This is a genomic window from Bartonella sp. LB28NMGDW, assembly GCF_042194435.1.
In the GTDB taxonomy this organism is placed as follows: domain Bacteria; phylum Pseudomonadota; class Alphaproteobacteria; order Rhizobiales; family Rhizobiaceae; genus Bartonella; species Bartonella grahamii.
Genome location: NZ_JBHIMX010000001.1, coordinates 230,687 through 346,029, shown reverse-complemented (window position 1 = coordinate 346,029; position 115,343 = coordinate 230,687). Strand labels below are relative to the sequence as shown.

Here is a 115,343-nt window from a genome sequence, read left to right as displayed (position 1 = left end):
TTATAGAGCAAGCTCTGTTTCTATTGGCAACAATATCACACAAAGGAACTGTGGGAATAGGGATAATTTGCGTGCATTTTTAAGAGAATTATGAGCTTTACTGCATGAGATGTCACAAAAACATGGTTATGGTGAAGAGCCATTGATGTTTCAATTCATGCTGCATTCTATAAGATTAGGATTCACATTTTAATCTTTAAAAAATGTCGAAAAAGAGAAACGTTTTTTAAGAATAAAAATTTTTTACACAGTATACATCAAATAAACATGTATGGCTATTGTGTAATGAATTTTCTTCTAGAAGGGAAATGTTATTTGGATAATATGCTCTCTTTGATTGGTGATCTTTTGTGTTAAAAGATATAGGTGAGGTGCGATGGATCATTTTTATGTTGTGGAGAAGGATTGATGAGTTTTTTTCGTTGTATTGGCCGTTCTGCCTTATTTATGTTGGATCCAGAGCAAGCACACAGTTTAGCGATTCTCGGGCTGAAAAGTGGATTAAATGGCTGTCAAAAGGTTATCGATAAACGTTTGTGTGTAACTGTTTCTGGTCTTGAGTTTGAAAATTTTATTGGTTTAGCAGCGGGATTTGATAAAAATGCAGAGGTTGTGGATGGTATTTTTCGTTTAGGATTTGGTTTTACTGAAATTGGGACAGTGACACCAAAGCCTCAGATTGGAAATCCTAAACCACGGCTTTTTCGTTTAAAAGAAGATGAAGCGATTATTAATAGAATGGGCTTTAATAATGATGGACATCAAGTTGTTTACAACAGATTGCGTGCGCGTAAAAAAACTGGTGTTGTAGGAGTCAACATTGGAGCCAATAAGGATACGGTCGATAAGATTGATGATTATACTGTTGGTATTGCTCATTTTTATGATGTTGCTGATTATTTTACGGTTAATATTTCTTCTCCCAATACACCAGGTTTACGTGATTTACAGGCCCGTGACAGTTTGCATCTTTTGTTGAGTGCAGTTTCGCAAGCGCGAAATGAGCAAGAGAACAAGCATGGATTCTCCATTCCTATTTTTTTAAAAATTGCACCCGATTTATCAGAGAAAGAATTAGATGATGTTGCTGAAGAAATAAAACTTTCTGATTTTAATGGACTGATTGTTTCTAATACAACTCTTGCACGCCAAGGTCTTAGCAATAGTCACCTCAGTAATGAAGAGGGGGGGCTTTCTGGACGTCCACTTTTTGAGTGTTCTACTATTGTGCTTGCAAAAATGCGTAAAAAATTAGGGAAGGACATTGCAATTATTGGTGTTGGCGGTGTAAAGGATGCACAAACCGCTTTGGAAAAAGTAAAAGCTGGTGCAGATTTAATTCAATTATATAGTGGGATGGTTTATGAAGGTCCAAATCTTGCTATAACTATTCTGCAAGAGATTTTGCAGATGATGCAACAAGACGGTGTTGATAACATAAAAGACTATCGTGATCATAGTCTTGAGCATTGGGCAAAATGTTCTTTGTAAAAAAACGCTTTTTTCTTCACAAAAAATTGCGAGATTTTTTTAAAGGGGCTTGCAAACTTTGTTGATCTTCCTTATGTCACATAAGCGGAGAATAAATGTTTACGAAATCGTGAACAGTTATGATACATTTGCTTTTTATGCGGTTGTAGCTCAGTTGGTTAGAGCGCTGGTTTGTGGCACCAGAGGTCGTAGGTTCAAATCCCACCAACCGTACCATTTGTCTTGTTACAACTTTTCTAATTCTTATTTTTGGCGTTTTGTGAGGCGGTTAAAAGCCGTGCTTGGCGGGCTTTTTTGCGTGTGAGCTGTCACGGAGCAGAGACCTTGCGCGGATGATTTTTCTCAAATTTTGTCCAAAACGGAATGATACGATCAATAATCGCTTGAAATATAAACGGGTTAACTAAATCTATAATTCTGATTGCAATTGCAACAATAAATATCTCTATCAGTATATTTACATACTTTTAGTATATTTTGTAAACCAAGAGAATCTTATTTAACTTTCATTATTATTGCTCATAATATAAACTATTAAGTTTAAACACATAAAATAAGTAAGCATAAATTTACTAAAATATGCCATATTTTTGACACAATATCCTTGATTTTGTCAACTATATATTATAAATGCGAACTTGCATGAAAATGCATTCATATCTCCAGGGGTGTTTCGGTGGTTGATTATGGGTAGGCCATTTTGGCGCGGGGACATAAGTAACCTTGGGGGAATTTATTTATACACTAAATTGGAGAAAATAAATGAGATTTTTAAATAGTTCGTACGATTATTGCAGTGCCGATAATTTTAGTAGCAAATATAACTCTGGTTTTGCGTTTGGTAACAAGTATGGTGCTGGGATTGGCCTTGGGGTTGGTGTTGGCGTAGGAGTGGCAACGCTTAATTTTAATACTGGCATGGCCGCAGCAAGCTTGGGGCTATCTGTAGGCGATAGGTTCGGAGGCACCATAGGCGGTTATGTTGGTTATGGTGTGGCTGCTGCCCAGTGTGGCATACAATCTTGGGGTCGATCTATTGCTCATTCAGGTGTGGGATGTTGATGCGCTTTTGATGTAGTTCTTTGGGTTATCCTAAAGCCTAGAATGGTGGTACTGTAAAAGGTGCCACCTTTATGTTTGAAATATTGTACAGGAGGAGCTATGGGCGAGTTTAGTATAGTGCTCGTTTATTTTTGTCTATTGTTTGTCATGTATCTATTCTTCAAAACTATTGCTATTAATGGAAAAAGCATGTTATACAGGAGCATGGTTGCATTCATAGTGGCGGCATTGGTTACCCCTCCCCTCATGTATGCCTTTGAGTATATAGTCGGTGTGCCCATAACATCTCCTCCTGTTATTATAATTATGTTCTTTCTTTCTTTTTGCATTGAATTTATACCCAATATAGTAAACAATATAAAATGCTTTAGTTTGGCCATTATCGCAAGTTGCCCCATTTTTTTCATCGCAGCTGGTTTTATTGTTATGAGTGATGACCTTCTGTTAGATTTTTTTGATCTGCAGCTTTCGGGCTATATTTATCTGCTTTTCATTATTCCGTTGATGATAGGGGGGGCTCGCTATGTCCTAATTGCTAAAGCTTTGAAGGAAAAATCTATGTCAGTGCTAGATTTAAGCATTTGTATTGGCTGTGGGTTTGCCATAGGCATCTTTTTTGTGTCATCACTGCTTTTATCAGACCTTCGAGAAATCTATCAACAGATAGGTTTTGCAAACAGGGAGGCAGTGAAAAAAATGTTTGATTATGCGGTGTTTGGTTTCGCTATTCTAACGGGCCAAGTTTTTTTGACATTTTTGATGGTTCTCTTTGTTACTACAAAGAAATATTATTGGTTGCTCCTTGATGTTCTTGCAGAGCTGTTTTTTAGCCTCTTTGTTTCTTATTATGTAGCGTTTGTTCATACAGATGATGACTATGGAATGGTTAGAAGTTGGATTTGTTTGATGTTTGTTGTTTATGTGTGCGCGCGTTACATTAAATCAAAGAATGTGAAGCTTAGCGTGATTAACCCGTTTAAAAAGAAAACTGAGTGAGAAGACAGGAGGCTATAGTTCTTTGGGTTATCCTAAAGCCTAGAGCAGCCACCCCAGGAGGGGCAGTTTCTAGAGCAATAGTAGGCGGGGTCCGTGGTGCATCCGCGAGTATTGCTAAAGCTGGTTGGGATTGTGTTCGCTTCTAAGTGGTGAAATTGTTGTTTGACCTGGCTTTTTTAACAAGGTAAAGGCCTTGCTAAGGGGTACACTATCAGCCTCTTAGCAGGGAGTTTTTCTCCCGCAATAATATCTTGGTATGCTTGGGAGGGCAAGGCGCTTTAAGGAAATTATATGTCTGACTTAATTTTTGGAATGCTGCTTAGTTTTGGGATAAGTTCCAGCCCTTGTCTCCTTAAAAACAATGGCTTGTTGGGCGAGCGTGTCATTTTTTTGGGGGGGCTAGCTGGCCTTTCCTGTGCTATCATCTTCGCTTATCCACATAGTGAAAGTGGGCTTCCAGACTTATCTTTGCTTTTGGTATGTTATTTTGGCATTCTTTTAATTCTGCACGAGCACTACTTATATAAATATTTAGTTCTTGGGTTCTGTGGTGCAGTTGCTACCTTGTGTATTGGGGCAGGTTTTATATATTTGAGTTCTTTGTTGCCATTGCCTGCTTTGTCTGCTGCTAATAATAGCCAGCAGCAGGTGGTGCATTACATGAGTTTGGTTGCTGCAAACTATCCCTTTTTTATCCTTTTGATATCAGTTTTAACTGCAGAGCTTTTGCGTTTGTGGTTGCTTCGCGTATATAAGCCAGAATTAGCTGCGCGTGAGGTCCTTTATTTCGGGCTGGGCTGTGGGGGTGTTCTAGACTTATGCTATAAGACCCTCCCAGCTCTTTTTCTTTACTTGAATTACCGTGTTGATAGGGCGCCACAAATGGTGGGCTATGTCGCATTTGAATCTTGTCCACAAGCGATCAGCTATCTTATTGCCGCGGGCATGATTGTATTGATGCATGTTGTAAATACGCGTTTTATGTATCTTGGTTTCCAAGATAAGCGCAAGGTCTATTTCTATCTGCCTTTTGTAATTCATTTTGCGGTTGGTCTTTTGTTTATGTTTGACATTTCTTCAGGCTATGCAATATTAATAAATTCTATTTTTGAGGTTTGCAATAATGCTTGACAAATTGACATTATCTGTTATCGGCGCCGTTTTTTGTCTGGTGCTGATTATTTTTCCTTTGATGAAGAAAAAAACATTGGTTGAACATTTGGTTTTCTTGCTCGTTGTTTTGTGTCTTGTTTTTCTTTATGTTTATGGCGCTACGAGTTATTTTCCTTATTATGTTTTGGCGCTTTCGCTTATATTGGGGTACCGCTGGTTACTCTCTTTGGTTAAAACGTTTAAAGGCACGAAGGCGATTATTGGGTCAAGCGCTGGTTGTTATGTGCTTTTGATTTTTTTTCTATACGGCTTTATGCTTATGATAGGCAGTTTGATTTTAGATTTTTCTGCTTATAGTACGCCTAATATTGTTTTTGCTGTTGGTCTATTCCCTATAGGCATGGCGATTATGCAGTTTTTTTTGCTCTCTCATTGGGTGGCAGAAGATAATGGCAATGGTGTAGAGGCAGGACTGGGCGTGGGAATGGGGATTTGGGGGGCTGCTATAGGGCTTGTACTGCTTACATCTCTACCAGAAGCTGTGAAAATCCTAAAAGGGGCCTTTAGTCTTGATAGGGACGCCTTACTTTCTTTACTTGAGACGGTAATATATTATGCGTTTATTATAGGTCTGAATCTTTTATCAACTTTCTTAATGCTTGTGGTTTGCCTTGACAAGAAATGGCGTTTTTTTGTTCTTATCCTGCTTTTACAATGCTTGGCGGCTTGGGCGCGCTTTTCATGGCAGGCCGCTGAGCCAGAACTTCTTGCAATTGGGCATTATACAATCGCTACTATTCTTATGTTTGCTCTTATGCGGCAAATTTATGATTTTGTGCAAGACAGATTATCCATGAAGAAAAATAGCAGTTACGTTGTAGTAAATGAGGGGGCATAATAATGTTGGTTTTATTTATTACTTCGCTTCTCGCAGGCCTTATTTATGGCGCTGTCATTTATAATTTTTTTCGCTCTACGTTTAGTTGGATAAATGTGCTGTTGAGCGGCATAGTTTTTGGGGTGATTGTTCTGTTAGTATGGCGTTACTCGGAAACAGAACATAAACTTGATGCCTTACGTTTACTGCAAGTGCTTGGCGTTGTTTTTCTTCTATGTGTGTTTCATCATTTTCTGAAGTTCAAATTGGTTGTCGCTGGTGCTGTGGGATGGTTTGTTGCTAGCTGCATTGCTGGCGGGCTTATTGCTTTTTGGGAGCAATCTGTAATAAAAACGCTTTATATGATGAGTATTGTTGAAACCAAGAGTCGTGCAGAGCAGGGGCTGGCGCTTGTTTTTTTATTTTTAACATTTTCGGTTTTTTTTGTTGTAGCAGAAGAAGCTATGCGTCGTTGGTTAGTTACTAAGTTTTATCGGTGCTCGCCTAGTTTTTTGTGGCGTTTGCCGCTGAATATTGGCATAGGCTGGGGTTTATGCGAATTAGTTTATAAGGCGCTAGGGCCTTTCCTTGTTTATAATGGCTGGCCTATTCGATCTAGGTTATTAGCCAGTGAGTATGTAATTTTTTATTCCTGGACGCAAGCGAGTATTTTTTTGTGTGCTTTAATGAGCGTCATACTTATGCATATTTTCAATACATGCTTGGCGTATCGTGGTGTTGTTACGCGCTCTAAATTTTATGCGTGTGCGCCTTTTTTTGTCCACGCTATTGTTAACTGTTTCGGTACAACAGTGATGGTTACAGAGAAGGTTTGGTTTAATGTTGGGGGCAGCTTGTTTATTCTACTTTGTGTGATATTGTTCGTATATTTTGAAAGCAAAAATCCTTTAATACAAAACATAAAATTGCGCGCTTAAAGTGTTGTAGAGTGATGAATAACTTTGCGTACTCTAAGTATGGCTAGAGAGCCTGATACGCGCTTTCTGTTCTGCAAAAAATAGAGAAGGTTAGCACCGACGTAACGCGTCCAGTACCAAGAGCGACGTCATTTCTGCACTAATTGGGGGGAGGGTGTGCTACTGGCCACGCGCATATGGGAGCCTAAAAATATGCTATCATGCGACTTTCTAGTGTCCTCCATGAGATTGAAGCTGGGAATCTTGAGGCGGTGGTAACGCATTATTGCAAAAACAAACCCTGGCTAGGGTTTGGTCATTCGATTATGCAACGGGATGTCTGGGTTGATTTCTTTTTTTTTACGCTTTCAGGCGCCTATGCGCCCCTTCAGTTCTCTTGCGCGATCTATTTTGGACAATACAGGACTGCAACCCAATGTCGATTTTCTAATTGCAAGCATCATGAGCAAACATCGGGCTGCTCCTGAGCTGGGATTGTTGGCTTTTTTCGTTTGTCGTATGCCTATACTTCTCGCGCACTATCAAGCGCGGTTTAGTGCTCATTCCTTCGGTTTATCATCAAAGGATTTAAGAAAAAAATATAAAAAGGTCCCCAAATTATGGCTATAAAGCATCGCACCGAGCCAAATTTCTTGGGTATATGTCAGAGTATCACTTTAACCGCACCGATGCGTGCTTGCGGGCAAATCGATATTTCTCACTGGAATTTAGCCCATAACTATTTGAAACAGGGCTTGTTACTCGAAGCCTTGCATCAGTTTTCAGTTCGATTCGCCACCGTGGTGGCTAAAAACTCGGATCTCACTTATCGCTATTTCCCTGTTATAGTTGAACAGTTTTTCTCTACCACCCATTTTGATAGCGATCGGTTATGCGTTGAAGGACATATTGAACGCATTAATGAGGCCTACCGTATTCACTGTAAGGCCAGCACATATGACAATGGAAAGGCCGTTATTGCGCAGGCAATCATCATGGTCAGTAAGGTCTTCTTCCCTAGCTCGTGTTCTGAGAAAGCCGCTCTTCCATTACTAGGCGATTTATGTAAGATTTCCTCCGTAACCGGAGATTCTTGTACTTTTTCATTTAATGCGCATCACCCGCTTTTTGAGGAACATTTCCCCTCCCGCGCCGTATGTCCTGGTTCACTATTGATTGAGATGGTTCTGGCTTTGGCCACGCAGGGTAGGGCGACAAATATCGCATCTGTTGCGCTGAAAAAAGTAAAGTTCATTGAAGCAGTTTATCCGGGAGATACCTATCAGTTGACCATTAAACAGGATACAGAGGGTGAACCGGGTGGCGTTTTTTATATTCATACGGAAACTAAAAAACGAAGCACTTGCGGTAAGTTTTCTATCAAATATAAAAAGGAGGATGCGCCATGTTTAACATAATAATCTCTTTTATTCCGTGGAGTATTTACTCCTAGGTTATAAATGGAAACGTTTTAACTCTGGTCGAATGCTCTCTCATCTTGACTGTGCTTTTATTATTAATTATTGCTCTGAATATTAAATTTATCCGACAGGGAGAACCCGTGATGATTACGAACATTCTGGCATTTATTGTCCTGTTTGTTAATTATTTCGCTGGATGGTCTACACTTTTACTGAACTACCCCACAGTTTTTTGCTATCTGTCACTTGCTCTGGTTTCATTGATGAGCTTGCTGGTAAAGAAACCCTTTACCATTTTTTATGCTCCTGCTGGTGTTTCTGAAGAAAAACGCAAACATATCCTCTTTTATCTCATCAATAAATATATTACATGGATTTGGGTCATCATCTTTTTTGCCAATGGTCTTCTAGGGGCTTTTTTTACATGCTCCCCCCAGCTTTGGTTGATCACTATGGGTTTAATTTGGGTTGGTATTCTTTTTTCTAAATATCTTCCTAACATCATATAATATTTTTATCGCATCAAACATCATGGAGCATAATATGTCATTGTTTAACATTCTGACCGGAACCCCTTTATGGGCCTGGATTTTGCTTATTTTTCTCATCGCGAGGGGAATAATCGCATTGAAAGATAGGGAAATGAAGGTTTACCGCCTTTTTCTCTTGCCGTTAGTCTTTCTTTTTTTGGGCGCAAGCGATGTGATTAACCAGCTGGCGTTCCCGCGCTGGGGAGCAATCTCAATGTTGGCAGGGCTGATGATCGGCTTTGGCGTTGGCTGGTTGCTCTGGCGTGCCACTCCGCGTTTAAAAATCAAAGAGGGAACGGATTTCATTATTCTGCCTGGTACGCCGTTGACGCTGACATTTATTCTTATCGCTTTTGTCATCAAATTCACATTGATTGTTTTTCTCAAGGTTGTACCTGATTTGAAATATGCATTTGATTTTAACCTTCTTTTTGGTCTTTTAAGTGGGTTTACTGGTGGTGTGTTGTGGGGCGGCACATTAAATTTATATATAGCATTTCGAAAGAATCCAAATTAATCCCTATACCATTAGCTGTGGGTGCTTCCCATTAGAACTATCTCAATAGAAGCTTATTCCTAACAACAACGCTGCATACAAATGCAGCGTTGCCTCGTAGTTTCAGATTTTTTTATCCCAGCGCGTGAAGAGGTGAGGGAAGTGATATATCTGACTATGCCCCCTTGGGGGAAGAGCGAGCCTAAAGGTTTAGAATGCTATGAGTTTGAGCTAGCTGGACTTTGAGCAGATGGTTTATCGCTCATGGGAAATCATTTTGTTTTACGATTCAAAAAGAGGATAGTGATGGTCTCATTGGCGTAGGTGGGCAAGAAAACTGTTAGCTTGGCAATGCGTCAACAATTTGTAGAACTATGTTGTGGAACCCATATGCAAAGCGGTTGCTATGATGGCACGATGCTTTTATCAAGCATTATGATATGGTAGGAACTGGTGTTTAAGGGTGCAACTGCGGTCACTGTACGATCCAATAGCATTACGTCTGAGTATTTAGGAGCGGTAGACTCTGTACAGGCTATGCGTACAATATGTGAAGCACGCTTGCGGGAATCAGTGTGTCATTATTGTGTTGTGCACGCAACCCTCTAGCGAGTACTTCATTGGTAAGGCTGTTTTTTGAAGCTAGTTGTAATTATCTGTGTGTTTTTAAAGAGAACGTTAGCACCGATGTATCGCGTGCAGTACCATTTTCCTTTATAAAACTATTCTCATTTCTTTTGTTTCTTTAAGAAATCTGCACTTCTCAGCCTTTTTTGCATATGATCGATAACGTAGCTCAAGTTCCTTGAGACAGTGAATTTTTCTCTCTTTTTGCTAAAAATGCCCAAACCATCTTATTTAGTCGAGACTTAGTTTAAGAAGGGATCTTCTAAATTTATTATTTTTTTCAATAGGATATAAATTTCTCGTTTTGGGTGCGCGGTAGACTTATAGCAGTAACAAGCTTAGGCGTATAGTTAGCAGATACCGTCATTATTGAGGAGTTTATTTAAATTGTGTTTGATCGATTGAGGTATACAGAAAAACGTGATCAATAAGCTTAGGTTTATTGGTTCTAAGCGTGGAGGGGGGTGAGCTATCCAATGCAAAAGAATAAATTGTTTTTTTGCGCTGAGCGTTGGTTATTTTTCGACATAATTGCATTTTGGTCTAACTTTGTGAACACACACTATTTCTGACTAATCGAGGAAATAGAACATTCATGTGTTGAGAGGATTAGACAATGAGTTGTAAACAATTAGAGCAAGAAATAGCCACTGTAAAGTATACGTCAATGTAGGAGTCCAAAGCCTTATGACACACTTATTTCAGTGACGATTATTTAGGACAAACGCATCATGTGCTTGTGGTGCCAAAAGGTTATCAATATGAGGGAAAGATTTACAAAAGCTTGAAAGCTATTGCCAAGCATATTACCGACATCAATTGGAATGGCCATTTATTTTTTGTCCTTTTAAGGCGTGGATGAGAGGGTGACAGGGGACAAGAAAGGTGCTTAAACAAGCGATAAAACCAATACGCGGCGCTATATATAGACGTAAATTCACCGAAGAAGGCTTAGGAGTTTAACTCACTGGATGACAAAAAGAAGCAGGCGAAAGCTTTGTTAAAGCTTATTGTCATGAAGGTTGGCAATGAATACCAACGTTGTTGATAATGTAAAAATCATGCCGCAATATATTTAAGGAGTGAGTGCAAGAGATTAATACATTCCTATGGCAGATTGTAGAAGCATGGTTTGCGATCCTAATTATATGATTGGTAAGGCCAAATCATTCAGGGACAAAATGATAAGAGCTATATTTTATTATGAATCTGACGCACAGTATAAAACCTATAAAGGTAAAGCGTTTTATAGCATGGGGAAGATTTTCAACATGTTGTCGGACGTTTGAGGGTGTTTTTACCCTCCGTAAAAGGTATTTTAGCAAATCTTGCTTGCACGGACAAGGGAGAACTAGAAGTGGATGCCGACATAATCCCTTGAGAAATTGGTTTTTATTGCATCGAAATAAATGATGAAGAAATTTATGTTTTAGTTGACAGTGATAGTACTTGTATGTGCTTGACTAAGCCACATGTGACGCAATTTTAAAATTACCTATGGTGGCATGTCGTCAAATTGACGATACAGCTCTTCGATTTGTCAGAAATAGGACAAGGCTAAAAGATAGACATATTTTGGATGTGCTTGTGCCAATTGATAAGCTTACTGATAATGTTTGTAAGTGCCATAATAGCACACAAGAAAAAATATAAAATCGCCGCATGTGGTAATGCGAATTGATCTAGCTGACTTGCGTAAGTAAAAAGAAATAAAACAAGCACAAGAAACTTTAAAAAATAAAGAGAACAGCTTATACGACACTTTTCATGAAAGTAAATTTGCAGAGGATACAGAAATAAATAGGATAAAAGGAATTGCGACGTACAAAAGAAATATTCATAGACATATTTTATACTAAGCGTAACGGAGAAGCGCAAAGATGAGTATAATAGCAGGTGAAGATAAAATAGAGGGCATGAGTCAAAGTCCAGTTAATCCAGACATAGAAAAGTTAAAAGCAGCCTTTCCGCAATGTTTTGCTGAGGGAAAGCTCAATATAGATCAGCTTCTTAATCTATGCGGCGAATATATTGATAATGATTTTGAGAAGTTCAAATTTGAATGGAAGGGCAAAGGAGCAAGTTTAAAGCTTGCTCAAAAGCCTTCATTTGCGACATTGCGCCCGAAGCGCGAGGAGAGCGTAAACTTTGATAATACACATAATCTTTATATTAAGGGCGATAATCTTGAAGTGTTAAAACTTATCCAGCGGGCTTATTTTGGCCAAGTGAAGATGATCTATATAGACCCGCCCTATAATACGGGGAATGATTTTATCTATGGTGATGATTTTAAAGACCCGCTTGCGCGCTATAAAGAAGTGACGAGCCAAACGACAAAATCGAATCCTGAGACAATGGGGCGGTTTCACACTGCGTGGCTCAATATGATCTATCCGCGCTTGCGTTTGGCACAGACTTTATTGCGTGACGATGGGGTGATTTTTATCTCAATAGATGATCATGAAGTTCATAATTTGCGCAAAGTATGTGATGAAGTGTTTGGCGAAGAGAATTTTGTTGCGCAGCTGGTGTGGAGGAAACGCACTGGTGCTAATGATGCGCAAAACAATGTAAGTACAGACCATGATTACATTTTGTGTTATAGTCGCAGGCACACTGTTTTTAGTGGAGTACAAAAGAGTTTTGCAAATTATACCAACCCCGATAATGACCCGCGCGGGCCTTGGACGCAAGGTGATCTGACATGCAATAAAACAGCATCAGAGCGGCCAAATCTTAATTACCCGATTACTGATCCACAAACGGGTGTAGTTTACCAGTGTAATCCCAATCGTGTATGGGCTTATGAAAAAGGACGAATGGCAAACATCATCAAAGAAGGCAAGGTGATCTTCCCAAAAAACGGACAAGGTACGCCTACTTATAAACGTCATCAAACAGAAGTTAAATCTCAAACTAAACCATTTAGTACAATGCTTGAAACAGATATGAATTTTATAGCGACCAAACAATTACGAGAACTTTTAGGCGGCCAATTTTTTGATCATCCCAAGGGTGTGAGTCTTATAAAGCAATTGATTGAACAGACGACCAGTGACAACGACATCATTCTCGATTTTTTCGCTGGCTCTAGTACAACAGCGCATGCAGTGATGGCTTTGAATGCCGAAGATGGTGGTAATCGCAAATTCATCATGGTGCAATTGCCTGAATTATGTGATGAAAAGAGCGAAGCCTATAAAGCTGGTTATAAAACTATCTGCGATATAGGTAGCGAACGTATTCGCCGCGCTGGTACACAAATCAAGCAAAAGCATGAAGCAGAACTCACAAGCGAGCAGCCTCTAGACACCGGATTTCGCGTTCTAGAGCTCGATAGTTCCAACTTTTCCATATGGGACGATAGCCCGATTGATCCGAATGCACTTGATGTTAAAGAAAAATTGCAAATGCGCTTGGATCATATTTTGCAGGGGGTGAATCCCGAGCGCTCTCATCAAGATATTATCTTCGAAATCATACTTAAATATGGTTGGCCACTGGATTTAAAAATTTATCCTTTACCAATCAATGGCAAAAAATTCTATTATATAGGCGAGAGCGAAGGCGATGTCTTGGTAATTATAGCTATAGACCCGCCCTTTGAACCCGAAGATGCGGAAGAGATGATAAAGTATTTGCCCGTAAAAATCGTAGCGCTTGATGCGGCCTTTAAAAGTGATGAGGCGCTTATTAATTGCGATTTTATCTTTAAAGACAATGAAGTAAGTTTTGATAAAATTTAAACTATAGAGAGACGATTGGGGCGGCGATATGAAACTTAAATTTAAACAACAAGAATTTCAAAATGATGCGGTTAAAAGCGTCATTGATTTATTTAAAGGCCAACCACGACGGAATTCTTCTATTTTCTTGCATTTAGAACAAGGACAATTAGCGTTAAATGAATTTGGTTGTGGTAATCAATTATTAATTAGTGATGAAAGCATATTAGCAAATCTACAAGAGGTGCAACAGAACAATAAACTCTTGGCGAGTGAGACGCTAGAGCAAAAGCAGTTTTCTATTGAGATGGAAACGGGAACAGGCAAAACTTATGTTTATAGCAAGACGATTTTTGAGTTAAATCAACGCTATGGCTTTACCAAATTTATTATTGTCGTACCAAGTGTTGCTATTCGCGAAGGGGTATATAAATCACTTCAGGTAACAAGAGAGCATTTTCAAGCAGAGTTTGATAATCTGCCCTATCGTTATTTTATTTATAATTCAAAAGATCTTTCGCAAATTCGCCAATTTGCAAGCTCTACCAATATTGAAATTATGATTATCAATATTGATGCATTTAAAAAAGCAGAAAATATTATCAACCTTCCGCAAGATAGACTGAATGGCGAAAGTGCTATGCGTTATATCCAAGATACAAATCCGATTGTGATCATAGATGAACCGCAATCGGTGGATAATACAGCAAAAGCGAAGGAGGCTATTGCAAGCCTTAACCCGCTTTGTGTTTTCCGCTATAGTGCCACGCATAAAGATGAGATTAATCTTTTATATCGTTTAACACCTGTTGATGCTTATCAAAAAGGACTGGTAAAGCAAATTTGTGTCTCTTCTAATCAGATAGAGCAAGATTTTAACCGTCCCTATATTGCCTTGAAATCCGTATCACACAAACATGGCTTTAAGGCGCACTTAGAGTTGGATATTGCGGGAAAGAATGGCACTGTGAGCCGCAAAACAGTTACAGTGAGACAAGGCGATGATTTGTATCGCGTTACGGGCGGGCGTGAGCTTTATAGGGGTTATATTGTTTCGGGTATCAATTGCATGGCGGGGGATGAAGCCGTTGAGTTTTCTGATACTGAAATTGTCAAGTTTGGCCACGCGCTTGGTGAGGTGAATATAGTAGAGCTTAAACGCGCGCAAATTTATCGCACTATAGAAACACATTTAGATAAAGAATTGCGGCTTGCGCCTTTAGGGATTAAAGTTTTATCACTTTTTTTTATTGATGAGGTGGCTAAATATCGTAGCAATGATGAAGAGCCAGCACTTTATGAGCGTATGTTTGAGGAATGTTATGAAGAGCTGTTGGCGAAAAAGAAATATGCCTCCTTGCGAACTAAGTTTGCGCAAAATGTTCGAAACGTACACGGCGGTTATTTCTCGCAAGACAAGAAAGGCGTGTATAAGGATACAAAGGGCGACAGCCAAGCTGATGATGACACTTATAACACGATTATGCGCGATAAGGAGTGGTTATTATCTTTTGCATGCCCCTTGCGTTTTATCTTTTCGCATTCGGCATTAAGAGAAGGCTGGGATAATCCGAATGTGTTTCAAGTGTGTATGTTGATTGAGCAAAAATCGAATTTTACCGCGCGGCAAAAGATTGGTCGCGGTTTGCGTTTGTGTGTAAACCAACAAGGTGAGCGGGTGGAAGATAAAGATATAAATGTGCTGCATGTCATGGTGAATGAAAGCTTTGCTGAGTTTGTGAGTACATTGCAAAAAGAATTAGAGGCGGATATTGGTTATAAATTTGGTACATTGCAGATGGAGGAGTTGGTTGGCCGTATTTATGAAGATGTAAAATATATAGCCGCTAAAGTGGAAGTGTCACAAGCACAAAAAATTATTAAAACGCTTGTTGCAAAAGATTTGATTGACGAGGCGGGTATGGTTAAAGCAAATCAAGATTTGGTAGCGAATGAATTTGAAGTTATAGGGGCGGAGGAAATGCCACGCGAATTGCGTCAAGAAATTGTGAAAAAAATTGATGCGGGCGCACTTATTAATGTTGAGACGCTGCAAGATCTGACGTATGTGACAGCTGTGACGGAAACAAAGTTTATGTCTTCGCAAGAGGCTGCTGATATATTGGCTGAGTTGCGTGAAAAAGCCTTGCTTACATCAGAAGGAAAAATTACAGATACATTAAAAGCGCAATGGGCAGCGGGGACATTGGATTTAAGTGAACGTTTTAGTAAAGGGCAAAAGCGGGCTGTGATGCAGGCGCTAGAGGCGATCCAAGCCATGCCGATTATTCGTAATGCTACGCGCGAGGTGCGGGTTAAGCTTAAAAAGCAAACAGTGGCTTCGCCCGAGTTTTTGTCCTTGTGGGAGAAGATCAATAAAAAGACCACTTATCGTGCAAAGCTTGATCGCACAGAGTTTATTGCCAAAGCAGTGGATGCAGTGGAAAAAATGGCGCCAGTTGCGCCCGCGCATTTGGTTTATCAGACAGCAGAAATAGAACTGGATAGTGCTGGTGTGACCTATGAAGAGAAGTTATTAAAGCAGAGTGCGCTTAATTATATCTCGTGTGCACTGCCGGATATTGTACATTATTTGACCTTAAAGCTGAAATTAACCGCAAAGACAATTATTGGTATTTTGACAAAGAGTGGGCGTGAGCATGAGTTTGTGAAAAATCCACAAGCTTTTTTAGAGCGCATAGAAGAGATACTCAATAAAACCCATGTTAATCTTACAATTGATGGCATTAAATATTTAAAGTTGGTAGGGCAAGAATATAGTGTGCAAGAGCTTTTTACCAGTGAAGAACTTGTGGCAAATTTAGAGCGTACAGCTGTTGTGAGTGAGAAGAGTGTGTATGATCATGTGGTTTATGAAAGCAGTGTGGAGAAAGAGTTTGCACAAAGTCTTGAAAATGATCCTGAAGTCAGGTTGTTTTTTAAATTGCCAAGAAGTTTTAAAATAGCCACACCCATTGGTTCTTATACACCTGATTGGGCGGTCTTTTTAGAGCGTGATGGCGAACAAAAGCTTTACTTTGTGCTGGAAACAAAAGGGGCAAACAGCGAGTTTGATTTGCGTCTTAAAGAAATGCTGAAAATTAAATGCGGCAAAGCGCATTTTGCTGCACTGCAAACGAGCGTTGCATTTAACGACCAGCCGGTGACAAATTGGCGTGAATATAAGCGTACTTTGCCCGAAGCGGCGCATGAGTTTCCAAGTGCTGCGATGGTTGTTGCAGAATGATTGGTGCATGAAACACTTAACGTGAGCGCGGGGAGGACAGCCAAACTTTTTATATCAAAATAATAAATTGACAAAAGCTAGCTAAAAAGTAGCTATAATGTGTACTTCATGTGAAATTTAATTGTTTTCATTTAATACAGGAGGTAAAGTTATGAAAACTAAAAATATGTATAAACCACTGAAAAAAATCAAATTAAGCGGGGTGATGTTACTGCGCTCAAAGCCCGAGCAAATGAGCAGAAAATAGCTGCTCGAAGCTCCCTTCTGAATTGAGGTTTTAAAATATATAAAGCTGCCAGCTCTAGAGCTTTTGGATATATTAATGACAATAGATTATGAAGTTAAAAAATTGCTCTATGGCTGTGCGGCAATGAGCGGGGTTCGGCTGATTACAGGTTCCTTCCATGCTTTTTTTTTCTTGTCTATGGGCGTTAGTATAACACAGTTAGCTTTATTGCAAATTGTATTTAGCGTCGCTATTTGTATTTTTGAAGTGCCTTGTGGGATTTTAGGAGATAAAATCGGCGTTAAACAAAATGTTATCCTATCATGTTTCTTTTTTTCGCTCTTCTTCTTTTTATGTATCTACGCGCCTAATCTTTCTGTCTTAATTCCGGCAGAAATTATTTATGCTTTAGGCTTTGCTTTATGTTCTGGCGCTGATAGCACATGGATTAAAGGCTTAATCGACGGCGGTGGTTACAAGGGTAGTTTGATCTACCACCAAGTAAACGCCTATAAGCGGGAACTAACGGCATTCATGAATACGGTTGCTGGTGCGCTAGGTGTTCTTATTGTTTTGTGTATGGATAATTATCAGTCAGCATATTATTTTTGTTCTTTCGGGTTTCTCGTGCTTGTATTCTTGTTTAGTCGGGTGACGGGGATAGCTATTGCATCCGTTTCGAGTAGTCAGTCAATAGACTCAGGTTCTTTGTTGCATGCAACAGAAGCTTTTGCTTATTTAGTTACCTCAAAAATCGGGTTATATTATATATTTATATGTGGTTTTATTGTTGCTGCATTGCAGCCAATATTTCATTTTTGGCAACCTTTTATTTTGGGACAAACAGGAGTATTAGACAATGCAACAGGAAAGACTAAAATTCTTATTCTTGGCCTGTGCTTTGTGTCTTATACTCTCGTAAAATACTTATTTAATCGCTTTGTAATTAAATATCTTATGCAAAAATATGCTCCTATGGCGATAACTTTGTGCTCACTCGCCCTGAGTGCTGTTGTGATGCTTGCTCTGCTTCTCATTGCAAACAGCTGGGCCCCCATTATTTTATTCACCATATTTCACAGTTTTTTTTCTGTCCCCGTAACGCAGTTTGAAGCAGAATTTTTTAAACATATTCAACAAAAGAATGCAAATACGGTTTTATCCATTGTTAGTTTTCTTGCACGTATTTTTGGTATTTTAGCGCTTGTGCTGATTGGTTGGTTGGCAAACAATGTTTGTATAGAAGCAGCTTTTTGTTTCACCTTGCTTTGTATATGTTTAATTATTCCGCTTAATTTGGCCTGGCTTTATACTGATAAAAAGTTAATAAAAGACGAGGAGGTTTGAAAGTGAAAATACAGTTGAATAGGGACTTGCCTATGACTTACATAAAGACACAAGAAAAAATAGTGTGTGGGTCATCTTATATGGATTGAGTTGAAATTAATAGCTATCCATCGTTTTTAGTAGAGATGCTTATGATATTGATGTTTTGCTAAATAGTAGGCGCGTATTAGATTTTGCAAAAAAAAACGCAAGCTTTTTTAGAGTGCGCGGAGGAAATCCTCGATAAAGCGTATGTCAATCTTACTATTGCTGGTATTAAATATTTAAAACTAGCTGGCCAAGACTATAGTGTGCAAGAATGTTTTGCAAGTAGCTAAATTTTGGCGAATTTAGAGCGTACAGTTCTGGTGAGTGAGAAGAGTGTATATGATCATGTGGTTTATAAGAGTAATATTGAGAAAGAATTTGCGCAAAATTAATGATAATGCCTCCGAAGTAAAATTATTTTTTAAATTGCCAAGGAGCTTTAAAATCGTGACGCTCATAGGCTCTTACACGCCGGATTTGGGGGTGTTTTAGAGTGAGATGGCGTGCAAAAGCTTTATTTTGTACTGGAATCAAAAGGAACAAATAGCGAGTTTGATTTGCGCCTTAAAGAAATGCTGAAGATTAATGCGGCAAGGCGCATTTTACCGCCCTTGAGACTGGTGTGGTGTTTAACGAGGCACCGGTGATGAGTTGGCGCGATTCTAAGCGGGGGATGGTGGTAGAGAGAGTGGGGGGCTGTGGTAGGAATGGGCAGCACGAATGACGCTGTCTTTAGTTGCGTACCGCCAAGCTAATTTTGTGCTTTGCGAAATTCACCAAGGCTTTTGGACGTACCGCGTTTACCGCGTAATAAAATCTTATGAATATCATGCAGAAGGCACGCAGAAATGGGTGATTGCGTGTCTAGCTTCCCAATGCCGTAATTAAGTACAGCCACATAATGAGATAGCTCTTCAATATCATCAGTCGCACTGATACTTTTTCTTTATTTTCAAACAATAATAGGCCAGATGGTAACGGTTATGTCCTTTCTATCTGAGAAAAGAGTAGCACCGCTTGCGTATATGCACGAGTAAAAGTCAATCAACATTGGTCTGAGGTAAAAACCGCCAATTATTTCTAATACACCTAAGGATTTCATAGCTTGCTCTAACGGTTTATATAAAGTCGCCCTTTTAAAAGGTGGATTGGGTGGAAAATTTATTGGGATATAGGCTTTATGAATCTCTCGAACTAAGCTTTCTACTACGCAGATCCTAAGGCGTGATTGCATATATGGTCGCATCTGTTGCTGCGTTGTGTAGGCAGAGATTCTAAATTAGGAAAAGAGGGCTGCTCTTTTAATTCCAAAGGAAGAATACGGCGCGTAAGTGCAGCAAAATGTATTTTGAGGAGCAGTAAAGGGGTGAGGCATTTGATATTCAGCGGGTGACGGATTAACTGGAGTATAAGTGGGCATTGCTAGGGCGGAGTTTTTAGTTAAGAATTGCGCTCCGTACGCTATAAGCTCTCTACATCCTTCATATAGGCGTTGAGATCATCGCCCAATGCAACGTAAAGGGGCTATTTTGCCTTTAACGCTTGTTTGGCTGCTTTCCATTAGTGTCGCTGGCTCTATCAGCCATTACGGTTATAATTTCCTCGTCCAAAGAACAGGTCAATCGATTGCGTAATAGGGTATGTGTGCCTTTTTTGACCGTGTCTTTTTTAAAAGGCAGCTGTTACCTCGTGGCAGGGTTGGGTGTGTCTATATGATCAGCCTGCCAAAGAAATGGAAGCGTTATCGCGATAGCCACCAATAGTAGTCCAGCGATAAAGGCGGCAGCAAACTGCAATGATATAAAAGAACCAAGGACGCCGACCAAAAAGCTTCCGACCGGCATTCCAGCATAGCCGATCACCCGAAAAGCAGAATTAGCTCGCCCGAGAAGTTGCTTTGGTGTGAGGCGCTGCCTGAAGGCGGTAACACCAATAAACCATAAGCTTGCTCCAACGCCAGCGATAAAGGTGACGCCCCATACGACGACAGCACTTTTTGAAAAGGCTGGAACCAGCAGCAAGATAACCGTTCCTAACCCGTCAGTGAGAACAGCTAGGCGCACCGGTGCATAGCGTATATGTGGTGCAAATAGGGCACCTGCCATTGTACCAAGCGCGTAGGCTGCAAACATCACGCCATATTGGCTGCTATGTAGACCCAGATACCGACCGTCGGTAACGAAGAAGATGAACGAGGTTAGGAATGCTCCAAATACCACCGATAGAAAGAATGTGAGTAATGTAAGGGAGGTAAGATGCCGATTTGAAAAAATGAAACGAAAGCCGGCAATGATATAACGAAAAGTGATGTTTTCTTTATCAGGTGTTGGCGATGTCGGAACAGCACGGCGAGCGGTAAAAATCAATGTGATAAAAAGCACGATTAACAGGCCAAGAAATAGCAGTGTGCTATGCGCTAAAATGCTGCTTGTTATGACAGGGGCAAGAAAATAGGAGACCCCGAAATCTAAAAACAAGACAATTGAGTAGAAGGTCATCAATCGCTCTCCCTCCATGATAAGTGGTGGAATCGTCATTATATAAGCTTCGGCAGAAACGACGATGAATCCAGCAATGGTTGCATAGAAGAAAATTTGTTCGGCTGGAGCAATCTGTATCATGAGCAGTACGAACAGTACAATATGCAGTAGCATGAAGATGAGGAGAGCCGAGGTGGCAAGTTTTATTTTGTCGCAGTGATCAAGTAAAGCGCCTGCAAGGATGCCGAAAATTGGCCACGCTAATGAGAAGAGACCTTGCGCCCAACTTACTCCGACTACGCCATATCCAGATTGTCTTGCTAATAGCGGGATTGCAGTACGCAAAGCACCGCTGAGTAAGGCGAGCAGACTAACGGTTAGGCAAAAATAGCGTATGTTCTTATTGGCAAAAAGAGTGAACATTCTTTTCTCCTTAAGATGCCACACAGGTTTCCGCTGGTCCATTAAGTACGGCGGTTGTATTCAGCATGTTTGAGACATAGCCGTCCAAGATATTCCTATCTGCCTGAGGTAGAAGAAAATACATAAGGTTGGAATACCATTGCCAACCACGCTGAGTCAGCTGGAGATCGTTATCACTTTCTGCGACGAGACCTGCGCCTATAAGCTGTTGTAGGTTATTGTATACAAAAGAGGGAAGTGCGGTCCAGTCAATTCTTTCTTTTTTGGCATAGCCGTTATAAGGTAGCCGCATACACAAAGCCTTGGAGGCTTGTTGCTCCGCTGATACCTAATTGTAGTATACTTTGGATTTGCCTTTAAGTTGTATGTCGGTAATGTATCCGCTTCGACTGGGATTGGCTCGTGTGACGAGTGAGCCGAGAATCGACATTGCTGACGCCCCGAAGCCAACCACATAATCGTCATGATAACCATGCAAATATTTGTGATAGCGGAAATAATTAGCTGAACTCGTTTTAGCGAGCGTTAGAGGAGTGTTATTGGCAATTTTGATATAGGAATGCCCATTACACGGCGCATAGCCGCAGCTGCGCATAACGATGTCGCTAAATAAGCGAAGCATCTGTCGATGCTGTAGGCTGGATGGCTTTAGCCCTTTTTGTACGTAAGACTTATGCAGTTGCGACGTGATAGCCAGATTGTTGATTGCATAGAGGTTGATGGTTTCAGGATGAAGCTCGCTGGCTTGCTTCAAATCGTATAATAGTTCTTCAGTTTGCTGGCTGTGCATGCCATATAGTAGGTCGAAACCGACATGTCCAATGATCTCTTGTGACCAAGCCACGGTATTGTTGATTTGTTCACGTGTTGAGGTGAGGTTAAACAATGATCGGAAACGCTCAATGAAACTCTGTATACCGAAGCTGAACCGGTTAACGCCGATCTCACGGGCAGCATAAAGTTTATCACGTGTGACGCTCTTCGGTTCGCTTTCCAGTGTAAACTCGGTTAAGGAAGAGAGCTCAAATTCGCCATGCAATACTTTTCCGATGTGTCGGATATTATCTGCGGACAAAAGCGACGGTGTGCCGCCCCCTATATAGATGCTGTGGATGGGCCCTCTAAGCGAGCGAATGAAATTTCCTTTGGTTCTGATCTCTGTGGTAAGCGCTGACATATAAGATTCGATTTGCTTAACGTGCTTGTAGGCCCCTTTCTGAAAGGGACAGAAGGAACAGATGGTTTCGCAAAAGGGAATATGCAAATAAAGAGAAATGGTACGCGCTTGTGGAATCTGCTTACTTTGCGCTAGTTTATTAAAGTCTAGGTAATCGTAAAATTCATTTGAAATAGTGCGAAATAACGGATATGTGAAGTTGTAAATCGGCTTGAGTTGATCGAATTTTACAAAAGGATGATCCACGAGTTGCACAGATTACCTCCCCCAATTTCTTAACTTGCACTGTACTATTGACGGGCGACTGGTGACCCAATCACCCGAGTGTATTACCAAAGATTTTCACGGAACATAATGAATCCTCCTTTTTTAATAAGTTATATGTATTATACATATAACTTATTATATGAACAGGCGAGCTTGTTTAAGAGGCAATATAAAGATAAAAATATAAAAGAACTTTCTCTTGCAGCCTTATGGTCTGATATTGTAATTGGTATCCTGTTTTACGTGGTCGGGCTATGAATGCCTAGAGCGAGAAAAAGCAAGGTGTTTTAATGGACGTGCGGGGCATCATTGTTATGTTGCTGGGACTTGGAATTTGCGTCTGGTTATGAAATATCATTAGCGCAAAAAGATGGTTTTAAAGGTAGAGATATATTTTTTAATATCCCTGTAAAACTTCGAGAAGAGATAGAATTATCTATTAGAAAACATATAAATGTCCAGTGTGATAATATTATCGAATTACATGACATCATCGCTCTTGCCCGCCATTTTGACATATTGCCTAAAATCTCATTGAGATTGTGCCATGTACTGGCAAACGGGGATAGATCGCGTTTTGATATGACTGCGGCGGAGTTACGTGCCGCATTATCTTTGCTAGAATCCAATAGGATTAGGCTTAATGTGGTGCCTTTGCATATGGGCTCTAATTTGAATTCGACTGAGTTAATAGTATCCACCTTAACTAAGGTTGGAAAGGATATTTACGCATTGAAGGATCAAAAAAGTTTTATCAGTCTAGGCGGGGGATATCCGACTTCCACAGCGTTCTGCTATGCCGTGACGATCAATGACGAATACCCTCGTAAAATTTATGAGGCATTATCACAATTGGGTTATGATTTACATAAGCTTACGGTAATTATTGAATCTAGGCGTATTATATCTGAAGATTATGGTTATTTATTTTATAAAAGAGCAGAGTGGTACGAACTTAATTACAATCTAGGCTTTGGGGATGTGTACTCAATCTGCACAGTATCACTAGGTCATAAGTCAAAGTATGTGAAAGCAACTGATACAAAAAAGATTTTATGACGGTGGAAGATCGACGATGAAGGACGTTAGTTCAAAGGAAATTGATATTATTGTGTTCTCATATCCTGATTTTTGGGGCTTTTTAGATATAAATAACACATCTCCTAGTGGGCTGGAGACTATCAAATATTGGATCACGCATGGCGCAATTAGCAAAAAATCCTATCTATTGGATTTGGTATGCTCTACTGTATTTTCAGCTCTAAATATTGTGTGCGAAGTGCAATGTCAAGCGGTGGGAATTTATATAAGTGCAGAGTCTATAGGTATCCGCTCAGAACAAGGTTGATAGCTCTATTATGCAGGGGATGGTTAAGTTTCATGTCGGAAATGCTGAGCGTATGTCTTATCCTGAAAATACATTTACGCATATTACGGCGTGGTGAGTGTTTGTAAGCATTAGTTGTAAAGGCATAGCTACTCACTATCCTAGGCTGTTTTCTTCTATGTGAATAACAATAGAGTTACAAAACTTGCTTCATATTAAAAGAAAAGTTTCTTTTCTTTTAATTAAGCATTGCTACGGCCAAAAGAAAATTAAATATCTCGCCTTTATTATTCTCGCCAATGTTTTCTTATATATGATTATTTGAATCGGAATTAGGTTACGTCCACCATGGTATTTCTCGCTGTTTTATATTAAGGAGAAGGTTCGCACCGATGTATCGCGTGCAATATCAACTTTTTCACTATGGTGATAGGATAGCTTGTTGAGCGTAAAGTTCTTTTACCTTGATAGATCTTATAGTATTCTTCAAAAATATCAGTTGATAATTTTTTTTCGTGTCGTTTATGCAGAGGCTGATACTATAAGAATAGAACTTGATTGTTTGTAAAGTTGGTATGTTATGGCTGTAAAAAATGGTAAACAAACGAAAAGTAAAAATTTTAAACCTGTCTCTCGTTTTCTCAAAAGTTTACGTGGTGTGCACAATTGGGAACAAGTTTCACAATGGCTTGCTTTCCGTAAGGTAGAGGATATTGAATGTATTACGCCTGATCAAGCAGGGGTACCACGGGGCAAGATGATGCTTTCTAAAAAATTTACATCGGAAACATCATTGGCATTGCCTTCAGCCGTTTTTATGGCAACAATTTCAGGGGATTATCCTGAAGATGGTCATGGTTTTGAATATCCTAAAGCAGATGGTGATTTACGCCTTGAACCTGATCTTTCTACGTTAAGCATTGTTCCATGGGAAGATGCTCCCACAGCACAGGTGATTTGTGATCTTGTGTATCAAAATGGTCAGATTGTGGATTACACACCACGCAATGTTTTACGAACGGTGGTTCATTTTTATACAAAAATGGGTTTAAGCCCTGTTGTTTCACCAGAAATTGAGTTTTATTTAGTACAGAAAAATCCCGATCCTGATTATCCGTTAGTTCCACCGGTTGGTCGTTCTGGGCGTTCAATTGGTGGTGGACAGGGGTATTCCATTGCTGGTGTTAATGAGTTTGATGATTTGATTGATGATATTTATCAATTTTCAGAGGCACAAGGATTGGAAATTGATACTCTCATTCATGAAGAAGGAGCAGGTCAGTTTGAAATTAACTTACGTCATGGTGATCCTATTGAATTAGCGGATCAAGTTTTTATGTTCAAACGAACAATTCGTGAAGCAGCTCTAAAACATAATATGTATGCAACTTTTATGGCAAAACCCATTCAAGGGCAGCCGAGTTCTGCTATGCATATTCACCAATCGGTTGTTGATAAGAAAACCGGTATGAATATTTTTACACAGGAAAATGGTGAAGAAAGTATCTGTTTTCGCCATTTTATTGGTGGATTGCAAAAACATATGCCAGGGGTACTTGTGATGCTTGCGCCTTATGTGAATTCTTATCGACGTCTTGTCCCTGATAATTCGGCTCCTGTTAATTTGCGATGGGGATATGATAATCGTACTACAGCTTTTCGAGTTCCCCGTTCTGCTCCTCAAGCGCGGCGTGTTGAGAATAGACTTCCTTCATCAGATGCGAATCCTTATTTAGCCCTTGCAGCTTCTTTAGCGTGTGGTCTTATTGGTTTGCAACAAAAAATTGAGCCGGATGAGCCAGCGACAAATAATGTAAACGCTGATAATATTGAGTTACCGCGTGGACTCATTGAGGCAGTCAATTTGTTTGAACAAGATACAGCAATACGTGCTATTTTAGGGGATGTGTTTGTCAGTACTTATGCTGCAATCAAACGACAGGAGTTTGAAACTTTTATGGAAGTAATTAGTCCGTGGGAGCGTGAATATCTTCTGCTGAATGTTTAAATTTTATGACGATGATTGATTATAATTCAATTTCTCCAGGAATTTCTTGGTATGAAGATACTTTAAAAGAACGTCCCTCTTATCCTTCTTTTTGTGAAAACAGACAGTGTGATGTGGTCATTATTGGAGGCGGATTTACGGGTCTGTCGGCTGCTTATCATTTAGTCAAGGCTGGAGTAGATGTTGTTTTATTTGAAGCATCACGTTTTGGTGATGGTGCTTCAGGGCGCAATGGTGGACAGCTGGGAACAGGGCAACGGCAATGGGTAGAAACATTAGAAAAAAAGTATGGTTTTGAGCGAAGTAAGGCTCTGTTTGATTTAGCAGAAGAAGCTAAAAGAGATATTTTATCTTTATGCGCGATGCCTAATTGTTCGTGTGATTTGATAGGAGGACAGCTTTCTGTGACACATAAAAGGCGTGAGCTTCTTTCTTATCAACGGCATATTGAGGTGATGCAGCGTTATGGCTATCATGCGCTTACTTTTATGGATAGGGCAGAAACATCTAGGCGACTTGGATCGTCTTTTTATTGTGGTGGTATTTATGATGCGGATACCGGCCATATAAATCCCTTAAAATTGATTGTTGGATTGGCAAAAAAAGCTAAAGATGCTGGTGCTAAGCTTTATGAGAAGTCACAAGTAACGACAGTAAAGCGCAAGGGAGCCCATTGGAAAGTGATAACAGAAAAAGGCAGTGTAACAGCAGAGCATGTTTTACTTGCAACAAATGGGTATAAACTTGGTCTGGAGCGTTTTATTGAAAAAAATATTGTTTCTATTCGTTCTTATATTGGAGCAACGGACCCATTACCAAAGCACAGTTCAATTCTCGCAGGCGGGGAATCGGTTGATGATTCCCGTTTTATGGTTCGCTATTTTCGCAAAAGCATTGATAATCGTCTCTTATTTGGTGGCGTAGAAAGTTATGATAATAAACATCCTTTGAATTTAGATGAACGTATAAAACGGCAAATTGCTGAAATTTATCCTCAATTACATTCTATCAATTTAAGCCATTGTTGGGGAGCAACGGTTGCCATCACAGTTGAGCGCATGCCCTATGTTCGACAACTTTTCTCAAGGATGACTTATTGTGGTGGTTATTCAGGGCATGGCGTTATGCTGGCTCCTTTCATAGGAAAATTATACGCAGAATGGTTGACTGGAAAATATGAACGTTTTTCCTATTTCCAAGACTTAAAGATTTCATCTTTTCCGGGGGGAGGAGTTTTGCGTTATCCACTTATATTTTTAGCAATGCGTTGGTTTTCTTTAATGGATCGCCTTTAATGGAAACATTGCTTGAAATGAAGAAAATTAATGGCTTATTTAGTATCTGTCTGCTTTAATAATGGAAGCTTTTATAAGTGATATGGGATTTCATAATCGAATAGAAAAATAAACAAGTTCATGGTGCGTAAAATTATTCCAGTTTCTTCCTTTGATTGTATTGTTTTTGGTGGCAATGGTGATTTGGCGTCGCGCAAGCTTTTGCCGGCTTTGTATCATTGTCAGTGTGTTGGTCAATTCAGTGAGCCAACACGTATTATTGGGGCTTCCCGCACTTCCTTAAGTCATGAAGAATATCAAAATTTTGTCCGCACTTCTTTAGAAAAACATATCCATCCAAAAGATCTCAATTCAACAGAACTCAATCGTTTTCTTGCACGTTTAACTTACGTTTCTGTTGATGTTTCCTCAAATCGAGGGTGGGAGGATTTAGCTCTCCTTCTGTCACAAGGTTCAGCGAATATTCGAGCTTTTTATTTGGCTGTTAGTTCGTCACTTTTTGCTGATATTGCGATGAAGTTGGGAAAAAATGATTTGGTGACACCACAAACACGGATTATCATTGAAAAACCAATTGGTCGCGATGTAAAAACAGCTGTTTCACTTAATGATGCATTTGCAAGCGCCTTTAATGAAGAGCAGATCTTTCGTATTGATCATTATCTTGGGAAGGAAACTGTTCAAAATTTAATGGCATTGCGGTTTGTTAATACACTTTATGAACCGCTATGGAACTCCAACTATATTGATCATGTTCAAATAACCGTTGCTGAATCTTTAGGGTTAGAGGGGCGTACAGAATATTATGAAAGCACTGGTGCTCTACGCGATATGGTGCAAAACCATATGCTACAATTACTTTGTTTAGTTGCTATGGAAATACCATTTACCAACAGTGCTAATGCTGTACGTGATGAAAAACTTAAAATTTTACATTCTTTAACACCGCTTGATGTACATAATGTAGGGCAGCATACTGTACGTGGGCAGTATCTTTCTGGTCTATCAAATGGTATATCTGTAGAGTCTTATTTCGATGATCTGGGAAGAGTGAGTAAGACTGAAACATTTGTAGCGCTTAAGGTTAAGATTGATAACTGGCGTTGGGCTAATACGCCTTTTTATTTACGAACAGGTAAGCGCATGTTCACGCGAATGTCTGAAGTTGTTGTGGTTTTTAAACCTATTCCTTATAATATTTTTAATGTGGATTTAGATGAAATTTTTTCTAATCGGCTTGTGATTCGTCTCCAACCTGATGAGGGTGTAAAACAATGGTTGATGATTAAGGATCCAAGTTACGGCGGTATGCGGTTTCGTCACATTCCATTAGATATGAGTTTTGCTTCCGCATTTTCTGAACGTAATCCTGATGCTTATGAACGTTTATTAATGGATGTTATTCGTGGAGATCAAACGCTGTTTATGCGCCGTGATGAAGTTGAGGCTGCTTGGCGTTGGATTGATCCAATCATTGAGGGGTGGGAAGAAATAAAACAGCCTTTTCACAGTTATAACGCTGGTTCGTGGGGGCCATCTGCTTCGGCGATTCTCATGGAACGTGATGGGCGTATATGGAACAATTTAGTTTAGAGCAATAAGTATGTATAGAATGAATATTGACCGTTTAGATTTTGAAACCCCTCAGACTTTAGCCTTGGCATTAGCAGATCGAGTAGCCGCAGAGCTTAGTGTATCTGTTCTTGAGCGTAAGAGAGCAGTTTTAGCGGTGTCTGGTGGTAAAACACCAGAATTGTTTTTTCATTATTTGTCAAAAGCGGATATTGATTGGAAAAATATCATTATTACTTTGGTCGATGAACGTTTCGTTCCTACACACGATGAACGTTCAAATGAGCATATGGTACGGTGTCATTTGTTACAAAATTTTGCCGAAAAAGCGCGTTTTGTAGGGCTTTATCATAAAGCGATTACTGCTGAACTTTCAGCTTTTTCAGCGGCGAGTCGTATTAATACTTTGCCTAAACCCTTTGATGTTGTTGTTTTAGGAATGGGGGGTGATGGACATACGGCTTCTTTTTTTCCTGATGCTGATCGTTTAAAGCAAGCGCTTGATCTGCGAACACAAGCACTTGTTTTGCCCCTTCATGCTAAGAGTGCTGTTGAGCCAAGACTCTCACTAACTTTGCCAGTTATTATGCAGTCTCGTTGTATTATTCTCCATATCGAAGGTTTTCAGAAACGCGATTGTTTTGAAAAAGCTTGTCAAGATGGATCTGAAATAGAAATGCCTGTTCGGGCAGTTTTGCGTAATTCCCCTCATCTTGTGCAGGTTTATTGGTCGCCTGCAGATAATGAAATAAGTGAATTAGAATATGAGAGACAAGGTGAATAAAAACGTACTCTCTCTCAATGAATGAGGGGAAGCAACAATGAAAGAGGGAGGGGAATATGGCACTTTCCAAGACAATTGCCACAGTTACACGAAGGATTTATGAACGTTCTCGATCAACACGAGAAATTTACTTAGATCGTATTGCGAAAGCACAAGTTCATCGCCCCAAACGAAGTTTTTTAGGATGTGCCAATCAGGCTCATGGTTTTGCTGCTTGTGGTGCAATAGATAAAGAGCGTTTGAAGGGAAATATCGTTGGGAATATTGGCATTATCACGGCATATAACGATTTACTTTCAGCTCATCAACCTTTTGAAAAATTTCCTCACTTAATTAAAGAGTCGGCCCGTATGGTTGGTGGTGTTGCACAGGTTGCAGGTGGTGTTCCCGCGATGTGCGATGGTGTTACGCAGGGAAATGCGGGGATGGAGCTTTCCCTTTTTTCGCGTGAAGTAATTGCAATGGCGACAGCTATAAGCTTATCACACGATGTCTTTGATGCAGCATTATATCTTGGGGTGTGTGATAAAATTGTACCAGGTTTATTGATTGGTGCACTAACATTTGGTCATTTACCAGGAATTTTTATACCAGCTGGTCCTATGACAAGTGGTCAAGGTAATGATGAAAAAGCGAAGATACGTCAACTTTACGCGGAAAATAAAATAGATCGCCAAACACTTCTAGCATCAGAAGCTCGTTCTTATCATGGACCAGGAACATGTACATTTTATGGAACCGCTAACTCTAATCAGGTGATACTGGAGATGATGGGGCTTCATATGCCGGGAGCTTCTTTTGTTAATGCGAATACACCGTTGCGTGATGCTTTAACAAAAGAAGCTACGAAACGTGTACTTGAAATGACAGATCTTGGTGATCATTATAGTCCACTTGGTATGATCATTGATGAGCGTTCTTTCGTGAATGCCATTGTAGGATTAAATGCAACAGGAGGTTCTACCAATCATACGATTCATTTGATTGCTATGGCTGCTGTTTGCGGTATTAAATTGACATGGCATGATATTGCAGAAATTTCTTGCCATGTGCCTCTTTTAGCGCGCATTTATCCTAATGGTTTAGCGGATATCAATCATTTTTATGCTGCTGGGGGGATGGGATTTATTATTCGCGAGCTTATCGATGCAGGTTTAGTACATGAAGATGTTTCAACGGTTTTTGGTAAAGATCTCAATGCTTATGCAATTGAAGCAAAGCTTTCTGCTGATGGTCATGTGGTGCGTGAAGCGGCTCTCAAGGAAAGTGGTGATCATAAGGTGTTAGCAGGGTGGAGAAAGCCATTTCAGCCTGACGGTGGTCTTCGTGTTTTATCGGGAGATTTGGGAACAGCTATTATAAAAGTTTCCTCTGTTAAACCAGAGTATTGGCAGATTAAAGCACCAGTCTTTGTTTTTAATGATCAAGAAGAACTACAAAAATCTTTTAAATCTGGAGTGTTGTATGATAAAGATTTTATCGCTGTCATTCGCTATCAAGGACCAAAAGCCAATGGTATGCCAGAGCTTCATAAATTAACGACCATTTTAGGCGTTTTACAAGATCGCGGTCAAAAGGTAGCATTGATAACCGATGGGCGTATGTCAGGGGCGTCAGGAAAAATTCCTGCTGCCATTCATGTGACACCGGAAGCAGTGGATAATGGTCCCATTGCACGTTTGCAAGATGGTGATATTGTTTTTCTTGATGCTCATGAGGGTAAATTAACTCTTTTGGAGGATTTAGCAAAATTTAACGTACGAAAAATCATACCTCCTGATCTTTCAAAAAACGAACACGGTTTTGGACGCGAACTTTTTCATGTTTTTCGTCAATCCGTTAATCGTGCAGATCAAGGAGCATCTGTTTTTATGACATGAAAAATGCAAAAATAAACAAGCTTAATCATGTACAATAAAACCATATACAAGGAATTGTTATAATTCTTAGAATTTTGGCATAGGCAGATTGTGTGATCGCGCGGCGGCTTTGAGTGTATTAACCATAAGCATGGCAATTGTCATTGGTCCAACGCCTCCTGGAACAGGGGTGATCGCGGCAGCTTTTTCTTTTACGTTTTCAAAATCGACATCACCAACAAGACGTGTTTTCCCTACACCTTTTTCTGGTGCAGCAACGCGGTTAATACCGACATCAATAACAATTGCACCATTTTTGATCCAGTCTTTTTTAATCATTTGTGGGCGGCCTACAGCTGCGACTAAAATATCAGCGCTTCGACAAACATCATCAAGGTCACGGGTACGACTATGGGCAATTGTCACAGTGGCATTGGCTGCTGTTAAAAGGGCAGCCATAGGTTTTCCAACAATATTAGAGCGTCCAACAACGACAGCATCAAGTCCAGATAAATCTTGCCCACAGTGTTGTTCGATCATCATCATGGCACCAGCTGGTGTGCAGGGAATAATCGCATCTTCAAGTGCATTTGCCGCGAGTTTTCCTACATTAATATAATGAAAACCATCAACATCTTTTTGGAAAGCAACGGCTTGTGTTATGCGATTTGTATTCATATGAGCAGGGAGAGGCAGCTGTACCAAAATACCATGAATTTTTGGATCAGAATTTAATGTTGCAATAAGTTGAAGGAGTTCTTGTTCTTGTGTTTCTTTGGAAATGACATGTTTGATTGAAAGAAACCCACATTCTTCGGCTTTTTTATTTTTTGAGGTGACATATACTTGACTTGCGGGATCATCTCCAACAATAATAACAGCGATACTAGGTTGTATATTATAGTGATGGCGGAGCTTTGTTGTTTCGGCCTTAACTTTCGCAATAATCTCTTCAGCAAGTTTTTTTCCATCGATAATATTATTCATTCAGAGATCCTTTCGGTAAGGCTGTTTGTTTTTTTGTAAAGCATTTTCTAATAATACGATAGAGTTTTATAGCAATATTCATATGAGAACAGTAAGAATGGTTTTATAATGTTGTGGATTTATAGTTTTGAAGATTTTTAAATAATTGCTTTATAAAGAAGCAGCAACATTGCTGTTTGAATAAATTTTGGATAAAGAACAAAAATAATTAAGATACAAAGTGGATATAGTGAATTATAGGGTTATAAAAACTTTTTTTGATCATTTAAGTTTGTTTTTAATCTGTTATAGGGGGATAAATATAGAGGGATATTGTGCGCATCAGAATAATAAAATTTTTGAGCGGAATTTTTATTACAATTATCTTTTTATTTGGAGTGGGGATTCTCGTTTTACCTTATCTTATCTCTACAGATGCGATTCGCATTCGTTTAGCGCAGGATTTGAGTGCATGGACTGGTTACAATGTGCAATTGCGTGATCCACCGCGGTTACATCTTTTTCCTTATCCTAAAGCATTTCTTTCTGGTGTTACTTTAACATCTAAAATGGATGATGTTGGGCCATTAATGGAAGCTGAATCAATAGAAGTTGATCTTTCTGTCGTCGATCTTCTTTGGGGACATGTTTCTTTTTCAGAGACGCGGATTATGCGTCCTCAATTTGTTATGGAAAAGCCTGTTAAAACAATAGCAGATTTTTTTGATCGGTTTTCTCGCTCACAAGGTGCATTAGGGTTGGCAATACGCAATAAGCGTGAAATATTAAAACATAATCCTGAACATCCAGAAATAGAGCACCTTTTAAAACAACCTTTTGGGCGGATTGTCATTAAAAATGGTGTTCTTGTGTATCACGATAGTTTTTCAGGATTAGCAGAAAAAATAACAGGATTAAATGCGACTTTAGATTGGCCGGAATCGACTCAGGAAGTACGGTTACGTGCAGATGCGCGTTGGCGCGGAGAATTTACAAAGTTATCAATTGATGCTTCTCAAGCATTGCTGCTTCTTGCAGGAGGAAAAAGTCATATTAGGGCAAGTCTCAATTCTGTACGTGGGGGAATAACTTTTACAGGAAAGGCTCGGTTATCTGAATATTATATTTTTGACGGAAAAGTATCGATGCGTTCTCCGGGATGGAATCAGACATTATCTTGGGTTGGTGGAAATCAGTTTTGGGGACATAAATTTAAAATACCCATTGTATGGGAATCTCATTTTTTAGCGCAGCCAATGCATATTCAAATGAACAATGTTACATTTACGATGGGGAAAGCAAATGCGCGAGGAGCTTTAAAACTCGATTTTCAAGATTATGTACCAAATGTTATGGGTTCGTTAGCCTTTGATAACCTAGATCTTAGCCTCTTGGGTTCAATGTTTTTTTCAGGTAAAAAGAAAAATTCCTTCTTTGATATGACAATTTTTCATCGTATTGGCGTGGATATACGACTTTCTGCGCCACAAGCTAAAATAGGAAATATTTCACTCACAAATTTAGCTGCTGCAATACAAATAAGAAATGGGCATGGTATTTTTGATCTTGGACATGCGAATATTTTTGGTGGATCCGTGCAAAGTAATATTGAAGTTACGCCAGCTGGACAGAAAGTGCGTATTGGAGGAAATATTTCAGGTGCTTCTATTGATATGCAGGAGACTTTAGAAACCTTGGGATTTATTCCATTTATACAAAGCAAAACGAATTTTACTGCAACGGTACGAACACTTGCTGATTCTTGGCGAGAAATTTTTACAAAAATGCAGGGTGAATTAACACTGAAAATGTCTTCTGGTCGGCTCTTAGGGTATGATTTGAACGAATTACAAACAAGACTTTTAAATAAACAACAATTTCTTTTAATGACTAATGATACTTTTTCAACAACATTTGATCACTGGGATATTCAGACAAGCTTTTCAGAAGGTATGATGAAGGTGACAGAGTCATTAATGCGTACAGCAGACTTGAGCTTATCCATTCAAGGAAGCGTTGCAACTGCTATCGCGCAAGGGAAGCAGAATGAATTGATATTACAGGCACAACTACGCAAAAACTATAGATCAGAAACTTTATGTAAAGATGTCCAATGTCTCGCTAATAGCCTTGCATGGCCTTTTACATTTTCTCTAAGCTCTAAAGGACAAAATCATGGTAACTTTTGGGTTACAAAAGACATTGACGCAGATTGAGAATTGTTTTTTATCTATATAACATTCTATCTTATAATGGTAATCCATCTTTTTGTAACTTAAAATTGTCTTTTAAATTTAAATCAGAGGTCTCACTATCGGAAGATTTTCTCATTTTAAATCCGTTCGTGATGAAGCAGTAAAAATCGTTCTCTCTGTCATAAGTGTGGTTGATACAGATAAATGATTAAAGAGAGAAATAAAAATCCTTCTTATGGAATCTTTCAAATACAAGAAATTCATAATATTGATGCAAGTTCTTAGAAAAGTTTCTAAAAAACATTAAATTTTTAAGAGGGATGTCGGCCAGTGCTTACTGAATCCCAGAAGAAATACCATAGCCATCTTTGGTAATTGTATGCTTCCCATCTGCTCCAACAGAACCAATTCCCACTGTAATCAAAATAAAGGCTAAGAGGGTTGTAATCGTAATAATTGTAGCTTTTTTAGCAGACATATTTTTCCTCCACGGATGCATCAATGACTGAATGCAAAGATGAATGGTGCATTATTTAAACTTTTATGAAAGTAGAATCACTTAAGGATCTATAAGTTCCTGTTATTATCTCATAAAGCTAAAAAAACTCTATAATTCTTTAATATATTATAGTTCTATAGATATAATTTTTTCTTTTTGCTATATATTTTTCTTTATTTTCTCGATGACGATAGTGAGCATTGGCAAAATTTTCATGCGCATAAATTATAAACTTAAAAGATTATTTATACGACAGACATTGGCTCTGAATGAAGAAATAAAGATAGAGGGGGCACAAGCTTCTTATCTTGTGCATGTTTTGCGTATGAAAGAAGGAGCAGAAATTTTACTTTTTAATGGACAGGATGGTGAGTGGCTTGCTAAACTTATCATTGTTAAGAAAAAATTTGTTGTGGTTCAGCTTATCCATCAAGAAAGATTACAAACGACGCATTCCAGTCTTATCTATTGTTTTGCTCCACTCAAAAACGCGCGGTTGGATTATATGGTGCAGAAAGCTGTTGAAATGGGGGTATCGGTTTTGCAGCCTGTTATAACGCATCATACGCAGGTTACGCGTATCAATATGGCGCGTATGGAAGCCAATGTTATTGAAGCTTCTGAACAGTGTGGTATTTTATCTCTCCCTGAATGCGTATCTGCTCTATCATTAGCAGAACTTTTAGCACGATGGGATGAGACACAGCCTTTATTCTTTTGTGATGAAGAGCATAAATCGCATAATCCATTACCTTCTTTTAAAAAGCGTGACGTTACAACACCTGGTATTCTTATTGGACCGGAAGGTGGCTTTAGTGAAGAAGAGCGGAGCTTTTTAAAAAAACATCCTTTTGTGGTTCCAATATCATTAGGTCCGCGTATTTTACGCGCTGACACTGCCGCTGTTGCTGCTTTGGCTCTTCTTAATGCTACCGTGGGGGATTGGGCAATGGATTGAGAAATCTGTAAAATCATTCTAAACAATTCATTTAAGATGATGATACCAATGATAGGATACGATAAGTTATGGCGCTTGATATAACTGATGAAAGTGAAATTTATAACTTAGATTCCTTGGTTAGTTATTTCCAAGGGGGGTATAAAGCAGAAGATGATTGGCGTATTGGTACAGAACATGAAAAATTTCCGTTTTATAAAGATGGTTTTCACCCTGTTCCATATGAAGGAGAGAGGGGAATCCGAGCGCTTTTAGAGAGGATGCAAAGTGCCTTAGGATGGAAACCTATTTTAGATGACGAGAATATTATTGGGCTCGTAGGATCAGTTAATCAGGGAGCCATTTCTTTGGAACCTGGAGGACAATTTGAATTATCTGGTGCACCATTAAAATCAGTAGGACATACATATCACGAGTTGATGGAGCATTTAACTCTTCTCAAAAAAATTGCAGAACCATTGGGTATAGGTTTTCTAGGTCTTGGAGCTAGTCCAAAGTGGACTTTAGCTGAAACGCCACGAATGCCTAAATCACGTTACCAGATTATGACTGATTATATGCCTAAAGTGGGATATAATGGTCTTAATATGATGTATCGCACATCAACAGTTCAGGTTAATCTTGATTTTTCATCTGAAAGTGATATGCGGCGAAAAATGCAAGTATCCATGAAGTTACAGTCCATTGCAACAGCATTATTTGCAAGTTCACCTTTTACAGAAGGACGCCCAAATGGCTTTTTGTCGTGGCGTTCTGAAATTTGGCGTAATACGGATAATCAGAGGACAGGCGTTCTTCCCTTTATATTTTCTGAGCGTTTTGGTTTTGCTGATTATGTTGAATGGGCTCTTGATGTTCCAATGTATTTTGTTGTGCGTGATGGTCGTTATTATGATTGTACACATATAACGTTTCGTCAGTTTATGAATGGAGCATTAAAAGGACACGTTGCAAATTCAATTCCAAACATGGGAGATTGGATTAATCACTTATCGACGTTATTTCCTGAAGTCCGCTTAAAAAGATTTTTAGAAATGAGAGGAGCTGATTGCGGTTCTTGGAAGCGCATTTGTGCGTTGTCGGCTTTTTGGGTCGGGCTTCTTTATGATAGGGAAGCACTTAATGAGGCAGAAGCTTTGACAAAAGATTGGTGTTTTGAAGAAGTTTTAGATGTGCGCCAACGCGTTCCTAAAGAAGGGTTAAGAACTCCTTTTCGTCAAACTATTCTTTTAGAGTTAGCACGACAAGCTCTTGCTATTGCCCGCAAAGGCTTAAAAAATCGCAAACAGTATGATACCAATGGTTTTGATGAAACAAGTTTTCTTAATCCTTTAGAAGAGGTTGTTGCAATGGGACAAACAGATGCTGAAAAATTTTTGTCTCATTACTATTCTATTTGGAATGAATCTGTAGAACCGTTATTTTTAGAATGTGCCTATTAAATTTGAAGAAAAGAGACTTCCTACTTTTTTAAAAATGCATATCATCGTGGTGGCTCATTCACTCATTTGCTCTAGAGAGCTTATCCTGCCTTGCTTTTAACATTTCTCATAAAGGGTACAATACAAAAATCTCTTAGGCAGTGTGATTTTTATACTCAATTATATCACGATATTTCCGTAATCTTAATGCTGTACCTTTGTGCTAAAGATAGCTCATAAAAGATATACTTAAGCTTATTATAAAACATTTTTATTCACGTGGCTCATCCCACTTATGAATAGGTTTGAAAATAATATTTTTCACTTTTAAAAGGGATAAAAAAATATAATTTGCGTTTAAAGGAGGAAATATACCAAAAATCATTTTTAATGGATAATTTCTTGAAATTATGTTGCTAATATGAATATTTCTTTATGTCTTATTATTCTCACTCCATGTATTTGATTATATTATAGCAATATGTGTTATTCTTTTGTTACAAGAGTAAAGTATGGAATAAAAATAAAAAATTTCAGTTTTTGCAGAGACGGGCAACGAAAACTTTTTTGTTAGCTAAACATATCTAGTGCGTTTAAATTTTTCTTCTTCCGTTTTTTAGTAGCCAGATCTCCTGAGGCTTCTTATACCTTTTGTACCATTATACGATATAGTTATACAGTCATCATGAAGGCAATAGATGTATTTTTAAAACAGATAGGAAAATTACAGGGGATCATTCACTTTAGTATATCCAAGTGATATTAATACAGCAAACAAAACGATCAATAGAGCAGATAAAACAATAAATGTTACGGTACGTTTCATGAGTGATTTAACTCCTTATCTTCGATAAATAGGTCGGTATTGAATACGGGGCTATTACGACGGTTGATATCATTTAATTTGGTTATATCAATGGTATATGTGATATTTTTGTTGGTATTGTGTTTCAAATTATATTGAATGATATGTAGATTACGAGTGGCGTTGCATTTCCCATAAAAGGGTATTGTATGGCATAGCTACACCCGACAAAGTACTCATATACTAACAAAAACATAAAAGACAGTCAGTATTTTAAAGGTATGGAAAATGCTTTTTCGTAACATATCCGCTAATATATATATTATTTATATGATGCAATACATATTTATTATCAATAAAATTTTTATATTTTAAATATATTGTGTATTAAATATTATTTATATAATTATTAATTTATTATTTTTTATTGTATATTTTAAATCTATATTATGGTATTCATTAAATGAATGCGTTATTTTCTTATATACAACATTAATAATATTTGTAAACGCTATCATCATGTGTATTTTTAGCTTTATAACGTATCAGTTTTTTACTAAATGTTTTTAATGATTTTTGTGGATTTTGTTGATAAGGGTTTCTAATTTGAACAACTTTAATAGGCACTGCGCTCTTTGTAACCAACGCGTTCATTTGCATTGTGATTATGAAAACCTGTTTTTTCACGTATGCTCTATAGCTATTATATTTTTTATAGTCGTGGCATCATTTTTCATTTTCATAACATAAATAATAAAGATGATAATGCGCTTTATTGCCTGTTATAAAGACATCTAAAGAGAGACTGATAATTATAGAGGTCAGAAAACTCCCTTTTAATAGACTTTTGTCGTTTTTCTGTCAGTAAATTGAACCGACAAAATAGATCATTTTAGTGAGTGATTAAATATATCTTATGATAAGCATGTGATCCTTTAAAGCCATTTCAAAAGATAGGTTTTAGTCATAAAAAATGCTATTAAGACCATTATGGTTATTAGTTTTGAGGTTCTTGAAGATTTTGAGGATTTTAGACACCTTCAAAATCTATAAGTAAAATGAATACATATAGCTCTTTTTCAACAGAGCTTTTGAAAACAATAAAGCTATCATTTTAGATTATGATATAATCTTTTAAAAGCAATCCAAATAACAGTGTCTAAAAGTGCAAAGCCTTGTCTTTAGAATAACACATATAAACTATCCTTTTAAGATTGTAGGTAATAAACTTAATAAGATGGTTAAAGTTATAGACTGCCTTTTTAAAGCAATACACAAGAGATCTTTATGAGGTGTGTTAACCTCATAAGTCTATTCGGTTTCTCACACTTCTAATTTTGGTAGTTTTTTAACAATTTTCATTGTTTCTAAACTTATAGTATGATCCTTTGAAACAACTCTAATGGATAAGCAGGGTTACTAATGGTTCCAATAGCATAGCGATTGGCATCATTAACGATGCCACTCTTTTTATCTATCTTTACACATTGACGCTCCATAACCCATTCAAGAGTGGGGTTGCCATTAACGATATACTCATAAGCTTCAAGAGGGATGTTTTTCATGATGATATTGCTGTTGTAAATAACAGTAGATTTATCCTTTTTAAAGGTCACAAGATAAGGCTCCACACTTTCATAATTTATGTGCAAGTGATCAAACTCACACTCTGTTGTCCACAATATCCTGAAATCTTCAGCGCTTTTTACACAGGGGATACGAGGCAATTCTTTGCATAAATTATGAGCATAGCGAGTACGGTAATCTTTTGAATGCAATAATCCGTAAGTTTAATAGAATAGATCATCTTTAGTTATGGTCTCACTAGGATAAGCAGCTTAAAATGCGTTAATCCTTTATCAGTGATGGCATCACGCCTCTGTAAACCAGATGTTTTTCTTTCCTTTATTGAATTTGTAAACAAATGGGATTGTTTCTCATCATGATCAGTTATAGAAGATTCAACATTTTTATAAAGATACTGTGGAAAGCATTGGCCTGTATCTATTGCATCTAGATTAGGTAAATTCTTAGCTATCAACACAGAAAAACAGCTTCGTGCTCCTATGCTTGTAATTTCTATGACTCTATTTTCTACTGCTTGCCCCATAGGGAATACATGTGGTATCTGATCAACTCCGTCATTTAAGATACGATTATAATAAAGTCATAGTCGTGTAAAAGGACGATACGAACTTTGCGTGAGACATATCTCTTCAAATTCAAAAACCCTTCCTCTGATTAGTTCTTGCTTAACATTATAACTACAACTTATCTTTTTTACATCTAAAGTGATAAAATTATCTACGGTACGTGCACGTGTTGTTCGATCAGCATATAGATAGGTATCATTAAAACATTTTACTGCACTATTATAAAAAGCAATCATATTATTTATATTTTCTGCCCAAGCTCCGCCCTCCAATGTTGTGATAGCTCTTGAATTAAGACGTTTCATAAGAAGTATTTCTACTCCTTTCTTATACATTTTTTATTTACACGCCAGCCCTGCTTGTGACGTGCAAGCAAGTGATTTTGATTGATTCAAGATAAACAGGTTTGAAATAAGAGAATCTTACGTTATTCGGGACTCTCATTTAATATGCAAAACAGTAAATTATTTTTATAAATCAATATTTTGTCATTCAATAGGTATTGTGGCGTTCAAAGTCTTTTTTATGACTATAAAAAGAATTTCGAAAAATAAAAAAGCTTTCATTGAGAGCAAAGAAAGAATGTATGAAAGGTCTTTTCAATAAAATAATTATATTTGAAATGCTGGTCAAAGCTGTTGAGAGTACAGTCCATAAAATTAGCAAAAGTAGCTTGTTGGTGTATTTTCTAGAAAAGTCATGAATGTTCGATTGTTAATTCATCCTTTCTTGGAAAGCTCGCTTCAGTTCAAATAGAAAAAGAGAGAGGTAAGGATATTGATAGGATAAGATATGCTGGAATTATTCAGTATTAAGACGCAATGAATGTTGTTTATATTTCTCTTTTTTAACTATTTTATGAGAGCGTAAATTTAAAGAATAGGAAAATAATTTTATTTATTTTATTTAAACAGTTATTAGTAGATAAAAAGTTCTCTTTTAATCGATAAATTAAAAAAATAATGATTTTGTAAAATCCTGGTAAGCTTTATGTTAATTTTAAATATCATGCATTGATTTTGAATTATGCAGATTATTGACGTCAATCATAACAATAGTAAGTGAGCATAGACAATGACATTTAATTTTTTCGTCAATTTATTTCTATTTGTTATTTTTTTATTGTTGGTTTCTCAAAGTAAGAGAATGCAATGGAGTCTTTCACTACGTGTTATGCTAGGGCTTATCCTTGGCTTGATTTTTGGAAGTGTTTTGCAGTTTGTTTATGGAGAGGGTGAAAGCACTTTATTGAAATCCGTTGAATGGTTTAACATTGTTGGTGAGGGCTATATCTTATTGTTGCAAATGATTGTTATGCCACTGGTTTTTATCTCTATCGTTTCAGCAGTTGCTCATTTACATTCTGTTTATGCTGTTGGAAAGATGAGTATAATAACAATTTCAATATTGCTTTTTACAACGGCTCTTTCAGCATTGGTTGGTGTGCTTGTGGTTAATTTTTTTGGATTAACAACTGATGGTTTGGTGCATGAAGGGCAAAATGTTTCTGCTCTTCTTGAAGGTCATATTTCTAAACTTGGAGATATGAATATACCAAAGATGATTTTGTCTATGATTCCTAAAAATCCATTTGCTGAGTTGAGTGGAGCCAAACGTACGTCAATTATCAGTGTTGTTATTTTTGCCTCATTTTTAGGTGCAGCGGTTCTTCTTTTAAAGAAAGATGAGCCAGAAAAAGGAGAAAAAGCGCTTTTATTTATTCAAGTGGGACAAGCTTGGATTATGCGGTTAGTCCGTATTGTGATTGCTTTGACGCCTTATGGTATTTTTGCACTTATGACGAAAGTAGGAGGAACATCGCGTATTGCAGATATTTTAAATTTACTGGTTTTTATCATTGCATCTTATGTCGGTATTATTTTAATTTTTGGAATTCATGGTGTATTGCTTGGTATTTCTGGGGTTAATCCCTTTCGTTTTTTCAAAAAGGTTTTACCGGTTTTAACATTTGCTTTTAGCAGTCGTTCAAGTGCTGCAAGTATTCCTTTAAATATTGAAGCGCAAACACAGTGGATAGGTGTACCACAACCCATTGCGAGTTTTGCAGCTTCTTTTGGGGCAACAATTGGACAAAATGGTTGTGCTGGTCTTTATCCAGCGATGCTTGCGACCATGATTGCACCGTCTATGGGTATTAATCCTCTTGATCCTACTTGGATTGCTACGCTTATTGGGGTCGTGACGTTGAGTTCTATTGGTGTTGCTGGTGTGGGGGGAGGCGCTATTTTCGCTGCATTGATTGTGTTACCAATTATGGGGCTTCCTGTTACTTTGGTTGCTGTACTTATCTCTATCGAACCGCTAATTGATATGGGACGTACTGCTCTAAACGTGAGCGATTCAATGATAGCTGGAACGGTTACCAGTCAAATATTACGGACAACAGATAAAAGTATTTTTAAAAAATAATTTTAGATTATATTTTTTTGGGCTGTAAAACATCTGTAAGAGATATTTGCGCTGAACCAGGTTGTAGGGGTTTTTGTTGATGGGGATGAGGAGCCCAACCAGAGAGCCAGATGAAAGAAAAATGTGCACGAATACGTCCATCAGGATCACTAAATCGTTGTGCATAGATTTCAGCTGCGCGGAGAAAAAAACGTTTAGATACAGGGCGTCGTGAACGATTGATGAGTGCATTTTGCATTCCCATAGCTTTAAGATCGTGCATAAGGTCAAACATTGTATTATAACGTATTGTGATATCTTCAACGTCTGCTACAGGCAGAGCAAAGCCCACACGCTGTAAAAGAGCGCCTGCATCACGAATGTCGGCAAAAGGATAGATTCTAGGGCTTGCTCCACCATAAATTTCACTTTCAGCTTGCAGCAGGCTTTCCCGCAATTCTCTTAATGTACCAGCTCCTGCCATAACAGCAAGAAATAAGCCATCTGGTTTAAGGGTATTTTTTATCTGGCTTAGAACACCAGGGGTATCATTGGTCAATTGTAATGAAAGAAGTGAAATAATAAGGTCACAGTAACTTTGAGGTAAATCAAGAAATTCTCGATGACGTAAATGAAATTTTTTATCATGGCTTTGGTAAAGCGTATCGGTCTCAATACGTTCTATAGAACAAACTTTTCCAGATTTCATTAAAGCTTGCGCAGCAAGGTCTGTATGGCTGTGTAAATCGAGAGCTAATGTAAAGAGGCGATCAACAGTGCTAAGACGTTTATAGAGATCTTCTGCCATGTGAGAGAGTAAAAAGTCGTATCCTTTTTTTGCTTTTTGAAAGGCACGTTTTCGGAATTGTTCAATGCGGTTATGATCAAAAATTAAAGGATGCGACATATTGTGGAACACTTTCGATCTATGGAAGAATATATTTTGAAAAGGTTCATTATTTGTGCAAGCTCTGTCAAGTTTATAATATAAAAGAAAAATAAATTTATAGAAGGTAAGAGTTTTTAAAGGAATTAAAATTATAAATTGAGGAAATACAAAGGAACTTTTGTTCTGAGGGAAACTTGTAAAAGCCTAAATTTATAATGTTGTATTTTCGAGAAGCGGCGTTAAGTAGTGGGGATATACTAAGTAAGTTCATTGAACGCTTGAAAACTGTGCTTTATCCACCAATTTGTCCTGGATGTAAGCAAAATGTTTCTACTTATGGCACGATTTGCTCCGAATGTTGGAAAGACCTTCAATTTATCACGAAACCTTATTGTCCTGTTATGGGGACTCCCTTTGTTTGTGATATGGGGGATGGTTTTCTTAGTGGTGAAGCACTCCGTAATACTCATCCTTTTTCACGTGTTCGCTCAGTCATTGTTCATAAAGGGCTTGCACGAACTTTAGTAACGCGCTTAAAATATGGTGATCATATAGAATTGGCATCATTTATGGCCAATTGGATGATGTTTGCTGGACGCGAGGTTATTGATGATTGTGATGTTATTATTCCCATTCCATTGCATTTTCGTCGTTTTTGGGAGAGGCGTTATAATCAATCTGCTGAGCTTGCACGTTATATTGCGGCATCACAAAAAAAGCTTTTAAAACCGAGTTGGCTTGTTCGTTGCCGGCATACCCGTCCGCAGGTTAGTCTTTCTTCAAGAGAGAGAAAACTTAACGTAAAAAATGCTTTTAAGGTTTCGCATAAGGTTAAAAAATATCTCAAAGGATGTTCTGTTTTGCTGATTGATGATGTATTTACAACGGGTGCAACAGTTACAGCAGCAGCTGCTGCATTAAAATATGCAGGTGCACGGCAGGTTGATGTGCTAACATTTTCGCGTGTTCTCAAAGAAGATTCTATTTTTCCCTCCTCGTAAGAGGAATTTAAAGTGAATATTATTAAAAAATATTGGAGGATAATACTATGAAAGAGATAATAATTTATACACGCCCTAACTGCCCTTATTGCACAAAAGCACGTGATTTGCTTAATAAAAAAGGCGTAAAGTATACAGATATTGATGCTTCCACATCCCTTCGCCAAGAAATGGTACAGCGTGCAAATGGACGTAATACATTTCCACAAATTTTTATAGGTGATTATCACGTTGGCGGTTGTGATGATCTTTATGCTTTAGAGGCTGAGGGAAAGCTCAATTCTTTATTACAAGGCGTATAATATTTGTAAATTACATATCCTTAAGACCGTTTTGCGAGAAGGAGATAGTTAACGCTCATGTCTTTTGAGCGATTCCAGCTGTCATTTAATGGGTTATAAGTAATACCTATCTCATCAATGACAGTCAGAGCGTTTTTTGATAAGAAATTTTTAAGTTCTAGAGGTTTTAGGAATTTTTTATAATCATGTGTTCCTTTAGGAAGCCAACGTAGAATATATTCAGCACCTACAATAGCAAGCCCCCATGATTTCCACGTGCGGTTGAGTGTTGAGACAAACATTAACCCTTGTGGTTTCAACATTTTTGCTGTAGCTGCTATGAAGAGATTAACATCAGCGACATGTTCAACAACTTCCATATTAAGGATAATATCAAACTTTTCTCCTTCATTGGCAAGAGCTTCTGCTGTCATCGTGCGGTAATCAATGGAAAGATCATTTTGAGCTGCATGGGTTTTTGCGACTTCAATATTTGTTTGTGCAGCATCAACGCCTACGACCATAGCGCCAAGACGTGCCATTGGTTCAGATAACAAGCCTCCTCCACAGCCAATATCAAGAATTTTCAAATTGTCAAAGGGCGTAAATGAACAAGGGTCACGATTAAACTCTAAACAAATTTTTTCTCTGATGTAAGCAAGGCGCGTTGGGTTAAATTGGTGAAGAGGTCGAAATTTTCCTTGTGGATTCCACCATTCTGTAGCAATACGTGAAAAATGATCAATTTCACTTTGATCAATAGTTGTTTGTGTTTCATCTATCATGTTGCCTGCCTTTTATTTTTAATGATCAAGTCCAGTAGATTTTATACAAAGTCAAGAGAAATTAATATAATCATAATGAAACTTGCACAAATGATAGATATTCGCTATGTCGAGAAAATGGTTAGTTGATACAGCATCTAATTCTCATTACCGTTTGAGATAAGAGATGTAAAGGTAAGAGTGTTATTAATGGCGCGCATTGTCATGAAATTCGGTGGAACATCTGTAGCAAATATTGAATGTATTCATAATGTTGCACGGCATGTCAAAAGAGAGATTGATGCAGGCAATGAGGTTGCAGTTGTCGTATCTGCGATGGCTGGTAAAACCAATGAGCTTGTTCAGTGGACGTGTGATGCTTCCTCCAAGCATAGAGATGCTCGTGAATATGATGTTGTGGTTGCTTCTGGTGAACAGGTTACTTCAGGTTTGTTGGCTTTGACACTTCAAGAAATGGGTGTGAATGCACGTTCATGGCTTGGTTGGCAAATTCCCATTCATACAGACAATGCGCATGGACGTGCACGTATTACTGATATTGATGGATCTTTTTTAATCGAGTGTTTTCAGGAAGGTCAGGTTGCTGTTATTGCTGGTTTTCAAGGGTTAGCTCCAGATAACCGGATTTCTACCTTAGGGCGTGGGGGATCAGATACAAGTGCTGTTGCTATAGCCGCGGCTGTACAAGCTGATCGCTGTGATATTTATACGGATGTAGATGGTGTTTATACAACGGATCCACGTATAGAACCGAAAGCGCGTCGTTTACCGAAAGTAGCTTTTGAAGAAATGCTGGAAATGGCTTCTCTTGGTGCAAAGGTTTTACAGGTTCGTTCTGTTGAATTGGCAATGGTTCATAAGGTTCGTACCTTTGTGCGTTCAAGTTTTGAGGATCCTGATGCGTTAGGCATGGAGGATCCAAAGAGTTCTTCTGGAACACTTATTTGCGATGAGGATGAAATCGTGGAACAACAAAATGTTACTGGTATTGCTTTTGCTAAGGATGAAGCGCAAATTTCCCTTCGTCGGCTTGCCGATCGTCCAGGGATTTCGGCAGCAATTTTTGGTCCCTTGGCTGAAGAGCGCATTAATGTTGATATGATTGTGCAAAATATTTCTGAAGATGGCTCAAAAACGGATATGACTTTTACTGTACCATCATCAGATGTAGAAAAAGCTGTTGCACTTCTTGAGAAGAATCGCAAAGAAATTGGATTTGATGTTCTCCAATTTGAAAGTGATCTTGCCAAGGTATCTGTGATTGGTATTGGAATGCGTAGCCATGCAGGTGTTGCCGCTACAGCATTTAAGGCTTTGGCTGAAAAGGGTATTAACATTCAAGCAATTACGACCTCAGAAATTAAAATTTCTATTTTGATTGATAGTGCTTACACTGAACTTGCGGTTAGAACATTACATGCTGTTTATGCACTTGATAAGGGATAAGCATTTTTTAGTTTCAATAACATAAAGCTTTAATATATATTAATAATTTTTGTTAAGGATAATTTATATTTTTAACTTAAATAGAATATTTAATACAGCAAAACTCTCTTATTTTAAACTTGTTCATGATGAATTTAAAAATGGTTGCTTATACATTACAAGAGAAAGATGTTTGGATAAAACTGTTTAAGAATGGATATAAAATATGCCGTTTATAAACGTTTTAGAGCCTATAGATAGGGATGGAGAAGTCTTTACAATAAGCTTTAATAGAAGAAGGAATAATGCACTGCGTTTATTCAAAGGATGCATGTTGCATGAGGGACAGCCTCGTGAATACAGATTTAATGTTATAAATCTTAGAGAAATTTGAGCTTATTGGATTAGTGACGGCATTACTAAAAATAGAATTGAAGATGTATTTTCTAGAGATATTTAGCTTGTCTCAAATGGTTGTTTATGGCTTTATATATATCTTGTAAATTTAATTTTTTCTGTATTATGAGGCAATAAAAAATATATCTCTATAGACAATATTTATGTTGCGCTATAAGTTATAAAATTACTATATCTTATGCGTTTGTGGCTTATAGAGCTCTTCAGAAGCACTTTTCATAAAATCATGTAACGATAGATCAAAATTAAATGATAATGTTATAGCGTGTTGCTTTCATTACTTAAATTTTTTCTTATGTCTATTTGTCTTTTTTTGAATTATGATTAAGATTTTTAGAGTTTTCGATACCTCCGTATATTCTTTAGGTTAACTTTCTTCTCTTAACTACTCTATTACAAGTATTTTCTTTGTCATACTGCCAATTACGCATGAAATACATTCTTTCATTTATGCCGTATATCGTGCTAGTTTCTTATCATGTTTACATATTTTTCAAATGGTTGTTTTTGTAAGTGAAACTCTTCTTGTAAGAAATATAGCCATTTTTATTATTCTTATTTTGTTAAATATTTTTCCCACAATTTGTTTTTATTCAGTATATGAATGCGAAACGTATTCTCTTGTTTTGTAATTACTTTTTAATAGCATAATGCATTCGAATGGGGATATCCATTTGAAGTGAATATAAGATATGTTATCAAAGTGCAGTAATTAATACGTTTATTCCCAATAAAGATATTTTTATAAATATTATTTTACTCTTATTATATTTAATGTAGCGTTGTATAATTCGAAAGTCTCGGAAATATTGTTTTTTAAATTATCTGTAAAGAGTATTTTATGGTATCAAGAAATATAGAGCTAACTCCGTAAACAAAAAGAAAATAAATATCAACTAAGAGCGGGAAAAGGGGAGAGCAGCGGTATATACGCTCTATTTTTCTCCTGATCGTATGTTTTAGAATAGTCTAAATGACTAATTTTTTCCCGCGAGTTAATTACGTAAACGAGAGTGCTCCCTATGGAAGCATGCTTCAAGTTTAATTCTTTCATGGAGTGAGACAAGCGATGTGTTTATGATAAAAAACGAGGATATTTTTCCACTCCATTGTCAATCGAGTAGTGATTTTATGACGTTGTTATTCCAAATAAATCTTTTGTTTTTTGTTACCTGTATCAATATCTAATGTCAGCGTAGATGCATGTTGGACGATATATATTGAGACGAATAAGGGGACTACGAGCAACTCCTGTTTTTGTATGCCAGATAGGAACAAGGATGTTGCGTATACTTGTTGGGGGAATCTCTGAAATGGAGATAAAAGCTAATTGGGGGAGAATATAAAGCCATAAAAGTGAAAACCAGTTTCCATTTTACAATTTCCTTTTAATTCTGCTTTACAACTTTCAAAGGTATTGACAGAAATATCTTTTAAATAATGGATATTACATATTGGTTCACGTTTTTGTTTATTACGTTAAATAAATCGTATATGCCTTTCACGTAAAACAAAAACGCTATTATATTGCCAATTTACGCGCTTGTTTTAAAGAAATATTTTTACCAAAAATAATGTGCCTTTTAAGAAGATAAAAATTAAAGTTGTTTAAAATACCAGCAATAAAATCAGTAACGAGAAGGGTGGTTTATTGGGAAAAATAAGCCATGGAATTACTTAACTGATTACGGAATTTTGTTTATTCTTATCTGTTTCTTATAATTTAACATAAGATATTGATTTATAACAATTAAATTTTTATTTATAGTGAATAATTTTTCCGACGAAAGGCAGCTTCTCTGAAACCACGAAGCCTTTTATATTGAAACAATTAAAATCATTCCTGTGTATATCACGAGTGGAGTTGGTGTATGAATAAAAGATTATTGAAGAAAGGAATAAAAATATTTCTTATGAATCTTCTTAAGTGTCAAAGGTATTGCGACATTAGAGGTTAGTAAATAGTATGATGATGTTAAATTTCTCCTTCATAAGTGTAAAGATGAGGTGAGACAACGGATTTCACATTAAATATTGTACGAATCCAACAAATGAGCAAAATTACTTTTTAAAAGTTTTGCATAAAAATGTATTTTCAATTAGCTCGTCAGGAGCTACGGGAAATTCCTTTATTGCGCTTAATATAAATAAATCCATATCCCAGACCGATAAGAGCAGATAAACCAGAGCCACAAAGGACCCCAATTTTTGCAGCATCAAGCAGAACAATATCTTTAAAAGCGAGCATTGAAACAAAGATAGACATTGTAAAGCCAATTCCTGCTAAAAAACCAATGAGTAAAACGCCTGTCCATGTCATATGAGGGGGTAGGCGGCATAGCCCTGATTTTACGGCTATATAACTGGCTGTGATAATACCAAGAGGCTTACCAACGAAAAGACCAATGACAACACCCAAAACAATCAAGAATGATTTGTCAGAAGAAAGATCAAAGTTTGCAAAACTTACTCCTGCATTTGCGAAGGCAAAGATTGGCATGATACCGTATGCAACCCATGGATGCAACGCTTTTTGAACGCGTGTTACTGGAGCAATCATGGCCCGTTGTCCTTTGCGCATTTTTTTCAATGCGGTTGAAATATGATGCAGATCTGTTTTTGTATTTTTTTCTTGAAGAATTTGCATAGCGTTACTGAGCATGGTGAGTGGCGCTACAAGAGTACGGGTAGGAAGAACGGGAGTCATCATCCCTAAGATTACACCAGCAAGTGATGGGTGAACACCTGTTACCATTAAACCCCACCAAATGATTGCACCAGGTAAAATGTAAAGCCATGCTGATGCAAGCCCGATCCACTGAAAAAATAGCACTAAAGTAATACCTGCTCCTGCAATCATTAAACCGCTAGGATCAATGTTTGTTGAGTAGAAAAAAGCAATAATAAGAACAGCGATAATATCATCAATAATCGCTAATGATAGAAGAATAATATGAAGATTAGAAGGAATTTTTTTTCCAAGAAGAGCAAGAATACCTAGAGCAAAGGCAATATCTGTTGCTGTTGGCACAGCCCAACCGCGTATATGCCCCTCGTTAAAGTTGAAGATAAAGTAAATAATTGCGGGAACACAAACGCCTCCTATTGCGGCAACAATTGGTAAGATTGCCTGTTTAAAATCGGCAAGAGCACCTTCATGAATTTCGCGTCGAATTTCCATTCCTGCGACGAGAAAGAAAATAGTCATAAGAGCATCATTAACCCAGAAATGTAAATCCCATGAAAGAGTGAAATGACCCAAATTAAAGCCAAGAGGTGTATGCCAAAAAGATTCATAGAAAGCAGCATATTTAGAATTGGCAAAAATAAGTGCAGCAGCAGCAGCTAATAAAAGAACAATACCACTAAGAGCTTCAATATGGAGAAAACGCTCGATCGCAGAAAGCGCTTGATTGGTGACACGAGAAGCGCGATTAGGCAGGCGATTTGAAGATAAATCAGACATGAACAACTCCAAGCATCGACAATTTTAGGATTCTATATTCTCTGTGTAAATGACTTTATATGATACCTTCTGTATCATATAAAAGCAAAAAGAGGAATAAAGTTCTTAATTTATAGACAAGATCATCATATTTAAAGCACAAAATGTTTAAGGTGATGCTTCATTTTTAATAGTGAGATGTACTTTGTTTAAAGCCTTGGATAGATCATTTTGTAGAGCTGATTCGAGATCAACCATTGTGAGCCCTTTATTATCTTTTGCTTTAATTTTAACAATCAATGTTTGTGGATTTTTAGCAAATTCCCCTAAGGATTTTGAAATTTTTTCTGCTTCGTCATGATTTTTTAGCAGCATTTTTGGGGTCTGCGTCATCATTAGATAGAAATCGTCATAGAGTTCCTTTTTAAGATCATGTTGGCTGTCATTAAGATTTTGCGCAAGATAAGAAAAAAGCTTATCAATGAAACCTGCATCTCTATATTGCACATCAATTTCATTGATGCCAAAGTCTTGAGAAGCAGCAATCATTACATTTTGCTGACCAGAAAAAAGCTTTTCATCAACATCAATAACCTTAGCCGATATGTTACCAGATCCAACGTCTTTCATATTGAAAGACATTGCATCAAGAAGGAGCATACGTTTTTTTTCATCGTAAGAAATATCAATTTTTCCTGAAATGTCAAAGCGCTCAAAGTTCAGATTTTTGAAGAACTCTAAGTCTTTTTCATTCATTTTTTTAGGTAGAACGGAAAGGTTATTGAGAGAAAGAAAAAGCTTTTTGGGGATAGGTTGTTTCCACAAGGTTGGTTTAAATTGGAGTGATTCGAGTGTTGCTTTCAACTGCGGTATATCAACGGTGACATTATCAACTTTGGCATCCGCTGAGGTAATGGCGAGCAGTATGTTTAGAAGAAGACCATTTTGTGCTATTTTTTCAGCGATTTTATTATTCTCTTTTCTTGCATTAAGATAAGCTTTGATTAATTTTTCAGGAGTTTGTTCAAGCGGCTTCATTTTTAAACCAGATGTTTTAAACTGTCCGAGGAAGAAAGAACTACTTTTTCCCGCTTCTTCAAACACATCGATACTTACATTATTCAGAGAAATGGGGCCAGTAACGGCTTTATCTTGGTTAAGAGCGTTGTTTTTTCCAAAAATGATAGAATAGGCATAGTTGATGTCGATATCATGAGCTTTTATTGTATCACTTTTAGCCATAAGCTGCATCTGTTTGGCACCATTTACTGCAACTGTTTTAAGATCCATATTTTTAATACTAACTGAACGGATATGGCCATTTTTAAAATCAGAAAGCTGGAAATTCTTGACTTCAACCGTTTCTATTCGGTTATTTTTATTTTCTATAGAAAGTTGTATATTGGGAGCAATAATTGAGGAAAGCTCAATACGCATCATTGATTGTAAAAGCCGTGATGTTATCGTTCTATCTTTTTCTTTTAAGGATACACTCCGAAGAGAAATTTGGGGAATTTGCACATGAATATTATTATGCTTTAAATCAACATTATAAAATGTAAAAGTTCCGGGAATAAAGGAAAGGGGAGGACGGGCAGAAATGGCACCAATTCTAAGTGATGTACCAGCTGGGACGGGTAATGTCACATTCTTCAAATTGACTCTACCTAGAATGCTTACTTCAGATGTTAGGGCTTTTATACCACGACGGGCTATTTCTTGTTTTACAAAACTGTCAAGATAGGGTTTTGCGATATAAAATCCACCAACAATTATAATTGCCAAGATAGCAACAAATCCAATAATACAAGTGAGCCAATATCTGAGGTTACTTTGATACCCACTATTAAGATTGACCATTCTTTCTTCTTTCATTTTTATCACTCTTTGAATTGAGAGTGAAGATAAATTCTTTTAAGCAACGATAAAGGTTTAAATATAGCGTGTACCAGTTTCAACAATTATCTACTCTCTATATTAGAGTTATTCTCATCTTTTTTGCAATATAGCTTGATCAACTTTTATCAATTTTCTTTGAGTTTAGCACTTTATAGAAAAGAACGCATAATAAGGAGAGGTAAGTTTATGCGCATCATAATTTTTTATCACTTTAAGATTATCCTAAAATATTCCGATGTCTGCTTTTATCTTGCTGCTGTTTATAGGAATATTTAAAACATAAAAGATATGTTTTTGTACATTATAATTTAATGGGGAGAGGTGAGTGTTATGACAGAAAATCAAATAATGGCTTTTTCGATCATTGGTCTCATGATGGTTGTTTTTATTTGGGATCGATTTCGTTATGATCTTGTTGCTATTTGTACGTTATTAATAGCTTGTGCTCTTGGTCTTGTCAGTCCGAAGGAAGCTTTTGGCGGTTTTAGTAATGATATTGTTATTATCGTGGGGAGTGTGTTTGTTGTCAGTACGGCCGTATCGCGCTCTGGTATAATGGAATTTATTATTCAACGGATATGGCCAGACGTGAAATCTGTGCGTCTTCAATTAGCTTTTTTAGTTCTTTCTGTTGTCGTATTATCAATGTTTGTTAAAAACATTGGTGCTTTGGCGATTATGCTTCCGATAGCTTTTCAGTTTGCACGTCGTTCTCAGGTTTCTCCTTCTGTCTTTTTGATGCCCATGGCCTTTGGTTCTTTGTTGGGGGGGCTTATGACACAGATAGGAACATCTCCCAATGTTGTTATTTCAGCGATGCAAGAACGTTTAGCAGGAACACCTTTTACTATGTTTGATTTTACACCAGTTGGTGCGGTTATTGCGACGGCTGGTGTTGTATATTTGGTCTGTTTTTATTGGCTTTTGCCTGTGCGTGTGCGTTCAGGTGCATCATTTGATGATGCCATTGATATTCGTAATTATGTTGCAGAAGTGCATATTCCAATAAATTCACCGATTATAGGGAAAAATATTGTTGATTTGGTTAAGCCATCAAGTGGTGACGTTATGGTGATTCAAATCATCCGAAACAAAGTATCTATTTCGCCATTACCAGATTTTGTTTTGTCTGAAAATGATATTATTTTGCTGGAAGGGTCGCATACAGGGTTAGATAGCGTGATGAACTCTGCTCGTTTAGAGTTTTCTAAAGGGCGAACTATCGCTGCAGGTGATAAGGACAGTGACATTGATATTATTGAAGCAGTCATTACCCATAATTCACCTCTTATTGGTATTAGTGCGAAAGAGTTTTCTCTATTTGATCGCTATAATGTAAATTTGCTTGCGTTAAGTCGTCAACATGAAAGGGTGCGGGGAAGACTCGATGATATTATTTTTCATCTTGGCGATGTGATTGTTTTGCAAGGACAGGATGCAGTTATTCCAAATTTATTAAGAGAATTGAAATGCTTGCCCCTAGCAAAACGAAATATTGTGTTTGGAAATTTACGACATGGTTTCATCTCTTTAGCTGTTTTATTTATAGCCATTATTTTTACAGCTTTTCATATTGTTCCAGTTGCTTTTTCTTTCTTTTCTGCTGCTGCTGCAATGGTTATCTTTCGCGTTTTGCCTGCGCGTGATCTGTATCAGGCATTAGATGGCCCAATATTGGTACTATTAGCGGCTCTTATTCCAGTGAGTGAAGCGTTAGAGAAAACAGGATGTACAGATCTCATTGGTCAATGGCTGAGCCAATTGGCAATATTTTTTCCGCCATCTGGTGCCTTAGCACTTATGTTGGTGACAGCTATGTTGGTCACGCCATTTTTGAATAATGCAGCAACAGTGATGATGGTAGCACCAATTGCGTCAAGTTTTGCTCATTCCCTTCATTATAAGCCTGAAGCTTTTTTGATGGCTGTTGCAATTGGTGCAGGCTGTGAGTTTCTTACACCTATTGGACATCAAAGTAATATGCTCGTGATGGCACCAGGAGGATATCGTTTTAGTGATTATCCACGTTTGGGTGCTCCATTGGCGGTGTTGATCGTTATTATTGCTGTTCCAATGCTTATGTGGGTTTGGCCCTTACAATAGGATATTTTTAGAAACTTTAAGGATCAATTACAAAAGGTTGTTAATCGTATGAAGATAAGTTGAAGGGATACATTTTGTATAAAGAGCTTTAACTGAAGATTTGAAATTATACCACACTTTATTATGGCACTTCGGTATTTTTGATACAGATAAGATTTATCTATTTGGTTTTAGTAGGTATTCGTGGAAATTTATTTTTTGTTCAAGTTTTTAAAAGAATTGTCTTTTCTATTATAATTCTATAATCCAATACTATCAACGATTGCGTTGAAGACTTTAAAAGATTATCTCTCTATATAATGTGGAGAAAATCCGCTTGAGATGATAGGCAATCATGATAAATATTAAAACAGTGAATTTTTTATAAGACTCAAGACAATATATGTAAAAGCTGTAATGTGAACAAACAGGGCGTTTACATCATTTTCGATTAAGACTGTTGCAAAAATCCGATTTATTTGGCTACATGTTGATTTAAAATAAATAAACGAGCAATTTAAATATTTTTAGTTAATTAGGACTACCATCTTGGTCCATTTATGCGTAAAAGCACAGATAAAGTAACTTTTTTCAAGGTATGATATATGTCGTATGATAGTTTTATTGCTGAAGTGAATGCAGAATTTCGTCAGGAAAAGGCGCTTGCTTTTTGGAGACGGTATGGTTTTTCAATTATTGGAGCAGCTATTCTTTTTATACTCATGATAGTTGCTTATCAAATTTACCATTATCAGCAAATAAAGAAAGCCGGTTATATTGGTGATGCATTTGTAAAAAGTCTTGATTTTGCGGATACACGTCATTTTGATAAAGCGATAAAGCAATTAGAAACTGTTAAAACCTCTCATTTTGGAGGGTATCCTTTTCTTGCTCGTTTACGTGAGGCTTCTTTACTCATGGAGAAGGGTGACATTATTAAGTCAGTGGAGATCTTTGATTCTGTTGCAGCGGATGAGAAAGCACCAGAGATTTTGCAGAAAGTTGCAAAAATTCGGGCGGCTTATATCCTAGTTGATACAGGGACGTTAGCTGATGTTGAAAAGCGTATCAAAGATATGACAAGTGATACCGATCCTATGCATATGTCTGCAAGAGAGGCTTTAGGTTTAGCTGCTTATAAGGCGGATAAAATGGATGAGGCGGTTTATTATTTTAAGAAAATTTCTGAAAAAGGTGCTTCGGGTTCAAAAATAACAGATCGGGCTCGAATAATGCTTGAGCTGATACAAGCTGAGGGCAAGGCAAATAAGGAATAAATCGATGAGCCTTACCATTGCTATCGTTGGTCGTCCTAATGTTGGGAAGTCAACACTATTTAATCGTTTGGTTGGGCAAAAATTGGCTTTGGTTGATGATAAGCCTGGTGTAACACGTGATCGACGTATTCATGCGGCAAAACTTCAAGATCTACGTTTTGATGTGATTGATACAGCTGGGCTGGAAGAAGCAGGTGATCATACACTTGAGGGGCGAATGCGTTCTCATACAAAAGCTGCGATTGATGAAGCGGATCTTATTTTATTTGTATTTGATGCAAAGAGCGGGATAACACCAAGTGATTTAAATTTTGCTTCATTGGTTCGCAAATCAGGAAAGCCAATTGTGCTTGTTGCTAATAAGTCTGAGTCAAGAGCGGCAACAGGAGGAGAGTATGAGGCGTGGTCATTAGGTTTGGGGGAGCCGTGCCCAATATCGGCTGAACATGGTTTGGGACTTAGTGATCTGCGTGATGCAATTATAGATGCTGTGGGGTCAGAGCATGCTTTTGGCAACAACAAAGAAGAAGATATTACGATACAGCCTGCATCTGTTGGTGATGATGTAAACGATTTGGAAGAAGAGGAGCTTATTTACGATGAAAGTAAGCCCATTAGGATTGCAATTGCGGGGCGTCCAAATACAGGAAAATCGACTCTTATCAATAGTATGTTGAAACAAGAGCGCTTGTTAACAGGACCAGAAGCAGGACTTACGCGTGATTCTATTTCTGTAGATTGGGAATGGCGTGGTCGTCATATTAAACTTTTTGATACTGCAGGTTTACGTCGAAAATCGAAAATTCAGGAAAAATTAGAAAAATTATCTGTTGCAGATACTTTGCGTGCTATTCGTTTTGCAGAAGTGGTGGTCATTGTTTTTGATGCAACGATACCTTTTGAAAAGCAGGATTTACAAATTGCTGATCTTGTGATTCGTGAAGGGCGTGTTCCAGTTATTGCTTTCAATAAGTGGGACCTTATTGAAAATAGTCAGACCACATTGATTGATTTGCATGAAAAATGTGCGCGATTTCTTCCTCAAGTTCGTGGTTTGAGAGCTGTTCCTTTATCAGGACAATATGGTCAAGGGATCGATAAACTGATGGAAAATGTCATGATGATGCACCGTGTATGGAATCGTCGCATTTCGACGGCTAAATTGAACCAATGGCTTGGAACTGTTGTGGCTCATCATCCACCTCCTGCGGTTTCTGGACGTCGACTTAAGGTTAAATACATCACACAGGTTAAGACACGTCCTCCTGGATTTATGATTTCTTGCTCGCGCCCCCAAAGTATGCCCCAGTCCTATTTGCGCTATCTTGTCAATGGGTTACGTGAAACATTTGATATGTCTGGTATACCCGTTCGCATATCATTACGAGCCTCTGATAATCCTTTTGCGACACGTTCCAAAAAGAAATGATAACTCTTTAATTTTTTAAGTGAATGAAATCTATACTTAAGAATCTTAAAAATAAGTTTTTTCAATGATCTTTCTTTTCATAAAAGAAAAAATTTTTATTTGCTAAAGTTTTAATTTTATTGATAATCATTTACCATGAGCGCTATTGAATAGAGTTCTCTCATCTTGATAAAGATCATTTATTTGTATGTTATGAGAAGAGTGTGATAGGGGGTATTTAAGAAAGAGTACATCATCCTCTTAATGGGTTATTTAAATGCAAGAATAGATGCAATATGAGGGTAGGGGAATATAGTTATGATGCTCGTTTGAAAAGAAGCATTAAATTATCGCTTCATAAAAATAAAGGCTATGAATAAGCGCTTTTGCTCACAATAGTTTGTTTAAATAAAAAGAAAAAATATTTGCTGAATCTACCGATATTCAATCATAAAGGGCAAAATTCAAAAAAGTGGATTAAAATTGTATAAAGTGGTATGGTGATCTATTTAAAATTTTAGATTTATTAATATCTCGTATTTAAATAAACCTCTCTTAATACCCTCAAGCTCATTGAGTGATGGGTTCTGTGATGGCATATGTAAAATACTTTGCGAATAGGATCATATAAAAACCATTGATTATTATCATTTTCATAAAATAAAAAGTGCAAGTTTATTTGAATAAAAGGAGCAAAACAACGCTCTCATAATGTTTTTTAGTTTTTTATGTTCTCTTTCAAAACTAGGATTGATATAAAATTTGGAGCCAGAAAATAAGATGGTGTCAGTTTACGCCTTTTGTTAAGTGTAAAAAAGGCTATTCTATGAGTTTTATATTATTCATGGGAGCTGTCGTGAAGTCGGTTTAGGTGCTCAGAATATCTTTTTAAGAAAGCATGTAAATTGAAAAATACGTTATTTATACAATAAAATTTATACGATAATTTGTGATAGATTTTTTTTAGTATCTTGACGAATAAATTCGGGAACAATATGATGCACACGGTTTTATGAAATGCATTCTTACTTTGCTTTTAATTAAGGAGCCAATGATGGCGGTGGGCGAGAGACCCGTTATAAGCCGTAAGGAGGCTGAAGAGGAAAAGCAAGGAGAATGTCTTCATTCAGAGGATTTGGAATGTCGTAGTAGGAACTTAAGCGTAGCTTTAGTGCGCAAGCAGGCATTAAAGAAGCGGGAGCATAAGAATAAGCGGGAAAAATCACAAGGAGGGATGGCAGATGCAATTAAGCTTTCCAGTGAGTTTCTGGCGAGTGTTATAGTTGGTGTTGTTTTGGGGTTGGGGTTTGACAAGTTAGCAGGTTCGTATCCTTGGGGATTGGTATTTTTCCTCTTCTTTGGATTTGCTGCTGGTATAGTGAGTATTCTTCGGTCTGTGGGGTATGTTTCCTCCAGTCAATTGGGAAAAAAAGGCGTATCGCGCCAAGATAAACAAGATAAAGGGGCCAATGAGAGGTCCGATAAATGAGGTTGAAGTGACAGCGCACGCTCCAGATCCTATTCATCAGTTTGAGATTTCAAGGCTGATTAAGATTTCCATAGGAAATATGGATTTATCGTTTACAAATGTATCATTGTTTACAGTCCTCACGGTTGTTATAACTTCTATTTTTCTCTTTATTTCATCATCGAGTCGTGGATTGGTTCCAACGCGGATGCAGTCTCTTTCGGAAATGGCATATGAATTTGTAGCATCGACTCTGCGGGAATCATCTGGTGTGCAGGGAATGCAGTTTTTTCCTTTAGTTTTTTCTCTGTTTACTTTTATTTTGGTTGCTAACTTTATTGGTCTCTTTCCTTATTTTTATACGGTTACGTCTCAAATCATGATCACGTTTTCGTTAGCAATGGTGGTAATTTTGACGGTGATTGGTTATGGCTTTTATAAGCATGGGGTCAGTTTTTTGAAACTGTTCGTTCCCAGTGGAGTTCCTGTTGTGGTTTTGCCTTTGGTGACAATGATTGAGGTTATTTCTTTTCTCTCCCGTCCAATTAGTCTTTCTCTTCGTCTTTTTGCGAATATGCTTGCTGGTCATATTACGCTTAAAGTGTTTTCTGGGTTTGTTGTTTCAATGATTGGGGTAGGACTCGTAGGTGTGGGTGGTTCGATTTTACCGCTTATTATGACTGTAGCAATTACTGCTCTTGAGTTTTTGGTCGCATTTCTTCAGGCTTACGTCTTTACGGTTTTAACTTGTATGTATCTTAATGATGCAATTCATCCAGGACATTAATAGAATTGGCGGTTTTCCGTCGAATAATGCAATTTCGCTTTAAAGGAGAATAACATGGAAATGGTGCTTGCAGCAAAATATATTGGCGCTGGTCTTGCTTGCTTTGGTATGGCTGGAACAGCTTTAGGACTTGGTAATATTTTTGGTAGCTATCTTTCTGGTGCATTACGAAATCCATCAGCGGCAGATAGTCAGTTTGGACGTCTCGTCTTTGGTTTTGCTGTAACAGAAGCTTTGGGAATTTTTTCACTGCTCATTGCTTTACTACTTCTTTTTGGGGTTTAATCATCATCAAAAGGGTATATCTGTTCTTGCACGAGGAAAGGTTTACCCTTTTAGCTCTTAACCAGAGAGAGATGCCAGTCAGTTATCATCGGTTATAGAGGGCTTTAATAAGCTATTTAAAGGGTGAAAGAAGATGTTTGTTTCAAGCGCTTATGCACAGAACACTGAAACGTCGATAGAACATGTTAAAAAGGTGGCAGAGCATGCAAATCGTGTGTTTCCACCTTTTGATTTTGTACATTTTGGTTCGCATTTTTTCTGGTTGGCAATTTCTTTCGGACTTTTTTATCTTTTTATCTCTCGTGTAATTGTACCACGTATTGGTGGTGTTATTGAAACACGGCGAGATCGAATCGCATCTGATTTAGATCAGGCAATGCGCATGAAGCAGGAAGCAGACATTGTTGTTGAAACTTATGAGCGGAAATTAGCAGAAGCGCGTTTGAAAGCGCATGCTATAGCGCAGGTGGCTAGTGAAGAATTAAAAGAAAAAGCAGAGCTTGAACGAAAAGAAATTGAAGAGAGTTTAGAAAAAAAACTCGCAGATGCTGAAAAACAGATAGCAAAAATTCGGGATAAAGCGATGCAAAATGTTGGTTCTATTGCTGAAGAAGTAGCTCTTGAAATTGTGAAAAAATTGATTGACGTTGATATTAGCAAAGAGGCTGTTCGTTCAGTTGTTAAAGCTGCGGATTATTGAGGAAGAGAAAAATGACTGATACTTTTTGGGCATTTGTTGGGTTAGTTCTTTTTTTAGCTCTTTTAGTCTATTTCCAAATTCCACAGAAGCTTATACACCATCTTGATGCACGCGCGAAGCGTATCAAAGATGAGCTGGATGAGGCTCTGCGTCTTCGTGAAGAAGCACAGGAAATATTGGCTGAATATCAACGCAAACATGCAGAAGCAGAAAAAGACGCGCAAGAAATTATTGCAGCAGCAAAACATGAAGTTGAATCTGTTATTGCTGAGGCTCGTACAAAAGCAGAAGAATATGTAAAAAACCGCAATAAATTGGCAGAGCAAAAAATCGCTCAAGCAGAAGCGGATGCGATACGCATGGTTTCTTCATCGGCTATTGATTTGGCAATTTCTACAGCACGTATCCTTATTGCAAAGGAATTAGATTCTAACAAGGCAGATGAACTTATTAAAGAGTCTCTTGAGAAAGAATCATTTATCAAAATGAAAACATATCTTAATTAATGATATTTGAGAGATAAAAATGGCCTCTTTGGTTGCATAATTTTCTCAAGATTAATTAATAAAAGTCATAAAAAAGAAAAATTTATCTTCATTATTTTTACCAGTTAATAGGACATTTTGATTCTAAATGACAAGTTTTGAAAAATCCGCAACCGATTGTGTAACAATGTGAGTACGTTTGAGAAGAGCAAGACGGTTAGCACGAACATCAGGTTTTTTATCATTCACCAATACCTTTTCAAAAAATATATCAATCAATTTTCCAAGTGGCGCTAGCACACTGAGTGCAAATGATAAATTTGTCGCATTGATGGGAGCAAGAGCTTGTTTTTCTACTTCACAGATTGCATGATAGAGCTGCTTTTCTTCTTTCTCGACAAAGAGCTCAGGATTAATTTCATTCGCTATTGCCGTGCTTTTTTGAAATTCATTTTCAAGAATATTGGCAGTACGTTTTACAGAGGCTACAAAGTTCATTCCATCATGGGTATTGATAAAAGCGATAAGCGATTCGACACGACGTGCAACCAATAAAAAATCATCAGAATCTTTATTTAAAATCGCTTCAAGAGCGTCATAACGAGCACCTTCCTCTTTTAGATAGATTTTTAAACGGTCATGAAAAAAGAATAACAGGTCTGATAAAATATATTTTGTTTTTTCTGGAAGCAGATTCAGCAATTGTGAATTTTCTCTTTGAGAAATCTCATATTTATTTTTTTGTTGTAAGAAAAGATTCATTGCGAACTGAAACAGTGGCATAAGATTGATTTTCCAATCTCGCGAAAGTACAAGCCTAATAACTCCCAATGCTGCTCGTCTTAACGCATAGGGATCTTTTGAGCCCGTTGGTTTTTCATTAATGAGCCAAAAGCCAACGAGCATGTCAATTTTGTCGGCGAGCATAACGGTTATAGCAAGCGGTTCTTGTGGAAGACGATCTGTTGGTCCTTGAGGTTTATAATGGTCCTCGATTGCTACAGCTACGCGAGGATCTTCCCCTTGAAGAAGGGCATATTTTTGCCCCATAACCCCTTGTAGTTCAGGAAACTCTCCGACAATTTCTGTTTGCAAATCAGCTTTTGCAAGGATTGCTGCACGTTTTGCTAAAAGAGGATCTGTCTGTATTAAAGGTGCAATTTCTTGTGCGAGTGTAGCAATGCGTTCTACTCTTGCACCTTGGGTACCTAATTTAGCATGAAAAGTTACATTCAAATGATCAAGTCGCGCCATTCTTTGATCGAGAGGTTTTTTTATATCAAGATCAAATTTTTTTATAGAAGATTCTAATTGTTGAATATCAGGCAAATCACGCTGATCGGTTTGCCAAAAATAAAGTGCATCAGAAAGACGGGCACGGACAACCTTACTATTTCCTTTTGAAATTTCTTTGCCTTCATCATTTGAAAGAATATTAGAAACGAGAATAAAATGATGAGAAAGTTTTACTTTTTCTCCTTGTTTACGGGTAACAAAACATTTTTGATTAGCTCGAATGGTCAAGCGAATAATTTCTGGAGGAATATCAAGGAATGATTGGTCAAAATCACCCATCAGGATAACAGGCCATTCAACAAGACCAGCAACTTCTTCTAGGAGGGGATTGTCTTGAACTAGTTCTAAACCGTTGGCAAAGCAGAGATTTTGGGCATCAGCTAAAATAATATTCTTTCGTCTCTCGGCATCCAGAATGACTTTATGGGTTTCAAGTTGAGTAACATAATCATCAAAGCGGCGCACTTGAAATGGCTTTCCATCACTTAAGAAACGATGACCATAAGTTAAATTATTGCTTTTAAGAGAACCAATTGTAAACGGAATAACATGTGTTTCACCAATTTCTGGTCCGAAGACGCAAAGAATGTTTTGTAAAGGTCGAATCCACTTCAGAGCACCATTTTGTGCTGAATCTTTTCCCCAACGCATAGATTTCGGCCACGGAAAGTTGCGGATAATATTCGGTAAAATATCGGCAATAATTTCTTCTGCAGCTCGACCTTTTTTAACAATTTTAGCAATATAAAAATGACCTTTTTTATCATCATGTCCAATATGTGCTTCAGAAATATCGTTTAATCCTGTTGCACGTAGAAAACCATCAATTACATGCTGTGGTGATTTTATACTAGGACCTCTTCGTTCTTCATGGATATCTTTTGAGCGTATTGAAAGTCCGCGTATGTCCAATGTTAGCCGACGAGGTGTCCAATATTCACGAGCAGCTTCATAGATCAATCCAGCATTCACAAGTTGATCTGTAACAGATTTTTTGAGATCAGCAGCAGCTTTTCGTTGCATACGTGCGGGTATTTCTTCACTGAAAAGTTCAAGAAGAAGATCAGACATTAGGCTTCTCCAGTATATATTTGTCCAGCTTCTGTGAGTAAGAAGGCTTCCCCACAACGGCGCGCGAGATCACGAACGCGAAGAATGTAGTTTTGTCGTTCGGTTACAGAAATAACGCCACGTGCTTGCAAAAGATTAAAGATATGGCTCGCTTTAATACATTGATCATAGGCAGGAAAAACACAGCGATGTAATATATTTTCTTTATTTGGTTTTCCAGCATCAAGAAGTGCGCTGCATTCGCGTTCTGCATCGATAAAGTGCTGATGTAGCAGTTTTGTATCAGCAAATTCGAAGTTGTAATATGAGTATTCCTGTTCTGCCTGTAAAAAAATATCTCTATAACTTATTTTGTTTTCTCCCTCCAAACCATTAAAGTTAAGGTCATAGACGTTATCAACCCCTTGGATATACATCGCTAGACGCTCAAGACCGTATGTGAGTTCCCCTGAAACTGGAGCGCATTCAATGCCACAAACTTGTTGAAAATAAGTAAATTGAGAGACTTCCATTCCATCGCACCAGCATTCCCATCCAAGTCCCCAAGCACCAAGGGTAGGACTTTCCCAATCATCTTCAACAAAGCGAATATCATGCAGTTTTGTATCAAGCCCGATAGCTTGTAGCGACTTTATATAAAGTTCTTGTAGATTGAGCGGAGAGGGTTTGAGAAGCACTTGGAACTGATAATAGTGTTGTAAACGATTTGGATTCTTACCATATCGGCCATCTGTTGGACGTCGAGAGGGTTGGACATAAGCAACTTGCCAAGGACGTGGACCTAGAGAGCGTAATGTTGTTGCGGGATGAAAAGTCCCAGCTCCGACTTCCATATCGTAAGGTTGCAAAATTGCACATCCATAGTGTGCCCAATAATTTTGCAAAGTTAAGATTAGTCCCTGAAAAGAACGTTTGGGGTTAAGATGTTCAGGCAGTTTCACGCTTTATACTCTTTATATTGGACTAAACAAAAAACCAAAATAATTTTAGTTTCTCTGTTTATTATTTCATGTGGTTTATGGTTAAGCGTCGTTTATTGCAAACCAAATTTCAACTTTTCTTGAATTTGTTCAGAATTTTCTGGTTTTCCATCAATTGCGTGGTTCCATTGAAAGATTGCTTCACGTTTACGCCCAACTTTCCAATAGGCATCCCCTAAATGATCATTCAGTGTTGGGTCCTCTGGTTGTAATCTGACAGCATTTTCTAATATTTGCACTGCTTTATTATATTCTTTTAGTTTATAATAAGCCCATCCTAAAGAATCGAGAATATGACTGTTGTGAGCTTGCAAAGCAGAAGCTTTTTGCAGCATACGGAGCGATTCTTCAAGCTTTTCACCACGTTCTACAAGGGAATAGGCTAAATAATTAAGAACCTGCGGTTGGTTTGGAAAAAAATCAAGTGATTTTCTCAAGTCAATTTCTGCTTTTGGCCATTGCTTTAAACGTTCAAAAGCAATACCACGCTGATAAAAGAGTTTCCAATCGTCCTGCTGAAAGTTTTTTATCTGGGCAATAGCGGTGTCTAGAGTTTTAATGGCCTCAAGAAATTTATTGTCCTGCATATAAAAAGCAACGAGCGTTATCAAAATATTACGATCATTGGGAAATTTTTCATTTAACAATGTGAGTAATTTTATTGCTTCTTTGTAATTGTTGTTATTGGCAAGAAGGAATGCAAGATGAAGTTGTCCATCTTTATAATAAGCAGATTTAGGGGATAATGCGCGATAAAGTTTAATTGCTTGATGAGGATCACTCAATTTAGCAGAGATGTGTGCGAGCTGAAACAGTGTTGCGTCATTTTGAGGGTATAAGGCGAAAGATAATTGCTTAAAAATACGTGCGATTCGTCCTGAGTTTTTGTGGTTGAGGGCAGTTCCAAAATTATATAATACCTCGGCTGCTCCTTGTTGAGGTGTTTTAATAACTCTCTCTAAGAAAGAATTTTTTTCAATTTTTTCTCGAAAGTTTTTAAGGACTTCTCGACCTGACAACATTTGTTCGCCATGTTGGATTGTTTGAAGAGCTTGGTTACGCATATTATGGCGCAATTGGAATGAGGCATAGGCTATGATAATACGTTCATAGGTATTGGGAGCGATAAGAGTCCCCTGTTTGTTACTAAGTGCTTTAATGAAATATTTTTTTGCATCCTTTGGCTGTTCTGCGAGATCGCTCATAAGTGCTAGATGATAAGATATAAAAAGGTCATACCAGACGGGACCTTTGAGTTTCTTAAGATCAGCGATTGCCTGAGATTTTTGTCCAGATCCAAATTTAATCCAAGCACCGATGAGTTCAGGTATTGGATTATTGGATTTCGGAGGTTCTTTTGATTGCAGAAGAAAATTGGCATTCTTATAGTCTTTTTTGATGAGACTTTCTACTGACAAAGTTAAGGAAACAAAGGGAGTTATAACATCTTGCTCTTTGAGTTTTTGGGCTTGTTGGACAGCTTCTTTAAAGTTTCCGACCGAGAGCATAGCTTCAAGGAGCTCTTTTTGTGTTTCAATGTTATCAGGTTGATAAACGAGTGCTTGTTTAAAGTAATTGATAGCAAGTTCTGTTTTATTTTCATGATTTGCAACCCTTCCAGCTAAATAAGCACCTGTAAATGAGCTTGTATGAATTGCGGTGCTTATTTTACTGTAGGTGGGGAATGGCATCAGCATGATACCCACGATAAAGAGGGTAAAAAGTCGGGATACCGTTGCAGAGCACATGGAGCTAATCCTTTTCAAGATAATTAATCGATGGTGTTGTTTATAGATCATATCTCATTACTTTATTGAGAAATACTGTGATTCTTGCAAAGAATTCAGTTTACGCGCGCAATACAAAATTCAACAGTTTCAACGAGAGCATTGTAAGCAAGATTTTCGTTCATGGGAACAAGAGCATCAATTGCACGTTTTCCGTAGATGCGTGCTTGTTCTATTGTATCTGTGATACTATCATACTTTTCTATTAAGTGTTGCGCGTGTGCGAAGGCTTCATTATTGTTATTGCCATCTTCAAGTGCTTGTTTCCAGAAATTTTTTTCTACTATATTTCCACGTTCATATGCGATAATAACAGGCATTGTTATTTTTCCTTCTCTAAAATCATCCCCTATATTTTTTCCTAAGTTTTGAGCACTACCGCTATAGTCAAGTGCATCATCAATCAATTGGAAAGCTAAACCTAAAGATGTTCCATATTCACGTAATGAAGAACGCTCTTTATGTCCATAGCCAGCAACAATCGGTCCTACTTCAGCGGCTGCTGAAAAAAGGGCGGCTGTTTTGGCATTGATGATTTTGAGATAGTCTGAAGGGCTGGTTTTGATATTTTTTGCAGCAGAAAGTTGCATAACTTCTCCTTCAGCAATAATTGCAGCAGCATTCGCTAGGACAGAGAGCGCTTCTATGGAACCGACATCGACCATCATTTTAAAAGCCTGACCCAACAGGAAATCACCAACAAGTACACTTGCTTGATTTCCCCAAATCATCCGTGCCGTGGATTTTCCACGTCGCAAATTACTTTCATCAATCACATCATCGTGTAGTAATGTGGCTGTATGCATAAATTCAACAGCTGTTGCGAGTTTTATATGCCCGTCACTTTGATAACCGAACATATGAGCAGAAGCGAGCGTAATCATTGGGCGTAATCGCTTTCCACCTGATAAAATAAGATGGTTAGAAATTTCAGGGATCATCTCAACCTCTGATTTTGCCATAGAGAGAATAAATTGATTTACGCGCTCCATATCTTTTTGAGTAAGGTTGACAAGAGATTGAAGAGAAATTTGATTATTTCTTATTTGTTCTGGTTTGATAGCTGCGCTCAATGTGTTTACTCCTAGAGTATTGCAATGGACATATATAAAATTTACTTTATTTACTAGCATAAAGGGGGTTTGGTTTTGACTCAAGCTTTTGATGGCGCTTTGAAGTGTAAGCTTGGAATGTTATTGGCAAGAAATGTTCTTTAGCGAGTGTAATCTTGTTGTTATGAAATAATAAAAAAATTTAAAATAGCAGCTGAATGGCAAAAATGCAGTTTATAAAGGTGAACATTAGGCTTTTAAATGGATAAAACAACGAATCAGAGTGGTGAAACAATAGACAGTTTTCACCGCGGGAAATTTTATTTGGTTCAACCCCATAAATATGGTCATCGTTCTGGAATGGATGCGATGTTGTTAGCTGGTTTGGTTCCAAGTAATTTAAAGGGCAAGGTTGTTGATTTAGGTGCAGGCGCTGGAGCTGCAGGGTTGGCTGTTGCTTCGCGTTGTCTGAAAGTTCATGTTACCTTAGTTGAACGTTCAGCTTTTATGGTATCTTACGCTCAAAAAACGCTTATGCTAAAACAAAATAAACAATTTTCTAGCCGAGTTTGTTTGCTAGAAGCAGATGTTACCTTCAAAGGGAATGCCCGTATAAAAGCAGGTTTGATAGATAATAGCTTTGATTTTGCGATTATGAATCCACCTTTTAATAATCCTACTGATCGCAAGACACCTGATAAACAAAAATCTGAAGCACATGTTATGTCTGAAGCGATGTTTGATAACTGGTTGCGGAGTGCAGCAGCCATTGTTAAGCCAGGTGGATACTTAGGGCTTATTGCACGTCCACAATCGCTGACAGATATTTTGCGTGCTTTAGAAGGGCGTTTTGGTGGTATTTGTATAATTCCTGTGCATGCACGTGCGAAAACAGCAGCAATTCGTCTTTTATTTTACGCAAAACGAGGAAGCCGAGCAGCTTTATCTATTTTACCGGCATTGATTATACATGAAGGTAATGACCATACTTTTTCACCCCGAGTTGATGCAATTAATAATGGATATATAAGCTTGTGGGAACTTTTCTAATAGTATCTTGTGTTTTTTAGTTTATTATTTAAAGTCTACACTTTGTCATTAGGGAGGTTTAGCTTTTGGGTGAAGTTATATTTCTGGTTGTAATGTGGGGATTGATTGGCGCTTTTGGATGGTATCACGTTGTTCCTTTTTGTTGTCCTTGCCTATTTAATTGTTCTTAATTTATAAGGAGATTTTGTTTTGATGGATTTTATTAAAAGTTTTATTCCACGCCGTTTTTCTTCCGATAAACTTGAAATTCCTGTGGTGCGCCTTCAAGGAGCAATTATGGATTCATCAGCATCTATATCCCGGACCCTTTCCCTCAGTAGGTGTGCAAATCTTTTAGAGAAGGCTTTCGCACACAAAAAGTCACCGGCTGTTGCACTTATTATTAATTCTCCTGGTGGTTCACCTGTACAATCGCGTTTTATCTTCAAGCGTATTCGTGACTTGGCAGAAGAAAAAAATAAAAAGGTTCTTGTGTTTATTGAAGATATTGCAGCATCCGGTGGTTATATGATTGCTTGTGCGGGGGATGAAATTTTTGCAGATCCTTCTTCAATTGTTGGTTCCATTGGAGTGGTTTCAGCTTCTTTTGGTTTTCCGGAGCTTTTGAAGAAAATTGGTATCGAACGGCGTGTATACACGGCAGGAAAGAACAAAGTTACATTAGATCCATTTCAGCCAGAAAAAAAGGCGGATATCGAGCATTTGAAATCTCTCCAACTTGAAGTGCATCAAACTTTTATCGATTTGGTTAAAGAACGGCGTGCTGAAAAATTATCAGATGATTCGAATCTCTTTACAGGAATGTTTTGGAGTGGAAAACAAAGCGTTGAGCTTGGTCTGGTTGATGGATTAAATGATGTACGTTCTGTTATTAAGGAGCGCTTTGGTAATGATGCAAAACTTCGACTTATTATGCCTCCAAAAAGTTTCTTAGGACCTAAAACGCCTTCAGGAGTGACGGCACATACGGTTTATACAGTCGTTGACAGTGCATTGATGGCAGCAGAAGAGCGAGCACTTTGGCAGCGTTATGGTTTGTAATGGAAAGGATCATTCAAGCCAGAGGGATTTTTATCTAAAAACAGATTTTAGAAGAAAAAAGGCTTGAAATGATACGAATGAGAACATGTCGTTTATTTTGTATGAGTGCTCTTCATATTTATTGTTTGTTTAGAAAACGATTAAGAATATTCCAAACTGTTTATAGTGCTTGTGCTAATAAAAAATATGGATAAAAGGGAGGAGTTTGTAAAAGAACCCTGTGTAGGTGGATATTACGTCATATGATATCAAATGTACAAGCTTCGTCCAAAAGACATTCCTATTTATTTACACCTATTAAATTGAATTTAGCTCTACATGTTGTGGGGCAACGTGCTGATGGGTATCATTTAATAGAAAGCTTGGTTTATTTTAGTCTTAGCGGTGATTGTTTACACTATGCACCTTGCGAAAATAATCAGTTTGTTTTGACGGGACCGTTTGCAAAAGGCCTTGTGTCTCATTTAGATAATTTGGTTATTCGCGCACGGGATTTTATGCATAATACTTTTTCTGAATGTGCTCAACCTGCTTTTTTTCGGCTTGTAAAAACATTACCTGTTGCTTCAGGCATTGGTGGTGGTTCAGGTGATGCAGCTGGGGTTATAAGCATGTTGCGTCAACAGTGGAATCTTGATTGCTCTTACCAAGAATTAGCAAAAATGAGCTTAGTTCTTGGTGCTGATGTTCCCATGTGTCTTTATGCATTAGAATATCAGCAGCCGCTTTTGGTCAAAGGAATTGGTCAAGAGATGATACAACTAAAGGGAGCCTGTTCTCTTGCAATAGTATTGGTTAATCATGGACAAGAGATTTCAACACAAACTGTTTTTAAAGCGTTAGAGAAGCGTCATAATCCTTCTTTAAAAATTAATACAGACGCTTTAAAGAGTGTTGATTCATTGGTTGAAGCTTTACAAGAAACGCGTAATGATCTTTTTTCTTCTGCATTAAAAATAGCACCTCAGTTAGCTGAAGTGTTATCTGTATTAGATGAATGTGGCGCTCTTTTTTCCCGCATGTCTGGAACGGGAGCAACTTGCTTTGGCATTTTTAAAAATAAACAAACAGCGCAACAAGCAGCTCTTTTTATCAAATCAATGCACCCAAATTGGTTTGTAAAACCGATCATGACTTTAGGAAATATCTGATAAATAAATATAAAAGCGTTTATTTCGTCATGATTTTATTATACACAATGAAAAAGGGTAACCAAAGAAATGTGTTTTTTATCTTTTGTGCAAGAATTTGCAGAATGTTTGGAGAGCCATTTAAAACTGTAATGCTTGCAAAAAATGATTAGGCTACAGAAATAGATGTATGTTTGTTGTATTTGTGATTTATCAAAGATGTTTAATGTTCCGCTTCAACCAAATTTTTCGTGCGAATTGGATTTGCAAAAACAGGGTTTTTTTCATATAGCAGGTGTTGATGAAGTAGGACGGGGGCCTCTCGCTGGACCTGTAGTAACGGCAGCAGTTATCTTGGATAAAGACCATATTCCTAATGGGTTAAATGATTCAAAAAAACTTTCTTTTCTCCAACGAAATAGACTTTATCATGAAATTTTGCAAAGTGCATTAGCGGTTTCAATCGCTAGTCTTTGTGCTCGTACAATTGATCAATCTAATATTAGAAAAGCAACTTTAGAGGCAATGCGTCGCTGTATTATGGGGTTAGCCATTCCAGCCCACTATGTCCTTGTTGATGGACGTGATATTCCTTCTGAGTTGTCCTGTCCTGCAATGGCATTGATTAAGGGCGATCAGCGTTCGGTTTCAATTGCAGCCGCATCTATTATTGCGAAAGTAACGCGTGATCGGATGATGGAGTGTGCAGGACAAGTTTATAAAGGGTATGGTTTAGAGAAGCATGTAGGTTATGCAACACTAGCGCATCGTACAGCTCTTGATAAATATGGACCAATTATAGGATTACATCGTTATAGTTTTGCACCACTAAAAGAGTGTTATAGAAATGGTGTGTCATGACGATTCTACCACTTAATAGTGCTTCGATAAGAGAGGCAATAGCGCTTCTTGAACAAGGGAAGTTAGTAGCATTACCAACGGAAACTGTTTATGGATTAGCGGGCGATGCAACCAATGGGAGGGCAATTTATTCTATTTTTTCTACAAAGAGTCGTCCGCAAATTAATCCTCTTATTGCGCATGTCAGCGGCATCGAAATGGCGGAACGTTATGTTAAAATTGACTTTCTTTCACGCCAATTAATGGAAGAATTTTGGCCAGGGCCTTTGACATTGGTTTTGCCTTTAAAGGAACAGCATAATATTCATCCTTTAACAACCTCTGGTTTGAATACCTTGGCTGTTCGTTTTCCAGACAGTCGTTTTGCGGAAGTAGTACAACATTTTGGCCGACCACTTGCTGCTCCTAGTGCGAATCAATCGGGGCGTCTTAGCCCTACTTCAGCTGAGGCTGTTTTTGCATCTTTAGGGGAATCTGTTCCTTTGATATTGGACGGAGGACCTGCTAAAATAGGGCTTGAATCAACGATTATTAAGATTTGTGATGAAAATATTTATCTTTTGCGTCCAGGGGGGCTTGCGGCTGATAAAATTGAAGAAGTTGTGGGGAAGTCTTTAAAACGGATAGATCAAAGGGCGGCGATTGAAGCTCCAGGGATGTTAAAGTCGCATTATGCTCCCAATGCCACGATTCGTTTGAATGTAGAAAAGGTGGAAAATGGTGAAGCGCTTTTAGCATTTGGTTCAAAGCGCGTTATGGGGGCTGAAAATGCCGTTTCTATTTTAAATCTTAGCGAAGATGGAAAGTTGGAAGAGGCAGCCTTTCATTTATTTCAATATATGAAGGAATTAGATTCATTTAAAGTGAGATGTATCGCAGTAGAACCTATTCCATCATACGGATTAGGGGAGGCGATCAATGATCGTCTTATACGGGCTGCGGCTCCAAAGGAGAAACAAACATGGAGCAGAAATTAATTGAGGGTTTTAGAGAAATTGTTGGTGCTAAGCATGCTATAACAGATCAAGCGTTGATTGCACCATATTTGCTTGAAGAGCGTGGGCTTTTTCATGGAAAAACACCTTTACTTTTACGTCCATCTTCTTGCGCACAGGTCTCATTGATTATGCAGCTAGCGAGCAAAACACGCACACCGATTGTGCCACAGGGTGGAAATACAGGGCTTGTGGGGGGACAACAACCAGATGAAAGAGGAGGGAGCGTTCTTTTATCCATGGAACGATTAAATAAGATTAGAACTATAAATATTGAGGGAAATTTTGTTGTTGTAGAGGCTGGTGTTATTTTACAGGATTTACAGAAAAAAGTGGATGAATCAGGTCGTTTTTTCCCTCTTTCTTTGGCGTCTGAAGGTTCTTGTCAAGTAGGAGGAAATCTTTCGTCGAATGCTGGAGGGACAGCTGTTTTAGCCTATGGCAATATGCGTGATCTTTGTCTTGGTTTGGAAGTTGTTTTACCAGATGGCCGTATTTTAGATGATTTGCGTTTTGTTAAAAAAGACAATAGTGGTTACGATTTGAAAAATCTTTTTATTGGTGCAGAAGGCACATTGGGTGTTATAACCGCAGCCGTTTTGAAGATGTTTCCAAAAATAAAAGGAAAAGCTGTTGCTTTGGTGGGATTATATAGTCCGGCGAAGGCTTTAGAGTTTTTATCTCTGGCTCAAGAATATGGAGGAGGGATGTTGACAGGTTTTGAGCTCATGGGAAATCTCAGTTTGCAAATGGCTTTAGATTATAAGATGTGTGAGAAGCCTCCTCTTCAGCGGGAGCATGAATGGTATGTATTAATGAACATTTCATCATTGCAAGGCGATGATGAGGCGTTATCAGTACTGAGTATTATTTTAGAAGAAGCTTTAAAGAGTGCGGTGATAGAAGATGCAATTGTTGCACAATCTTTAAAACAGCAAGATTTTTTTTGGCAGTTGCGGGAAAGTATATCCTATGCACAAAAGTTAGCAGGAGGGTCCATTAAGCATGATATTGCGGTTCCACTTGCTTCTATTCCTGATTTTATTGCTGAGGCAGCGCTTATTGTTGAAGATATTTCTCCAGGAGCACGGGTGATTTGTTTTGGACACATGGGCGATGGAAATTTACATTATAATATTACACAACCTGTAGGAGCTGATACAACGGTGTTCTTGCAGTTATGGTCAAAAATGAATCATCGCATTCATAGTTTAGTAATGGACTATAGAGGTGCATTTTCTGCTGAGCATGGAATTGGTCAGCTTAAGCGCGAAGAACTTCGTTCTTTTAAATCGCCTGTTGCATTGGATATTATGCAAGGGATTAAAAAAACGCTCGATCCTTTAGGGATAATGAATCCCGGAAAAGTATTATAATTCAAGAATAGTGATCATGTATTTTTGTTTAGATTTTAATAACCAAAAAAGAAACCAGTTGTTTTTTATTCAAACTTTTAATAATCCAATGAGAAAAAGCTGCTAAAGGGTGTATGTTATTTAAGATAAATTGGGATATGTATATGGCTAATCAATGCTTTAATCAGGCAAAAGCGGTGCTTGAATTTCGGTTAGATCCGTGCCATTTGCCACAAACGACGACATATTTTTCATCCAAAACGGGTAATCAGGTTATTTGTTCGTTAAATGAGCGTGGTGTTTCTTTTAAAACGGATATGCCTTCAAGCTTATCGCATTTAATACCGCCTTATCATTTCCAAGGAATTGCAGCACGTACCGTAAAAACGCGTTCAGGAGAAAGAGCTGTTGCATTAGAATTACTTCATGCTGATGAGGAAGCTTGTATACCGCTTTTGGTTTCCAGAGATTTGAATAATGTTCTTCTGGATTGGCGATTATGGGCGGATACTTATGGCCTCCCCATGCTTATGATCAATGAAGATAATCGCATTCTGGTTGTAAAAGATCGTTCTGATTTACATCGTTTTTTTGGTACAACAGCACATTCTAAACAAAAGCGTTTCTTACTTCGTTATAGCAATCCGTTAGGCTTGCGTTTGGTGATTGCGAATCGAGTTGCACTCCAGTAATATTAATATGCATTCATTTTTGTACTACCGTAAGCATTTATCTTGTTGTGCCGTAAAACATCGTTGTTTGGGCGGTAATATAAGGCATGTAAACTTCATACATGAAGTATTTTTAGAGGACATGGCGAATATTCTTAAATGTCGGTCTTTGTGTAAGTGAAGCATATGAGTGGGAACCAAGAGGAACCTGCTCAATGAGAATCCAGATGTTTCCAGATGGGATTTGGTGTGACTTTTGGTTCTTTAAGGCAAAGAGGAAGTCAATGATTGTAAATGAGAATTTTTTGACACCATATATTTGCAGCAGGAATCGGTTATGTTAAACGCTTTTCTCGGAGAGGTAAAACGACTTTCATAACAATAGAAACCGTTTTTTTGGCGGTGTAATTTTTGGTTTTTGCCACATCGTTAAAACACCAGAAGATTGCTGGAAGTGTTTTTGATTTTTTTTATAAATCATTTCTCCATGTTGAATGAGAGCTTTAAATATTACAAAATATTCTTATTTCATCTCTCTCTCTTATAATCAAAAGCATTTAGATAGAAAGGGTTATCGTAATATTGAGAGTTGGAAAATACAATGATGGTATCGGTTTTTATCTTTATTCAAGAAAGATGGCAGTATGGATTTATACTATTTGCAGGTAGTATCGTAAAATGGGAGTGACGAGCATGAGGGGTATTGTTTAAGAATCTGTACGTGAATAACATCAGTATCTTTTTTTTGGCATTTTATTTTTCGTAAAAGCGGAATTTCATTAAAAAACGCGATAAATAAAAGAAATGATAGTATATATGTTTTTCGTCAAGATTTTATAATAAAGAAAGTATTTATAAAAGTGATGAGAAAATACGTTTAAAGTAAATACAACAGTAAAATGATCAGTTTATATGACAGTGTCATATTCAGAGAAATTTCCTATTTTATCATGAGTAGATATCCTATTTACAATATTTGATTGTTCAAACGAAAGCACACTCATTTTTTCAAAATTATGATCAACGTAAAACAGTGAGAAAATTTTTGTACTATGCTCTTATATAAAATAATCAAATCGTAAAAAAGAATATTCAAAGGATTTAGTTTTCTCGCGCAATGGCTCTCCATCCGATATCACGACGAACAAAACCTTCTGGCCAATCAATACAATCAACAGCTTCATAAGCACGTTTTTGTGCATGCGTAATCGTTTTTCCTGTTGCTGTTATATTGAGAACACGTCCACCATTTGCAATGAGTTCTCCATCACGCAATACTGTACCAGCTTGAAAAACTTTCACATCGGGAAGAGTGTTTACTTTATCAACGTTACGGATGACAGTACCTTTTTGGGGAGAGTCTGGATAACCATTGGCAGCCATAACAACGGTGAGAGCAGTTTTTTCAGACCACCGAAGAGGCTTATGTTCAAGTTTTCCTTGAGCTGCAGCAAGAAAAATTGGCAAAATGTCATCTTTGAGACGCATCATTAAAACTTGACATTCAGGATCACCGAATCGTACGTTAAATTCAATTAATTCGGGTCCTTTTTGCGTTATCATTAATCCGACGAAGAGAATACCTTTAAAGGGGGCGCCCATTTCTTTCATGCTTTTTAAAGCTGGTTCAACAATTTCTTTGAGGGTACGATTCACTATTTCTTGGGTCATGATGGGCGCTGGTGAATAAGCACCCATACCACCGGTGTTTGCTCCAATATCCCCATCACCTACACGTTTATGATCTTGGGCAGATCCAAAAGGAAGAGCAATTTTACCATCACAAAGGCAGAAGAAGCTTGCTTCTTCACCTTCAAGAAAAGATTCTACAACAATTTTGTTTCCTGCATCTCCAAATGCACTTTTGAAGCAGGCATCGACTGCGTTAAATGCTTCTTCCATAGTTGTTGCAACCACGACACCTTTGCCAGCTGCTAAGCCATCAGCTTTAATAACAATGGGAACACCTTGTTGATGAATGTAAGCTTTAGCTTTAGAAGCATCATTAAAGCATTGGTAACTTCCTGTAGGAATGTTATTCTTACGACATAAATCTTTTGTAAAAGCTTTTGAACCTTCTAGTTGAGCAGCTTTTTGAGTAGGACCAAATACACAGATGTTAGCGCTATTAAGAGAGTCTGTTATACCCGCAACCAATGGTGCTTCTGGTCCTACAATCACAAGATCAATAGAATGTTTTTTACAAAAATCAATAACAAGGGGATGGTCATCAATGTTTAAATTAATATTTTCACCAAATTCTGTTGTTGCAGGGTTTCCAGGAGCACAATATAACTTTGTTAGCAGTGGTGATGCTGCTATTTTCCATGCTAAAGCATGTTCTCGTCCACCTGAGCCAATAAGAAGAATATTCATTGCTTGCTCCTCTCATAAAAGATGATTAATCTCATCTCTTTCTCATAAGAATGAAATGTCTCTATCGCAAGACCAAAGGTAAATCATTTGATGAAAAAAAATAAAAATATCGCGCATGTTCAATCCTGTGAGAGTCAGGGACGGGTTATGGACGCATCTTCCAAACAATGGGTCTACAATTTCCTTCCCTGTTCTTTATGGTTTTATGCGCAATTGGCGCGTTGGGATCGGCCTATCGGATGGCAATTGTTGATGTGGCCTTGTTTTTGGTCAACAACAATGGCTTTTTTCTCTTATAACATGCATTACGATACTCTTTTATCAATGTTTCTTCATTGGGTTTGGTATCTTTTTCTTTTTTTTCTGGGATCTATTGCTATGCGAGGGGCAGGATGTACTTGGAATGATCTTATTGACCATAAAATTGATGCTCAGGTAGAAAGGACACGTTCTCGTCCATTGCCGACAGGTCATGTGAGTCGGTTTCAAGCCAGAGTTTTTATACTTATGCAATGTTTGGTTGGTTTAGTCGTTTTATCACAATTTAATAGGTTTAGTTTTTTTCTAGGTATTTCGTCATTGATAGCTGTTGCGTTTTATCCTTTTATGAAACGCGTAACATATTGGCCGCAGTTTTTTTTAGGCGTTGCGTTTAATTGGGGGGCATTAATGGGGTGGGCTGTTGTCTTTGGAAGTTTAAGTTGGGCCCCAATCTTGCTTTATGTGGGATCAATCTTGTGGACCATAGGATACGATACAATCTACGCACATCAAGATAAAGAAGATGATGCTACTGTTGGTGTCCGTTCTACGGCTCTTCTCTTTGGTAAAGGAACCAAGCGTGCTTTAGTATTTTTGTATGGTGGTTTTGTGGTGTTCGTTAGTCTAGCATTTTATTTAGCTGGAGTCCCTGTTCTTAGTTTTTTGGGGATTTTTGCGGCAAGCATCCATATGTTTATTCAAATTAAAGTCATTGATATAGATGACAGTTCACAATGCCTCAGGCTTTTCAAATCTAATTCGCTTATTGGTTTTGTGATTTTTGCTGGTTTGGTATTTGGGGGTATATGGACGATATTTTATCCTGCGATCTAAAAATAAGTTAGCTAAAATCATAGTTTCTGCTGAATACAGTATTTTCTTTTAAATAAGTTTGTTGCTAATCTGTTTTAAGCGATACAGTAGAAAATATTACCAATCAACTTTTACAGTGAAAATGAAATTCTTCTATTTAAATAAACTAAATCATCTTATTTTAGAATTTTTCAAATAAAAAATATTTTTTTAACTGTCGGGAAGAAAAAATCTTTATAACGATGAAGTTTGAAGGATTAGGGATAAAGTTTTTGTCTTTTCCAATCGCTGTGTTCAACACAATCGCGTGTAAAAAGCAGACGATCATGTAAACGAAATGGGCGATCGCACCAGAACTCTATAGAAAGGGGTTTAACACGAAACCCAGACCAATAAGGTGGTCGTGGAATATTGCCTAGAGCATAACGTGCAGTATATTGAGCAATTGCTTTTTCGAGCACAAAACGATTGTCTAAAGGTTGAGATTGTTTAGATGCCCATGCACCAATTCGACTACCACGTGGTCGCGATTGGAAATAGGCATCGGCTTCCTGTTGACTTACTTTTTCAACAATTCCTCTAATTCTGACCTGACGACGGAGCGATTTCCAATGAAAACCTAAAGATGCTTTCATTGATTTTAAAATTTCTTGTCCTTTACAGCTTTCATAATTGGTATAGAAGACGAAGCCTTGGGGACTGTAGTCTTTGAGGAGAACCATACGAACATTAGGGAGTCCTGTTTCGTCAACTGTTGCTAATGCCATAGCATTTGGATCATTTATTTCACTTATCGTTGCTTCTTCAAGCCACTTTGCGAAAAGTTCAAAAGGTTTTTGCATTTTCATAAAATGATCATCTGTTGGTATTTTGTTGCTCATAGTTTCTCCAAATATCAGTGAGCATGGGTAAGGCATTTTCTCATTTACTTTATCATCAAAAATTTACAGTACTATTTTTTCTTATTTTCAAAAAGCCAATGCTATTGTGTATTTCTATGGTAGTTTAATTATTTTTACTTTAGCATAGACTACAATGAGCTATATTAAATAAATGCCTCATTTTATCTGGTATTTTAGTTTATTGATAGACATATAAAGAGGAAAGAAGAAATTATTCTCTAGAATAGACTGATGAAGATATAAGGGATATTGAACAACGGATCAGTTGATATTTTGAAACCGAAAAAATTGAAAAGAGGGCAATATGCGTGATCCCTACACGATTCTGGGTGTGGCACGTACCGCAAAATCACAAGAGATTAAATCGGCATTTAGAAGATTAGCAAAGAAGTATCATCCAGACCATAATAAAGATGATACAAAGGCTAAAGAAAAATTTGCTGAAATTAATCAAGCTTATGAAATTATAGGTGATAAGGATAAAAAGGCACAATTTGACCGCGGTGAAATTGATATGGAAGGAAAACCGCTTTATCAAGCCTATGGTACTGGTGAAAATTTTAGCAATAAACAAAATCCCTTTTCAGGAAGAGCAAAGGGATTTGATTTTTCCTCTTCAGGTGGTGCAGGTTTTGATGCGAGTGATATTTTTCGGGATCTGTTTGGAGGAGGTGGTAGCTTTTCGAATTCCACACACTATAACCGTCCCCAACAAGGAGCACATGTTCGTGCTAATCTTGCTATAACATTAGAGCAGATGGTTGGCGCAGAAAAGGTGGAAGCTGTTTTTCCAAATGGAAAAAAGTTAAAAATTAAACTTCCAGATTATATTGAAGACGGACAGACTATTCGATTAAAAGGTCAGGGAGAAGAGGTACCTCTTGGGCAAGCAGGAGATGCGTTGATAACCATTCAGATTCAAAAACATCCTCGTTTTCGGGTTGAAGGAAGAGCACTCCATCTTGATTTACCAGTTTCTCTTAAACATGCTGTTTTGGGAGCAAAAGAAGAAGTTGAGACATTGGAGGGACGTGTGGTTTTAACGATTCCTGCTTGGTCAAGTTCTGATCGCGTTTTACGGTTGAAAGGGAAAGGGCTTCGTTTAAAAAATGGTACAAGAGATGATCTTTATGTGCATGTTCGCATTATGTTGCCAGAAGGTAAAAATGCCGCGCTAGAACAGTTTTTGCAAATGCAACAAGATTAATTTTAAAATTTTTTATATATAAAAGCGTAGTTTTTGTTTGATTTTAAACCAATTACTTGAAGAAAAAGTTGACCTGTGTCATAGGCAGATGAATAATATTAATTTTAAGTAACAATGGGGCAGTGCTGATGGCTAAGGGTAATGGTTTATTGTACGGTAAGCGTGGTTTAATTTTGGGGTTGGCCAATAATCGCTCCATCGCTTGGGGAATCGCTAAAGCGGCAAGTAGCGCAGGGGCAGAGCTTGCTTTTACCTATCAGGGTGAAGCAATGAAAAAGCGTGTTGAGCCTTTGGCTGAAGAATTAAAGGGATTTGTTTGTGGACATTGTGATGTTTCTGACAGTGTCTCTATTGATACGGTCTTTAGAGAAATAGAGAAGAAATGGGGAAAGCTCGATTTTTTAGTTCATGCTATTGGTTTTTCTGATAAAGATGAGTTAAGTGGTCGTTATATTGATATCAGCGAATCAAATTTTATGATGACCATGAATATTTCGGTTTATTCCCTAACAGCTCTAACGAAGCGTGCAGAGAAATTGATGTCAGATGGTGGTTCAATCTTGACACTGACCTATTATGGTGCAGAAAAGGTTGTTCCCAATTATAATGTAATGGGGGTTGCCAAAGCAGCTCTTGAAGCGAGCGTGAAATATTTAGCGGTAGATTTAGGTCCTCAAAATATTCGTGTTAATGCTATATCTGCTGGACCAATTAAAACGTTAGCGGCTTCAGGTATTGGTGATTTTCGTTATATTTTAAAATGGAATGAATATAATGCTCCATTACGTCGTACGGTAACAATTGAAGAGGTTGGTGATTCTGCGCTTTATTTTCTTTCAGATTTGTCTCGTTCTGTTACCGGTGAAGTCCATCATGTCGATTCGGGTTATAATATCATAGGTATGAAAGCAGTTGATGCACCAGACATTTCTGTCGTTAAAGAATAAAGTTTGGTTTATAGGATTTTATTGGACAGCAGTAATTTGACCAAATTTAAAGTGGCTGAGAGTATTTGGGAGCAAAGAGCTACCTTGTGTATGGCACACAACATACGTTGTCGTTGTAATATTTGACAGAGAAACGGATCTTTTTTCATGTCGCATAATACATTTGGTCATTTGTTTCGTGTAACAACATGGGGTGAAAGTCACGGTGCTGCTCTTGGTTGTGTCATTGATGGTTGTCCACCTGGAATTATTTTTACTCTTGCAGAAGTTCAAGCTTATCTTGATAAACGCAAACCAGGACAATCAAAGTATACAACACAGCGCCGAGAACCAGATGAAGTAGAGATCCTTTCAGGAGTTGTTGTTCAAGACGATGGGACGACATTGGTGACAACAGGTACACCAATTTCTCTGTTGATTCGAAACACAGATCAGCGTTCGAAGGATTATAGCTCGATTGCCCATCAGTATCGTCCAGGACATGCGGATTATACTTATGATATTAAATATGGCATTCGTGATTTTCGAGGTGGGGGACGTGCTTCAGCACGGGAGACGGCCGCACGTGTTGCAGCTGGTGCATTTGCTCGTAAAATCGTTCCTGGTTTGATTGTACGAGGAGCAGTGATAGCAATTGGTCCTCATAATATTAATCGTGATCGTTGGGATTGGTCAGAGGTTGATAATAATCCTTTTTTTACAGCTGATGCAGAGATGGTTCCCATTTTTAGTGATTATATCAGTAAACTCCGTAAAGAGGGAACATCTGTTGGTGCGGTTGTTGAGATCGTTGCAGAAAATGTTCCGGCAGGTTTAGGAGCCCCTATTTACGCAAAGCTTGATCAAGATATTACATCATTACTTATGTCGATTAATGCGGTAAAAGGAGTGGAAATTGGTGATGGTTTTGCGGCAGCCCGCTTGAGGGGAGAAGAAAATGCCGATGAAATGCGAATGGGAAATGATGGAAAACCGCTTTTTTTATCCAATCATGCTGGTGGTATTTTAGGGGGAATATCGAGTGGACAGCCAATTGTTGCACGTTTTGCTGTAAAGCCTACTTCATCAATTTTAACGCCTCGTCGCTCCATTGATGTTGATGGTCATGATATAGATGTTATAACGAAGGGACGTCATGATCCATGTGTTGGGATTCGTGCCGTTCCTGTTGGTGAAGCGATGGTTGCTTGTGCTATTGCTGACCATTATCTAAGACATCGCGGTCAAATTGGGTGATTGAGAAGGTGAACAATGGCGTATGATGAAAAAAAAATTGTTTCTGCACTTAAAGCTTTTGAACGCGGTGAAATTGTTGTGGTGACAGATGATGATGACCGTGAAAATGAGGGTGATTTAACTCTTGCTGCAGTGCATTGTACAGAAGAAAAGATGGCGTTTATTCTTCGTCACACAACAGGTATTGTGTGTACACCTATGCCAAAAAAAGAAGCACAACGGTTTAATCTTGCTCCTATGGTACCAGATAATAAATCTGCACATGGGACGCAATTTACTGTTACTGTGGATTTTAAACATGGGATAACGACGGGTATTTCCGCACATGACCGCACATTGGCAGTTCGTAATCTTTCTAATCCAAATGCTGGTGCTCACGATTTTGTCCGTCCAGGACATATTTTTCCTTTGATTGCGCATGAAGGGGGGGTGCTCATGCGTTCAGGTCACACGGAGGCCGCTGTTGATTTATGTAAATTAGCTGGTTTGCCACCAGTTGGTGTTATTGGTGAGTTGGTCAATGATGATGGCAGCGTTAAACATGGCGATCAGATCATGCAATTTGCGCAAGAACACCGGTTGCATATGATAACGGTTGCAGATTTAATTGCTTACCGCCAACGTAAGGAAATATTGATCAAGCATGTTGGAGAAATGCCTATTGAAACATCTGTAGGTCCCGCTATTGTTCATAGTTATCAACTCCCTTGGGAAGCCGTTCAGCATATTGCAATTGTTTTTGGTGATGTCCGTGAGGGTGGTGATATTCCTGTGTATTTACATCATGAAAACATTATAAATGACGTTTTTTGTCAAGCTTCAGATATTATGGTGATGATGCGGCGTATGATGGAAAAAGAAAAACGTGGCGTATTTATTTATTTGCGTAAAGGCTCTGTTATGCAATCAACTATTGATATTCAAAATATGGCAAGAGACAGTTCAGAAAACCATGTGCAGGCGATTGAACGCGAAGAAGAATGGCGCAAAATTGGTTTAGGATCACAAATTTTAAAATATCTAGGAATAGGCTCTGTTATTGTTTATGCAGCTAAAGAACATCATTATGTAGGTTTAGAAGGTTTTGGAATTCGTATATCCAGAACAGATATTTTTTGAGGTTCATATGAAAAAAGAGATACAAGAGGGGGATATTACGACTTTAAGCTTTGAGCAAGCGCTTCAGCAACTTGAAGTTATTGTCGAAAATTTGGAACGTGGCGATGTGCCTTTGGAACAATCCATTGATATTTATGAACGCGGTGAAGCGCTTAAAAAGCATTGTGAAAAACTCTTAAGAGTTGCTGAAGCTAAAATTGAAAAAATACAACTTTCAGAAGAAGGTTCTCCAGAAGGAGTAGAACCACTTGATGCTAAATAATATTAAATATTTTGGATATTTATTGTGAAACGAGGAGATATAATAACCTTTTTTATAGAAAATTAAATCGATTGATTTCTTTTTTATAAAATAAGTTAAAAATGAGGAAGTTATAGCTCATCTCAAATAGAAAAGAACATTTTTGAGTAAAAAAGATGCAAAACTATAAATAAGAGTAGAGAAGATACATTTTTATCGTTGCGTTTTCTTGAGTTAAGATAATAGGAAGGTTTTTTTGTCTCAGGTTTTAACACCATTGCTTGACCGTATTTGTTTTCCGCAAGATTTGCGGGCATTGCCTGAGTCTGATTTGGTACAGTTGGCTGATGAGTTGCGGACCGCAACAATTGATGCGGTTTCTGTAACAGGTGGTCATCTTGGGGCAGGACTTGGTGTTGTTGAGCTCACTGTTGCATTACATTATATTTTTAATACACCAGAGGATAGGATTATTTGGGATGTTGGTCATCAAACCTATCCACACAAGATTTTAACGGGGCGTAGAGAAAAAATTCGCACATTACGTCAAGAGGGCGGATTATCAGGTTTTACAAAACGTTCAGAAAGTGTGTATGATTCATTTGGAGCGGGTCATTCGTCTACTTCTATTTCAGCGGGGCTTGGCATGGCGGTGGCAAGTGCTTTGAAAGCAGAGACAAGACGCAATATCATAGCTGTCATCGGTGATGGTGCAATGTCTGCGGGCATGGCTTATGAAGCAATGAATAATGCTGGCGCTTTGGATGCACGCTTGATTGTTGTTCTTAATGATAACGATATGTCTATCGCACCACCTACAGGTGCTATGAGTGCACATCTTGCACGATTAGTATCTCGTCCTTCTTATCGTCATTTGCGTGAACGCGTAAAGATGTTGAGCGAAAAATTGCCAAAGTTTTTTTTGGATAAGGCGCGTCGTTCAGAGGAATTTGCGCGTGGACTTTTGGTTGGGGGAACTTTATTTGATGAGCTTGGCTTTTATTACCTTGGACCCATAGATGGGCACAATTTGGGGCATTTATTGCCTGTTTTAAAAAATGTTCGTGAATATCCTAGTGGTCCTGTTTTGGTGCATGTTGTCACACATAAGGGAAAGGGATATCCACCTGCAGAAGCATCACCTGATAAATATCATGGTGTTAATCGTTTTGATGTCACGACAGGAAAACAGGTTAAGGCATCAAGTAATATTCTACCCTATACCAAGGTATTTTCTAAAGCTTTAATAGAAGAAGCTCGCCATGATGATAAGATTGTTGGCATAACAGCAGCGATGCCAACAGGGACAGGTCTTGATTCTTTTGCGAAAAAATTTCCTGAAAAAATGTTTGATGTTGGTATCGCTGAGCAACATGCCGTAACTTTTGCGGCAGGACTTGCTTGTGAAGGGTACAAGCCTTTTGTTGCAATTTATTCTACTTTTTTACAGCGTGCTTATGATCAAATTATTCATGATGTATCAATTCAAAAATTACCGGTACGTTTTGCTATTGACCGCGCAGGTTTTGTGGGGGCAGATGGTGCAACACATGCTGGAAGTTTTGATATTGTTTTTTTGTCCACTCTTCCTGGGTTTGTTGTTATGGCACCTTCTGATGAGCTTGAACTGATGCATATGGTGCGTACAGCTGCAGCTTATGATCAGGGACCAATTTCTTTTCGTTATCCACGTGGTGAGGGTATTGGTATAGATTTACCGCAACGTGGTGAGTTATTAGAAATTGGAAAGGGGCGTGTTCTGCGTGAAGGAAATAGGATCGCTTTGGTTTGTTTTGGAACGCGGATGTCAGAAGTGTTGCAAGCTGCTGATGCGTTAGAGGCTGAAGGATTATCTACAACGGTTGCAGATGCACGGTTTGCGAAACCTTTAGATAAGGATTTGATGTGTCGTTTGGCACGTGAGCATGAAGTATTGGTGACAATTGAAGAAGGGGCAATCGGTGGTTTTGGAGCGCACATATTACAATTTTTAGCGCAAGAAGGGCTCTTAGAGCATGGTTTGAAAGTTCGTACACTAAAACTTCCTGATGAGTATTTGAATCATGGTGCACCAGAAAAAGTTCTCTCAACTATCGGGCTTGATGCTATGGGTATTGTCAACACGGTTTTTGCTGCTTTAGGCCGCGAGATTCGAACAGGATAAAAAATTCGAGTATGATATGGCTGCCAGAAAAAGGCTCGATATTCTCTTAGTTGAAAAAAACTTTTTTACGACACGTTCACGCGCACGTGATGCTGTCATGCGTCAAACTGTTAAAGTTAACGGCGAAATCGTTTTTAAAGCTGGGCAAATTGTTTTTGGTGATGCAGAGATTGCTGTTTGTGATCCAGCGCAGAATTATGTTTCTCGGGCAGCGTTAAAATTGATTGCTGCACTTGATGCATTTCCGATTATAACAGATAAAGTGACGGCCATTGATGTTGGTGCATCAACAGGTGGTTTTACACAAGTTCTCTTAGAACGTGGATCGGCTCATGTAATTGCCGTTGATGTTGGGCATCATCAATTTGATAAACGTTTATTGGGCAACAGTGCTATAACGTTATTAGAAGGCTTGAATGTTAGAGATTTTCAACATAACCATTTAGGTGGGCGAGAAATTGATCTTATCGTTTCAGATGTTAGCTTTATTTCTCTCAAACTTGCATTGCCTCCCGTTTTGTCTTTAGCCAAGAAGGGCGCTCAAGCTGTTTTACTGGTAAAGCCTCAGTTTGAGGTTGGTCGTAAACACTTTAGTAAGAGGGGAATATTAAATCCATCAATAGCTAAAGAAACTGCTGAGGCGCTTTTTGTTTGGTTAAATACACAAACAGGGTGGAGCGCAAGAGGTTTAATTCCTTCCCCTATTACAGGTGGTGATGGCAACGTGGAATATTTACTATTCGGAGAAAAACAAGAGTGAGTGACAATGTCATAATCGACCATATCGGAGCAAATGGGTATGGTACTTCTAGGACGTCTCGCGGCTTCGTTTATGTTCCTTTTACTTTACCAGGAGAGTGTGCTGAAATTACTGTTCATGGAAAATATGCAACATGTATAGCATTAAAAGAAAAATCATTAGAACGCATTGATACTCTTTGTCAGCATTTTGGAGAATGTGGAGGGTGTACTCTTCAGCATTGGCATATGGATGCTTATCGCGTATGGAAACAACAATTGGTTGTTGATGCGCTTAAAAAGTATGGACTTAATAATGTTGTTGCGCCTTTAATAGAATGTAAACCTTATAGCCGACGGCGGATTACTCTAACAGCATCTATGACCCCACAGGGGCAAAAAGTTGGTTTTAACCGTTATCTCTCTCATGAGATTGTAGCTCTTGAGGAATGTCCAGTAAGCTGTCCAGAGCTTATTTCTCAGTTGCATAATATCAGAGAGCTCTGTGCTTTTCTAAGCAGCTCTGCCAAACGGTTTCATGTTACAATAACACGTGTTGAAAATGGTTTAGATGTTGCTTTAAGCGGTTGCATTGTACACCATGAATCACTTCGTCAGAAAATGATCAGTGCTGCTCTTTCATATGGGATTATACGTTTATCTGTTGATGGTGAAGTTTTGGTTGAACGAGAAAAACCAGAGATTTACTTTGGAGATGTCCGTGTTGAATTTCCTTCTGGTGGTTTTCTTCAAGCAACCTGCGAAGCTGAAAATATAATGGGCAATATTATTTTGACTCATTTAAAAAAAGCAAAGAATGCTGTTGATTTGTTTTCAGGGATAGGAACATTTACTTTGCGTATGGCAAAAAAGATGAATGTTCATGCAGTAGAAAATAATGAAGATGCATTAAGAAATCTAAATACAGCAGCACGTTTTGCGACTGGTTTAAAAACGGTCACTTGTGAAAAACGTGATCTTTTCCGACATCCCCTTTCTGTAAAGGAACTTGAGTGTTTTGAGAGTGTTGTTTTTGATCCTCCCCGTGCTGGTGCAGAGCAACAAGTACGTGAATTAGCTAAGACGACAGTATCACGTGTTGTGGCAATTTCCTGTAATCCTACTACATTTGCTCGTGATTTATCTCTTCTTGTTGCAGGGGGGTATACAGTAGAAAAAATCATACCGATTGATCAATTTTTATGGTCACCACATGTCGAAATTGTTGCTGTTTTGAGCAAAAAGAAAAAAAAGAAAGGTTGGAAGCTTTAGCTTAAAAATTTTTTAATGCCATGAAGATTTTTTTTAAAGTTTACTTGAGTATTATTATAAAATCTCTCCAAAAATTATCTATAATAATAACCTTTTTCTCGTTGAATTAAGAGCACTGAATGTAGAAAGTGTTTTTTATTTTGAACTTTTTATTATGAAATATAAAAGGCAAATTATCCCACACAAAAGACTAATGTATTAAGAAGAAGATGTGTCTGAACAAGCCGGTGCCAGTGTTATATTTGTCATCTTCCAATGTGGCTATAACTCTTGTTACTTGAGACGGTCCATAAGAGGAATCTTTGGTCCTTTCTTGTACAGGTTTTATTCATATGACTCTCCCCATCTGTAACGTACAAACGAATGATTTTGATTGATTCAATATGGAACAGATTTGAAATGAGAGAATCTTATGGTATTCAAGGTTCTAATTTAATATGAACAACGATAGATTATCTTTATAAATCAATGTATTGTAACCTCCTCACAAAATGGTCGTGATAGATGATAAGGAGGCAATATTGGGAAGGAATGAGAAAGCTTATTCTTTTATAAGCGCAGTTCCACCGATTGTCATATTATTGATTCGAAGATGAGGTTGACCAACACCAACAGGGACATTTTGGCCAGCTTTTCCACACATACCGATACCATTATCAAGTTTACTATCATTACCAATCATTGTAATACGTTTCATAGCATCCGGTCCATTTCCAATAAGAGTTGCGCCTCTGATTGGTGCTACAATTTTACCATTTTCTACTCGGTATGCTTCAGTACATTCAAAGACGAATTTTCCAGAAGTAATATCAACTTGTCCTCCACCAAATGAAACAGCATAGATACCATGTTTGAGTGAAGAAAGGATTTCTTCAGGTGTTTTATCTCCTCCTAGCATGATTGTATTGGTCATTCGTGGCATTGGTGCATAAGCATAAGATTCACGCCGTCCATTTCCAGTTGATTTACCTCCCATAAGCCGTGCATTAAGCCTGTCTTGCATAAAACCAACGAGCTTTCCATCTTCAATGAGAACGTTATATCCTGAAGGGGTCCCCTCATCATCGACAGTGAGAGAGCCACGGCATTGTGGAATTGTTCCATCATCAACAACTGTAACACCTTTTGCCGCAACTTGTTGTCCTAAAAGTCCAGCAAAAGCGGATGTTTTTTTACGGTTAAAGTCACCTTCTAAACCATGACCTACGGCTTCATGGAGCATAACGCCAGGCCATCCATTGGCTAAGACAACATCAAAAGATCCTGCAGGTGCTGCTTCTGCTTCTAAATTTGTTAAAGCCATACGTAAGGCTTCATCCGCAGCTTTTTTCCAATTGTCTTCATGAATAAATTGGTCAAATGCTTGTCGCCCTCCACATCCATAAAAACCATTTTCACGTCGATTGCCTTCAGCTGCGACCACAGATATAGAAAGTCGCACAAGGGGACGAATATCACGAACCAAATAACCATCTGCACGTAAAATTTCAACATGTTGTAGCGAGCCGGAAAGAGAAGCAGTCACTTGATGCAATTTATCATTTTTAGCACGTAAATAGGCATCAATTTTTTGCAAAAGAGCACTTTTTTCCTCAAATGATGGAGCATCAAGGGGATTATGCGGTTGATAAAGTTTTTTGTTTGTTTGTTGAGGTGCTATGCTATAAGTTCCCGCATGATTATTATAGGTAATAGCTTTAGCTGCTTCACTAGCACGTTTGAGTGCAGCAGCTGATAATTCACTAGAATATGCATATCCGGTAGCTTCTCCAGCAACGACACGCAGCCCAAACCCCATATCTTGATGGAAAGAGCCGTTTTTAAGCTGTCCATTATCAAATAAAAGAGCTTCGCTTTCTGTATACTCAAGGTAAAGCTCACCATCATCAGCATGATGAAGCGTTTCTTGTACAAGTGATTGCACTTTAGAGGAAGTAATATCAAAATGATCTATCAGCGATTTCATAAGAATTATCCTATTTTTATGGGAACTTAGAAGATTTTTATTAATCTAATTTAAGAAGCTTTCAAAATATACGATGAGATTTTAATCGTCTAAAGTGTATCGATTTCATTCATGTAGGTAAGGTTGCATAGGCGTCGGCAAGACCATGAAGGTCAACAAAACCTCCAATCCCTTGTTCAGGAGTTGTAAAGATAAAATAGGTTGCCATTTTTCCTTTTAAAAAGAGCTGCAATATGTCTTCTTTAAGAAAGGCTTCAGCAACACAATTATCACCAAGACAACGACGATATTCCATTCTGCCCATATTTTTATCGTCAATTTTAATTCCAACGCCAGGACGTAATTCAACGCGAATCGGAACAAAAACACGCATCAAAGCACCTTGCTTTTGAGGAAGTTTATAAAATGTAACACGCAAAGTAATATCATGACGACCTTGTGTATGAACGTTTTGTACAACTTCACACTGCATGTTAGGTGTACCTGGCGGTAGAGCACAAACTTTTGTCCATGCACCATAGGTTTGTGGAGCAGGGACATTTTGCGCATAAGGTGTTTGTGCAAATGCATGATTGATAAAACTACTATAAAGTGTGTAAAGAACAGCACCAATAAAAAAAGTTTTTTTGAGTAATTTATAAAGTATCACAGAAAATCCTACCCGACTCAACACACATACAACCATACATAGATTTACATAAAAAAATGAATTCCCCACATAAAAACTATAACACAAAATCAGTATTTACCCAAATATATTAATCCATAGGATATATTTTTATGATACATTTGTAATGTAGGAGAGAATGTTGATTGAAAAAATGTATTTTTGTTGCCAATATTCCATCTATTTTTAGGGGATACGTGCGAACGAGGTATTTCATATTTTCTCAAAAATACGATTGGTCTTAATTGATCATTTCCATACGCTAGATAATATTGGTTTGTGAATGACAGAAATGGAAAAGGGCTTTGAGCGGAATGTCAGTTTCAGGAGAGTTATCGGTCGTGAATAGTAAATCAACGCCACCAAAATCCGGTATTAGTGATTATATCACACTATTAAAGCCACGTGTTATGTCTCTTGTGGTCTTTACGGCTCTAGTTGGTTTGCTTGTATCGCCAGTTTCTATTAATCCGTTGTATGGTTTTTTAGCGATTTTATGTATTGCCATCGGTGGTGGCGGTGCGGGAGCACTGAATATGTGGTATGATGCTGACATTGATGCCGTGATGGAACGGACCAAAAAGCGTCCTATTCCTATGGGTAAAATCAGTTCCCAAAAAGCATTTATTTTGGGCATGGTTCTTTCTATGCTTTCGGTATTGGTTATGGGGAGCTTCATTAATTGGTTTGCAGCATTTTTTCTTGCGTTTACGATTTTCTTTTATGTCGTTATCTATACAATTTGGTTAAAACGTATCACACCACAAAATATTGTTATTGGTGGTGCTTCTGGGGCTTTCCCACCAATGATTGGATGGTCCGTGACAACAGGGACAGTGAGTATTGATAGCTTTTTATTATTTTTAATCATTTTTATGTGGACCCCCCCTCATTTTTGGGCTCTTTCTTTATTTTCATCCCTTGATTATGAGGCTGCAGGTATTCCTATGATGCCTAATGTTCGAGGTGAACATTCAACAAAAAAGCAGATTTTATTTTATACTATTTTGATGGCATTGTGCGCTGCTGCTCCTTGCTTTACTGGTCTTGGCGGAATTTTTTATGGTATTTTTTCAACAATTTTAAGCATTATCTTTGTTTATTTTGCCTATCGTTTGTGGAAAGCTGATACACATAATGAAACTATTTTGATGGCAAAAAAACTGTTTTTCTTTTCGTTACTTTATTTGGCAGCTATCTTTGGAGTTCTTTTGATTGAATCTCTTGTTTGGTATTTTATCGCTCTTTAGGCAAATAAAATGAAAAAGCAAATTTAAAAAGAGCTTTGCTGCAAGAAAATCTCGTAAGAAAACACGATAGAGTGTGTTCTTATGCAAAAGATGCTATTGCCAGTTTTTTTACATTGCTTATTCGTGTATAATGATAAGTTGTTTGAATATATAGCTAAAACTATAGAGATTAAGGATGATTTATGTCTGGACTTCCCCCTTTAACGATACGTCTTTGTGGTCCACGTGGATTTTGTGCAGGGGTTGATCGTGCTATCCAGATTGTTCTCCTTGCATTAAAAAAATATGGTGTTCCAGTATATGTTCGTCATGAAATTGTACACAACCGCTACGTGGTTGAGGGATTACAGCAACGGGGAGCTATTTTTGTTGAAGAACTTGATGAGATTCCAGAAGAACATCGCAATCAACCGGTTGTTTTTTCTGCTCATGGTGTACCAAAATCTGTTTCAGAAGAAGCACGATGCTATAATTTGTTTTATCTCGATGCAACATGTCCGTTGGTCTCGAAAGTTCATAAACAAGCGATACGACATCAACGTCATGGTCGTCATGTTATATTGATTGGTCATGCTGGTCATCCTGAGGTGATAGGGACAATGGGACAGCTTGAAGAAGGGGCTGTGACGCTTATTGAAACGATAGAAGATGCTTTGCATTATCTCCCCAATGATCCAGATAAATTAGGATTTGTTACACAAACAACGCTTTCTGTTGAAGATACGGCAGGAATTCTCGATATATTACAACAACGTTTCCCTACATTAGCAGCCCCAGCGGCTGAGTCAATTTGCTATGCTACAACGAATCGACAAGATGCGGTTAAGGCAGCAGCAAAGGGGAGTGATTTGTTTTTGATTGTTGGAGCGCCAAATTCTTCTAATTCACGACGTTTAGTAGAGGTTGCCGAAAAGTCTGGTGCGCGGCAAGCTATTTTAGTTCAGCGCGCTGATGAAATTAATTTTGAAAACCTAAAAGCTCTTTCTATTGTCAGTCTTTCAGCAGGGGCTTCGGCTCCTGAAATTATTATTGATGAAATTATTTCAGCGTTTCGTGAGCGTTATAATGTCACAATAGAATTAGCTGAAACAGCAGTAGAAACGGAAAAATTTTTAGTGAGTCGCGAATTACGTGACGTCATTTTAACGTCGCAAGATATGGCTTTCGTCAATGGTCAAGCAAATAATGCAAAAAATGAAAATCAGAATACAGACATGTCTACAACGAAAGCAGAATAATGGCCGTTTATACAGATATTCATTCAAATGATTTAAAAGTGTTTTTAACACGTTATGCAATAGGGTCACTTTTGTCTTATCAAGGTATAGAGGAGGGGATTGAAAATTCTAATTTTATGTTAGAGACAACACAAGGGCGATTTATTTTAACACTTTATGAAAAACGTATTTCAAAAGATGATTTACCTTTTTTTTGTCGCTTGATGCAGCATTTAGGACAGCGTGGAATGCCTTGCCCTCAACCTGTTATTCAAAATGATGGAATGATGATCTGTGAATTAGCAGGACGCCCTGCTGCTATTATTACTTTTCTGGAAGGAGAGTGGGTCCGCCAGCCCACTATAGATCATTGTGGCGAAGTGGGGATGGGGCTCGCACAATTACATTTAGCAGGACAGGATTTTACACTTAGTCGTAAAAATACTCTTTCTGTTATGGATTGGCAGGTATTGTGGCAACGTTGTCAAACAAAAGAAGATGCATTATTAAAAGAATTTGGGCAAAAAATTGAGTTAGAATTAGCTTTTTTACAGGAAAATTGGCCGCTCAATTTACCAATAGGCATTATTCATGCAGATTTATTTAATGATAACGTCTTTTTTGTGAATCATCGTCTTTCTGGGATAATAGATTTCTATTTTGCTTGTAATGACTTTTTTGCTTATGATTTAGCGATCTGTTTAAATGCTTGGTGCTTTGAGCTTGATCATTCTTATAATCTGGCCAAAGCACGTAAGTTATTGGAAAATTATCAAAAAATAAGACCATTGATCCCTTTAGAATTGGACAAGATTGTTTTGTTAGCTCGTGGTGCGTCTTTACGTTTCTTACTCACACGTCTTTATGATTGGTTTAATACACCGCCTAATAGCTTTGTTATTAAGAAAGATCCATGGGAGTATTGGCACAAGCTTTGTTTTTTCAGTAATGTAAATTCGCTAAGTGAATTAGGTTTTTAAATTTTATGGCAACTCAACAAAAAGTCGTTGAAATTTATACAGATGGTGCTTGCTCAGGGAATCCTGGAATTGGAGGATGGGGAGCAATTTTACGCTGGAATGGTCATGAACGTGAGCTTTATGGCGGTAAGGTCCATACGACAAACAATCAAATGGAACTCATGGCGGCAATTTGTGCATTAAAGGCACTTAAAGAGCCCTGTTTGGTCGACCTTTATACAGACTCAGTTTATGTGCGTAACGGTATATCTAAGTGGATTGAAGATTGGAAAAAGAATAATTGGCGCACTGCATCAAAAAATCCTGTTAAAAATATGGAGCTATGGCAAGCTCTTGAGGATGCTTGTTCTTGTCATACAGTCAGATGGCACTGGGTAAAAGGACATGCGGGACATCCAGAAAATGAACGCGCAGATGCCCTTGCTCGCAAAGCAATTTCTCAATATCGCGAAAATGGATGTTTTCCAGCATAATTACTGTTTGAGAGTTTTTTCTTTTATCGCGGAGTCGCAAGAGGGGTTGGCTGCGTATGGAATATGAATGTTCCACTTAAGGCGTAATCTTTAAAAGAAACTGTATAAAAAATTTTTTGGTTTATTTCTTCTGGTGCGAAATAGAGTGGAGCACTGAAGAGTGTATATTCTGCGTTATCACTGACTTTTTTTGCTGCTCCAATTTGCATTTCTCCTCCATCTAAAAAGAGAGAGGAAGGAGTGGTCTTGTTGTTATTTTGTATTTTTATAAGAAGGGTACTGTTATTTTTTTCGGCACTTATTTTTAGTGCATTCTGCATCATGCGGGGCAAAGAATCTTGGGCATTTTTTAAGAAGGAAGCAGGAAGATGTTTATTTTTAAGAGCAGATGGCGAAAAATCAAAGTTAACAGTAAATGGAAGACAGATTTTATTACATAATCCAAGAGTGAAAGCACCACTTAAATTTTTGCTTGAACCAGAAAGATTGAAGGGCAATATTACTTTATCTTTATAGCCTAATGACCAATCATTTTCTGTTTCAAAAAGCTGTGGGGTAGGATAAAAGATTTCATAAGAAACCTGTTGGTTGAAATTAAAAAACGGTGCCATGCCAGAATTACCTGGATTACGCCAGTAAGTTTTCCATCCTGGTTTAAGCACAATCTCAATAATGCCTTCTCTTATTCCAGAAAGAGAAGGTTCGGTGATTGCTAATCGGATACGACCACCATCTGATTCATACCAAGATGTTGCGAAAAGCTGGAGTTTTTGTTCTTTTTGAGCATTTACAGGAATGTTAAGTAATTCTAAAACTATGAATGTTAAGCTTAAAGTAACTAAAAGATTTTTATAAAAGAAAGTTGCGATATTTTGTAAATTTGTAAATACATGACTTTTTTTCATTGGATTTTTATTTTCCTAGTGTACTAAATGAACAAACTTTTACCATGTAAATTATGGAGAATAACAAATTAATGAAGCGGTGTAATGGCTTTTTAGGTGGACAATTACTCATAGCAATGCCTGGGATGAATGACAAACGCTTTATTCGTTCTGTTATTTACATTTGCGCGCATTCTGATGCTGGTGCGATGGGCATTATTCTCAATCAATTGCATCATATTGATTTTCCAGATCTTTTGCTTCACTTGGGAGTCATAGACAGGGGCCAAAAAAAAAGTCTTTCTGAACCAATAAAACAGTTTCCAGTTCGCTATGGTGGTCCTGTTGATCCTTCGCGTGGTTTTGTCCTTCATTCAGATGATTATGCTTGTGAAGAAACTGTTTTTATTGCAGATAAGGTCTGTTTTACTGCGACTATTGATATATTAAAAGCGATCAGTTGCGAACAAGGTCCGCAACATGCACTGGTAGCGTTAGGTTATGCTGGATGGAAAGCGGGGCAACTTGAGGCAGAAATTTCTACAAATGGTTGGCTAATCAGTTCTACATCACCTAGTTTTCTTTTTGAAAGTGATTTAAGCTGCAAGTATGATAAAAGTTTAACACGCATGGGTATCGATCCAACTTATCTTGCTTCTGAAATGGGACACGCTTAGAGTTTTTTCTAAGCTTTTTAACTTTACACGTTATTTTATCCCTTATGTTTTTATTTTATAAGGGAAATGGCTTTGAACGAGCGTAATTAATTCTTCTATGGCAATCGGTTTCGTTACAAGTGTGCTTTGAACATATTTACAGCCTTCTTGACGGAGGAAGATTGCTTCTTTTTCATTTTCAACACCTTCTGCGATAATTTGCAAATTAAGATCTGTTGCCATATTAATGATAGACTTAAGAACAATTTTCTTCTTAAGGGAGTCGATTGAAATAAGTGAACGATCAAGTTTAACCATATCAAATGGATAACGTACGAGATAGGTCAGAGACGAATAACCTGTTCCAAAATTATCGAGTGCGAGATTCATTCCAAGTGTTTTAATTTGTTCGAGAAAGTGCGCTGATTGTTCAGGATTATTTCTTAAGACAAATTCAGATATTTCAATCATCAAACGCCCTTTGTGGAGCGGATGACGAAGCAGAGCGGCGCGCAATTGACTAATAAAACGAGGATGAATCATTTCTGCGCTTGGTAAATTAATTGAAATAAAGAAAGATTGTTGGGAAAACTTTTCTTGTACATTTATAAGATCGATAATGGCACTATCGATGATAAATTGTGACAAATTCATAACAATTTGTTCGTTTTCTACGATTTTTATAAAATCAGAGACATTTAAATTTCCATAAGTGGGATGATGCCATTCTACAATTGTTTCAAAACCAATAATATGTCCGTCTGATAAATTAAGAATAGGATGGTAGAGGATTTTTATCTCATTACGTTTTATGGCATAATGAACATCTTTTTCCAGAGTATTATGTTCGAGACCCAAAGTGCGAAAATTAGGACGAAAAGGTTCTATATGGTTTCCACCCATTTGTTTTGCGCGAATCATCGCTAATTCACTGTCATTAAAAATATCTTTAGCTGTCGATCGGCTTTCACTCCATGTAACCAATCCGATAGACGTTGAAAGAATTATTTTGTTTTCTGAAAGTGAAATAGGTGCTGAAATTGTTTTGTGCAAATGATCTGCAAATGCTGCAATTTTTTGTGGTTCAGTTTCACTGAGTAAAATAATTGCAAAGCGGTCTGCTGAAAGTCGCGACAAGGTGTCTTGAAAGTTAATGAGACGGTTTAAACGACGTGCGATTATAAGCAGTACAGTATCCCCAACTGCTATGCCTAATTTGCGATTAATTTTGCGAAAATTGTCCAAATCAATCATAAAGACAGTCGGTCTAATTTTGATATTTGCTTTCGCCAAAGAGGTATAATTTTGTAGTCTATCGAAGAAAATTTGTTGGTTAGGAAGGCCGGTTAAGCTGTCGTGGATTGCATCATGCAATAAGCGTTCTTCGGATTTTTTATGGTTAGTAATATTGACAATGGTTCCAATGACACGTGTGATTTTCCCATCTTTTTGCATAGCCGGGCGTGCACGAAGAGAAAACCAATGATAATAACCACCACCGGAAGAAAGCCGAAAAATTTGATCAATGCGCCCTTTTTTATTTTTAAGAATGATATCTAATACGCCTTGAAAGCGTTCACGATCATCATGGTGCAAGGCTGAAATCCAGTTGCGCATAGGTCCATTGAGGTTATGAATTTCAGTACCAAAAAGGGTAGCCATGTTTGGATGTACAACAATACGGTCACGCTCAATATTCCAATCCCAAATAATATTTCCAGCTCCCTTTGCTGCGAGTACTTGTTGTTCAAGATCGGAAAATATTCCTTCATGGAAAGCGTCATTAGAAAAAGTTTGTTGCAGGACAGTAAAGCTGATGAGAAGAACAATGAGCACTAATCCCCCCGCTAATGCCGGCTGGATAATATCATTGTTTAAATATCCAGCTATGCAGGCATAGGCTCCAACACACCAAAAGCTAATGAGCAACCATGTTGGAATAAGCATAATGGCGCGGTCATAGCTTCTGATCGAGAAATAGATGATTAATATTATACCAAGCACAGCGGTAAGGCCAAAAGACAAACGCGCAATTCCAGCTGCTCTGATTGGATCATAAATAGCAAAGGCTCCTAGACTACAAAAGGCAATGGTCCAAGCGATAGCACCGTAACTAAAATGATAATGCCAGCGGTTAAGGCTGAGATAGGTAAAAAGAAAAATGAAGAGTGTAGCAGTAAGTGCTACTTCTGTACCAGCACGCCAGATTGGTTGTGTTGTGAGTGTAACTGCAAAGAATTTATTTAAAAAGTTGAAGTCAATACCAATATAAAAAAGCACTGCCCAAGCAACAGCAGCTGTTGCAGGAAACAGTCCTGTTCCACGGACAACAAAGAGTACAGTTAACAAAAGCGCTAAGAGACCTGATATCCCAAGAAGAATACCATGATAAAGCGTATAAGAATTAATTGCATCTTTATAAGCTTCAGGTTGCCATAAATAGATTTGCGGTAGATTTGCAGAGTTAAGTTCGGCCACAAATGTAACAACAGCACCAGGGTTAAGGGTAATACGAAAGATATCAGAGTTTGCACTAAGTTGACGATCGAGGGAAAAACCTTCGCTTGGCGTTATGGATTGAATCCTTGCTGATCCAAGGTCTGGCCAAAAAAATCCAGAACGCGCCATGCGGTAGTGGGGGGCAACGATGAGACGATCGATTTGTTCATCTGTTGGATTTGCAAGAGAAAAAACTGCCCAATTTCCGGAAAATTTTTCATTTTTTGCCTGCACTTCAATACGCCAAACAATACCATCTGGTCCTGGCGCTGTACTTGTTTGAAAAATAGAGCTGTTTGTATGGTGAATTTCAATTGCTTGTGAGAGATCAAGAGCAGCATCCTGAGAAGAAATTTTAACTGGCTCAATTGCTTGTGCTGATGTAAGATGGACAAGAGAACTAACGACTACAATGAAAATGATGTCAATTATTTTACGCAAACTCTTCACAATGTCCCACTCTCAATATTTTAGGATGTTTAACTTTCATTTCGATTTTTGAGAAAAAACGTCCACCTTTTATAATTTATTTACATAATAAATTGTTATCACTTTTTCTTAAGTTATGTGGTTTTATATACAAATAGACCACATGTCCATTTGCTTCAATGGAACTTGAAGCGAATGAAGTTTTATATTTTAAAAGGGCAAAGTTAAACCATGAATTTCCAGATTTCACGGATATACCTTCACTCATTAGAATCTTTATCACATGAAGTATGAATTGGGTAGTTTTGTACGCTTCTTTGCCCAATATTTCCAAAACTTATTTAATGAGAAGAGCTTTTGTGGTAAATTTTACGATAAAATATGTGTATGTTATTGTGATGCTGTTTTGAAAAGAAGTTTTTTACTTTAGCTTGGATGAAAGAGTTGACGTTAAATCATCAAAATTTATGAGGGGTCCTACAGGTCCGACAGCAGTTAGTGTTGGAGTGGAATTTGTAAAAAGACGATGTGCTAAGTCAGTTAATCTTTTAGGAGTGATGAGATTGAGGCGTTCAATTGTTTCCGATATTGGAATTGGTCGACCATAAAGGAGTATTTGGCGAGCAATGAGATGTGCTTGACTAGAGGGATTTTCCTGTGACATTGTCAGATTCGCACGATATTGCGTTTGTGCTCGTTGCAGTTCATTGGCGTGAATGTTTTTACTGACCTTGGAAAGTTCATCAAGAATCACGGGAATAAGTTCTTTGAGCCCTTCTTGTCCGGTAGCTGCGTGAACACCAAAAAGCCCAGTATCTGAAAATCCCCAATGAAAAGCATAAATAGAATAGCATAATCCACGTTTCTCTCTTACCTCTTGAAAAAGACGTGAAGACATACCACCACCAAGAATGATTGAAAGAATTTGGGCCGCATAAAAATCACGCGCGTGATAAGCACGCCCTTCAAACCCTAGAACAACTTGTGTATCCATTAAATCGCGATATTCACGAAAGTCGCCACCGACATAATTTGCAAGATTAGTAAGAGGTGCGGTTGAATGGGAGCGAAAAGTACCAAGACGACTTTCAACTTCTCGCAAGAAACTTTCGTGTTTTACAGCTCCTGCAGCAACGACAATCATACGATCTGCACTATATTGTTTATTGATGAAATCATGGAGATCAGTAGATGTAAATGATTGAATAGTTTTAGCTGTTCCTAAAATAGAGCGTCCAAGGGATTGATGACGAAAGGCTGTTTCTGTAAAGTGATCAAAAACAATATCATCAGGAGTGTCATGAGCGGCACCAATTTCCTGAAATATTACTTGTTTTTCTCGTTCTAGTTCATTGTCGTCAAATTTTGAATGCATTAAAATATCGGCTAAAATGTCTATAGCAAGTGGGATATCGCTTTTAAGTACACGTGCAAAGTAAGCTGTTGTTTCAATACTGGTTGTGGCATTGATTTCACCGCCAACATCTTCAATATCGGTTGCAATTTGAAAAGCAGTGCGGTTTTCGGTTCCTTTAAAAGCCATATGCTCAAGAAGATGAGCTATACCATGCTGTGTGGAGGTTTCATTGCGTGAGCCCACTTTAACCCATATTCCGAGGGCAACACTATCAATTTGTTGCATTGTATGTGTGGCGATAGTCAAGCCATTACTAAGGCGACATATATCTACATCCATGTATTTACAACTCCATTAAATAAGCTAAATACCTCATTGTAAGGGTATTAGAATATTCTTGATTTAAGTTAATGCAGCTAACTTTAATAAGATGCACGCGATTTTAAAGAAATATAATCTTTTACTATTTTTTCATCATTAGCAAGACTTATAAAGTGTTCTTCGCGTTTCATTACATCATTGAGATGAGATGGCCATGGGGCATGAAGTCCACAAGCACTTTTAATAGTATCAGGAAATTTAGCTGGATGAGCCGTGGCAAGGACGATCATTGGAATATGCGGTTTTTTGTTTTTACGCGCTACTTGAAGAGCGACGGCTGTATGTGGATCAACAAGATAGCCACTTTCCTTATAGACACTATCAATTGTTTGAGCTGTTGCAGCCATGTTGCTTTTCCCAGCAGAAAATAGGGAACGAATATTTTTGAGTTGCTTTTCATCAAGAGTAAAACGTCCTGATTGTTTCAAGTTGTCCATTGCATTGCGAATCCACATTGGATCACGATTGCCACTTTCAAAGAGCAAACGTTCAAAATTAGAAGAGACCTGAATATCCATAGAAGGTGATGTTGTATGAACTATTGGTCGTGTTTCGTAAATACCACTGGTCAATGTACGTGCAAGGATGTCGTTATCATTCGTTGCGATGACCAGTTGAGCAATGGGTAATCCCATACGGGCTGCAACATAACCTGCAAAAATATCACCAAAATTTCCAGTAGGAACAGTAAATGAAACAGCTCTATCAGGAGCTCCTAAGGAAAGCGCAGATGAAAAATAGTAAACAATTTGCGCCATGATACGTGCCCAATTTATAGAATTAACACCTGAAAGCGCTCTTTTTTTACGAAAATTGTGGTCATTAAACATTGCTTTGACAAGAGCTTGACAATTATCAAAATTTCCTTCAATTGCAATGGCATGAACATTTGAACATTGATTGGTTGTCATTTGCCGTTGTTGAACAGGTGATACACGTCCTTTGGGAAATAAAATAAAAATATCTGAGTGTTCTTTTCCAGCAAAAGCTTGTATCGCAGCCCCTCCTGTATCACCTGATGTTGCAGCAATAATCGTTGCAGATCTATTTTTTTTAGTCAAAACATAATCCATCAGCCGAGAAAGAAACTGCATTGCAACATCTTTAAAAGCTAAAGTAGGACCATGAAAGAGTTCAAGGATAAATTCATCTGCTCCAGTTTGTCGTAACGGACAGATTGCTGGATGGTGAAAGGTTGCATAAGATTCAGCGATCATACTTTCAAAAGCTGTATATTCGATTTCGTTATTCACAAAGGGCCACAAAATAGTTTTAGCAATTGTTGTATAGGATTGGCCACGAAGTGCCCGTAACGCATCAAATGAGAGCTGAGGAAATTTATCTGGCAGATAAAGTCCTCCATCACTTGCCAATCCTGTCATGATCGTTTCCGTAAAGCTTAAAGCAGGAGCTTCACCTCTCGTGCTGATATATTCCATAAGTCTTGTCCTTTTTTATTTCTGGAAAATTGGTGAAGTTATTTATTTCACGTTTTTCATAATATTTAAATTATTAAATGGATAGTTTTTTTACTCAATAATGAAAGGCAATAGTCTAAAGCATTTTTATTTTTGAGATATAAACGTCAAAAGTTCACAGAAAATCTGTTAAAGTCGAAATTTTTTTCTCTATTATTCATTCACTTAAATTTTGCAATATATCTTCATTTGTGCACCTTCTTAAATAATAAAATCAAATAGATAGAATGGTATTTATTGAAGAATTTTTTTTGTAAAACTCAATCATTCATATTTATTTTATGCTCTTATACTTTGTAACAATTAAATCTGCTAAAATGAATGTTGAAATGATATAAATCAAAATTCATACTGAAAGATTTATAAGGTAATTTTATGGCATTTCGTGCGCAAATTTATACTTTGAATAATTTTTGTTTAGCTTAATTTATTATTTTGTATACTAATAGATATTATATTTGTTCTATACAGTATGGTAACCTAAATTTTATCCATAGAAAACATACGACAGCCTGCTACATGATGTGAAGCAGGCTGTAAAGTATTCTCATTTTAAATAGAAAAAAATAACTAAGTATCTTTGAATTATTTGCCTTTAAGTTTTCCTATTGCCCATCCGATTGTCCCGCTAAATATGGACATAAAAAATCCAGTCAAGAATCCAAAACCCAAAGCTCCTACTGTAGAAAAAACTCCTAGCGTAATTGGTTCAAATACTTTCTCAAATTTTCCTTCAATGGCAGTTTCACTTTTTGCTCCATGAGTGAAACTTGGGACATAAAGAGAAGCTATATCGATAGCTTTTTTCTTTCCCTGTTCTATTAGAGAGACAGTTTCCCATTGAATATCATTTTTCAAATGATTGGCATGAACATTTATAACTTGTGAAAGCAAAAAAACAACTGCTATAAAAATATTTAATATGTAAGTTTTCAATACTTTAATCATAATTTATCACCAATACTTTTACTTTTATTTTAATTTGAATTGAATTGAATAGATGCATCGGCAGAATTAGTGCACATTGAGAGAAACAGAAGCATTTAAAGCTTTTTCATTCTTAATGTGATAATTCATTAGTTTTTTGTCATCAACAATGGATAAATACAAAATATATCCATAGTTTATATTTCGTATGAGAAGGTTTTATTCTGATAAAATTTCAATTTTAACGAGATTTAAAATACGATATTATTTTACCTATTATCCATGCTAAAAACATGCCTATCGTACTTGATGCATATCCAAGTGCCATCCCAACACCAAAGGTTCCGAGTGTAAGAGGTTCAACGACCTTTTCAAATTTTCCTTCAAGAGTAGTTTCATTATCCACTCCAAGATTTAGAATGGGGCTATAGAGAGAAACGGTATGGACTACATCCTGTCTTTTCTGCTCTATGGCAGAAACAAAAATATTCTCACGATGAGTATTATTTTGCAAATAGTTTGCATGCACATTTACAATCTGTGAAAGAAAAAAGGCAGACATAATGAAAATACTTAACATATGATTTTTTAACAATTTAATCATAATTTACCTCAAATATTTTATAATATTCAATATATATATATGCGTAAATTTATACTTTGGATATTTGGATATAATCTACAACATTTATCTCTTGTATCAAGAGAAGCTTCATTATGTAATTATTTACAACAAATAATAGATTCATAATGAAGCTATTATTCTAGAGTTCTAGACGAGGCTGGATTATTTGAACATTAACACTATGTCCTTTATCCAACTTATTATCGATCCTATAAAGCTCATTGCATATCCAGCAAACAATAGTCCCACTCCTATAGTCATAGGCTCAACGACCTTTTCAATTTTCCCTTGACCTGTTGTTCCATTTTCTGTTTGATAATTTACAGATGGAACATAGAAAGAAGTCGTAGAAACTACATCAGATTTTGCATACTTTACTTGTTCCATTGGGAAAACAGAAAGTTCCTCTTTTGGAGTATCGTTTTTCAAATAGTTTGCATTAACATTTACAGTTTGTGAAATAAAAAAAGTGCTCGCTATAAAAATGCTTAAGATATAATTTTTAAATATTTTGACCATAACTTTACCTCAAATATTTTTAATTTATAGATGTAAGAAAATATACATAATGTTTATATATCTCACACTATATACAATTTTGATATTTCAATATGTATTTTTAGTCAATAATAAAAATACATATAAAAATATAAATATAATTTTTTATAAACATTATTGTAAAAAAGTAACAGTAATAATTACAAAAATATTTTTTAAAATTTTATGAATTGTTTTGTTATGTGTTATATATAAATAACATGTGGTCATCGTATAATTTTTATAAAATGATATTAATATTATTTTTTAAATACATTTATAGATACTAAAAAATATACAATTATCTCATAGTATAAAGTAGAGCTCGAATTGGATAGAGATAAATGATATTATCTTTGTCTCACCAATGTGAGCAGCATATTACTGTGATGTAAAGCAGTGTATAGAAGAATATCAATTCAGACACATTTATGAGTGCTGAAAGATCGGCATTAGATAATATTTTTAACATTTTCTTCTTTCCAAACTGAAAATCCGCTTTTATTTTTAGAAGGGGTGTCTTTCCTAAAGTTGGATTACTTTTGAAAAGATCTGATTTCATTGCTTATTTAAAAAGTCTATGTAAGTGCTTTCGGAAAAATTTGAGCAACTACTGGTATCTCTTTACGTTGTTTAAGGTTATTATATGTTTCATATTTATGTGCTTTTTTAAGAAATCCGTCTCAAGGTACTCAAGCCTATTTTGCAATAATAGATATGATGATAAAGCCCCATAATATAAAATTCTTAGGGCATCAGAATCTTTGACGTTTACAAAGAAGAAAGATGGCACCGCCATACACTTTGCTCGCTCCTAATGTTGCTACAGATCTTTGCCTCTTGAAATGATTTATTAAGAGGCATTTTTATTTCTTTATTTAATTCAGCATATCCAGATTTTAAATGAGAGAATCTTACAATATTCGGTTTTTTCATTTAATTTGAATAATGATAAATTATGATTATAAATCAATGTTTTTGCCTGTAAATTACTTGCTATGAAATGTTTTTTATAAAATGCACATCTTCATAAGAATGTATTCTTTTTATCTTTTGTAATCTTAGGGAGGTTGTAACAATTGATGCTGTTAAAATACTATTTAAGCAGCAAAGTGAATAAGCCTTCAACAAGTTTACGAGATTTGGATTGAGTAAATATAAGTTCTTCTAACTCAACAAGGACGCTTTTGTTATTTTCAATAAACTCTTGTGTTCCATAGATTCTGGGAATTTTAATATTTTTTTCCATAATCAATACGCACATACCCTACAATTTTACTATAGTGTGTGATTTTTTTGATCAGATGAAAAAGGCTAGCAATTTTCATATCTTATCGAGCAAGGCATCGTAATATTCCTTTTTTGACAAATATAATAATTTATCCGGATGGGCTGCTGAGGTTGGGAGTGGATATCGGAGTTGAGATAGATAAGCAGGGTTTGATTGTTATGAGCTTGCACCCCTGTTTTTTGCTTTTTTAAAGCACGTGCAATGGTTAACTGACTTATGATTACTCAACGAGGTGCTATATTTTTTTCCTTCACATTGAGATACAATTCACCCGTGTTGTGAATTACGCATTTATTGAAGTTATTATAAAAGAAGTAGCGAGAAGAGAAGGGCATTTGAGTAAAAATGCTTCTTACAAGAGTTTACAAACTGATATATTCAAGAGATTTTTTATAATAGATCTCGCCATACTGCCATTGCTTCTAAGACTTCTCCTAAATGAGCATGTTTTGCGATAACTGTTTCTGCGCCAGCTTCTGCAAGTGCATTAGAGTGACCAAGATAGCTATGGGATCCTCCCGTAAAGCCGATGACACGCATGCCTGCTGCTATGGCTGCGTGTACACCATGAAGTGAATCTTCTATAACGATAGTGTTTTGGGGCTCTGCCTGTAATTGTTGTGCGGCAAAAAGGAAAACATCAGGGGCCGGTTTCGTTCTTTTTGTTCCAACTTCAGGTGCTGAAAATATTTTACCTTCAAAAAGGTCATAGAGATCAACCGTGGTGAGCATTTCTTTTATATCTACGCTTTTTGCATTAGAGCAGATACAGTAGGGATAGCGTGTTTGAATAATTTCTACGGCTTCTCTTACATCATCAATAGCCCGTAATTTAGTTTTTATTTGTGTACGAAAAATATTAGTCATCTGATCTATGAGATGAGCAGAAATTGGTTTTTCTGTTTCCTGTTCAACGTGTTTAAGAATATCGCGAAAGATAAGCCCTGCAAAACGCTCACTCAATTCTTCGGGTGATATTTCATATCCTGTTTGTTTGAGCAATTGTGATCCAATTTTTGCTGCAAGATATTCAGAGTCAACGAGAACTCCGTCACAATCAAAAATAATAAGATCTATCTGAGGCATAAGATATTCCTTTACATGTTATGAGATGGACAACTTTCATGAAAACGATATTGAGAGGATCTTATTTCATAAAAATCTGCTTTGAAAATGATTCTTAATTCTTTTACGAAATAAAAGATATGGGAACAGTACATTGAAAAAAAGAAAAATAAGGTTTCATTCATATGAAAGTTTTTTTACTTAAAAAAACAAAAACAATTATCAATTTTGTATAATTTTAACGATACGTTTACGCTATTTTGTAAATATGGATTGGTAATGCGGGCCTATAAACTATTTTGGTTGATTATAGGGCAAATTCAGTTAATTTTGTTGGGTTTTTCATGACAGTTATTCAGCTTCAAAAAGATTTTCTTCGTACCCCCTCACAGATGCCATGGCGCAATAAAATTTTTAAAGGAGATTGTGTTTCTGTTCTAGAAAAACTTCCAAAACATTCCATTGATATGATTTTTGCGGATCCACCCTATAATTTGCAATTGGACGGAGCTTTATACCGTCCAGATCATTCGCTTGTTGATGCGGTTGATGATGCATGGGATCAGTTTGAGAGTTTTGCTGCTTATGATGCTTTTACCCGTGCATGGTTGCTTGCTTGTCGTCGTGTATTAAAGCCCAACGGAACACTTTGGGTTATCGGATCTTACCATAATATTTTTCGAGTTGGGACGGCATTACAAGATTTAGGTTTTTGGATGCTTAATGATATTATTTGGCGCAAAAATAATCCGATGCCTAATTTTCGAGGACGCCGTTTTCAAAATGCTCATGAGACGCTTATTTGGGCCGTACGAGATCAAAAAGATAAAAAGTACACATTTAATTATGATGCCTTAAAAGCGGCAAATGAAGATCTACAAATGCGTTCAGATTGGCTTTTCCCTCTCTGCACTGGAGCTGAACGTTTAAAGGATGATTCAGGGCGTAAATTACATCCAACACAAAAACCGCAAGCGTTATTAGCGCGTATTATTATGGCTTCTAGTAAACCTGGTGATGTTATTCTTGATCCGTTTTTTGGTTCGGGAACAACAGGTGCTGTTGCCAAGCTTTTAGGGCGTGATTTTGTTGGGATTGAACGCGAGCAAGATTACATTGATGCAGCATGTGAGAGAATTGCATCGGTTAAACCTTTAGCGCAACCAGAACTAGCGATTTTGGATAGAAAAAAAGCAGAACCGCGCGTAGCATTCAACAGTTTGCTTGAAGCAGGTTTACTCTATCCCGGAGAAGTTCTTTATGATCGCAAGAAGCAAGTATCTGCTATTGTAAGAGCTGATGGTACGATTATGCATGGTGGTGAAGCGGGTTCAATTCACGCAATGGGAAGAAAGGCTCAAGATTCGCAGAGTTGTAATGGTTGGACTTTTTGGTATTATGAGGAAAATGGACGCTTGAAGTCCATAGATCATTTAAGAATGATCATACGTTCACAAATGTTAAAAACGGGTGTTTTATGAACTAAGCTGATTGCTTCATTCTATTGATCACCAATGTACCTGATCTTGATTGAGATGGAGGTGGAGCCGTTTTATGCCTTTCTTAGATGTTTTTTATTGACACACTAATCTCGCTTGTAAGCGGCAAGCGAGTATTTTTATGCTTCTTGTAGAAGAAATTAAAATGAGAAACTTTCACTCTATGTTCTAATTTGAGTTCCAAAACAGTAAAATTTCAATATAATTTTATGAAAATGAAAGACTAGAATTAAAAGGCTCATTCAGAAGTTCAAAATTAAGTGCTTTTTTGAGATAATACGTACATCTGTAAAGTGTGTATGATGTAATTTATTTATAAAGATAATTTAGCGTTACTCACATTGAGTTTCCCCGAATATCGTCAAATTTTCTTATTTCAAACATGTTCCATATTGAATCAATGAAATTTACTTGCTTACATGTCATCAGCGGAGTTGGCGTGTGAATAAAAATTGTTAAAGAAAAAATTAAAAGTACCTTTTATGAACCGTTTCAAGTGCCAAGGGTTGTTTTAGGGGACTGGTAAATATTAGGGGACTGGTAAATATAATGATGGTACGGATTTGCTCCTTCATAAGCGAAAAAAGGATAGATCCTGAAATTTAAATCTAAGCTTTTCTATCCCTCCTTAATTCTTATCTGTAGGAAAAATTGGTTATTTCATTTTTTTAAATTTTTCTTTTACAGATTAAGAAATGGTTGCTAGAGATACAAAAGTCTCTGTTAGAAAACATTTTTACGAATAGGGAAGGTTATTTAAATCTGAAAGAATTGGGAAGTGCTACAGAAATGGCTTTTTTCATAACAGTAGGTAGTGCTTCTTCGGCAAGATGTTGAATGTTACACCACCAACCATTTTCACAATTCATTTCATGAACATCTTCAGTATAGTAAACATCGAGTTTTAGAGAAAAGTGAGTAAAAACATGCGTAATTTGTCCTTTGAATTGCCAATTGGCAGTAAAGGGTGCGTTTTGGAGCCCATTTTCGTTGTTTATGCCAATATTGTTAGGAATTTGGGTCATTCCACCAAGGAGCTTTTGCGTCTGTCGTTTTTCCAAATAAATTTGTCTCTTTTTATTAAGAGCCACAAAAGCAATACCTGTTTTTGAAGGGCGTTCTTTTTTAGGGGCTTTGACTGGAAAAGATTCCGGTTGTTGCGTCTTTGCTGCTTTACATAAACATTGAAGAGGGCAGGTATAACAAGATGGTTTGCGTGGAGTACAAATTGTTGCTCCTAAATCCATCATTGCTTGAGCAAAGTCACCAGGACGATTTAAAGCAGTAATTTTTTGTGTTTTTTCTTTAATTTCAACTTTTGCTTTTTGTAATATTGAAGTGATAGCAAAAAGTCGCGCTACCACACGTTCGACATTACCATCAACCACTGCTACAGGGTGATTAAAAGCAATTGAAGCAATGGCTGCGGCAGTATAATCTCCAATACCGGCTAGAGTTCGCAATTCTTTTACAGATTGTGGAAATTGTCCTGCGTAGTTTTCAACAAGTTGTTGCGCACATTTTTTAAGATTACGTGCGCGTGAATAATAACCAAGTCCAGCCCATGCTTTCATGATGTCATCTTGTGAGGCTTTTGCTAAAGAGGAAAGATCAGGCCATAGTTTCAGAAACTTTTTAAAATAAGGCTTAACTGTTTCAACGGTTGTTTGTTGAAGCATGATTTCAGAAAGCCAAACTTGATAAGGATCAGGACGGATACCTTGTTTTTGCTTTTCGGGGGTAATCCGCCATGGGAGATGTCTGTGATTTTGATCGTACCAAGCAAGGAGGTGCGAAGAAATTTCATACATGATTGTTTTCAAGCATAGGAAGATATAAAATGCAAAAGAAAAAATTATTTATTTTGTTGATATTTCATAAATTGAGGAGGCAATAATTTTTAGATGAAACAAATGATTTTAATTTAGTAAGCGATTGAACAATGATCTAAAAATGAGAAAACAACTTAAAAAACATATCTTTTATTCTCTTTCTGAGACGGTATACAAAATACTTGATCCAGTTTTACGCAAACGGACAGGGCTTAATGTAGCGCTTATAGAACATTGGCCACAAATTGCGGGCTATGATATTAGTGAACATACAATGCCGCTTAAAATTATTTGGAAACGTCGTGCAGATCAAGATGATGTTTTTCAGCCAGCAACACTTGTTGTCGCATGTGAAGGATTTGCTGCGTTAAAATTGATGCATGAAACAGAGGAGTTACTTCATAGAATTAACGGATTTTTTGGCTATATTGCTATTGATCGCATCAAGATTGAGCAAAGGAGTATGTCGGTTTTTATGAATCACTTGCCTCTAAAATCATCTTTGAGTGAACAAGACAAAAAATGCGTGGGAGAAATGCTTGAAGGAATTGAAGATAAAAGCTTGCGCCAATCACTTTATAAACTTGGCTGTTGCATTTTCTTGGAAAAAAATAATAAATAGAAAGATATTTTATATATTTTTCTTTAATATATGAGAAAGCATTGGATTCTTATTCGTTAATAACAACAGAAAAGTATTATTTATGGTAAAATATCGTTCTTTTTTATCTTTCGGGATAATTTTTCTCTTCATAACGATTGTACAAAACAGTGTAACAGTTGCTTTAGCGCGTGATCCAAAACCAGTGGCAACTGTTGATATGGAAGAGCTTCTCCAATCGGATAAAGTAAAGGATCGCTTTGAGGGAGAGGCGGATGCACCGGTCATCATTGTTGAGTATGCTTCGTTGACGTGTGCCCATTGTGCGCATTTTTATAATGATATACTTCCTCAAATTCGTAAAAAATATATCAAAACAGGAAAAGTAAAACTGATTTTCCGCGATTATGCTTTTGATCCTCGGGCAACAGCAGGTTTTATGTTGGCACGGTGTGCACCAGAAGATCGCTATTTTCCTTTGATAGAAGTTTTATTTCAAAAACAAAATGAATGGGCTTTCGGAAAAGATGCTCTAACACCATTGAAAAAAATTGGCTTAATGGCTGGTTTTACAGATGAAAGTTTTACTGCATGTTTGAAAAATCAAGCCATTTTAGATGAAGTGAATGCATCCTTTGAGCGTGGTAAAGAGCTTGGTGTTACAGCAACGCCTACTTTCTTTATTAATGGTAGTAAATATGAAGGTGCCATGAAAGTAGAAGACTTTTTTTCGGTGATTGATAGTTTTCTTAAAAAATGAATCTTAATCTTCCAGAAGATGGATAGTGATACTTTTTGTCATTATCGCTTTTGGAAGGATTAATAGTATGCATTTATGAAGCAATATTTTTTGTTAAGCCGATTTTGAATCAAATCATTGCTTTTAAGTGAGCCTAGGTTGAATGATGTTTTGATGCTGATATGGGAGGATTTGTACAGTGAAAAAATGGGTTTATAGTTTTGGAGATGGAAAGGCAGAAGGAAGTGCAAGTGAGCGTAACCTTCTCGGAGGTAAAGGGGCTAATTTGGCAGAAATGAGTAATCTTGGTTTACCCGTACCACCCGGATTTACGCTGACAACAGAAGTTTGTAATTTTTATTATGCCCATGACAAATCATATCCAGAAGAGCTACAGGAATCTGTTAAGAAAGCACTAAAACGCGTTGGTGAACAAACAGGACGTGAATTTGGAAGTGAGCAAAAGCCACTTTTGCTTTCTGTTCGTTCAGGAGCTAGGGCTTCTATGCCAGGGATGATGGATACAGTGCTTAACCTTGGCATGAATGATGAGACTGTAAAAGCCATTGCTTTACAAGCTAATAATGAACGTTTTGCTTATGATAGTTATCGGCGTTTTATCCAAATGTATTCTAACGTTGTTTTGGGGTTAGATCATTCGTATTTTGAAGAAATTCTTGATGAAGCAAAAGTACGCAATGGTTACACTATTGATACAGAAATGACAGCAGATGATTGGAAGAACATTATTACTTCTTATAAAGCATATGTTGAAGAAAAATTAGGAAAACCTTTTCCACAAAATCCTGAACAGCAGTTATGGGGAGCAATTGGAGCCGTTTTTTCAAGTTGGATGACAGCACGTGCAGTTACCTATCGCCGTTTACATAATATTCCTGAAAGTTGGGGAACGGCAGTTAATGTGCAAGCTATGGTTTTTGGCAACATGGGTGAAGATTCGGCAACAGGTGTTGCTTTTACACGCAATCCATCAACAGGGAAAAAAGAGCTTTATGGTGAATTTTTAGTTAATGCGCAAGGGGAAGATGTTGTGGCGGGCATTCGAACGCCTCAAAATATTACAGAAAATGCGCGTATTGTTGCTGGCTCAAATAGGCCGTCATTAGAAAAAATTATGCCTGAGGCTTTTTTGAAATTATGTCAGATAGCGCAGAAGCTTGAGCAGCATTATCGGGATATGCAAGATCTCGAATTTACCATTGAAAAAGGTAAATTATGGATGCTTCAGACTCGTTCAGGAAAACGCACGGCTCGTGCGGCTCTCAAGATAGCAATTGAAATGGTTGAGGAGGGGTTAATAAACCGTGAAGAGGCTGTGATGCGTATTGATGCAAAGTCGCTTGACCAACTTTTGCATCCAACACTTGATCCCAAAGCAGAACGTTTTGTTATAGGACGTGGTTTACCTGCTTCTCCTGGAGCCGCAACTGGTGAAATTGTTTTTACTTCAGAAGAGGCAGAAACTGTGTCGGCAGAAGGTCGCAAAGTTATTTTGGTCCGTATAGAAACAAGCCCAGAAGATATTCATGGTATGCATGCTGCGGAAGGAATTTTAACAACGCGTGGCGGTATGACAAGTCACGCTGCTGTTGTTGCGCGGGGGATGGGAAAACCATGTATTTCTGGTGCTGGCAGTGTGCGGATTGATTATAACACAAATACGCTGTTTGCTTCAGGAGAAAGCTTTAAAAAAGGTGATGTTATCACAATTGATGGTGGAAGTGGAGAAATTTTCAAAGGGAAAGTTGCAATGTTGCAGCCTCAGCTTTGCGGAGACTTTGCAAAATTAATGGAATGGGCTGATGGGATGCGACGTATAAGAGTTCGCGCTAATGCTGATACACCATCTGATGCCCGTATGGGGCGCTCTTTTGGGGCTGAGGGTATAGGTCTTTGCCGTACGGAGCATATGTTTTTTTCTGATGAACGTATCGTGGCCATGCGTGAAATGATTTTAAGCCATGATGAAAATGGTCGTCGTAAAGCACTAGATAAGCTTTTGCCAATGCAGCGTTCAGATTTTATTGAATTATTTGAAATTATGTGTGGTTTACCTGTTACTATCCGCTTGCTAGATCCACCATTACATGAATTTTTACCTAAAACGAAAGCAGAAATTCTTGATGTTGCAACAGCTATGGGTGTTTCTGCTGAAGTTCTTGCTGAACGCGCTCAGCAGTTGCACGAATTTAATCCTATGCTTGGATTACGTGGATGCCGTTTAGCTATTACTTATCCTGAAATTGCAGAAATGCAAGCGCGGGCGATTTTTGAAGCAGCAGCAGAAGCTGCCCAAAAATCTGGATCTCCTGTTATGCTTGAAATTATGGTGCCACTTGTTGCGCTTAAATCTGAACTTGATTTTGTAAAAGCGCGTATTGATCAGGTTGCTGAGGAAGTGATGAAAGAAAAGGGAAGCACTATTCAATATATGGTTGGGACGATGATTGAGCTTCCAAGGGCGGCGCTTCGAGCAGATGAAATTGCTGAAACTGCTGAATTTTTTTCATTTGGAACAAACGATTTGACACAAACTACTTTTGGGATTTCCCGTGATGATGCTGCTCCTTTTTTGGCAACCTATTTTCAAAAAGGTCTTTTAGAGCAAGATCCTTTCGTGTCTATTGACCGTGATGGAGTAGGAGAACTTATTACCATTGCTGCACAGCGTGGACGATCAAAGCGTGCAAAAATAAAATTGGGAATTTGCGGTGAACATGGAGGCGATCCTGCCTCTATTGCTTTATGTGAAGAAAATAACCTAGATTATGTTTCGTGTTCTCCTTTTCGAGTACCAATTGCTCGTTTAGCAGCAGCTCAAGCCGCAATAGCAAAAAAGGGTATAATGGGTTAATATTTTTTTGTTGTATAGTTATTACTAAAATAAATTTTTATATATTCTTTTATTTTCTTTAATAAAGGAAATAAAGTGCTTCTAAAATGCACGATAAGTTATGTTACACGAGAAAGTGTTTTTTTGAGAAGTTTATGAGAGAAAATATGAAGCAGGATAGACAAAGATGTATTATTAATACACTTTCTATTGACGAACCTCTTGATAGAGAGAAATGTGTTATTGTGCAGTCAATTTACACGTTTGCTTTTTTATAGGGGAATGAATTCCTCACGCAAAATAGAATGCTCCAAACAAATGCATTTTTTTGCACATCATGCTGTTTGAGATAGACATTTCTCAGTGGATGCCCCATTTCACATTGACATTCGTGGAATGGGGATTGTGTAAAATTTCCCGTAAGTTTATAAAAATCTTCCCAAAGTATATAAACTCTACTATGCACTACCATCTTTACATTTATGAAGGAATATCAAAGTTATACAATATGTTGATTTATAATGATAATTTATCATTTCAACTTCTTTTATAATGAATCAATCAAAACCATGTTTTTTGCATGTTACAGGCGGAATTAGCGTCTGTGAATAAAAATAAAGCAAGGATATGCTTCTTATGAATCATCTCAAGTGTCAAGAGCTGTCACAAATTGAAGGTAGGTATAGTGTTGTAATGGTGCCCGGCTTGCTTCGTCACAAGCATAAAGATGATAGCGCACAAGTGGGGTTGCTATTATTATTCACGGGCCGTTGTTGCGAAATGGGCTTGGGTGCTTTAGAAATGTTTTTTTAAGAAAGCCCGTGAATGGCAATCCACATATATTCCGTTTAGGACATTTTGTTTTACGTGAGGAGGCGTGGGCCCAAAAAGATACGAGCTAAAAAAAGCATGAGGCAATAGGTAATCTCCATTATTTTAAAGACATTGCTTTAGATGTCTTTGAAAGTCGTAAAGCTGAATTAAAAGGAAATGGCAAAGATGAAAATTGGTTTCTCCCCTTAAAATTTCATATTCTTCCCAAATTAGACTGTCTCTCTGTTTCAGAGAGTATACAAACAGAGATACGTAATGCCCTTGCCTCCTATTTGGCATACAAAAGCTATAGCAGTTGAGAAAGTACTAAACTGTCTTAACATTTGCTTCAAACATGCTGCTGCGTTAGGTTTAGATGTTAATTTATAGGCGACACCAAAAGCACACGTTCTCTTAGAAA

Annotated in this window: 91 protein-coding genes, 1 tRNA gene and 2 pseudogenes; 66 read left to right on the top strand and 28 right to left on the bottom strand. The window is 37.5% G+C overall.

All coding sequences use genetic code 11. The features are described from left to right. The first annotated feature begins 408 nt into the window (after positions 1-408). The 18 genes and pseudogenes from ACFIKG_RS01415 (at position 409) to ACFIKG_RS01330 (ending at position 18,597) form a co-directional block, all read left to right on the top strand. Positions 409-1,491 (top strand): quinone-dependent dihydroorotate dehydrogenase, encoded by a 1,083-nt coding sequence (locus ACFIKG_RS01415; protein ID WP_375625614.1) that lies wholly within the window; start codon positions 409-411, stop codon positions 1,489-1,491. A gap of 139 nt (positions 1,492-1,630) precedes the next feature. After that, a tRNA-His gene (locus ACFIKG_RS01410) sits at positions 1,631-1,707 on the top strand. 546 nt (positions 1,708-2,253) lie between these two features. Next, positions 2,254-2,553, top strand: coding sequence for a hypothetical protein (locus ACFIKG_RS01405; protein ID WP_375651607.1), 300 nt, complete (start codon positions 2,254-2,256; stop codon positions 2,551-2,553). Positions 2,554-2,652: 99 nt separating this feature from the next. Beyond that, entirely contained in the window at positions 2,653-3,549 is an 897-nt protein-coding gene (locus ACFIKG_RS01400) for a hypothetical protein (protein ID WP_375651606.1), read from the top strand. Then, positions 3,546-3,695: a hypothetical protein gene (locus ACFIKG_RS01395; RefSeq protein ID WP_375651605.1), complete on the top strand. Its 150-nt coding sequence runs from the start codon at positions 3,546-3,548 to the stop codon at positions 3,693-3,695. Before ACFIKG_RS01400 ends, ACFIKG_RS01395 begins: the two co-directional genes overlap by 4 nt. Before the next feature lie 145 nt (positions 3,696-3,840). Beyond that, on the top strand, positions 3,841-4,680 hold the full coding sequence (locus ACFIKG_RS01390) for a hypothetical protein (RefSeq protein ID WP_375651604.1): 840 nt from the start codon (positions 3,841-3,843) through the stop codon (positions 4,678-4,680). After that, positions 4,673-5,560 carry a hypothetical protein gene (locus tag ACFIKG_RS01385; RefSeq protein ID WP_375651603.1) on the top strand — a complete coding sequence of 296 codons (888 nt, stop codon included), beginning with the start codon at positions 4,673-4,675 and terminating at the stop codon, positions 5,558-5,560. The genes ACFIKG_RS01390 and ACFIKG_RS01385 overlap by 8 nt, the downstream gene beginning before the upstream one ends. A gap of 2 nt (positions 5,561-5,562) precedes the next feature. Further along, positions 5,563-6,477, top strand: coding sequence for a hypothetical protein (locus ACFIKG_RS01380; RefSeq protein WP_375651602.1), 915 nt, complete (start codon positions 5,563-5,565; stop codon positions 6,475-6,477). A gap of 315 nt (positions 6,478-6,792) precedes the next feature. Continuing rightward, complete coding sequence (locus ACFIKG_RS01375) at positions 6,793-7,086, top strand: hypothetical protein (RefSeq protein ID WP_375651601.1); 294 nt, start codon at positions 6,793-6,795, stop codon at positions 7,084-7,086. Next, positions 7,077-7,874 (top strand): beta-hydroxyacyl-ACP dehydratase, encoded by a 798-nt coding sequence (locus ACFIKG_RS01370; protein WP_375651600.1) that lies wholly within the window; start codon positions 7,077-7,079, stop codon positions 7,872-7,874. The genes ACFIKG_RS01375 and ACFIKG_RS01370 overlap by 10 nt, the downstream gene beginning before the upstream one ends. A gap of 146 nt (positions 7,875-8,020) precedes the next feature. Next, positions 8,021-8,386 carry a hypothetical protein gene (locus ACFIKG_RS01365; protein WP_375651599.1) on the top strand — a complete coding sequence of 122 codons (366 nt, stop codon included), beginning with the start codon at positions 8,021-8,023 and terminating at the stop codon, positions 8,384-8,386. A 34-nt stretch (positions 8,387-8,420) separates the two neighbouring features. Next, positions 8,421-8,924 carry a hypothetical protein gene (locus ACFIKG_RS01360; RefSeq protein WP_375625177.1) on the top strand — a complete coding sequence of 168 codons (504 nt, stop codon included), beginning with the start codon at positions 8,421-8,423 and terminating at the stop codon, positions 8,922-8,924. 432 nt (positions 8,925-9,356) lie between these two features. Continuing rightward, positions 9,357-9,512: a hypothetical protein gene (locus ACFIKG_RS01355; protein ID WP_375648490.1), complete on the top strand. Its 156-nt coding sequence runs from the start codon at positions 9,357-9,359 to the stop codon at positions 9,510-9,512. A gap of 736 nt (positions 9,513-10,248) precedes the next feature. Further along, a pseudogene (locus tag ACFIKG_RS01350) lies at positions 10,249-10,392 on the top strand (DUF2924 domain-containing protein); the annotation flags it as partial. Positions 10,393-11,410: 1,018 nt separating this feature from the next. Then, on the top strand, positions 11,411-13,279 hold the full coding sequence (locus ACFIKG_RS01345; RefSeq protein ID WP_375651598.1) for a site-specific DNA-methyltransferase: 1,869 nt from the start codon (positions 11,411-11,413) through the stop codon (positions 13,277-13,279). Between the two features lie 28 nt (positions 13,280-13,307). Next, positions 13,308-16,505: a DEAD/DEAH box helicase family protein gene (locus tag ACFIKG_RS01340; protein WP_375651597.1), complete on the top strand. Its 3,198-nt coding sequence runs from the start codon at positions 13,308-13,310 to the stop codon at positions 16,503-16,505. A gap of 322 nt (positions 16,506-16,827) precedes the next feature. Beyond that, on the top strand, positions 16,828-18,078 hold the full coding sequence (locus ACFIKG_RS01335; protein WP_375651596.1) for an MFS transporter: 1,251 nt from the start codon (positions 16,828-16,830) through the stop codon (positions 18,076-18,078). 366 nt (positions 18,079-18,444) lie between these two features. After that, a complete protein-coding gene (locus ACFIKG_RS01330; protein WP_343212200.1) occupies positions 18,445-18,597 on the top strand; it encodes a hypothetical protein in 153 nt (50 codons plus the stop codon). Between the two features lie 259 nt (positions 18,598-18,856). Here the strand turns inward: ACFIKG_RS01330 and ACFIKG_RS01325 are convergent, their stop codons facing one another. Next, complete coding sequence (locus ACFIKG_RS01325) at positions 18,857-19,003, bottom strand: hypothetical protein (RefSeq protein WP_375625169.1); 147 nt, start codon at positions 19,001-19,003, stop codon at positions 18,857-18,859. A 610-nt stretch (positions 19,004-19,613) separates the two neighbouring features. On the opposite strand from ACFIKG_RS01325, the gene ACFIKG_RS01320 reads away from it, so the two are divergent. Next, entirely contained in the window at positions 19,614-19,739 is a 126-nt protein-coding gene (locus ACFIKG_RS01320; protein ID WP_375651595.1) for a hypothetical protein, read from the top strand. A 48-nt stretch (positions 19,740-19,787) separates the two neighbouring features. Here the strand turns inward: ACFIKG_RS01320 and ACFIKG_RS01315 are convergent, their stop codons facing one another. The 3 genes from ACFIKG_RS01315 to ACFIKG_RS01305 are packed head-to-tail and all read right to left on the bottom strand — an operon-like array spanning position 19,788 to position 22,440. Next, positions 19,788-21,008, bottom strand: coding sequence for an MFS transporter (locus ACFIKG_RS01315; RefSeq protein WP_375651594.1), 1,221 nt, complete (start codon positions 21,006-21,008; stop codon positions 19,788-19,790). 10 nt (positions 21,009-21,018) lie between these two features. Continuing rightward, positions 21,019-21,306: a hypothetical protein gene (locus tag ACFIKG_RS01310; RefSeq protein ID WP_375651593.1), complete on the bottom strand. Its 288-nt coding sequence runs from the start codon at positions 21,304-21,306 to the stop codon at positions 21,019-21,021. 30 nt (positions 21,307-21,336) lie between these two features. After that, positions 21,337-22,440: a radical SAM protein gene (locus ACFIKG_RS01305; RefSeq protein WP_375651592.1), complete on the bottom strand. Its 1,104-nt coding sequence runs from the start codon at positions 22,438-22,440 to the stop codon at positions 21,337-21,339. A gap of 339 nt (positions 22,441-22,779) precedes the next feature. Here ACFIKG_RS01305 and ACFIKG_RS01300 point away from each other — a divergent pair, with 339 nt between their 5' ends. From ACFIKG_RS01300 to edd, 7 genes are all read left to right on the top strand, one after another. After that, complete coding sequence (locus tag ACFIKG_RS01300; RefSeq protein WP_375625646.1) at positions 22,780-23,511, top strand: hypothetical protein; 732 nt, start codon at positions 22,780-22,782, stop codon at positions 23,509-23,511. 16 nt (positions 23,512-23,527) lie between these two features. Continuing rightward, positions 23,528-23,800 carry a hypothetical protein gene (locus tag ACFIKG_RS01295; protein WP_375625166.1) on the top strand — a complete coding sequence of 91 codons (273 nt, stop codon included), beginning with the start codon at positions 23,528-23,530 and terminating at the stop codon, positions 23,798-23,800. Positions 23,801-24,359: 559 nt separating this feature from the next. Then, entirely contained in the window at positions 24,360-25,787 is a 1,428-nt protein-coding gene (locus ACFIKG_RS01290) for a glutamine synthetase family protein (RefSeq protein ID WP_375625165.1), read from the top strand. An 11-nt stretch (positions 25,788-25,798) separates the two neighbouring features. Continuing rightward, a complete protein-coding gene (locus ACFIKG_RS01285) occupies positions 25,799-27,082 on the top strand; it encodes an NAD(P)/FAD-dependent oxidoreductase (RefSeq protein ID WP_375625193.1) in 1,284 nt (427 codons plus the stop codon). Between the two features lie 120 nt (positions 27,083-27,202). Continuing rightward, entirely contained in the window at positions 27,203-28,675 is a 1,473-nt protein-coding gene (gene zwf / locus ACFIKG_RS01280) for a glucose-6-phosphate dehydrogenase (RefSeq protein ID WP_375625164.1), read from the top strand. 10 nt (positions 28,676-28,685) lie between these two features. Then, a complete protein-coding gene (gene pgl, locus ACFIKG_RS01275) occupies positions 28,686-29,438 on the top strand; it encodes a 6-phosphogluconolactonase (protein WP_375625163.1) in 753 nt (250 codons plus the stop codon). Positions 29,439-29,494: 56 nt separating this feature from the next. After that, positions 29,495-31,318, top strand: coding sequence for a phosphogluconate dehydratase (edd, locus tag ACFIKG_RS01270; protein ID WP_375648634.1), 1,824 nt, complete (start codon positions 29,495-29,497; stop codon positions 31,316-31,318). A gap of 66 nt (positions 31,319-31,384) precedes the next feature. On the opposite strand, the gene folD is transcribed toward edd, so the two are convergent. After that, the gene (folD, locus tag ACFIKG_RS01265) at positions 31,385-32,284 is read right to left on the bottom strand and encodes a bifunctional methylenetetrahydrofolate dehydrogenase/methenyltetrahydrofolate cyclohydrolase FolD (RefSeq protein WP_375625161.1); all 900 of its coding nucleotides are present in this window, start codon (positions 32,282-32,284) and stop codon (positions 31,385-31,387) included. Positions 32,285-32,598: 314 nt separating this feature from the next. On the opposite strand from folD, the gene ACFIKG_RS01260 reads away from it, so the two are divergent. Next, positions 32,599-34,479, top strand: coding sequence for an AsmA family protein (locus ACFIKG_RS01260; protein ID WP_375651591.1), 1,881 nt, complete (start codon positions 32,599-32,601; stop codon positions 34,477-34,479). A 313-nt stretch (positions 34,480-34,792) separates the two neighbouring features. Here the strand turns inward: ACFIKG_RS01260 and ACFIKG_RS01255 are convergent, their stop codons facing one another. Next, on the bottom strand, positions 34,793-34,936 hold the full coding sequence (locus tag ACFIKG_RS01255; protein ID WP_012754785.1) for a hypothetical protein: 144 nt from the start codon (positions 34,934-34,936) through the stop codon (positions 34,793-34,795). A gap of 235 nt (positions 34,937-35,171) precedes the next feature. On the opposite strand from ACFIKG_RS01255, the gene ACFIKG_RS01250 reads away from it, so the two are divergent. Continuing rightward, positions 35,172-35,915 carry a 16S rRNA (uracil(1498)-N(3))-methyltransferase gene (locus ACFIKG_RS01250; protein ID WP_375625159.1) on the top strand — a complete coding sequence of 248 codons (744 nt, stop codon included), beginning with the start codon at positions 35,172-35,174 and terminating at the stop codon, positions 35,913-35,915. Positions 35,916-35,983: 68 nt separating this feature from the next. Then, the gene (locus ACFIKG_RS01245; protein WP_375651590.1) at positions 35,984-37,357 is read left to right on the top strand and encodes a glutamate--cysteine ligase; all 1,374 of its coding nucleotides are present in this window, start codon (positions 35,984-35,986) and stop codon (positions 37,355-37,357) included. Between the two features lie 2,107 nt (positions 37,358-39,464). Here ACFIKG_RS01245 and ACFIKG_RS01240 read toward each other — a convergent pair. After that, a pseudogene (locus tag ACFIKG_RS01240) lies at positions 39,465-40,548 on the bottom strand (type ISP restriction/modification enzyme); the annotation flags it as partial. Between the two features lie 820 nt (positions 40,549-41,368). On the opposite strand from ACFIKG_RS01240, the gene ACFIKG_RS01235 reads away from it, so the two are divergent. Next, on the top strand, positions 41,369-42,724 hold the full coding sequence (locus tag ACFIKG_RS01235) for an L-cystine transporter (RefSeq protein WP_375625656.1): 1,356 nt from the start codon (positions 41,369-41,371) through the stop codon (positions 42,722-42,724). Between the two features lie 7 nt (positions 42,725-42,731). Here ACFIKG_RS01235 and ACFIKG_RS01230 read toward each other — a convergent pair whose 3' ends face one another. Beyond that, positions 42,732-43,610: a methyltransferase gene (locus ACFIKG_RS01230; protein ID WP_375625658.1), complete on the bottom strand. Its 879-nt coding sequence runs from the start codon at positions 43,608-43,610 to the stop codon at positions 42,732-42,734. Between the two features lie 197 nt (positions 43,611-43,807). On the opposite strand from ACFIKG_RS01230, the gene ACFIKG_RS01225 reads away from it, so the two are divergent. Further along, positions 43,808-44,593, top strand: a complete 786-nt coding sequence (locus tag ACFIKG_RS01225) for a ComF family protein (RefSeq protein WP_375625155.1) — start codon at positions 43,808-43,810, stop codon at positions 44,591-44,593. A 47-nt stretch (positions 44,594-44,640) separates the two neighbouring features. Continuing rightward, positions 44,641-44,895, top strand: a complete 255-nt coding sequence (grxC, locus tag ACFIKG_RS01220; RefSeq protein ID WP_273787883.1) for a glutaredoxin 3 — start codon at positions 44,641-44,643, stop codon at positions 44,893-44,895. A gap of 20 nt (positions 44,896-44,915) precedes the next feature. Here grxC and ubiG read toward each other — a convergent pair whose 3' ends face one another. Next, positions 44,916-45,659: a bifunctional 2-polyprenyl-6-hydroxyphenol methylase/3-demethylubiquinol 3-O-methyltransferase UbiG gene (ubiG, locus tag ACFIKG_RS01215; RefSeq protein WP_375625154.1), complete on the bottom strand. Its 744-nt coding sequence runs from the start codon at positions 45,657-45,659 to the stop codon at positions 44,916-44,918. A 189-nt stretch (positions 45,660-45,848) separates the two neighbouring features. Here ubiG and ACFIKG_RS01210 point away from each other — a divergent pair, with 189 nt between their 5' ends. Then, a complete protein-coding gene (locus ACFIKG_RS01210; protein WP_375625153.1) occupies positions 45,849-47,105 on the top strand; it encodes an aspartate kinase in 1,257 nt (418 codons plus the stop codon). A 2,503-nt stretch (positions 47,106-49,608) separates the two neighbouring features. Here ACFIKG_RS01210 and nhaA read toward each other — a convergent pair. Both nhaA and ACFIKG_RS01200 read right to left on the bottom strand, forming a co-directional pair. Continuing rightward, a complete protein-coding gene (nhaA, locus tag ACFIKG_RS01205) occupies positions 49,609-50,967 on the bottom strand; it encodes a Na+/H+ antiporter NhaA (protein WP_375625667.1) in 1,359 nt (452 codons plus the stop codon). A 147-nt stretch (positions 50,968-51,114) separates the two neighbouring features. Then, the gene (locus ACFIKG_RS01200) at positions 51,115-52,821 is read right to left on the bottom strand and encodes a hypothetical protein (RefSeq protein ID WP_375625669.1); all 1,707 of its coding nucleotides are present in this window, start codon (positions 52,819-52,821) and stop codon (positions 51,115-51,117) included. 354 nt (positions 52,822-53,175) lie between these two features. Here ACFIKG_RS01200 and ACFIKG_RS01195 point away from each other — a divergent pair, with 354 nt between their 5' ends. The 8 genes from ACFIKG_RS01195 to ACFIKG_RS01160 all read left to right on the top strand — a co-directional run bounded on the left by ACFIKG_RS01195 (position 53,176) and on the right by ACFIKG_RS01160 (position 61,358). After that, positions 53,176-54,948, top strand: a complete 1,773-nt coding sequence (locus ACFIKG_RS01195) for an SLC13 family permease (RefSeq protein WP_375625671.1) — start codon at positions 53,176-53,178, stop codon at positions 54,946-54,948. A 584-nt stretch (positions 54,949-55,532) separates the two neighbouring features. Continuing rightward, entirely contained in the window at positions 55,533-56,204 is a 672-nt protein-coding gene (locus tag ACFIKG_RS01190) for a tetratricopeptide repeat protein (protein WP_375625149.1), read from the top strand. 4 nt (positions 56,205-56,208) lie between these two features. Further along, positions 56,209-57,633, top strand: a complete 1,425-nt coding sequence (gene der / locus ACFIKG_RS01185; protein ID WP_375651589.1) for a ribosome biogenesis GTPase Der — start codon at positions 56,209-56,211, stop codon at positions 57,631-57,633. Positions 57,634-58,666: 1,033 nt separating this feature from the next. Then, positions 58,667-59,101, top strand: a complete 435-nt coding sequence (locus ACFIKG_RS01180; RefSeq protein ID WP_375625147.1) for an AtpZ/AtpI family protein — start codon at positions 58,667-58,669, stop codon at positions 59,099-59,101. A gap of 7 nt (positions 59,102-59,108) precedes the next feature. Further along, positions 59,109-59,867, top strand: coding sequence for a F0F1 ATP synthase subunit A (locus tag ACFIKG_RS01175; RefSeq protein ID WP_375625192.1), 759 nt, complete (start codon positions 59,109-59,111; stop codon positions 59,865-59,867). 54 nt (positions 59,868-59,921) lie between these two features. Beyond that, a complete protein-coding gene (locus ACFIKG_RS01170) occupies positions 59,922-60,152 on the top strand; it encodes a F0F1 ATP synthase subunit C (RefSeq protein ID WP_005773968.1) in 231 nt (76 codons plus the stop codon). A 133-nt stretch (positions 60,153-60,285) separates the two neighbouring features. Beyond that, entirely contained in the window at positions 60,286-60,852 is a 567-nt protein-coding gene (locus tag ACFIKG_RS01165) for a F0F1 ATP synthase subunit B (RefSeq protein ID WP_375625674.1), read from the top strand. Positions 60,853-60,863: 11 nt separating this feature from the next. Next, on the top strand, positions 60,864-61,358 hold the full coding sequence (locus tag ACFIKG_RS01160; RefSeq protein WP_375625676.1) for a F0F1 ATP synthase subunit B: 495 nt from the start codon (positions 60,864-60,866) through the stop codon (positions 61,356-61,358). Between the two features lie 123 nt (positions 61,359-61,481). On the opposite strand, the gene glyS is transcribed toward ACFIKG_RS01160, so the two are convergent. The 4 genes from glyS to ACFIKG_RS01140 form a co-directional block, all read right to left on the bottom strand. After that, the gene (gene glyS / locus ACFIKG_RS01155) at positions 61,482-63,704 is read right to left on the bottom strand and encodes a glycine--tRNA ligase subunit beta (RefSeq protein WP_375625144.1); all 2,223 of its coding nucleotides are present in this window, start codon (positions 63,702-63,704) and stop codon (positions 61,482-61,484) included. Next, entirely contained in the window at positions 63,704-64,645 is a 942-nt protein-coding gene (locus ACFIKG_RS01150; protein ID WP_375625678.1) for a glycine--tRNA ligase subunit alpha, read from the bottom strand. The genes glyS and ACFIKG_RS01150 overlap by 1 nt, the downstream gene beginning before the upstream one ends. Positions 64,646-64,737: 92 nt before the next feature. Continuing rightward, the gene (locus tag ACFIKG_RS01145) at positions 64,738-66,432 is read right to left on the bottom strand and encodes a tetratricopeptide repeat protein (RefSeq protein ID WP_375625142.1); all 1,695 of its coding nucleotides are present in this window, start codon (positions 66,430-66,432) and stop codon (positions 64,738-64,740) included. A gap of 95 nt (positions 66,433-66,527) precedes the next feature. Then, positions 66,528-67,604: a polyprenyl synthetase family protein gene (locus ACFIKG_RS01140; protein WP_375651588.1), complete on the bottom strand. Its 1,077-nt coding sequence runs from the start codon at positions 67,602-67,604 to the stop codon at positions 66,528-66,530. 180 nt (positions 67,605-67,784) lie between these two features. Between ACFIKG_RS01140 and ACFIKG_RS01135 the strand changes: the two genes are divergently transcribed. The 7 genes from ACFIKG_RS01135 to ACFIKG_RS01105 all read left to right on the top strand — a co-directional run bounded on the left by ACFIKG_RS01135 (position 67,785) and on the right by ACFIKG_RS01105 (position 74,647). Then, positions 67,785-68,573, top strand: coding sequence for a tRNA1(Val) (adenine(37)-N6)-methyltransferase (locus ACFIKG_RS01135; RefSeq protein ID WP_375648114.1), 789 nt, complete (start codon positions 67,785-67,787; stop codon positions 68,571-68,573). Positions 68,574-68,765: 192 nt separating this feature from the next. Beyond that, complete coding sequence (locus ACFIKG_RS01130; protein WP_012754808.1) at positions 68,766-69,614, top strand: S49 family peptidase; 849 nt, start codon at positions 68,766-68,768, stop codon at positions 69,612-69,614. A 242-nt stretch (positions 69,615-69,856) separates the two neighbouring features. Next, entirely contained in the window at positions 69,857-70,765 is a 909-nt protein-coding gene (locus ACFIKG_RS01125) for a 4-(cytidine 5'-diphospho)-2-C-methyl-D-erythritol kinase (protein ID WP_375625139.1), read from the top strand. Between the two features lie 165 nt (positions 70,766-70,930). After that, positions 70,931-71,605: a ribonuclease HII gene (locus ACFIKG_RS01120; protein ID WP_375651587.1), complete on the top strand. Its 675-nt coding sequence runs from the start codon at positions 70,931-70,933 to the stop codon at positions 71,603-71,605. Next, the gene (locus tag ACFIKG_RS01115) at positions 71,602-72,582 is read left to right on the top strand and encodes an L-threonylcarbamoyladenylate synthase (RefSeq protein ID WP_375651586.1); all 981 of its coding nucleotides are present in this window, start codon (positions 71,602-71,604) and stop codon (positions 72,580-72,582) included. Before ACFIKG_RS01120 ends, ACFIKG_RS01115 begins: the two co-directional genes overlap by 4 nt. Then, complete coding sequence (locus ACFIKG_RS01110; protein WP_375625136.1) at positions 72,567-73,976, top strand: FAD-binding oxidoreductase; 1,410 nt, start codon at positions 72,567-72,569, stop codon at positions 73,974-73,976. Before ACFIKG_RS01115 ends, ACFIKG_RS01110 begins: the two co-directional genes overlap by 16 nt. Positions 73,977-74,119: 143 nt before the next feature. Next, a complete protein-coding gene (locus tag ACFIKG_RS01105; protein WP_273787899.1) occupies positions 74,120-74,647 on the top strand; it encodes a DUF6101 family protein in 528 nt (175 codons plus the stop codon). 1,080 nt (positions 74,648-75,727) lie between these two features. Here the strand turns inward: ACFIKG_RS01105 and purD are convergent. After that, positions 75,728-77,002 carry a phosphoribosylamine--glycine ligase gene (purD, locus tag ACFIKG_RS01100; RefSeq protein WP_375625135.1) on the bottom strand — a complete coding sequence of 425 codons (1,275 nt, stop codon included), beginning with the start codon at positions 77,000-77,002 and terminating at the stop codon, positions 75,728-75,730. Between the two features lie 90 nt (positions 77,003-77,092). Here purD and ubiA point away from each other — a divergent pair, with 90 nt between their 5' ends. Then, positions 77,093-78,097, top strand: coding sequence for a 4-hydroxybenzoate octaprenyltransferase (gene ubiA / locus ACFIKG_RS01095; protein WP_375651585.1), 1,005 nt, complete (start codon positions 77,093-77,095; stop codon positions 78,095-78,097). A 236-nt stretch (positions 78,098-78,333) separates the two neighbouring features. Here the strand turns inward: ubiA and pdxH are convergent, their stop codons facing one another. Beyond that, positions 78,334-78,957 (bottom strand): pyridoxamine 5'-phosphate oxidase, encoded by a 624-nt coding sequence (gene pdxH, locus ACFIKG_RS01090; protein ID WP_273787902.1) that lies wholly within the window; start codon positions 78,955-78,957, stop codon positions 78,334-78,336. 325 nt (positions 78,958-79,282) lie between these two features. Between pdxH and ACFIKG_RS01085 the strand changes: the two genes are divergently transcribed. From ACFIKG_RS01085 to ACFIKG_RS01050, 8 genes are all read left to right on the top strand, one after another. Then, entirely contained in the window at positions 79,283-80,185 is a 903-nt protein-coding gene (locus ACFIKG_RS01085; RefSeq protein ID WP_273787903.1) for a J domain-containing protein, read from the top strand. A gap of 128 nt (positions 80,186-80,313) precedes the next feature. Then, complete coding sequence (gene fabI, locus ACFIKG_RS01080; RefSeq protein ID WP_375625132.1) at positions 80,314-81,132, top strand: enoyl-ACP reductase FabI; 819 nt, start codon at positions 80,314-80,316, stop codon at positions 81,130-81,132. A 147-nt stretch (positions 81,133-81,279) separates the two neighbouring features. Further along, positions 81,280-82,368, top strand: a complete 1,089-nt coding sequence (gene aroC / locus ACFIKG_RS01075; RefSeq protein WP_375651584.1) for a chorismate synthase — start codon at positions 81,280-81,282, stop codon at positions 82,366-82,368. A gap of 15 nt (positions 82,369-82,383) precedes the next feature. After that, the gene (gene ribB, locus ACFIKG_RS01070; protein ID WP_375625130.1) at positions 82,384-83,487 is read left to right on the top strand and encodes a 3,4-dihydroxy-2-butanone-4-phosphate synthase; all 1,104 of its coding nucleotides are present in this window, start codon (positions 82,384-82,386) and stop codon (positions 83,485-83,487) included. Positions 83,488-83,494: 7 nt separating this feature from the next. Further along, positions 83,495-83,749 carry an exodeoxyribonuclease VII small subunit gene (locus ACFIKG_RS01065; protein WP_375625129.1) on the top strand — a complete coding sequence of 85 codons (255 nt, stop codon included), beginning with the start codon at positions 83,495-83,497 and terminating at the stop codon, positions 83,747-83,749. 235 nt (positions 83,750-83,984) lie between these two features. Further along, entirely contained in the window at positions 83,985-85,892 is a 1,908-nt protein-coding gene (dxs, locus tag ACFIKG_RS01060) for a 1-deoxy-D-xylulose-5-phosphate synthase (protein WP_375625698.1), read from the top strand. Between the two features lie 16 nt (positions 85,893-85,908). Further along, entirely contained in the window at positions 85,909-86,652 is a 744-nt protein-coding gene (locus ACFIKG_RS01055) for a TlyA family RNA methyltransferase (RefSeq protein WP_375625127.1), read from the top strand. Continuing rightward, complete coding sequence (locus tag ACFIKG_RS01050; RefSeq protein WP_375625700.1) at positions 86,649-87,902, top strand: class I SAM-dependent RNA methyltransferase; 1,254 nt, start codon at positions 86,649-86,651, stop codon at positions 87,900-87,902. Before ACFIKG_RS01055 ends, ACFIKG_RS01050 begins: the two co-directional genes overlap by 4 nt. 541 nt (positions 87,903-88,443) lie before the next feature. Here the strand turns inward: ACFIKG_RS01050 and tldD are convergent. Then, positions 88,444-89,868, bottom strand: coding sequence for a metalloprotease TldD (gene tldD / locus ACFIKG_RS01045; RefSeq protein WP_375625125.1), 1,425 nt, complete (start codon positions 89,866-89,868; stop codon positions 88,444-88,446). A gap of 109 nt (positions 89,869-89,977) precedes the next feature. Next, positions 89,978-90,553, bottom strand: a complete 576-nt coding sequence (locus ACFIKG_RS01040) for an invasion associated locus B family protein (RefSeq protein WP_375625703.1) — start codon at positions 90,551-90,553, stop codon at positions 89,978-89,980. 296 nt (positions 90,554-90,849) lie between these two features. Here ACFIKG_RS01040 and cyoE point away from each other — a divergent pair, with 296 nt between their 5' ends. The 4 genes from cyoE to rnhA all read left to right on the top strand — a co-directional run bounded on the left by cyoE (position 90,850) and on the right by rnhA (position 94,455). Further along, complete coding sequence (gene cyoE, locus ACFIKG_RS01035; RefSeq protein WP_375651618.1) at positions 90,850-91,785, top strand: heme o synthase; 936 nt, start codon at positions 90,850-90,852, stop codon at positions 91,783-91,785. Positions 91,786-91,967: 182 nt separating this feature from the next. Continuing rightward, a complete protein-coding gene (gene ispH / locus ACFIKG_RS01030) occupies positions 91,968-93,023 on the top strand; it encodes a 4-hydroxy-3-methylbut-2-enyl diphosphate reductase (RefSeq protein ID WP_375625122.1) in 1,056 nt (351 codons plus the stop codon). Then, entirely contained in the window at positions 93,023-93,982 is a 960-nt protein-coding gene (locus ACFIKG_RS01025; RefSeq protein ID WP_375651583.1) for a homoserine kinase, read from the top strand. The genes ispH and ACFIKG_RS01025 overlap by 1 nt, the downstream gene beginning before the upstream one ends. A 5-nt stretch (positions 93,983-93,987) precedes the next feature. Further along, positions 93,988-94,455 carry a ribonuclease HI gene (gene rnhA / locus ACFIKG_RS01020; protein ID WP_375625120.1) on the top strand — a complete coding sequence of 156 codons (468 nt, stop codon included), beginning with the start codon at positions 93,988-93,990 and terminating at the stop codon, positions 94,453-94,455. Between the two features lie 23 nt (positions 94,456-94,478). On the opposite strand, the gene ACFIKG_RS01015 is transcribed toward rnhA, so the two are convergent. Continuing rightward, positions 94,479-95,360 carry a protein-disulfide reductase DsbD domain-containing protein gene (locus ACFIKG_RS01015; RefSeq protein ID WP_375625119.1) on the bottom strand — a complete coding sequence of 294 codons (882 nt, stop codon included), beginning with the start codon at positions 95,358-95,360 and terminating at the stop codon, positions 94,479-94,481. 71 nt (positions 95,361-95,431) lie between these two features. Between ACFIKG_RS01015 and ACFIKG_RS01010 the strand changes: the two genes are divergently transcribed. Beyond that, on the top strand, positions 95,432-96,016 hold the full coding sequence (locus tag ACFIKG_RS01010; protein WP_375625118.1) for a YqgE/AlgH family protein: 585 nt from the start codon (positions 95,432-95,434) through the stop codon (positions 96,014-96,016). A 42-nt stretch (positions 96,017-96,058) separates the two neighbouring features. Here the strand turns inward: ACFIKG_RS01010 and ACFIKG_RS01005 are convergent, their stop codons facing one another. From ACFIKG_RS01005 to ACFIKG_RS00975, 7 genes are all read right to left on the bottom strand, one after another. Next, positions 96,059-98,944, bottom strand: coding sequence for an EAL domain-containing protein (locus tag ACFIKG_RS01005; RefSeq protein WP_375651582.1), 2,886 nt, complete (start codon positions 98,942-98,944; stop codon positions 96,059-96,061). 400 nt (positions 98,945-99,344) lie between these two features. Beyond that, positions 99,345-100,619: a pitrilysin family protein gene (locus ACFIKG_RS01000; RefSeq protein ID WP_012754834.1), complete on the bottom strand. Its 1,275-nt coding sequence runs from the start codon at positions 100,617-100,619 to the stop codon at positions 99,345-99,347. 83 nt (positions 100,620-100,702) lie between these two features. Further along, the gene (thrC, locus tag ACFIKG_RS00995; RefSeq protein ID WP_375651581.1) at positions 100,703-102,100 is read right to left on the bottom strand and encodes a threonine synthase; all 1,398 of its coding nucleotides are present in this window, start codon (positions 102,098-102,100) and stop codon (positions 100,703-100,705) included. 624 nt (positions 102,101-102,724) lie between these two features. Then, positions 102,725-103,087 (bottom strand): hypothetical protein, encoded by a 363-nt coding sequence (locus ACFIKG_RS00990; protein ID WP_375625717.1) that lies wholly within the window; start codon positions 103,085-103,087, stop codon positions 102,725-102,727. Positions 103,088-103,307: 220 nt separating this feature from the next. Then, the gene (locus tag ACFIKG_RS00985) at positions 103,308-103,670 is read right to left on the bottom strand and encodes a hypothetical protein (RefSeq protein ID WP_375651580.1); all 363 of its coding nucleotides are present in this window, start codon (positions 103,668-103,670) and stop codon (positions 103,308-103,310) included. A gap of 183 nt (positions 103,671-103,853) precedes the next feature. Next, positions 103,854-104,210 (bottom strand): hypothetical protein, encoded by a 357-nt coding sequence (locus ACFIKG_RS00980; RefSeq protein ID WP_375648096.1) that lies wholly within the window; start codon positions 104,208-104,210, stop codon positions 103,854-103,856. Between the two features lie 1,699 nt (positions 104,211-105,909). Further along, the gene (locus ACFIKG_RS00975; protein WP_375620663.1) at positions 105,910-106,605 is read right to left on the bottom strand and encodes an HAD family hydrolase; all 696 of its coding nucleotides are present in this window, start codon (positions 106,603-106,605) and stop codon (positions 105,910-105,912) included. A 371-nt stretch (positions 106,606-106,976) separates the two neighbouring features. On the opposite strand from ACFIKG_RS00975, the gene ACFIKG_RS00970 reads away from it, so the two are divergent. Next, the gene (locus ACFIKG_RS00970) at positions 106,977-108,065 is read left to right on the top strand and encodes a site-specific DNA-methyltransferase (RefSeq protein ID WP_375625970.1); all 1,089 of its coding nucleotides are present in this window, start codon (positions 106,977-106,979) and stop codon (positions 108,063-108,065) included. A 770-nt stretch (positions 108,066-108,835) separates the two neighbouring features. Here the strand turns inward: ACFIKG_RS00970 and mutY are convergent. Further along, a complete protein-coding gene (gene mutY / locus ACFIKG_RS00965; protein ID WP_375625110.1) occupies positions 108,836-109,894 on the bottom strand; it encodes an A/G-specific adenine glycosylase in 1,059 nt (352 codons plus the stop codon). Positions 109,895-110,036: 142 nt separating this feature from the next. On the opposite strand from mutY, the gene ACFIKG_RS00960 reads away from it, so the two are divergent. From ACFIKG_RS00960 to ppdK, 3 genes are all read left to right on the top strand, one after another. After that, positions 110,037-110,537: a DUF721 domain-containing protein gene (locus ACFIKG_RS00960; RefSeq protein ID WP_375625109.1), complete on the top strand. Its 501-nt coding sequence runs from the start codon at positions 110,037-110,039 to the stop codon at positions 110,535-110,537. 82 nt (positions 110,538-110,619) lie between these two features. Then, complete coding sequence (locus tag ACFIKG_RS00955) at positions 110,620-111,276, top strand: DsbA family protein (RefSeq protein WP_375625108.1); 657 nt, start codon at positions 110,620-110,622, stop codon at positions 111,274-111,276. Positions 111,277-111,454: 178 nt separating this feature from the next. Next, entirely contained in the window at positions 111,455-114,130 is a 2,676-nt protein-coding gene (gene ppdK, locus ACFIKG_RS00950) for a pyruvate, phosphate dikinase (protein ID WP_375648092.1), read from the top strand. Positions 114,131-115,343: the final 1,213 nt, after the last annotated feature.

What these genes read in the sequence shown, in the direction of transcription:
- ACFIKG_RS01415 (WP_375625614.1), top strand. Translation starts at nt 409, where the DNA reads ATGAGTTTTTTTCGTTGTATTGGCCGTTCTGCCTTATTTATGTTGGAT.
- ACFIKG_RS01405 (WP_375651607.1), top strand. Translation starts at nt 2,254, where the DNA reads ATGAGATTTTTAAATAGTTCGTACGATTATTGCAGTGCCGATAATTTT.
- ACFIKG_RS01400 (WP_375651606.1), top strand. Translation starts at nt 2,653, where the DNA reads ATGGGCGAGTTTAGTATAGTGCTCGTTTATTTTTGTCTATTGTTTGTC.
- ACFIKG_RS01390 (WP_375651604.1), top strand. Translation starts at nt 3,841, where the DNA reads ATGTCTGACTTAATTTTTGGAATGCTGCTTAGTTTTGGGATAAGTTCC.
- ACFIKG_RS01385 (WP_375651603.1), top strand. Translation starts at nt 4,673, where the DNA reads ATGCTTGACAAATTGACATTATCTGTTATCGGCGCCGTTTTTTGTCTG.
- ACFIKG_RS01380 (WP_375651602.1), top strand. Translation starts at nt 5,563, where the DNA reads ATGTTGGTTTTATTTATTACTTCGCTTCTCGCAGGCCTTATTTATGGC.
- ACFIKG_RS01375 (WP_375651601.1), top strand. Translation starts at nt 6,793, where the DNA reads ATGTCTGGGTTGATTTCTTTTTTTTTACGCTTTCAGGCGCCTATGCGC.
- ACFIKG_RS01370 (WP_375651600.1), top strand. Translation starts at nt 7,077, where the DNA reads ATGGCTATAAAGCATCGCACCGAGCCAAATTTCTTGGGTATATGTCAG.
- ACFIKG_RS01365 (WP_375651599.1), top strand. Translation starts at nt 8,021, where the DNA reads ATGATTACGAACATTCTGGCATTTATTGTCCTGTTTGTTAATTATTTC.
- ACFIKG_RS01360 (WP_375625177.1), top strand. Translation starts at nt 8,421, where the DNA reads ATGTCATTGTTTAACATTCTGACCGGAACCCCTTTATGGGCCTGGATT.
- ACFIKG_RS01345 (WP_375651598.1), top strand. Translation starts at nt 11,411, where the DNA reads ATGAGTATAATAGCAGGTGAAGATAAAATAGAGGGCATGAGTCAAAGT.
- ACFIKG_RS01340 (WP_375651597.1), top strand. Translation starts at nt 13,308, where the DNA reads ATGAAACTTAAATTTAAACAACAAGAATTTCAAAATGATGCGGTTAAA.
- ACFIKG_RS01335 (WP_375651596.1), top strand. Translation starts at nt 16,828, where the DNA reads ATGACAATAGATTATGAAGTTAAAAAATTGCTCTATGGCTGTGCGGCA.
- ACFIKG_RS01330 (WP_343212200.1), top strand. Translation starts at nt 18,445, where the DNA reads ATGATCATGTGGTTTATAAGAGTAATATTGAGAAAGAATTTGCGCAAA.
- ACFIKG_RS01320 (WP_375651595.1), top strand. Translation starts at nt 19,614, where the DNA reads ATGCAACGTAAAGGGGCTATTTTGCCTTTAACGCTTGTTTGGCTGCTT.
- ACFIKG_RS01315 (WP_375651594.1), bottom strand. Translation starts at nt 21,008, where the DNA reads ATGTTCACTCTTTTTGCCAATAAGAACATACGCTATTTTTGCCTAACC.
- ACFIKG_RS01295 (WP_375625166.1), top strand. Translation starts at nt 23,528, where the DNA reads ATGAAGGACGTTAGTTCAAAGGAAATTGATATTATTGTGTTCTCATAT.
- ACFIKG_RS01290 (WP_375625165.1), top strand. Translation starts at nt 24,360, where the DNA reads ATGGCTGTAAAAAATGGTAAACAAACGAAAAGTAAAAATTTTAAACCT.
- ACFIKG_RS01285 (WP_375625193.1), top strand. Translation starts at nt 25,799, where the DNA reads ATGATTGATTATAATTCAATTTCTCCAGGAATTTCTTGGTATGAAGAT.
- zwf (WP_375625164.1), top strand. Translation starts at nt 27,203, where the DNA reads ATGGTGCGTAAAATTATTCCAGTTTCTTCCTTTGATTGTATTGTTTTT.
- pgl (WP_375625163.1), top strand. Translation starts at nt 28,686, where the DNA reads ATGTATAGAATGAATATTGACCGTTTAGATTTTGAAACCCCTCAGACT.
- edd (WP_375648634.1), top strand. Translation starts at nt 29,495, where the DNA reads ATGGCACTTTCCAAGACAATTGCCACAGTTACACGAAGGATTTATGAA.
- folD (WP_375625161.1), bottom strand. Translation starts at nt 32,284, where the DNA reads ATGAATAATATTATCGATGGAAAAAAACTTGCTGAAGAGATTATTGCG.
- ACFIKG_RS01255 (WP_012754785.1), bottom strand. Translation starts at nt 34,936, where the DNA reads ATGTCTGCTAAAAAAGCTACAATTATTACGATTACAACCCTCTTAGCC.
- ACFIKG_RS01250 (WP_375625159.1), top strand. Translation starts at nt 35,172, where the DNA reads ATGCGCATAAATTATAAACTTAAAAGATTATTTATACGACAGACATTG.
- ACFIKG_RS01245 (WP_375651590.1), top strand. Translation starts at nt 35,984, where the DNA reads ATGGCGCTTGATATAACTGATGAAAGTGAAATTTATAACTTAGATTCC.
- ACFIKG_RS01235 (WP_375625656.1), top strand. Translation starts at nt 41,369, where the DNA reads ATGACATTTAATTTTTTCGTCAATTTATTTCTATTTGTTATTTTTTTA.
- ACFIKG_RS01230 (WP_375625658.1), bottom strand. Translation starts at nt 43,610, where the DNA reads ATGTCGCATCCTTTAATTTTTGATCATAACCGCATTGAACAATTCCGA.
- ACFIKG_RS01225 (WP_375625155.1), top strand. Translation starts at nt 43,808, where the DNA reads ATGTTGTATTTTCGAGAAGCGGCGTTAAGTAGTGGGGATATACTAAGT.
- grxC (WP_273787883.1), top strand. Translation starts at nt 44,641, where the DNA reads ATGAAAGAGATAATAATTTATACACGCCCTAACTGCCCTTATTGCACA.
- ubiG (WP_375625154.1), bottom strand. Translation starts at nt 45,659, where the DNA reads ATGATAGATGAAACACAAACAACTATTGATCAAAGTGAAATTGATCAT.
- ACFIKG_RS01210 (WP_375625153.1), top strand. Translation starts at nt 45,849, where the DNA reads ATGGCGCGCATTGTCATGAAATTCGGTGGAACATCTGTAGCAAATATT.
- nhaA (WP_375625667.1), bottom strand. Translation starts at nt 50,967, where the DNA reads ATGTCTGATTTATCTTCAAATCGCCTGCCTAATCGCGCTTCTCGTGTC.
- ACFIKG_RS01200 (WP_375625669.1), bottom strand. Translation starts at nt 52,821, where the DNA reads ATGAAAGAAGAAAGAATGGTCAATCTTAATAGTGGGTATCAAAGTAAC.
- ACFIKG_RS01195 (WP_375625671.1), top strand. Translation starts at nt 53,176, where the DNA reads ATGACAGAAAATCAAATAATGGCTTTTTCGATCATTGGTCTCATGATG.
- ACFIKG_RS01190 (WP_375625149.1), top strand. Translation starts at nt 55,533, where the DNA reads ATGTCGTATGATAGTTTTATTGCTGAAGTGAATGCAGAATTTCGTCAG.
- der (WP_375651589.1), top strand. Translation starts at nt 56,209, where the DNA reads ATGAGCCTTACCATTGCTATCGTTGGTCGTCCTAATGTTGGGAAGTCA.
- ACFIKG_RS01180 (WP_375625147.1), top strand. Translation starts at nt 58,667, where the DNA reads ATGGCGGTGGGCGAGAGACCCGTTATAAGCCGTAAGGAGGCTGAAGAG.
- ACFIKG_RS01170 (WP_005773968.1), top strand. Translation starts at nt 59,922, where the DNA reads ATGGAAATGGTGCTTGCAGCAAAATATATTGGCGCTGGTCTTGCTTGC.
- ACFIKG_RS01165 (WP_375625674.1), top strand. Translation starts at nt 60,286, where the DNA reads ATGTTTGTTTCAAGCGCTTATGCACAGAACACTGAAACGTCGATAGAA.
- ACFIKG_RS01160 (WP_375625676.1), top strand. Translation starts at nt 60,864, where the DNA reads ATGACTGATACTTTTTGGGCATTTGTTGGGTTAGTTCTTTTTTTAGCT.
- glyS (WP_375625144.1), bottom strand. Translation starts at nt 63,704, where the DNA reads ATGTCTGATCTTCTTCTTGAACTTTTCAGTGAAGAAATACCCGCACGT.
- ACFIKG_RS01145 (WP_375625142.1), bottom strand. Translation starts at nt 66,432, where the DNA reads ATGTGCTCTGCAACGGTATCCCGACTTTTTACCCTCTTTATCGTGGGT.
- ACFIKG_RS01140 (WP_375651588.1), bottom strand. Translation starts at nt 67,604, where the DNA reads ATGCTAGTAAATAAAGTAAATTTTATATATGTCCATTGCAATACTCTA.
- ACFIKG_RS01135 (WP_375648114.1), top strand. Translation starts at nt 67,785, where the DNA reads ATGGATAAAACAACGAATCAGAGTGGTGAAACAATAGACAGTTTTCAC.
- ACFIKG_RS01130 (WP_012754808.1), top strand. Translation starts at nt 68,766, where the DNA reads ATGGATTTTATTAAAAGTTTTATTCCACGCCGTTTTTCTTCCGATAAA.
- ACFIKG_RS01125 (WP_375625139.1), top strand. Translation starts at nt 69,857, where the DNA reads ATGATATCAAATGTACAAGCTTCGTCCAAAAGACATTCCTATTTATTT.
- ACFIKG_RS01120 (WP_375651587.1), top strand. Translation starts at nt 70,931, where the DNA reads ATGTATGTTTGTTGTATTTGTGATTTATCAAAGATGTTTAATGTTCCG.
- ACFIKG_RS01115 (WP_375651586.1), top strand. Translation starts at nt 71,602, where the DNA reads ATGACGATTCTACCACTTAATAGTGCTTCGATAAGAGAGGCAATAGCG.
- ACFIKG_RS01110 (WP_375625136.1), top strand. Translation starts at nt 72,567, where the DNA reads ATGGAGCAGAAATTAATTGAGGGTTTTAGAGAAATTGTTGGTGCTAAG.
- ACFIKG_RS01105 (WP_273787899.1), top strand. Translation starts at nt 74,120, where the DNA reads ATGGCTAATCAATGCTTTAATCAGGCAAAAGCGGTGCTTGAATTTCGG.
- purD (WP_375625135.1), bottom strand. Translation starts at nt 77,002, where the DNA reads ATGAATATTCTTCTTATTGGCTCAGGTGGACGAGAACATGCTTTAGCA.
- ubiA (WP_375651585.1), top strand. Translation starts at nt 77,093, where the DNA reads ATGAAAAAAAATAAAAATATCGCGCATGTTCAATCCTGTGAGAGTCAG.
- pdxH (WP_273787902.1), bottom strand. Translation starts at nt 78,957, where the DNA reads ATGAGCAACAAAATACCAACAGATGATCATTTTATGAAAATGCAAAAA.
- ACFIKG_RS01085 (WP_273787903.1), top strand. Translation starts at nt 79,283, where the DNA reads ATGCGTGATCCCTACACGATTCTGGGTGTGGCACGTACCGCAAAATCA.
- fabI (WP_375625132.1), top strand. Translation starts at nt 80,314, where the DNA reads ATGGCTAAGGGTAATGGTTTATTGTACGGTAAGCGTGGTTTAATTTTG.
- aroC (WP_375651584.1), top strand. Translation starts at nt 81,280, where the DNA reads ATGTCGCATAATACATTTGGTCATTTGTTTCGTGTAACAACATGGGGT.
- ribB (WP_375625130.1), top strand. Translation starts at nt 82,384, where the DNA reads ATGGCGTATGATGAAAAAAAAATTGTTTCTGCACTTAAAGCTTTTGAA.
- ACFIKG_RS01065 (WP_375625129.1), top strand. Translation starts at nt 83,495, where the DNA reads ATGAAAAAAGAGATACAAGAGGGGGATATTACGACTTTAAGCTTTGAG.
- ACFIKG_RS01055 (WP_375625127.1), top strand. Translation starts at nt 85,909, where the DNA reads ATGGCTGCCAGAAAAAGGCTCGATATTCTCTTAGTTGAAAAAAACTTT.
- tldD (WP_375625125.1), bottom strand. Translation starts at nt 89,868, where the DNA reads ATGAAATCGCTGATAGATCATTTTGATATTACTTCCTCTAAAGTGCAA.
- ACFIKG_RS01040 (WP_375625703.1), bottom strand. Translation starts at nt 90,553, where the DNA reads ATGGTTGTATGTGTGTTGAGTCGGGTAGGATTTTCTGTGATACTTTAT.
- cyoE (WP_375651618.1), top strand. Translation starts at nt 90,850, where the DNA reads ATGTCAGTTTCAGGAGAGTTATCGGTCGTGAATAGTAAATCAACGCCA.
- ispH (WP_375625122.1), top strand. Translation starts at nt 91,968, where the DNA reads ATGTCTGGACTTCCCCCTTTAACGATACGTCTTTGTGGTCCACGTGGA.
- ACFIKG_RS01025 (WP_375651583.1), top strand. Translation starts at nt 93,023, where the DNA reads ATGGCCGTTTATACAGATATTCATTCAAATGATTTAAAAGTGTTTTTA.
- rnhA (WP_375625120.1), top strand. Translation starts at nt 93,988, where the DNA reads ATGGCAACTCAACAAAAAGTCGTTGAAATTTATACAGATGGTGCTTGC.
- ACFIKG_RS01015 (WP_375625119.1), bottom strand. Translation starts at nt 95,360, where the DNA reads ATGAAAAAAAGTCATGTATTTACAAATTTACAAAATATCGCAACTTTC.
- ACFIKG_RS01010 (WP_375625118.1), top strand. Translation starts at nt 95,432, where the DNA reads ATGAAGCGGTGTAATGGCTTTTTAGGTGGACAATTACTCATAGCAATG.
- ACFIKG_RS01000 (WP_012754834.1), bottom strand. Translation starts at nt 100,619, where the DNA reads ATGGATGTAGATATATGTCGCCTTAGTAATGGCTTGACTATCGCCACA.
- thrC (WP_375651581.1), bottom strand. Translation starts at nt 102,100, where the DNA reads ATGGAATATATCAGCACGAGAGGTGAAGCTCCTGCTTTAAGCTTTACG.
- ACFIKG_RS00990 (WP_375625717.1), bottom strand. Translation starts at nt 103,087, where the DNA reads ATGATTAAAGTATTGAAAACTTACATATTAAATATTTTTATAGCAGTT.
- ACFIKG_RS00985 (WP_375651580.1), bottom strand. Translation starts at nt 103,670, where the DNA reads ATGATTAAATTGTTAAAAAATCATATGTTAAGTATTTTCATTATGTCT.
- ACFIKG_RS00980 (WP_375648096.1), bottom strand. Translation starts at nt 104,210, where the DNA reads ATGGTCAAAATATTTAAAAATTATATCTTAAGCATTTTTATAGCGAGC.
- ACFIKG_RS00975 (WP_375620663.1), bottom strand. Translation starts at nt 106,605, where the DNA reads ATGCCTCAGATAGATCTTATTATTTTTGATTGTGACGGAGTTCTCGTT.
- ACFIKG_RS00970 (WP_375625970.1), top strand. Translation starts at nt 106,977, where the DNA reads ATGCCATGGCGCAATAAAATTTTTAAAGGAGATTGTGTTTCTGTTCTA.
- mutY (WP_375625110.1), bottom strand. Translation starts at nt 109,894, where the DNA reads ATGTATGAAATTTCTTCGCACCTCCTTGCTTGGTACGATCAAAATCAC.
- ACFIKG_RS00960 (WP_375625109.1), top strand. Translation starts at nt 110,037, where the DNA reads ATGAGAAAACAACTTAAAAAACATATCTTTTATTCTCTTTCTGAGACG.
- ACFIKG_RS00955 (WP_375625108.1), top strand. Translation starts at nt 110,620, where the DNA reads ATGGTAAAATATCGTTCTTTTTTATCTTTCGGGATAATTTTTCTCTTC.